This is a genomic window from Aliarcobacter lanthieri (assembly GCF_013201625.1).
GTDB lineage: Bacteria > Campylobacterota > Campylobacteria > Campylobacterales > Arcobacteraceae > Aliarcobacter > Aliarcobacter lanthieri.
The window spans coordinates 749,240-864,582 of record NZ_CP053839.1 but is presented as its reverse complement, the minus strand read 5'-3'; the positions used below and the strand labels follow the sequence as shown (position 1 = coordinate 864,582).

98 protein-coding genes, 4 tRNA genes, 3 rRNA genes and 1 pseudogene (2 of these 106 running past the window's edge) are annotated in these 115,343 nt (G+C 26.8%); 29 read left to right on the top strand and 77 right to left on the bottom strand.

Translation table 11 applies throughout. The annotated features are described in order from the left end of the window. Positions 1-1,074, top strand: partial view of a M99 family carboxypeptidase catalytic domain-containing protein gene (locus ALANTH_RS04330; protein WP_026807984.1) — the 3' portion only. Its footprint begins 225 nt before the window's first position; the window shows 1,074 of its 1,299 coding nt (coding positions 226-1,299); its start codon lies beyond the left edge, outside the window; its stop codon occupies positions 1,072-1,074. Positions 1,075-1,082: 8 nt separating this feature from the next. Here the strand turns inward: ALANTH_RS04330 and ALANTH_RS04325 are convergent, their stop codons facing one another. After that, the gene (locus tag ALANTH_RS04325) at positions 1,083-1,277 is read right to left on the bottom strand and encodes a YgaP-like transmembrane domain (RefSeq protein WP_026807985.1); all 195 of its coding nucleotides are present in this window, start codon (positions 1,275-1,277) and stop codon (positions 1,083-1,085) included. Between the two features lie 138 nt (positions 1,278-1,415). On the opposite strand from ALANTH_RS04325, the gene ALANTH_RS04320 reads away from it, so the two are divergent. Then, a complete protein-coding gene (locus ALANTH_RS04320) occupies positions 1,416-2,117 on the top strand; it encodes an alpha/beta fold hydrolase (RefSeq protein ID WP_029888361.1) in 702 nt (233 codons plus the stop codon). A 57-nt stretch (positions 2,118-2,174) separates the two neighbouring features. Further along, positions 2,175-2,768, top strand: coding sequence for an FAD-dependent oxidoreductase (locus ALANTH_RS04315; RefSeq protein ID WP_026807986.1), 594 nt, complete (start codon positions 2,175-2,177; stop codon positions 2,766-2,768). Between the two features lie 41 nt (positions 2,769-2,809). Here the strand turns inward: ALANTH_RS04315 and ALANTH_RS04310 are convergent, their stop codons facing one another. The 40 genes from ALANTH_RS04310 to metX all read right to left on the bottom strand — a co-directional run bounded on the left by ALANTH_RS04310 (position 2,810) and on the right by metX (position 41,807). After that, positions 2,810-3,439 carry a hypothetical protein gene (locus ALANTH_RS04310; protein WP_026803585.1) on the bottom strand — a complete coding sequence of 210 codons (630 nt, stop codon included), beginning with the start codon at positions 3,437-3,439 and terminating at the stop codon, positions 2,810-2,812. 67 nt (positions 3,440-3,506) lie between these two features. Then, entirely contained in the window at positions 3,507-5,249 is a 1,743-nt protein-coding gene (gene pglF, locus ALANTH_RS04305; RefSeq protein ID WP_026807987.1) for a UDP-N-acetylglucosamine 4,6-dehydratase (configuration-retaining), read from the bottom strand. A gap of 9 nt (positions 5,250-5,258) precedes the next feature. Then, positions 5,259-5,831 carry a dTDP-4-dehydrorhamnose 3,5-epimerase gene (gene rfbC / locus ALANTH_RS04300; RefSeq protein WP_026807988.1) on the bottom strand — a complete coding sequence of 191 codons (573 nt, stop codon included), beginning with the start codon at positions 5,829-5,831 and terminating at the stop codon, positions 5,259-5,261. After that, positions 5,831-6,733 (bottom strand): MraY family glycosyltransferase, encoded by a 903-nt coding sequence (locus ALANTH_RS04295; protein ID WP_371317629.1) that lies wholly within the window; start codon positions 6,731-6,733, stop codon positions 5,831-5,833. The genes rfbC and ALANTH_RS04295 overlap by 1 nt, the downstream gene beginning before the upstream one ends. Before the next feature lie 56 nt (positions 6,734-6,789). Continuing rightward, a complete protein-coding gene (locus ALANTH_RS04290) occupies positions 6,790-7,650 on the bottom strand; it encodes an NAD-dependent epimerase/dehydratase family protein (protein WP_026807990.1) in 861 nt (286 codons plus the stop codon). After that, positions 7,643-8,680: a glycosyltransferase gene (locus tag ALANTH_RS04285; protein ID WP_026807991.1), complete on the bottom strand. Its 1,038-nt coding sequence runs from the start codon at positions 8,678-8,680 to the stop codon at positions 7,643-7,645. Before ALANTH_RS04285 ends, ALANTH_RS04290 begins: the two co-directional genes overlap by 8 nt. Next, positions 8,677-9,612, bottom strand: a complete 936-nt coding sequence (locus ALANTH_RS04280) for an NAD-dependent epimerase/dehydratase family protein (protein WP_026807992.1) — start codon at positions 9,610-9,612, stop codon at positions 8,677-8,679. The genes ALANTH_RS04285 and ALANTH_RS04280 overlap by 4 nt, the downstream gene beginning before the upstream one ends. A 19-nt stretch (positions 9,613-9,631) precedes the next feature. Further along, positions 9,632-9,991 carry an acyltransferase family protein gene (locus tag ALANTH_RS11515; protein ID WP_063353223.1) on the bottom strand — a complete coding sequence of 120 codons (360 nt, stop codon included), beginning with the start codon at positions 9,989-9,991 and terminating at the stop codon, positions 9,632-9,634. Between the two features lie 33 nt (positions 9,992-10,024). Continuing rightward, the gene (locus ALANTH_RS04270) at positions 10,025-11,062 is read right to left on the bottom strand and encodes a hypothetical protein (protein WP_026807993.1); all 1,038 of its coding nucleotides are present in this window, start codon (positions 11,060-11,062) and stop codon (positions 10,025-10,027) included. Further along, the gene (locus ALANTH_RS04265; RefSeq protein ID WP_026807994.1) at positions 11,043-12,023 is read right to left on the bottom strand and encodes a glycosyltransferase; all 981 of its coding nucleotides are present in this window, start codon (positions 12,021-12,023) and stop codon (positions 11,043-11,045) included. Before ALANTH_RS04265 ends, ALANTH_RS04270 begins: the two co-directional genes overlap by 20 nt. A gap of 95 nt (positions 12,024-12,118) precedes the next feature. Beyond that, positions 12,119-13,228: an N-acetyl sugar amidotransferase gene (locus tag ALANTH_RS04260; RefSeq protein WP_026807995.1), complete on the bottom strand. Its 1,110-nt coding sequence runs from the start codon at positions 13,226-13,228 to the stop codon at positions 12,119-12,121. A gap of 2 nt (positions 13,229-13,230) precedes the next feature. Next, entirely contained in the window at positions 13,231-13,995 is a 765-nt protein-coding gene (locus ALANTH_RS04255) for an AglZ/HisF2 family acetamidino modification protein (protein WP_026807996.1), read from the bottom strand. A gap of 1 nt (position 13,996) precedes the next feature. Further along, positions 13,997-14,602 carry an imidazole glycerol phosphate synthase subunit HisH gene (gene hisH, locus ALANTH_RS04250; RefSeq protein WP_026807997.1) on the bottom strand — a complete coding sequence of 202 codons (606 nt, stop codon included), beginning with the start codon at positions 14,600-14,602 and terminating at the stop codon, positions 13,997-13,999. Beyond that, positions 14,599-15,999: a hypothetical protein gene (locus ALANTH_RS04245; protein ID WP_026807998.1), complete on the bottom strand. Its 1,401-nt coding sequence runs from the start codon at positions 15,997-15,999 to the stop codon at positions 14,599-14,601. Before ALANTH_RS04245 ends, hisH begins: the two co-directional genes overlap by 4 nt. After that, a complete protein-coding gene (locus ALANTH_RS04240; RefSeq protein ID WP_026807999.1) occupies positions 15,989-17,248 on the bottom strand; it encodes a lipopolysaccharide biosynthesis protein in 1,260 nt (419 codons plus the stop codon). Before ALANTH_RS04240 ends, ALANTH_RS04245 begins: the two co-directional genes overlap by 11 nt. Further along, a complete protein-coding gene (locus ALANTH_RS04235) occupies positions 17,238-17,936 on the bottom strand; it encodes an acylneuraminate cytidylyltransferase family protein (protein ID WP_026808000.1) in 699 nt (232 codons plus the stop codon). The genes ALANTH_RS04240 and ALANTH_RS04235 overlap by 11 nt, the downstream gene beginning before the upstream one ends. A 10-nt stretch (positions 17,937-17,946) precedes the next feature. After that, complete coding sequence (locus tag ALANTH_RS04230) at positions 17,947-19,059, bottom strand: N-acetyl sugar amidotransferase (RefSeq protein ID WP_026808001.1); 1,113 nt, start codon at positions 19,057-19,059, stop codon at positions 17,947-17,949. Between the two features lie 24 nt (positions 19,060-19,083). Beyond that, complete coding sequence (locus ALANTH_RS04225; RefSeq protein ID WP_026808002.1) at positions 19,084-19,620, bottom strand: hypothetical protein; 537 nt, start codon at positions 19,618-19,620, stop codon at positions 19,084-19,086. Then, a complete protein-coding gene (locus tag ALANTH_RS04220) occupies positions 19,617-20,996 on the bottom strand; it encodes an AAA family ATPase (RefSeq protein WP_026808003.1) in 1,380 nt (459 codons plus the stop codon). The genes ALANTH_RS04225 and ALANTH_RS04220 overlap by 4 nt, the downstream gene beginning before the upstream one ends. Before the next feature lie 23 nt (positions 20,997-21,019). Beyond that, on the bottom strand, positions 21,020-22,066 hold the full coding sequence (locus ALANTH_RS04215; RefSeq protein WP_026808004.1) for a nucleotidyltransferase family protein: 1,047 nt from the start codon (positions 22,064-22,066) through the stop codon (positions 21,020-21,022). 1 nt (position 22,067) lies between these two features. Further along, a complete protein-coding gene (neuC, locus tag ALANTH_RS04210; RefSeq protein ID WP_026808005.1) occupies positions 22,068-23,222 on the bottom strand; it encodes a UDP-N-acetylglucosamine 2-epimerase in 1,155 nt (384 codons plus the stop codon). Further along, positions 23,219-24,220, bottom strand: a complete 1,002-nt coding sequence (gene neuB / locus ALANTH_RS04205) for an N-acetylneuraminate synthase (RefSeq protein ID WP_026808006.1) — start codon at positions 24,218-24,220, stop codon at positions 23,219-23,221. The genes neuC and neuB overlap by 4 nt, the downstream gene beginning before the upstream one ends. Beyond that, positions 24,221-25,201 carry a DarT ssDNA thymidine ADP-ribosyltransferase family protein gene (locus ALANTH_RS04200; protein WP_026808007.1) on the bottom strand — a complete coding sequence of 327 codons (981 nt, stop codon included), beginning with the start codon at positions 25,199-25,201 and terminating at the stop codon, positions 24,221-24,223. It lies immediately after the preceding gene. Further along, a complete protein-coding gene (locus ALANTH_RS04195) occupies positions 25,188-26,060 on the bottom strand; it encodes a macro domain-containing protein (protein WP_051583676.1) in 873 nt (290 codons plus the stop codon). Before ALANTH_RS04195 ends, ALANTH_RS04200 begins: the two co-directional genes overlap by 14 nt. 60 nt (positions 26,061-26,120) lie before the next feature. Further along, complete coding sequence (locus tag ALANTH_RS04190) at positions 26,121-26,552, bottom strand: MaoC family dehydratase (RefSeq protein WP_026808008.1); 432 nt, start codon at positions 26,550-26,552, stop codon at positions 26,121-26,123. A 1-nt stretch (position 26,553) separates the two neighbouring features. Further along, positions 26,554-27,213, bottom strand: a complete 660-nt coding sequence (locus tag ALANTH_RS04185; RefSeq protein WP_026808009.1) for an acetyltransferase — start codon at positions 27,211-27,213, stop codon at positions 26,554-26,556. Positions 27,214-27,274: 61 nt separating this feature from the next. Continuing rightward, positions 27,275-27,892 (bottom strand): acetyltransferase, encoded by a 618-nt coding sequence (locus ALANTH_RS04180; protein WP_026808010.1) that lies wholly within the window; start codon positions 27,890-27,892, stop codon positions 27,275-27,277. Further along, a complete protein-coding gene (locus ALANTH_RS04175; RefSeq protein WP_034236858.1) occupies positions 27,892-29,028 on the bottom strand; it encodes a LegC family aminotransferase in 1,137 nt (378 codons plus the stop codon). Before ALANTH_RS04175 ends, ALANTH_RS04180 begins: the two co-directional genes overlap by 1 nt. A gap of 1 nt (position 29,029) precedes the next feature. Further along, positions 29,030-30,220, bottom strand: coding sequence for a UDP-N-acetylglucosamine 4,6-dehydratase (locus ALANTH_RS04170; protein ID WP_026808012.1), 1,191 nt, complete (start codon positions 30,218-30,220; stop codon positions 29,030-29,032). Then, on the bottom strand, positions 30,213-31,307 hold the full coding sequence (locus ALANTH_RS04165; protein ID WP_026808013.1) for a DegT/DnrJ/EryC1/StrS family aminotransferase: 1,095 nt from the start codon (positions 31,305-31,307) through the stop codon (positions 30,213-30,215). Before ALANTH_RS04165 ends, ALANTH_RS04170 begins: the two co-directional genes overlap by 8 nt. Positions 31,308-31,309: 2 nt before the next feature. Next, complete coding sequence (locus ALANTH_RS04160) at positions 31,310-31,888, bottom strand: acyltransferase (protein ID WP_026808014.1); 579 nt, start codon at positions 31,886-31,888, stop codon at positions 31,310-31,312. Between the two features lie 3 nt (positions 31,889-31,891). Next, positions 31,892-32,854 carry a Gfo/Idh/MocA family oxidoreductase gene (locus ALANTH_RS04155; protein ID WP_026808015.1) on the bottom strand — a complete coding sequence of 321 codons (963 nt, stop codon included), beginning with the start codon at positions 32,852-32,854 and terminating at the stop codon, positions 31,892-31,894. Position 32,855: 1 nt separating this feature from the next. After that, positions 32,856-34,124 carry a nucleotide sugar dehydrogenase gene (locus ALANTH_RS04150; RefSeq protein WP_026808016.1) on the bottom strand — a complete coding sequence of 423 codons (1,269 nt, stop codon included), beginning with the start codon at positions 34,122-34,124 and terminating at the stop codon, positions 32,856-32,858. 52 nt (positions 34,125-34,176) lie between these two features. Further along, positions 34,177-35,187 carry a Wzz/FepE/Etk N-terminal domain-containing protein gene (locus ALANTH_RS04145; protein WP_026808017.1) on the bottom strand — a complete coding sequence of 337 codons (1,011 nt, stop codon included), beginning with the start codon at positions 35,185-35,187 and terminating at the stop codon, positions 34,177-34,179. Positions 35,188-35,256: 69 nt separating this feature from the next. Continuing rightward, a tRNA-Glu gene (locus ALANTH_RS04140) sits at positions 35,257-35,332 on the bottom strand. Between the two features lie 64 nt (positions 35,333-35,396). After that, a complete protein-coding gene (locus ALANTH_RS04135) occupies positions 35,397-35,840 on the bottom strand; it encodes a Sua5 YciO YrdC YwlC family protein (RefSeq protein ID WP_026808018.1) in 444 nt (147 codons plus the stop codon). Beyond that, complete coding sequence (carB, locus tag ALANTH_RS04130) at positions 35,840-39,082, bottom strand: carbamoyl-phosphate synthase large subunit (RefSeq protein ID WP_026808019.1); 3,243 nt, start codon at positions 39,080-39,082, stop codon at positions 35,840-35,842. Before carB ends, ALANTH_RS04135 begins: the two co-directional genes overlap by 1 nt. 114 nt (positions 39,083-39,196) lie before the next feature. Continuing rightward, positions 39,197-40,513, bottom strand: coding sequence for a Na+/H+ antiporter NhaA (gene nhaA / locus ALANTH_RS04125; RefSeq protein WP_051488710.1), 1,317 nt, complete (start codon positions 40,511-40,513; stop codon positions 39,197-39,199). Continuing rightward, positions 40,506-40,700, bottom strand: a complete 195-nt coding sequence (xseB, locus tag ALANTH_RS04120; protein ID WP_026803776.1) for an exodeoxyribonuclease VII small subunit — start codon at positions 40,698-40,700, stop codon at positions 40,506-40,508. The genes nhaA and xseB overlap by 8 nt, the downstream gene beginning before the upstream one ends. Next, positions 40,701-41,807 carry a homoserine O-acetyltransferase MetX gene (metX, locus tag ALANTH_RS04115; RefSeq protein ID WP_026803777.1) on the bottom strand — a complete coding sequence of 369 codons (1,107 nt, stop codon included), beginning with the start codon at positions 41,805-41,807 and terminating at the stop codon, positions 40,701-40,703. Positions 41,808-41,976: 169 nt separating this feature from the next. Between metX and ALANTH_RS04110 the strand changes: the two genes are divergently transcribed. Then, complete coding sequence (locus ALANTH_RS04110) at positions 41,977-42,237, top strand: hypothetical protein (protein ID WP_026803778.1); 261 nt, start codon at positions 41,977-41,979, stop codon at positions 42,235-42,237. Continuing rightward, positions 42,237-43,331: a YeeE/YedE family protein gene (locus ALANTH_RS04105; protein WP_026808020.1), complete on the top strand. Its 1,095-nt coding sequence runs from the start codon at positions 42,237-42,239 to the stop codon at positions 43,329-43,331. The genes ALANTH_RS04110 and ALANTH_RS04105 overlap by 1 nt, the downstream gene beginning before the upstream one ends. Positions 43,332-43,344: 13 nt before the next feature. Here the strand turns inward: ALANTH_RS04105 and ftsZ are convergent, their stop codons facing one another. The 6 genes from ftsZ to arsC all read right to left on the bottom strand — a co-directional run bounded on the left by ftsZ (position 43,345) and on the right by arsC (position 50,448). Then, positions 43,345-44,493: a cell division protein FtsZ gene (gene ftsZ / locus ALANTH_RS04100; protein ID WP_026803780.1), complete on the bottom strand. Its 1,149-nt coding sequence runs from the start codon at positions 44,491-44,493 to the stop codon at positions 43,345-43,347. Further along, positions 44,493-45,884 (bottom strand): cell division protein FtsA, encoded by a 1,392-nt coding sequence (gene ftsA, locus ALANTH_RS04095; protein WP_026803781.1) that lies wholly within the window; start codon positions 45,882-45,884, stop codon positions 44,493-44,495. The genes ftsZ and ftsA overlap by 1 nt, the downstream gene beginning before the upstream one ends. Before the next feature lie 3 nt (positions 45,885-45,887). After that, positions 45,888-47,354 (bottom strand): peptidylprolyl isomerase, encoded by a 1,467-nt coding sequence (locus ALANTH_RS04090; RefSeq protein WP_026808021.1) that lies wholly within the window; start codon positions 47,352-47,354, stop codon positions 45,888-45,890. A 62-nt stretch (positions 47,355-47,416) separates the two neighbouring features. Further along, positions 47,417-49,750 carry an AAA family ATPase gene (locus ALANTH_RS04085; protein ID WP_063353224.1) on the bottom strand — a complete coding sequence of 778 codons (2,334 nt, stop codon included), beginning with the start codon at positions 49,748-49,750 and terminating at the stop codon, positions 47,417-47,419. Further along, positions 49,737-50,102, bottom strand: coding sequence for a hypothetical protein (locus ALANTH_RS04080; RefSeq protein ID WP_026803784.1), 366 nt, complete (start codon positions 50,100-50,102; stop codon positions 49,737-49,739). The genes ALANTH_RS04085 and ALANTH_RS04080 overlap by 14 nt, the downstream gene beginning before the upstream one ends. Continuing rightward, positions 50,092-50,448 carry an arsenate reductase (glutaredoxin) gene (arsC, locus tag ALANTH_RS04075; RefSeq protein WP_026803785.1) on the bottom strand — a complete coding sequence of 119 codons (357 nt, stop codon included), beginning with the start codon at positions 50,446-50,448 and terminating at the stop codon, positions 50,092-50,094. The genes ALANTH_RS04080 and arsC overlap by 11 nt, the downstream gene beginning before the upstream one ends. A gap of 158 nt (positions 50,449-50,606) precedes the next feature. Between arsC and fliK the strand changes: the two genes are divergently transcribed. From fliK to ALANTH_RS04060, 3 genes are read left to right on the top strand one after another with little or no spacing between them, the layout of a single operon-like run. Next, entirely contained in the window at positions 50,607-52,274 is a 1,668-nt protein-coding gene (gene fliK, locus ALANTH_RS04070) for a flagellar hook-length control protein FliK (protein ID WP_026808023.1), read from the top strand. Position 52,275: 1 nt separating this feature from the next. Further along, a complete protein-coding gene (locus ALANTH_RS04065; RefSeq protein WP_026803787.1) occupies positions 52,276-52,554 on the top strand; it encodes an EscU/YscU/HrcU family type III secretion system export apparatus switch protein in 279 nt (92 codons plus the stop codon). Positions 52,555-52,562: 8 nt separating this feature from the next. Continuing rightward, positions 52,563-53,510 carry a hypothetical protein gene (locus ALANTH_RS04060; protein ID WP_026808024.1) on the top strand — a complete coding sequence of 316 codons (948 nt, stop codon included), beginning with the start codon at positions 52,563-52,565 and terminating at the stop codon, positions 53,508-53,510. A gap of 75 nt (positions 53,511-53,585) precedes the next feature. Here ALANTH_RS04060 and ALANTH_RS04055 read toward each other — a convergent pair whose 3' ends face one another. The 9 genes from ALANTH_RS04055 to ALANTH_RS04015 all read right to left on the bottom strand — a co-directional run bounded on the left by ALANTH_RS04055 (position 53,586) and on the right by ALANTH_RS04015 (position 65,854). Then, positions 53,586-55,742 carry a TonB-dependent receptor domain-containing protein gene (locus ALANTH_RS04055; protein ID WP_026808025.1) on the bottom strand — a complete coding sequence of 719 codons (2,157 nt, stop codon included), beginning with the start codon at positions 55,740-55,742 and terminating at the stop codon, positions 53,586-53,588. Between the two features lie 445 nt (positions 55,743-56,187). Further along, positions 56,188-58,245, bottom strand: coding sequence for a TonB-dependent receptor domain-containing protein (locus ALANTH_RS04050; protein WP_026808026.1), 2,058 nt, complete (start codon positions 58,243-58,245; stop codon positions 56,188-56,190). Positions 58,246-58,419: 174 nt separating this feature from the next. Then, positions 58,420-59,694, bottom strand: coding sequence for a class I SAM-dependent methyltransferase (locus tag ALANTH_RS04045; RefSeq protein ID WP_026808027.1), 1,275 nt, complete (start codon positions 59,692-59,694; stop codon positions 58,420-58,422). A 432-nt stretch (positions 59,695-60,126) separates the two neighbouring features. After that, a 5S ribosomal RNA gene (gene rrf / locus ALANTH_RS04040) occupies positions 60,127-60,242 on the bottom strand. 169 nt (positions 60,243-60,411) lie between these two features. After that, positions 60,412-63,324 (bottom strand): 23S ribosomal RNA (locus tag ALANTH_RS04035). 349 nt (positions 63,325-63,673) lie between these two features. Then, positions 63,674-63,749 (bottom strand) — tRNA-Ala (locus ALANTH_RS04030). 19 nt (positions 63,750-63,768) lie between these two features. Further along, positions 63,769-63,845: transfer RNA gene (locus ALANTH_RS04025), tRNA-Ile, on the bottom strand. A 106-nt stretch (positions 63,846-63,951) separates the two neighbouring features. Further along, positions 63,952-65,469: ribosomal RNA gene (locus ALANTH_RS04020) — 16S ribosomal RNA — on the bottom strand. Together the 16S, 23S and 5S rRNA genes with 3 tRNA genes alongside form the textbook arrangement of a ribosomal RNA operon. Before the next feature lie 310 nt (positions 65,470-65,779). Beyond that, positions 65,780-65,854 (bottom strand) — tRNA-Asn (locus ALANTH_RS04015). A 182-nt stretch (positions 65,855-66,036) separates the two neighbouring features. Between ALANTH_RS04015 and ALANTH_RS04010 the strand changes: the two genes are divergently transcribed. The 4 genes from ALANTH_RS04010 to ALANTH_RS03995 are packed head-to-tail and all read left to right on the top strand — an operon-like array spanning position 66,037 to position 70,428. Continuing rightward, the gene (locus ALANTH_RS04010; RefSeq protein WP_026803567.1) at positions 66,037-67,413 is read left to right on the top strand and encodes a phosphomannomutase/phosphoglucomutase; all 1,377 of its coding nucleotides are present in this window, start codon (positions 66,037-66,039) and stop codon (positions 67,411-67,413) included. A gap of 1 nt (position 67,414) precedes the next feature. Continuing rightward, the gene (gene galU / locus ALANTH_RS04005; RefSeq protein ID WP_026803566.1) at positions 67,415-68,281 is read left to right on the top strand and encodes a UTP--glucose-1-phosphate uridylyltransferase GalU; all 867 of its coding nucleotides are present in this window, start codon (positions 67,415-67,417) and stop codon (positions 68,279-68,281) included. Further along, positions 68,281-69,513: a glucose-6-phosphate isomerase gene (locus ALANTH_RS04000; RefSeq protein ID WP_026803565.1), complete on the top strand. Its 1,233-nt coding sequence runs from the start codon at positions 68,281-68,283 to the stop codon at positions 69,511-69,513. Before galU ends, ALANTH_RS04000 begins: the two co-directional genes overlap by 1 nt. A 3-nt stretch (positions 69,514-69,516) precedes the next feature. Further along, positions 69,517-70,428 carry an AEC family transporter gene (locus ALANTH_RS03995; RefSeq protein ID WP_026807562.1) on the top strand — a complete coding sequence of 304 codons (912 nt, stop codon included), beginning with the start codon at positions 69,517-69,519 and terminating at the stop codon, positions 70,426-70,428. Positions 70,429-70,453: 25 nt separating this feature from the next. On the opposite strand, the gene ALANTH_RS03990 is transcribed toward ALANTH_RS03995, so the two are convergent. Next, entirely contained in the window at positions 70,454-71,176 is a 723-nt protein-coding gene (locus ALANTH_RS03990) for a sulfite exporter TauE/SafE family protein (protein WP_026803563.1), read from the bottom strand. A 96-nt stretch (positions 71,177-71,272) separates the two neighbouring features. On the opposite strand from ALANTH_RS03990, the gene ALANTH_RS03985 reads away from it, so the two are divergent. The 3 genes from ALANTH_RS03985 to ALANTH_RS03975 are packed head-to-tail and all read left to right on the top strand — an operon-like array spanning position 71,273 to position 72,862. After that, a complete protein-coding gene (locus tag ALANTH_RS03985) occupies positions 71,273-71,521 on the top strand; it encodes a hypothetical protein (protein WP_026807561.1) in 249 nt (82 codons plus the stop codon). Then, on the top strand, positions 71,521-72,309 hold the full coding sequence (locus ALANTH_RS03980) for an exodeoxyribonuclease III (RefSeq protein ID WP_026803561.1): 789 nt from the start codon (positions 71,521-71,523) through the stop codon (positions 72,307-72,309). Before ALANTH_RS03985 ends, ALANTH_RS03980 begins: the two co-directional genes overlap by 1 nt. 7 nt (positions 72,310-72,316) lie before the next feature. Further along, entirely contained in the window at positions 72,317-72,862 is a 546-nt protein-coding gene (locus ALANTH_RS03975; protein WP_026807560.1) for a hypothetical protein, read from the top strand. Here the strand turns inward: ALANTH_RS03975 and ALANTH_RS03970 are convergent. Continuing rightward, positions 72,859-73,341 carry a MarR family winged helix-turn-helix transcriptional regulator gene (locus ALANTH_RS03970; protein ID WP_026807559.1) on the bottom strand — a complete coding sequence of 161 codons (483 nt, stop codon included), beginning with the start codon at positions 73,339-73,341 and terminating at the stop codon, positions 72,859-72,861. The two genes, ALANTH_RS03975 and ALANTH_RS03970, sit on opposite strands and share 4 nt — an antisense overlap. A 102-nt stretch (positions 73,342-73,443) precedes the next feature. Here ALANTH_RS03970 and ALANTH_RS03965 point away from each other — a divergent pair, with 102 nt between their 5' ends. From ALANTH_RS03965 to ALANTH_RS03945, 5 genes are all read left to right on the top strand, one after another. Further along, a complete protein-coding gene (locus ALANTH_RS03965) occupies positions 73,444-74,676 on the top strand; it encodes a TolC family protein (RefSeq protein ID WP_026803558.1) in 1,233 nt (410 codons plus the stop codon). Next, positions 74,673-75,713, top strand: coding sequence for an efflux RND transporter periplasmic adaptor subunit (locus tag ALANTH_RS03960; RefSeq protein ID WP_026807558.1), 1,041 nt, complete (start codon positions 74,673-74,675; stop codon positions 75,711-75,713). Before ALANTH_RS03965 ends, ALANTH_RS03960 begins: the two co-directional genes overlap by 4 nt. A 2-nt stretch (positions 75,714-75,715) precedes the next feature. After that, positions 75,716-78,868 carry an efflux RND transporter permease subunit gene (locus ALANTH_RS03955; protein ID WP_026803556.1) on the top strand — a complete coding sequence of 1,051 codons (3,153 nt, stop codon included), beginning with the start codon at positions 75,716-75,718 and terminating at the stop codon, positions 78,866-78,868. Between the two features lie 175 nt (positions 78,869-79,043). Then, positions 79,044-79,958, top strand: a complete 915-nt coding sequence (locus ALANTH_RS03950; RefSeq protein WP_026803555.1) for a GGDEF domain-containing response regulator — start codon at positions 79,044-79,046, stop codon at positions 79,956-79,958. Between the two features lies 1 nt (position 79,959). After that, positions 79,960-82,281 (top strand): response regulator, encoded by a 2,322-nt coding sequence (locus tag ALANTH_RS03945; RefSeq protein WP_026807557.1) that lies wholly within the window; start codon positions 79,960-79,962, stop codon positions 82,279-82,281. A gap of 32 nt (positions 82,282-82,313) precedes the next feature. On the opposite strand, the gene ALANTH_RS03940 is transcribed toward ALANTH_RS03945, so the two are convergent. The 3 genes and pseudogenes from ALANTH_RS03940 to ALANTH_RS03930 all read right to left on the bottom strand — a co-directional run bounded on the left by ALANTH_RS03940 (position 82,314) and on the right by ALANTH_RS03930 (position 89,414). Continuing rightward, entirely contained in the window at positions 82,314-84,218 is a 1,905-nt protein-coding gene (locus ALANTH_RS03940; protein WP_172658493.1) for a methyl-accepting chemotaxis protein, read from the bottom strand. A gap of 229 nt (positions 84,219-84,447) precedes the next feature. Further along, a pseudogene (locus tag ALANTH_RS11530) lies at positions 84,448-85,785 on the bottom strand (methyl-accepting chemotaxis protein); the annotation flags it as partial. A gap of 1,205 nt (positions 85,786-86,990) precedes the next feature. Next, positions 86,991-89,414, bottom strand: a complete 2,424-nt coding sequence (locus tag ALANTH_RS03930; protein ID WP_172658491.1) for a methyl-accepting chemotaxis protein — start codon at positions 89,412-89,414, stop codon at positions 86,991-86,993. Positions 89,415-89,521: 107 nt separating this feature from the next. On the opposite strand from ALANTH_RS03930, the gene uvrC reads away from it, so the two are divergent. The 3 genes from uvrC to ALANTH_RS03915 all read left to right on the top strand — a co-directional run bounded on the left by uvrC (position 89,522) and on the right by ALANTH_RS03915 (position 94,764). Next, the gene (gene uvrC, locus ALANTH_RS03925; protein WP_026807555.1) at positions 89,522-91,363 is read left to right on the top strand and encodes an excinuclease ABC subunit UvrC; all 1,842 of its coding nucleotides are present in this window, start codon (positions 89,522-89,524) and stop codon (positions 91,361-91,363) included. 2 nt (positions 91,364-91,365) lie between these two features. After that, positions 91,366-92,388, top strand: a complete 1,023-nt coding sequence (locus ALANTH_RS03920) for an alanine racemase (RefSeq protein WP_026807554.1) — start codon at positions 91,366-91,368, stop codon at positions 92,386-92,388. A 90-nt stretch (positions 92,389-92,478) separates the two neighbouring features. Continuing rightward, entirely contained in the window at positions 92,479-94,764 is a 2,286-nt protein-coding gene (locus ALANTH_RS03915) for a methyl-accepting chemotaxis protein (protein ID WP_026807553.1), read from the top strand. Between the two features lie 18 nt (positions 94,765-94,782). Here the strand turns inward: ALANTH_RS03915 and ALANTH_RS03910 are convergent, their stop codons facing one another. Further along, positions 94,783-95,910 carry an iron-containing alcohol dehydrogenase gene (locus ALANTH_RS03910; RefSeq protein ID WP_026807552.1) on the bottom strand — a complete coding sequence of 376 codons (1,128 nt, stop codon included), beginning with the start codon at positions 95,908-95,910 and terminating at the stop codon, positions 94,783-94,785. A gap of 113 nt (positions 95,911-96,023) precedes the next feature. Between ALANTH_RS03910 and ALANTH_RS03905 the strand changes: the two genes are divergently transcribed. After that, a complete protein-coding gene (locus ALANTH_RS03905; RefSeq protein WP_026807551.1) occupies positions 96,024-97,196 on the top strand; it encodes a MalY/PatB family protein in 1,173 nt (390 codons plus the stop codon). Positions 97,197-97,245: 49 nt separating this feature from the next. On the opposite strand, the gene ALANTH_RS03900 is transcribed toward ALANTH_RS03905, so the two are convergent. Further along, on the bottom strand, positions 97,246-98,289 hold the full coding sequence (locus ALANTH_RS03900) for a PAS domain-containing sensor histidine kinase (RefSeq protein ID WP_051583585.1): 1,044 nt from the start codon (positions 98,287-98,289) through the stop codon (positions 97,246-97,248). A gap of 140 nt (positions 98,290-98,429) precedes the next feature. Between ALANTH_RS03900 and ALANTH_RS03895 the strand changes: the two genes are divergently transcribed. The 4 genes from ALANTH_RS03895 (at position 98,430) to ALANTH_RS03880 (ending at position 102,571) form a co-directional block, all read left to right on the top strand. Next, positions 98,430-98,639, top strand: coding sequence for a hypothetical protein (locus ALANTH_RS03895; protein ID WP_026807550.1), 210 nt, complete (start codon positions 98,430-98,432; stop codon positions 98,637-98,639). A gap of 165 nt (positions 98,640-98,804) precedes the next feature. Then, positions 98,805-101,126, top strand: a complete 2,322-nt coding sequence (locus tag ALANTH_RS03890) for a methyl-accepting chemotaxis protein (protein ID WP_051583584.1) — start codon at positions 98,805-98,807, stop codon at positions 101,124-101,126. After that, the gene (locus tag ALANTH_RS03885) at positions 101,107-101,742 is read left to right on the top strand and encodes a hypothetical protein (RefSeq protein ID WP_026807549.1); all 636 of its coding nucleotides are present in this window, start codon (positions 101,107-101,109) and stop codon (positions 101,740-101,742) included. The genes ALANTH_RS03890 and ALANTH_RS03885 overlap by 20 nt, the downstream gene beginning before the upstream one ends. A gap of 94 nt (positions 101,743-101,836) precedes the next feature. Then, the gene (locus ALANTH_RS03880; RefSeq protein WP_172658490.1) at positions 101,837-102,571 is read left to right on the top strand and encodes a response regulator transcription factor; all 735 of its coding nucleotides are present in this window, start codon (positions 101,837-101,839) and stop codon (positions 102,569-102,571) included. A 4-nt stretch (positions 102,572-102,575) separates the two neighbouring features. Here ALANTH_RS03880 and ALANTH_RS03875 read toward each other — a convergent pair whose 3' ends face one another. Further along, positions 102,576-103,340, bottom strand: a complete 765-nt coding sequence (locus tag ALANTH_RS03875) for a competence/damage-inducible protein A (RefSeq protein ID WP_029888294.1) — start codon at positions 103,338-103,340, stop codon at positions 102,576-102,578. Positions 103,341-103,358: 18 nt separating this feature from the next. Beyond that, a complete protein-coding gene (locus tag ALANTH_RS03870; RefSeq protein ID WP_026807547.1) occupies positions 103,359-103,928 on the bottom strand; it encodes an adenylate kinase in 570 nt (189 codons plus the stop codon). Between the two features lie 127 nt (positions 103,929-104,055). On the opposite strand from ALANTH_RS03870, the gene ALANTH_RS03865 reads away from it, so the two are divergent. Next, positions 104,056-104,682 carry an adenylate kinase gene (locus ALANTH_RS03865; RefSeq protein ID WP_026807546.1) on the top strand — a complete coding sequence of 209 codons (627 nt, stop codon included), beginning with the start codon at positions 104,056-104,058 and terminating at the stop codon, positions 104,680-104,682. A gap of 42 nt (positions 104,683-104,724) precedes the next feature. On the opposite strand, the gene ALANTH_RS03860 is transcribed toward ALANTH_RS03865, so the two are convergent. The 12 genes from ALANTH_RS03860 to rpsH form a co-directional block, all read right to left on the bottom strand. Next, positions 104,725-107,295: a chemotaxis protein CheW gene (locus ALANTH_RS03860; protein WP_026807545.1), complete on the bottom strand. Its 2,571-nt coding sequence runs from the start codon at positions 107,293-107,295 to the stop codon at positions 104,725-104,727. Between the two features lie 232 nt (positions 107,296-107,527). Then, positions 107,528-109,279, bottom strand: coding sequence for an aspartate--tRNA ligase (gene aspS, locus ALANTH_RS03855; protein WP_026807544.1), 1,752 nt, complete (start codon positions 109,277-109,279; stop codon positions 107,528-107,530). Positions 109,280-109,324: 45 nt separating this feature from the next. After that, a complete protein-coding gene (locus ALANTH_RS03850; RefSeq protein WP_026807543.1) occupies positions 109,325-110,488 on the bottom strand; it encodes a hypothetical protein in 1,164 nt (387 codons plus the stop codon). A 1-nt stretch (position 110,489) separates the two neighbouring features. After that, entirely contained in the window at positions 110,490-111,155 is a 666-nt protein-coding gene (locus ALANTH_RS03845; protein WP_026803536.1) for a uracil-DNA glycosylase, read from the bottom strand. A gap of 78 nt (positions 111,156-111,233) precedes the next feature. Beyond that, on the bottom strand, positions 111,234-111,452 hold the full coding sequence (gene infA / locus ALANTH_RS03840; protein WP_026803535.1) for a translation initiation factor IF-1: 219 nt from the start codon (positions 111,450-111,452) through the stop codon (positions 111,234-111,236). 9 nt (positions 111,453-111,461) lie between these two features. Next, positions 111,462-112,226 carry a type I methionyl aminopeptidase gene (map, locus tag ALANTH_RS03835; protein ID WP_026803534.1) on the bottom strand — a complete coding sequence of 255 codons (765 nt, stop codon included), beginning with the start codon at positions 112,224-112,226 and terminating at the stop codon, positions 111,462-111,464. A 1-nt stretch (position 112,227) separates the two neighbouring features. Further along, complete coding sequence (gene secY, locus ALANTH_RS03830) at positions 112,228-113,490, bottom strand: preprotein translocase subunit SecY (RefSeq protein ID WP_026803533.1); 1,263 nt, start codon at positions 113,488-113,490, stop codon at positions 112,228-112,230. 2 nt (positions 113,491-113,492) lie between these two features. Continuing rightward, complete coding sequence (gene rplO, locus ALANTH_RS03825) at positions 113,493-113,891, bottom strand: 50S ribosomal protein L15 (protein WP_026803532.1); 399 nt, start codon at positions 113,889-113,891, stop codon at positions 113,493-113,495. A 3-nt stretch (positions 113,892-113,894) separates the two neighbouring features. After that, positions 113,895-114,335, bottom strand: a complete 441-nt coding sequence (gene rpsE / locus ALANTH_RS03820; protein ID WP_081757166.1) for a 30S ribosomal protein S5 — start codon at positions 114,333-114,335, stop codon at positions 113,895-113,897. Between the two features lie 9 nt (positions 114,336-114,344). Further along, positions 114,345-114,704, bottom strand: coding sequence for a 50S ribosomal protein L18 (gene rplR, locus ALANTH_RS03815; protein ID WP_026803530.1), 360 nt, complete (start codon positions 114,702-114,704; stop codon positions 114,345-114,347). Between the two features lie 9 nt (positions 114,705-114,713). Beyond that, on the bottom strand, positions 114,714-115,250 hold the full coding sequence (gene rplF / locus ALANTH_RS03810) for a 50S ribosomal protein L6 (RefSeq protein WP_026803529.1): 537 nt from the start codon (positions 115,248-115,250) through the stop codon (positions 114,714-114,716). 9 nt (positions 115,251-115,259) lie between these two features. Next, a protein-coding gene (gene rpsH, locus ALANTH_RS03805; RefSeq protein WP_026803528.1) for a 30S ribosomal protein S8 crosses the window boundary here: on the bottom strand, positions 115,260-115,343 show its end. It continues 315 nt past the right edge of the window; the window shows 84 of its 399 coding nt (coding positions 316-399); the start codon falls outside the window, past its right edge; its stop codon occupies positions 115,260-115,262.

The window sequence follows — 115,343 nt, the reverse complement described above, 5'->3', positions numbered from 1 at the left end:
GATAGTATGATTGCAAATCAAAGAGGTATCTATAAAGATATGAATAGAAAGTTTAGTACAATTTCACAAGATGATCCTGACTTAAAAAATGTTCAAAAAATAAAAGATTTAATCTTAGATAAGCAAGTTGATTTAGTATTAAATTTACACGATGGGCATGGGTTTTATAGACAAACTTATGAAAATGCAATCTTCAATCCAAGAGCATGGGGACAAGCTACAATAATTGATCAAGAAAAGATACATTCATTAGAAAAATTTGGAAACTTAGATGAGATAGCTTCAACTGTTATATCAAGACTAAATGATAATAAACTTTTTAAAGATTATCACTATTTTGGTGTTAAAAATACTGAAACACAATACAAAGATGAACAACAACAACTATCTTTGACTTTTTTTGCAGTTACAAATAATAAACCAGCATTTGCTATAGAAACAAGTAAAAATATCACTGATTTGACAGAAAAAGTAGTTTATCAACTAAAATCTATTGAAGAATTCATGAATATTATGGATATAGAATTTGAGAGAAATTTTGATTTAAATAACTATGAAGAAGTAAAAAAACTAATTTTTGATTTTGGAACAGTAAATATTAATAACAATATAAAACTTGATTTAAATGATATTAGAAAAATTCTAAGATTTGTTCCTATGAAGAAAAATGACAATAATCTTGAATTTGAACACTCTTTAGCAAATGTAAAATTTGTAAATGGCTCATATCATATTTATGTAGGCAATATACTAGTTACTACACTTTCTCCACAATATTTTGATTTAAAAAGTTCAAATGAAGATATAAAAGTTGAAGTTGATGGTGAAATAGTTGATACTAAATTTACAAATACTATTGAAGTAAAAAATAATTTTAAAATATTAAAAAGTAATTTTAGAGTAAATGTTATAGGATTTAGTAAACATGGAATTGATAGTGAAGATGAAATTTTATTAAAAAGATCAGATATAGTTGACAGTTTTTCTATAGACAACAATAAACAAACTTATAGAGTTGAATTCTACGATGGTAATAACTTTAGTGGAATGATTATTATAAAATTTAAAGAGTAAGATTTTACTTACTCTTTAAATTTTGGTGTACATTTTTTACTTATAATACATACTGGACAAAAATCTATAAGCCCCACAACTAACGGAATAATCCCTAAATAAAACCATATAATCCCTGTAAAAAAACCAACTGCAATTAAAACAATTCCTAAAATTACTCTAAATGGTCTACAAAATGCTCTAATTTTATCAAATTTATTCATATTGAACTCCTTATTTTTGAAATTATTATATAAGATAACTTAATTTAATATAAATAAGTAAAACTTATTATAATAAACTCATATATAGACTTATAAGATGAGTTTATATAGAATAGAACTTTTATAAAAGGAGAGAGTATGAAAAAAGAAAAAATATATTTTATTCCAGGACTTATGACTGATATTAGACTTTGGAAAAGAGTAATACCACTTTTGGAAAATAAGTTTGATATAGTTCATACAGCTATTCCAAATTCTACAGATTTTGATGAAATTGTAAATATATTAAATAAAGAATTTAAAGAAGAGAAAATAAATATTTTAGGATTTTCATTAGGAGGTTATATAGCTTCATATTTTACTTGTAAATTTCCAAATAAAGTTGCTAGATTGTTTACAGTTTCAGCAACTCCAGGAACTACTTCAAAAGAAGAATTAGCAAGAAGAGAGTTAAAAATAGAAGCTTTTAAAAACTCTGATGAATTTGGATTAGATAGAAAAAAAGCTATTAGTTTAGTGGAAGTTCAAAATCAAAATGATGATGATTTACTTCAAACTATTATAGATATGTTTAATGATTTAGGTAAAGAAGTATTTTTAACTCAACTAGCAAGTACTTTTAATAGAATTGATTTATTTGAAAATTTAAGAAATTTAAATATTCCAATCTATATGTTTTATAGTAATGATGATAGGTTATTAGATCAAATAAGCTTAAAAAAGCTAGAAAATGAGAAACACAATATAAATCTATTAAAAAGATTTGGAACAAGCCATAATATACCTTTAGAGTTTCCAGAAGATTTAGCAAAGCACATCTCAAAATGGATAGAAGAATAAGTATTATTTTTATAAAGCATTTGATAGAATGTCATTTTAAATTTGAAAGGATAGATTATGAAATATGATGTAATTATTATTGGAGCTGGTGCTGCTGGATTTGGTTGTGCTCTAAATTTAGGTAGTGCAAATGATAAGTTTGATTGGGCAAAAGATAGAAAGTATCTAATTTTAGATGACAATAAAAGTGATTTAAATGTTGGAAAATATTGTAATGTTGCTGGTGTTGAGTTTGGTATAAATGGTGTTGATTTATTAGTTAAATTAAAAGAGCAAATTAAAAACTATTCTTCTATTGAACTAAAAGAAGAAAAAGCTACAAAAATAGTAAAAAATGGTAATAGTTTTACAGTATCAACAGAAAACAATACTTTTGAAGCTGAAATAGTAGTACTTGCTACAGGTTTACATAAATTTGATATTGAGGTTGATGGTGTTGTTGTGAAAGATAATATTTTTGTTCCAAAACCAAATCTAATTTATTTAGAAAATAAAAACAATATTATTGCACCAAATTTATATGTAGCAGGACTTGCTAGTGGAGTTCCTACAATGTTTGCTTGCGCAAGTGGTGATGGGACAAAAGTTGCTTGCGATATTTTTACTCAATGGAGTGGAAAAGTTGCTGTTGTTCACGATGTAAAATCATAAAACAAAAGATTGAGAAGAAATTCTCAATCTTATTTATAATTTTATTCTTGTTCAGTTTTTTGAGATTGTGGATTTTTTAAAGCTTCTATTTTAGCATCTATTAAAGCTAAAGTTCTTTCTTGAGTTTTATATGAAATTTCAGGAAGTTGTCCACCAAACATTTTTTCAGCTTCTTCAAAACCTTTTACTATTCCTTCTCTAACTTTTGCAAGATTATCTAAATTATCTCCAGCTATACCTATAGCAAAACCAGAAACTCTATCTGAAGTCTGTTTTATACCAAAGAAACCATTTTCACCAACTAAATCAGTTGCTTCTTCTTTAGTCAATTCTAAAATTGGTTTTCCTTTATATCCAATATCAGCTAGAGTCATATTGTCTATTTTACCAGTACCACCTAAAAAGTCTAAAACACCTTGTTGTGCTTTTGTAGCTGTTAATTGTCCAAAAGTATTATCTTTTGTCATTTTAGCTGCATTCATTTCAAATAAAATATATTGTGCATTCATAGATATAGCAACTTTTGTTGCTGAATTGTTGATTATTTCATCTACAGATTTTTCTTGTTCATTTTGTTTTGGAACTTGACTATTTTGTATATTTTCTGCCTTTGAACTTGCATTTTGTTGGAAAGCATTTAAAGCATGGTTTGTACTACTTGAAACTTGCATAATTACTCCTTATTTATTTATACTAATTATACATTTCTTAAAATTAATTTAAACTAAAAGTAGATATTCAAGAATTCAATTTATGTTCAAACTCTGGAACAATCTCTTTTAGTTTTTCTAATTTATCTTCACAAACAATTAATTCATCTATTTTTTTATTTAATTCATTTATATCAAATTTTGTAGGACTTGCAACAGTAATAGATTCATATTGTGTTTTCGTATCACTGTCATTTATAAGTAGTTCTTCATATAATTTTTCCCCTACTCGTAATCCACAAAACTCTATTTTAATCTCACTTCTTCCACTTAATTCAATCATCTTTTTAGCTAAATCAACTATTTTTATAGGTTCTCCCATGTCTAAAATAAATATTTCTCCACCTTTTCCAATACTTGCAGCTTGAAGTACAAGTTCACAAGCTTCTGGAATAAGCATAAAATATCTTGTTATGTCTGGATGAGTTACAGTTATTGGTCCACCTTTTTCTATTTGAGATTTAAATTTTGGGATAACACTTCCGCTACTACCTAAAACATTTCCAAATCTAACTGCTACAATCTCAGTATTTTTTGATTCTACATTTTGAGCATAAAGTTCACAAATTCTTTTTGTTGTACCCATAACATTTGTAGGACGAACAGCTTTATCTGTTGATATAAGAACAAATTTCTTAACATCATATTTTATAGATAAATCTATACAATTCTTTGTCCCAATTATATTATTTGTAATACCTTCTAGTATATTGTGTTCAACTAAAGGTACATGTTTATATGCAGCTGCATGAATAACTATTTGTGGTTTATATTTGTCAAAAGTTTTTTCTAAAGTTTTTAAGTCTCTAACACTTTGCATAAGAGGAATGACATTTTTATCTCTTAATTCTTCAATGATAGAATAAAGATTAAATTCACTATGTTCTACAAGTAATAATTGTTTTGCACCATAAGCTTTACATTGTCTTGCTATTTCACTTCCTATACTTCCACCAGCTCCAGTTATAAGAACTACTTTATCTTTTATGAAATTTTGAATAGCATTCTTGTCTAAATCTTTTGGATATCTTGCTAATAAATCTTCAACACCAATATCTTTAAGCTGCTTTGTAAACTCTTCCTTTTTTAGAATATTATTCATTGAAGGTAAAATCTTAATTTTGTCAAATTTACTTTGCATCGATTCATATATTATTTTAATTTGTTCTTGAGATGCTGATGGCATAGCAATAATCATCAAATCAAATTTTTCATTTTCAAAATGAGAATCATATTTCTCTTTTGAGTATATAGAAATAGCATCTATACTTCTATGGTGTAATATCTCATCATCATCTATAAAACAAACCAATTTATATTCACTATTTAAAAACTCTCTTTGAAGTTGAAGTCCAGCTTTTCCTGCTCCATATATAACTAATCTTTTTGTTTTTTTATTTCCTTTTATAGAGTGATAATATTTATAAACATATACTAAAATATTTGTAATAAATGTATAAAAAATCAAATCAATAAATAAAATATTAAAAGAAATATTATAAAAATAGTATAAAATAGGAGTATATATGGTAAAACTAATCACTGCTAGAATGATTTTCATCAATCCTGTTTTTGTAGAAGCTTTTGACCAAGAAAGTTTATAGTCATCAAAAAGTAAGAATGAAAATATAATCCTAGTTATAATTATCGTACCTAAAGCTATTAATAATACTTCTTTGTGTATTAAAAAAGTCACTAAATATAAAGAAAATATAGATATACAAATATTTACTACAATTCCTAAGAATCTTTTATCCCCTAAATAATTCATTTTTACCTTCTAATAATAATTTTTACCATAAATAAATGGTGAGTTTACATCTTTAAAATTTGATAATTGTTTATCAGCTTCAGAAATAATAATTGATTTTTTTTCAACTTTCCAGTCTATATTTAAGTCTCTATCATCATATCTTACTCCAATACTCTCGCCTTGTGCAAAATATCTATCAATTTTTATCATAACTAAAGCATCTTCACTTAAAACTGAAAATCCATGTAAAAAACCTTTAGGAATAAAAAGTTGTTTATTTTCTTTACTATTTAACTCTATACTTATAAATTTACCAAAAGTTGGACTTCCAATTCTAAAATCAACTGCAACATCTAAAATTTTACCTTTTAGCACACTTACAAATTTTGATTGAGCATAATCTAAAGTATTTGTGTGAAGTCCTCTTATAACTCCATATTTACTATAAGAAATATTATCTTGACAAAAATCTACATTAAATCCTAAAAAGTTATTAAAACTCCCTTTTTTAAATGATTCAAAAACAAAACCACGATTGTCTTCATGAACGTTTGGTTCACAAAGAATAAGCTCTGGAATTTCAAGTATTTTATAGTTCATTATTCAAATCTTTTTTTATTATCTACAAATTTCATACTTAAAGCTAAAATTATTAAAGATATTATAAAAGCTATAAAAATATTTGATATAAAATAAACTATAGAAAATAGAACTAAATTTAATCCTATAGAATAATTTGTAACTTTATAGTGACTCCAACCACTTTGAGTTAATCTTTGATAAGCATGTTTTTTATGTGCTTGTGATAATTTTTCTTTATTTAGTTTTCTTCTTATCAATGTTAAAGTTGCATCAAACCAGTAAATACCAAATAGAATAATCCAGATCCAAAAATTTGTTGGTTCTTGATTTGCATAATATATAGTAAAAATAGCTATATTATATCCTAAAAGTGTACTTCCAACATCTCCCATAAATATTTTAGCCTTATTCCAATTCCAATATAAAAATCCTAAAACTGCAACAGCTAAAACTAAGAAGTGATTTCCACTAAATAAAATAAATCCAGCAAGAGCTAAAAAAATCGACTCGCTTCCAGCATAACCATTTATCCCATCTAAAAAGTTATAAAGATTTATAAACCAAATGATAAGAAAAAAAGCAAAAATATTTGTAAAAATTAGATTTTGTATATCAAGAATACCTAAAGTTAAAGTTTCAAATCCACCTAAAAAATACAATCCTCCAATAGCAACAATAGCTTGAACTAAAAGTCTTAATTTTGGACTTAGTTCATAAATATCATCAAAAAAACTAACTATGGAAATAACTGCTCCAAAAAGTAAAGCATAAAATAGATTTATATCTATTTGATTTGAAAAATAAAGATAAAACAATCCTATAAACCAAGTAATAGCAAGTGCTATTCCTCCACCATGAGGAGTTGGAATTGTGTGAGAACTTCTTTCATTTACACTTGCGACAAGTGATTTTTTTATCATATAGTTTTTTATAAAATATGTAAGAAAAAAAGATATAAAAAATAAAACTATGTAAATCAAATCTTTTCTCCTTCTATCATCAATCTTATTCCATCTTCTGTACTATATGGATTTTTAAGATTTAATTTTTCTTTTGTGATAGTATTGTCTACTTCCAAACTTCCATAAAGTCTTTTATGAAATGATGGTTTTACAAGCTTTAATAAACGTTCAAAAAATGGAATTTTTATTAAATATATTTTTTTACCTAAATTTCTTGCTATTAGTTCTATAAGTCTTGAAGTACTAAGTGGTTCATCATCTGAAGCTAAAAATATTCCTTTTTTTTCTTGAGTTATAACTTCATCTATAATATGTAAAAGATTTTGTATAGATATAAAACTTCTTTTATTTTTTATTTTTCCAAGTGGAATAATAGATACTTTTTTTACAAGTTTTACTAAACTATCTATATTCCCTGGAGCATTCTTACCATAAATCATAGGAGGTCTTATAATACTTACTATAAAACTATCATCATTTAATTCTAATAATTGCTTTTCAGCTTCTAGTTTACTTTTTCCATAAGGTGTGATTGGATTGCAAACTGTATTTTCATCTAATTTTTCTTTATCTTCTCCATAAACTGCAATAGTACTTATAAAAACAAATTGTTTCACTCCATTTTGTTTTGCTAGTTTTGCAAGTTTTACTGGATACTCTACATTTACTTCATGATATTTTTCATGAGGATGTTCTACTTTTTGATGAACTAGTGCAGCACAGTGTAAAACTTTATCAATATTTTCAAAATTAATATCTTCCATTTTTTGATTTAATAATGAGAAACTTTTAAATTTATATTTACTTTTGTATTGCTTTATAAACCCACTCCCAAGGTATCCATTAACTCCTGAAATTAAAAGATTTTTAAGCATTTATTATTTCCTTATAATAATCAAAATAAATATGTTTGTTAAGTTCTAAATTATATATATTGTTAAATAATTCGATTGAGTTATTTGCAAATATCTTTTTATTTAAAATACAATTAACTATTGCTCTATTTATTTCATCAATATCATTCTTAACCAAAATTCCATTTTCATCAATAAGTTCAAAACATCCTCCAACATCACTCAAAATAATTGGTAATTTTGAACTCATAGCTTCTAAAGCAGATAATGGCAAACCTTCACTATCTGAAATCAAAGCAAAAATATCATAATTTTTAAAATCATTAAATCCATCTATTTCTCCATAAAAAATTACATTTTTATGTTTTATTGACTCCAAATAATTTCTTTGTGAACCATCACCTACAATATGTAACTCAAGATTATCTAAAGATTTTGTTGCTTCTATTAATAAATCAACTCTTTTAGGAGTTTCTAATCTAGCAACAGTTAATAACTTTATTTTTTCATTTTGTTTTTTTAAAATTTCTCTATTTTTTATAGAATATATTTTATTCGTGATCCACTTTAATTTATTATCATTGATTTTTATAATATCTTTTGCATTCTGAAAATCTTTTTTTGAGATACAAAGAATTGAATCACTAATTTTTGAAAGTTGTCTTTCAATAAAAGTATATAGAAAAGCTAATTTCCCCCCATTATAAATAGAAGACCAACCATGACTTACATATATAACTTTTATTTTTTTATTTAATAATTTAATTAATCTTGAATAAATTCCTGCATTTGCAGAACTTGCAATTATTAAATTTATATTATTATATTTTATAAATTTGTTTAAAAGCAATAAATAAGAAAAAGAAAATCTTTTATATATTAATTTATTTAAAAATTTATCTTGAACTTGCACATTTAGGGAAAGCCATCCATCTTCATCAGTTGCTAAAAAACAATTAAAATCATTTGTACAGATTTCAATTTGTTCTTTTGTCCATTTTTGAGCTCCACCATTTTGGGATTTTGTCACCATAAATAAAATATTTTTCATAATTTTTTAATTCCTTGATCAAACTCAATAAATTCATTTATTTCTAAATATTTTTTTATTTTTTTATTATCACAAATAGATTCTTTTATATCTCCATTTCTATCTTCTAAATAGTTAGCTTTTATATTTTTAGAATATTTATAATTCAATATACTTACTAAATCATTTATTGATACCTTTTTAGATGTTCCTACACAAAAAACTTCTCCTGAAATATTTGGAGTATTCATAGCTTTTATATTTGCTTTCACTACATCTTTTACATATACAAAATCTCTATACTGTTCACCATCTCCATAAATATTTGGTTTTTCATTATCTTTAAACTTTTTTTCAAAAATAGAGATTACACCACTATAATCATTTGTAGCACTTTGCCTTTCACCATAAACATTAAAATACCTTAAAGAAACTGTTTCTAAACCATAAAGTTCACTATATAATTTCATATACTGCTCACCCATAAGTTTTTCATATCCATAAGGTGAAATTGGTTTAAGTATAGAATTTTCATTTTTGGGCTGAGTTGGATCATCTCCATAAACAGCAGCACTACTTGAAAAAACAACTCTTTTCACACTATTTAATCTTGCTGATTCTAAAATATTTAATGTACCTTTTACATTTACTTCATTTGATAAAAGAGGATTTTGTATTGATTCTTGTACAGATACAATAGCAGCAAGATGATAAATTTGTTCTATATTCTTTCCTCTGATAATTCTATTAATTTGTTCAAAATTTCTAATATCTGCTTCTATAAATTCAAATTTATTTTTATTATCTATAGATCTTATAAAATCTAAATTTTCTTTAGTACCACTATAAAAATTATCTATCCCCACAATATAATTGTTTTCATCTTTAAAAAGTTCTTCTATCAAATGTGAGGCTATAAATCCTAGAGAACCAGTTACTAAAATATTTTTCATTAAAATTAAACCTTTTATATTATTTTAAAACTTTTATAATGTCATCAATAAATAATTGAGCACCATAATATGATAAATGTGAACCGTCATTATATAAAGCACCATTTTTATTAAAGGTAAGACACTTACCATCTTTACACATTTTTTCATTCAAATCTACATATGTTACATTTAATCCATCAAGGTGTTGTCTTACTATATTATCAATTAAAATACCCGTAATTAAAAATCCAGATAATACAAAAAATATATCTACACCTAAAAAACCACCTGGTAATAATGAAAACCCATGAAATGTCAATTCAGCATGATAAATAATTACAGATAAAACTGCAATTGCCCTTAATCCATCAAGTTCTTTTCTATAAGATTTATTCATTTAAAATCCCTTATTTATTTTTTATGATATTACTTATTTTAAATAATATCTTAATCCATTTTTATAACTTATAATATAAAAAACAAAAAAAACATATACAAAAGCACTATATCTCCAATGAAAAATATCAGAAAATTGTAATAATATAGGAGAGAATAATGCTAAATAGAAAAATCTAGTATCTGTAAATTTTCTTTTAAATATATATATGTACAATGAATAACAAAAAACTAAAAAAGATAAAAATGATACAAAAAATTCATGTAAATCTTGTGGTCTATTGTTAAAATTAAAGCCAACATTAAAGCCCTGATATGTTTTTGAAAGCATCAAAATTAAATATTTAAAAGGATACACTATCATATATAATCCTTCTCTAATTAAAGAAGAAAAGAGAATAGCCATTCCACCTATTTCACCATCAATAAAATCAGTTGAGAATCCTACTAATTTTGATAATACAAAAGGTAATATAGAAAGACAAATCATTGTCAATAAAAGTAAACTCCATCTTGGTTTATATCTTACTGGGAAAATAAACAACATCAAAATAAGGCTTATCATTAAGTATGAACGTGCACTAAAGGCTAATAATAATGAAAATAATAAAATTTGAATAGATTTATTCAAATAATAACAACTGAATAAAACAACTGAATAAAACATAAAAACTTCTTTATTGATAGAAAAAAATGTAATATTTGCATATGGAAAAATTAGCAATAACAATAAGTAAAACAATTTATATTTTGGTTTAATAAATTTTAAAGAATATTTGACAACTAGTAAACATAAAAACATTACTATTATTAAATATAATGTTATGTTTCCAATCAGCTGTACATTAAAAACTAAAGATAAATTTATAAACCAATCCCAATTATTAAAAAATTCTTCTAAAGTAAATATCTCTAAAGCATTATAATAAACTGGAGCATCAGAAGCTATCCAATATATACTACCATCTATGTGCCATTTTTCTATATTACTAGATAATATAATTAAAAGACTTACCAATAATACAAAAAACAATAAAAGCAAACTTTTACTTCTACTTATAATTGTTTTCATTAAAAACCCTATAAAAATAATTAATATAACTTTCAGAAGAAAACCTTACTATTGCTGAATCAATTATATCATTTATATTAAATTCATCCATTATAATATTATCTATTGCTCTAAATAATTCATCAATTGTTGAATAATAAAATAATCCTTTAAGTTCTCCAAATTCTCTTGTATCTCCTGTATCTGAAGCTATAACATTACAGCCATAAGACAACCCTTCAGCAATAACTCTAGATGGATAATTTGTTGCATCTTGCATGGAAAAAATACATTTTGTATTTGGAAGTACAGTTTCAGCAGTAACAAATCCACCATAATTTATATCTATACCACTTTGTTTAAGATAGTCAACTTGTTCTTTCACAAATTGCTTTAAGATACCATCTCCAAATATATAAAATGATATAGCCAAAGAATATTTATTTTTTACATATGAATCTATTTGTGGTAATAATTTTATAAATGTTTCAACTCCTTTACCATAAGCTAACCTAGAAAGAAAAATAAATTTATCTTTTTTAATATCTTGTTTAATATCTTGTTTTCTAATATATGTACCACCTGGGGTAACACTTGTTTTTGAAATATATTTCGGAAAGGAATGTGCAAAAATATTAAATAAACTTTTATTTAAAATATCTATATTTTTAGCCCATTTCATACTTAATCTTTGGAGAAACAAACCTCCACTTCTAGATTTAAAACTAGGTAAATCACTACTATGACATAAAGAAATACTATAACTTGTACTATTAAATAAATGAAATATAAACAAAGGATTTAATGGATAATGAAAATGATCACTAGGCTTAGCATTTTTAATAAAGAATATTCCATATTGATAGATAAATCTAATAAAAGACCATTTATTCATATCAAGTAAAAAAATATTTTTAGAGTAATCCTTTGAAATATTTTTGAATAATTTTGGATATAAAAATTTAGGTATAACCAAAAACACAGGATACCCTTTTTCTACTAAACCTATAAAAATATCTATAAATCTTCGCTCAGCTCCACCTATTCCACTAGATGGAATTACAATATATATTTTTTTTATGATTTTCTCCCAAAAATTATATTATGTACTTTATGCAAAATATCCCATAGCCATTTTTCACTTCCATACATCAAATGTGATTTTTCACTTCTACTAATATAATCATCTAAATCTTTTTGCGACCATTGCATTTTTTTTAAAAAATATTCAATATCATTACTTAATTCTTGTTCTGATGCATAAGGAATTTTTTCTAATTGTTTTATTGCCTCATCTCTTGACATTTGGTTTGATATTATTAATGTAGAAAGATGTACTTTCCTTTTATCTACATTAAATTTTTTAGGAAGAAGATACCCTTGGTAAAACCTAGTAAATACAGATTCATAATGTTTATATGGATAAGGTTTATATGAAAAATCTTTTTGTAAGAGTTCTAATGTTTCATTTTTATCATAATATGGTAAATAATCTAAAAATGGTATCCATTTTATACCTTTTACAAATTCTTGATAAACAAAATCTAATGTTCCAAATGATGGAAAAGTTTTTAATTTTATATTTTTTGTAGAAGCTATCTTCTTAATATTAAATTTATCTTTTTTAAACCAATTCCAATTTCTTGGTATATACATACCTTCTGTTGATGTATTAGAACCAGATAATATATATTTAATTCCATATTTTGCAGCCATTTTATAATTTACTGCTAACATTGCATTATCATATAATAACTCTATATCTATAACATCTGCATCAAAAAATGCTTGCATTAAACCTTTATATTCATTCCAATCAATGACATGAGTATATAAGTCTATTCCTAACTTATCAATTAAATTATGAATATTATTTGTTGCCAATTCACTATTCCATCCATTATCCATATGAACAGCTAAAGGTCTTAGCCCTAATTCTTTAACTTTAACTAATGCATAAGAGCTATCCACTCCACCACTTACTCCAACAATACAATCATATTGTTTATTTTTTCCATCTTTTTTAATTTTTTCTACAAAATTTTCTAAAGAAAGATTTATCTTAAATACTGGTTGTTTTAACTTTTCAATAAAATCATTACAATAGTTACAATTTCCACTTACATCAAAAACTATATCTTGTGCAGTTGTATCCATAACACATCTTTTACATTGTTTATATTCCAAATTTAATTCTCCTTAAATAATTGACATAATTTTTCATATTTAGGGTATGAAATTAATACTGCTTTATGTATTCCATTATAAACAAACATACTACCAGCAGCACAACCATGTGCCCCACTACTTTTTGCTTTTACAAAATCTTCTAAATTGCCAGCTCCTCCACACGCTATTACTGGTATAACTAATTGTGTTGTAATTTTCTCTATAATTTCCAGATCATATCCTTTCATCATACCATCATTATCAATTGAATTTATAATGAGTTCTCCTATTCCTAAATTTTGCATTTTTTTAGCTAGTTCAACTGGAAAAATTTTTACTTTTTTACTTCCAGAATATGAATAGGCTATATACTTACCAAAAAAAGATTTTTTTATGTCTAAACAAAAAACTATACTTTGAGAACCATATAAACTTACTAACTTCTTAACTAAATCAAATTTTTCAATTGCAGATGTATTTAAAACAATTTTTTCTATTCCTAAACTAAAAAGTTTTTGAACATCTTCTAAAGTTTTAATCCCTCCACCATATGCAATTGGCATAAAGGCTTCACTTGCTATATTTTCTAATAGTTCAAAATCAATAGGTTTATTTAATTTAGAAGCTTCAATATCAAAAATTACTAATTCATCAACTTCTTTATCATTAAAAATTTTAACAGTATTTATAGGATCTCCTACATACTTATGTTTTTTAAATTGTATTCCCTTATATAATCCACCATTTTTCATCAATAGAATTGGTATAACTCTTGTTTTAAGCATTTTAAATATTCTCCACAAAGTTTTTGATTAAACACATACCAAATTTATGACTTTTTTCTGGATGAAATTGAACTCCAATAATGTTATCTTTTTCAAATGAGGAAACAAACTCTTGAATATAGTTTGTATATGTCAGTACATCATTTTCATCATTACAATTTACAAAATAACTATGTACAAAATAAAATCTTTTTTCATTGTTTAAATCATCAAAAATCTTAGATTCCTTTTTATGTTTTATAATATTCCACCCCATATGAGGAATTTTAAAATTATCACTCATAAATTTTTTTGTACTAGCATCTATCCATCCAAGTCCAGGTAAAGTACCTTCCTCACTATTTTTTGTCATAAGCTGCATACCTAGACAAATACCCAAAATAGGAGTTTTTTCTACTAATACTTTTTGATTCAAAACTTCTACTATTCCTAATCTTTCAAGATTTATCATACCATTATCAAATGAGCCAACACCAGGGAGTACAAGTTTATTTGCTTTTTTTATCTCTTCTAAATCAGAAGTTATTAAGCATTTATATCCAACTTTTTTAATCATGTTAGCAATTGAGCCAAGATTTCCCATTCCATAATCTATAACTACTATCATTTTAAAATTCCTATTGTATTTTCTATAAAATTTATATAATTTTGCTTCCAATCACTATTCCAAAAATAATTAATATCTTTCTCTAAAACTTTTGATTCTTTTATACTTTTTACCAACTCTAAATCATCATTAAATGATATAAAAGCAGATTTTGGTTCATAAAAATTTGTATAATTAGTGTTCATCATATACACTTTATTTATAAAACATACAGCCTCATATAAAACTGTACTTACTTCCATTCCAACTACAACTTCGACATTTTGTAAAGTATCATATAAATTTGAAGTATCAATTTTAACACCTTTTTTAATAAGATTTAAATATCTTATTTCAATTTCAGGAATTTCTGATGGATGTGGTCTTAATAATATTTCATAATCCAAAGCTTTTAATGCTATTAAACTCTTTTCTATGAGTTGATTTAATTCTTCAAATACTGTTCCACCTGATATAAATAAAATTTTATTTGATATTTTTTCAGTTATTCTTATTTTATCAATTTTATTTGATAAATCAGCCAAACCAATCTGAACTTTATGTGATGGAGTTCTTGTAACTTCATTCCAATAATTACCATGTGTTAAAAAATATTCAGGTAAATAAGTTTTTATATTATCAAAAATACTTTTGTGATAATTATAAGATGGATGAGAAAGTCCAACATAGCCATGTTGATATTCTACTGTTTTTATACCTAATTTTTTAGCTTCCAATAATAAAGCTAAATGTCCAAAATAATGGGCATCTTCTACTATTATAACTCTTGGTTTTTTTATTTTTAAAAATTGTCTATATATCAAAAAAGAAATACTCATTCTTTTTCTTATTTTTATTAATGTTTTTTTAATATCACTAAAAATACTATTATCATAATTGAATATTTCTTTGTTTTTCAAGTATTCAAGAAATATATCAATTTCATCAATTTCATCTTTTTTTAACTTCTTAGTTTTAGAACACAAAATAATTATAATATCAATTAAATCTCTAAAATAAATTTTTTCTTTTTTAGGAAGAAGATATGATAATTTAACTGATGATTCAATAATCTGCGTTTTATCTTTAAATAATTGATAAAATTCATCATATAATCTATTTGTATATTTTTTATTTTCAAATTTATTTACTATTCCTGAACTAAATATATAAATATCTTTTTTTGGTGCAAAATATAGATTTGATTTTAAAGTATAATAAATATATTTAAAAATTTCTTTAAGTGATTTTTTATTTACTTTTACATGAGGATTTGATAGATTAAATTCTTTATTAATAAGTGATTGTATCAACATAAATCTTATCATTAAATACATAGGGATTTGTGTATTTGAAAATCTAAAATCTAAAATCTTTCCATCACTCTCTAAATTTTCTAATATTTCATCAAATTTCATCTTTTCTCCAAAAACTAAACCATGGCATAGAATAAATTTTATTGCTTAGATACCAAATTAAAATAAACTGAATTATACCTGAAATTATTAGTGCATAACCTACTCCATTAATCCCAAATAATTTAACAAATAAAAAACTCATTATAATGTGTATTATAGAAACAAAAAATGTTATTTTAGCTAAACTAGCAGTTTTTTTAAAATAAAAAATATAATTGACTACAACATAATAAAATCCTTCTAATATAAATCCAAGGACTATAAGTTGTGTTAAAAATAAAGAATTTTGAAATTCTTTTCCTAAAAAATATGGATATAGTAATTGCAATAAAATCATTAAAATAAATCCAATAAATGCTATTAAAAGAAATAATAAATATGAAATCTTTACTAATTTATTTTTTGAATTCTTTGTCATTTCATTACTTAAAATTTGGAATAGTATTGGGTAAAGTGCCTTATTTAAAGAACTCATCAAAATACTCATGACTAAACCCATTTGTTGTCCTACTGAGAATAATCCAGTTGTAGCACTTCCTAAGATAGAAATTATTATAAATTTATCACCTTGAGTTCTTAGCCATGCACTTAATTGATGAGGGACCATAGGAATACCAAATTTTAAAAAATCTTTTATATATAATTTATCTATCTTTAGATTCATATAACCTCTTTTAAAGAGAATAATCAAAGAAAAAAAAGAAAATAGTAAAGTTCCTATAATTATACCAATAATTTGCCCTTGCCAATTATAAGAATATCCAATAATTAATATTATAGAAATTACTGTAATTAAAATTGTCTGTAGAAATTGATATATACCAAATTGTAATGGTCTTTGTTCTATTACCCATAGTGATAAATTTATTAAAGTGATAAATTGACCAAGTGCTACAATAATGCCTAAAATCTGCCATTCTAATGAAATATATAATTTACTTTCTATAAAATCTGAAAATAGTAATACGGATACTAAACTTAAGAATGTTGTCAAAAGTAAAATGATTAAAACATTTGCTATATAAATACCTAACTTATTTTTTTCTAATCTAAAAAAATTAGCATCAATAGCACCATGACCACTTAATCCTATAAAAATAGCTAAAAAAGAAACGAGTGCAGTAAAAGAAGCTATTATTCCATAATCATCTGGGGTTAGAAATCTAGTTAATATAGGTAACAATAAAAAAGGAATAGATTTATTTATTAATTCAAAAAAAATAAATATTATACTATTTCTAATTATCAATTTTACTCATTTTAGCTATTACTTCAGCTATCTTAAAATCAATCTCTTCATCAATATCAATAGAACTTTCTCTATCCATAATATATGAAAAAATATTATTTCTTAATAAAAAACTTTTATTTTCAAGCAGTTTCTCTGTTTTACAAATATATATAGCACCATTCAATCTATAATATTTTTCTAAATCTTGACTTCTTTTATTTAAAACTTCATCTCTTAAAAATCCTTTCATACTTCCATCTTGTGGTAAAGTATTACTCCATAGAGGACTATGATCCATTTCACAAACACTTATAATTGCATCTGCATTTTTAATTTCTAAAAGTTCTATAGCTTCATCTATATGTTTTTCATTTCTAAGTGGGCTTGTAGGTTGAAGTAAAACTACATAATCATATTTCTCAAAATTTTCTATTGTATGTTTTATAGCATCAAATGTTGTAGCTACATCACTTGCTAATTCATCTGGTCTTTTTATAGTTTCGGCACCAAATTTTCTTGAAATTTCAAGTATCTCATTATCATCACTGCTTACAACTAATTTATCTATATAATTACTTTTCAATCCAGCCTCAATAGTATGTGCAATCAATGGCTTACCACATAAATCAAGTATATTTTTTCGTGGAAGTCTTTTACTCCCTCCACGAGCTGGAACAATGGCTAAAAAAGTTTTATTTTTATACATAAGCTGTATTTTATTTCCAAATTGGATTTTTAATTTGCCAAGAAATATTATTTTTTTGCTCAAAAATATCTTTATTATAATGACTATCTATAATTTTCCAAAACTCTTTTTCACTATATCCAAAGAATTGACAAAATTCTCTTACACTTCTTGGATCTAAATCATGGTCATGTTTTTTTACAAGTTCTATGGCTTCATCTCTAGTTAGCATTCCATATCTTACCATTCTTGCACTATAATCTGTTGCTGAAGCATGTCCAAATTTTGGGTATTTCATCCAAGAGTGAACTAAATATGCAGGAGTATCTACTTGGTCAAATTGTTCTACATGGTGTGTTCTAGTCCATTCATGAGTTAAATCATGGAATCCATATTTTTTTGCGATTTGGTAGTTATCAAAACTACTCCATTCTAAGAAATAACTAAGATAAATTGGATCTAGTTTATCTATATCATTTTGATGTGGTGGCTCAAAGAAGTTTAAATTTTTTTCTTCAATACCAATATCTAAAAGCTCTTTTGTTGGGATTCCACTCCCTACCCCATTGTTTATTTGATCTTTTGAGGAATATGTTTCAATAGCACCCGCTCCACCATATTCATAAGCTACATTTTCACCATAAACTAGAAGTGGAGTATTAAATTTTACTGCCATATGTAAAGGATAAGTATAAATATATCTATCTATAAAATATGTTGGTTTACCATATTTCTCAAAAGTATATTTTCCAATCTTTTTTTGAGCTTGAATATTTGGTTTCATTGATATTAAATCACAACCAAAAGATTCTGATATATTTTTTAGATTATGTACTCCTGCATTTGTCATAGGAAAATTATCTTCAACTGAAACAAGAAGAGGATTCATTCCCATTTTTTCTTTCATAATATATACTTGGAAATGACTATCTTTACCTCCTGATACAGCTATCATACAATCATAACCATTTGGTCCATTCATACCTCTATATTTCTTACAAAGTATTTCTAATTCTTGCCACCTTTTTTCATAATCTACATTTTTTCTATTTTCATATGATTGACAAGCGGCACAAACACCATTTTCATCAAAAGTAATACCTGGTCTTGTATCAGGCATAACACATCTAGTACAATATTTCATATTTAATTCTCCTCAATATTTAATTTAAATAAATTTTTCTAAATCATTTGCTAATATTACTCTTACATCTTTTACAAAATTATTTAAACTTATTTTTAAATCTCTTTCTAAATACTGTAAAGCAATAGTATCTGAGATATTATTTGAACAAATTGCTATTATAAATATTTTTGATTTTTTCATATTAAATTTAACATATGAAGTCAATTCATTTAATATATTTATTGTTTCAAGATATTTTGATCTTGTCTCATCTCTAATTATATTTCGTGGGTCTATTTTTTTTGTTAAAATTTTTCCTAATTGTTTTTTTGTATCTTTTGACAATAATTCAGTTTTTGAACAAATATCAGTAAATTGTTTTTTCAAATCAGATATTTCTATAAGTAATATCTTATCTTTTTTATATCTTAAATAATCACAAGATTTTAAATCTCCACAACCTATAGTCATTTTTAAACTATTATTTCCATCAATTTTTATAGCTTTTTTATCTAGTTTTATTTGTTGATTATTTGAACATTCTGTATCTATAAATTCTCTATATTTTAAGATATTCAACTAAGTCCCCTAATATACATATCATAGAAAGGAGAACTTAGATCACTTAAAATCTCTTCTATTTTTTCTTCTTCTTTTAATTTGCTAAAACTTTCATTATATGGCATTTTATTTATAGCTATTAAATCTTTTGCTTTTTCATCTTTTTTTATAAGTAATTCTACAGCTTTTATCATATCTATACTATGAGTTGCTATTATTATATTTGCTCCAGCTTGTGCAACCTTATAAAGTATATCTATAAGTGCAACTTGCCATTTTGGGTGTAGATGTGCTTCTGGTTCATCCATAATAAGAAAAGAACCCTTATTTATAATATTATTTCTAAGTAACAAATCTATAAGCCCAATATTGGTAATTCCCATAGCAGTAAGAGATAATGGCATAGAATTATTTTTTTCATCTAAATATTCTATTTCTCCAGATTTTGTAATATTTAGTTTTCCATTCATAAGTTTCTGAAGTTCTTCACTTAAGTTTTTAAAGTCTGGTTCATATAAATATCTTTTATCTAAAAAATCATATAATCTTTCTAAATATAATGGATAGCCTTTTAAATATTTTTCATCTTCTATTTTTATTCCCAGTAATCCTCTATATCTACTTTCAAGCCCTTTTCTCACTTTTAAATATGCAGGGGAATCTATATATACTATATTTTTTAAATTTTGTATCTGGACAATACCTTTTGATTTGAAAGAAAAATCTATATACTGTTTATCTTTTATAAGTACATTTCCTATACTATCTATTTTTAAATCTATTGATTTTACCTTTTCATCTTTTTGTATGAGTGTTTCTATATTTGATATTTGAAAGTTCTTTTGAAAGTTTGATTTTAAATTCTTTTCTATTTGTTCAGAGATTATATATTTAAAATTACTTTCAAATTGTATTATATTACTATATGATGTTAAAATATTATCTGTATGTTCACTTACTCTTTGAAACTTTTTTAAAGAACTTTGTTCTTCAAAATATTCTTTTAATTGTTTATAGTGTTGCTTTAATTCTAAAGAGAAATTTTGTAACATTTTCTCTTGTTGCTCTAAATTTAACTTTTGAAGTTCATCTTGAATAAAATCAAAAAAATTCAAATATTTCTCTTGAAAATTTTCTATAAAATTTATATCTTTTTTAGATTTGTTTAAAAGTTCTGATTCATAGAAAAATATCGCTCTTTTTATACCATTTATATTTGATTGTATATAATCAAATAGATAATCTTTGTTTAAGGCATCTAGTAAACAATAAAGGCTCTTTGTAGTGAAACTTTTACCACTTCCATTTTCTCCAGCAATAATAGTCAAAGGTTTTATTTCAAAATTGGCTTTTTTTATATTTCCTAGATTTTCTATACTAAAATTGAAATTCATTTTCTACCTTTCATAAATATTTATTAAAAAACCTCACTATACTCTTCATTAGCTTTTTCATATTCTTCTATTCTTCCTATATCAAGCCAATACTCTCTGAGTGGAAATGATATCGTATTTTCATTTAAACTTATAAGCTTTTCAAATAGTGTTGGCATATCATAAAACTGATTTTGTGGTATATATTCTAAAACTTTCTCTGACAACATATAAATACCAGCACTTACAAAAAACTTATGAATAGGTTTTTCTTCTATAGATAATATTTTGCTATCTTTTATATTTACAACTCCATAAGGTACTTGAAAATCATATTCTCGAACACACATTGTTCCAATGGAATTTGTTGCAATATGATAGTTATGTAAATGCTCAAAATTTACATTTGTAAGAAGATCTCCATTCATCACAAAAAATGGTTCTGTTGGTTTTTCTTTTAGTAAACTCAAAGCTCCAGCAGTTCCCATTCTTTGCTCTTCTAAAACATACTCTATATTTACGCCAAAATCACTTCCATCTCCAAAATAATCTTGAATAATATGAGATTTATAGTTTACACACATTATAATATTTGTATATCCATACTCTGCAAATTTTTCTACAATGGTTTGAAGTATTGGCTTGTTTCCTACTTTTAACATAGGCTTTGGAGTAGTTTCTGTAAGAGGTCTAAGTCTGGTACCAAGTCCTCCTACCATAAGAACCACTTTATTTGTCTTATTTTTTGGTTTTATAAGTTCATCTATTTCTTTAATGCCTACCAATCTATTATTTTCATCTATGATTGGAATTTGATGAAGTTTTTTACTCAAAGCAAGTTTTAAAATATCTTCTTTTGTATCACTTATTGTTGCGATAGTAGGTTTTTTAAAAATAATATCTTCAATAGAACTATTTAAATCAAAACCTTTTAAAAGACCTCTTCTAATGTCTCCGTCTGTTAAAGTCCCAACTAATTTATCATTTTTATCTACAACCAAAGCTATTTGCATAGAACCTTTATCAATTATTTCTAAAGCTTCTTTTATTGTTGAATTTTCTCTTAATTTTATGTTTTCTATATTTTTCATTTTAACCTCTTAAATCAAAAAAAGATTTTTTTAATATATCTTCTAAATTTGTATTTTTAATCACTTCTATTATCTTCTTACTTGCACATCCATCTCCATATGGATTTATTGTCTCTTTTAAACTCTCTTGAAACTCTTTTGAATTTAATTTATTAAATGCTTCTAAAATAAAATCTTTAGTTGCTTCACAATCTATCACACTAGAAGCTTTTATTCTTCCTTTTTGTCTATCTCCTATATTTATTGTCCCTATTTTAAAGCTTGGGGCTTCTGCTAATCCGCTTGAGCTATTTCCTACCATTACATCTACATATTGCAAAGCACTTAGGTATCTTAATTGTCCTAAAGAGGTAAAACAAACTGATTTAGTATTATTCTTAGCTACATATTCATCTATCATAGAGTTTATAACTCTTCCATCTGTATCGCTATTTGCTTTTGTAAAGATTATATTTGTATCTTCTAATTCATCAATTGCATCTAACAATTCAGAAAATTGCTCTTTTGCTGTTGAGTTCTCTAAAGTTACAGGATGAAAGGTAACTAAGATATTTTTCTTATTTAATTTAAAATCAATAGATTTCTCAAATTCATCTTTAGACAAGAGTTCTAATCTTTTTATATTTTCAATACCCATTCCACCTACATTAAAAACTCTAGAAGGATTTTCTCCTAATTGAATTACTCTATTTTTATACTCTTGTGTAGCTACAAAGTGCAAGTGACTCATTTTTGTAATGCTATGTCTTATTGATTCATCAAATGCACCTTCTGTTGTCTCTCCACCATGTAAATGAGCTATTGGTATTCTTGAAATCATAGCAGCACTTGTTGCACTAAATATCTCATATCTATCACCTAAAACAACTACAACATCTGGCTTTAGTTCATCATAAGCTTCTGAAAAAGATATTTGAGCTAAACCCATAGATTTTGAAATACCAACTGAAGTATCAGAAGATAAAAGCATCTCTATTTTCTTATTTATTTTGAATTCTTTTTCTATTTCTTTATAAGTTAATCCAAACTCAGGACTTAGGTGCATACCTGTAACTATAAGCTGAAGTTCTAAATCTTTATCAGATTGAATCTCTTTTATAAGCCAATAAAGTAATCCATATTCAGCTCTTGTTCCTGTTACTACACAAATCTTCATATCAATTCATCTTCTTTATAATCTTTAGTTGCAACCGTTCCTAATATTTCATCCCATCGCATAGGGCTTATACCATTTCCTGGTCTTTTTATTGCAAGACTATTTTCACTTAAAATTTCACCTTTTTTTATATCTGTTTTTGCAACTATTGATTTTCTAGCTATTGGTTTGTTTTTTGATTCACTTGAACTTGGTTTTTTTATACTACTCCCCAAAGCTAATTCTATATTTCTTATAGCTTTTACCATATCTTTTAATTCATTTGGTTCTAAACTAGCTTTATGATCTGGTCCTTCCATGGTTTTATCTAAAGTAAAATGTTTTTCAATAACAGTTGCTCCCAAAGCAACAGCTGCTGTTGGAACTTCTATTCCCAAAGTATGATCACTATATCCCAAAGCTATATCAAATGTATTTCCAATCGTTACCATAGCTTTTAGATTAACATCCTCCATAGGTGTTGGATATTCTGTATTTGCATGTAAAACTGTGATGTTTTCTTTTTTTGTTCCTGAATTTATTAAAACATCTAAAGCATCTTCTATTTCCCCAATATCAGCCATACCAGTTGAAAGTATAACTTTTTTATTTAGCTTTCCTATATGTCTTAAATACGGTAAATTTGTAATCTCTCCACTTGGTATTTTAAATATCTCAAGTCCTAAATTATTCAAAAGTTCAATGCTATCGTGGTCAAAAGGAGTAGATAAAAACATAATATTTTTAGTTTTACAGTAAGAAATAAGTTCATGATGCATTTCTTTGCTAAGTTCTAGTTTTTTTACCATTTCAAATTGAGTTTCAGTTGAATTTCCAGTATTTTCTACTTGATACTCTGCTTTTTTTGCATCTTTTGATATGCAAAGTTCTGTTTTAAATGTTTGAAACTTTACTGCATCTACACCACTATCAACTGCTACATCTATAAGCTTTTTTGCTAATTCAATACTTCCATTATGATTAACTCCAGCTTCCGCTATTATAAATACTTTATTCATCTACTCTCCTTTTATAACATTACTATAAATTTTAATATCATCTATATAAATATCTATTTTAAAATACAAAAACATAAATTCTCTAGGAAGAGATATTGTTAATAAATTGTTTTCTAAATACCAATTTTCAAGCAATAGATACCTTGTGTTGGTTCCTTCCAAATTATTAAGTTCTACATAAAGCTTATATTTATTTTGACATTGCAAATTATTACACTTATGCCAGTAAATATCAATCTGATTATAAAGAACTAAAATTTTATCTATATACAACCAATCATTTGTAAAAACTCCAGATAATGGTTGTATAAATACTTTATCTTGATACAACTTTCTTGTTTTATCACTCAAATTAAATAATAAAAACTCTTTTTCGGCATTTGATCTTACCAGTATAGATTTTAAATTATTTTCTAAACACAGTTCATCTTTTACTATGACTTCTGAATGTCTAGCATTTATTACTTTAGATTTCATTTCATCATTTTGAAGCCAACTTCTATGATAAATCAAATTAAAATTTAAATTATTTAAATCTTCTATATTTTCATAAACATTTGGATTTGTAGCCAAATTACCATCTGTAAATCTAATATTTGGAAGTAAAAATATCTTTTTAAAATCAAAAACAAACATTATAGGAATTGGACAATGAGCATTATTGACTATTTTATCTTTTGGTTTTATACCTTCGTTGTTTTTTTGAGTAGGAGTTGCTGGTCCAAAATATAATCTTGCAAATTGCTTATGTTCATCACAAGTATTTAAAATGACATTATCATTTGCATTGTCATTTTCCATCAAATTTAATTCTATTGCTTTTTTTCTACTATAAATTTTTCCATTTTCTATTATGGAAATAGCATTTTTTATATCTGTAAAGTGAAATAAAGATTTTGTCCACCAATTTTGAGTTCCGTTAAATTGTTTAGATAAATTTTCCTGAAATTTATCTAAAAATTGTTCTTTAGTTAAGTTCATAAACTATTTCAACTTCTTCTAAATTTTTAGTATAGTTTAAAATTAATTTATCTACATTTTTTAGAATATAAGGTAATTTTAACAAAAACTCAAATATTTCTATTTTATATTGTTGCAATTCACTAAATAAATCAGCTTCACAAAGTTTCCCTAAGTTTTTGAGTGTATAAAATATATTTTTAAAATCTTCTTTTGAAATTATAAAACTTTTCAATCTTGATTTAAAAATAAAATATTCATCTTTTTCATTATATTCTATATTATATTTTTCATTATTTAAAATAATTTCTTTTGATAATAAATTATCTCTAAAAATAGATTTTAAATCTTCAAAAAATATTGAAAAATTAATTGATTTAGGCTTTGAGTTAAGCCATTTTTCTATATCTTTTTTTGTTAAATGCTCTGGAATAATATCTTTATCAAAATCATATATAGATACATTTATAGGAGATTTTTTTAAATATTTTTCTACAAGTGGTTTTACTTGTGTTTCCCAATCTAAACCACCATTTCCACATCCAAGTTTTGGCATAGCTATGTCATTTAATTGTAGTTCATTAGCTTGAGTAACTAACTTTTTTAATCCTTCTTCTATATATTCAAGCTTTGAAGGGCTTTTCCAATGTTTTTTTGTAGGAAAATTTAATATCCATTTATTTTGTGTTTTATATAAAAATAAATTTCCAATATCTAACTCTTTTGATTCACATAGATACTTATATTCTTCAAACATTTTTGGATATATTCTTTTAAAATCGGCAGCGATACCCTTGCCCATAATACCAACAGTATTAACTGCATTTACAAGTATTTTAGCATTTGATGTAAAGAGATTTCCTTTTATATAGCTTATCACTAAATTTTCCTTTTATTGTTTAAAAAATTGTTTTATTTTATCTAAAATACAATAAAACAACTATTTAATTTTTGGAATATAAATTTCAGCTTCTCCATCTGTAACAATTTTATTTTTAACTTTGCAAGTTGTTTTAAAAAATACTCTATTTTTATATAAATCTACTTGTGTAACTTCAACAACAGCTGTAACCGTATCTCCAACATATACTGGTCTTTTAAAATTTAGTGATTGAGATACATATACACAACCAACTCCAGGTATTTTCGTACCAAAAAGTGCTGAAAAAAATGAAGCTGTCATCATTCCATGAGCAATTCTTTTTTTATATCTAGAGTTTTCAGCATATTCTTCATCTAAATGTACTGGATTTCTATCTCCACTAACACCAGCAAAAGATTTTATATCAGCATCTGTAATAGTTTGTGAATAACTAGCTTTCATTCCAATTTTAATATTTTCTATAGAAATATTATTAAAAAATAAATTCATATTAATATCTCCTTTTCATATTTTCTTTTGTAAGTTCAATAGCAGGGTTACCAAAAACTGTTATATTTTGTGAAATACTTTTTGTAACAACTGAACCAGCTGCTATAACAGAATTTTTACCAATAACTAAAGGTTTATTAGGTTTTCCTTGATGAATTATTACTCCTGTACCTACATAAACATTATCTTCTATTATTACATTTCCATTGCACTTTACACTTGGTGCAAATGTTACATTATTTCCAATAATACAATCATGTGCAACATAGCTATAAATATTTGCATGAAAATTTATACCAATTTTTGAATTAGATGTAATAGTTACAAAAGGAGATAAAATAACTCCTTCTACAAGCTGTGATGACTTAGAAACAAAGCAACTTTTATGGATTATTTTTGGAAAATTAACTTGTTTTTGTGATAAATTTTGATAGATTTTTGCTCTTAGGTGATAATTTGCTATGGCAATAACTATATTATCATTTGTAGAAAAATTATACTTATTTTCATTACCTAGAAATGGTGCTTCATAATTGTGTTTTTTATAATCATCTTCAGATATATCAAAATAACCTTTTATTTCAAATTCGTTATTATCTAAAATATATTCTGTAACTTCACTAGCAAAGCCACCAGTTCCTACTATGTAAATACCTTTCATTTCCATTTCTCCGTAGAAAAGAAAGGATTATAAAAAATATTATTTGTAAACTTTTTAAATTTTAATGGTTTTTCACTACTGAATTGTTCACTTGATTTGAAAGTACTCTCGTACCCCCCCCTATAAGGCAATTTTTGCCTATTTGTATATACTCTTTGCTCATCGCATTACTCCCAAAAAATGTATTTTCTTTTACAATCACTCCACCGTTTATTACACTTGCTGTTGAAATATGACAATTATCTTCTACTATTACATCATGTTCAATTAAAGCTTTTGTGTTTATGATACAGTTTTTTCCAATTCTTGCATTTGCGTTTATCAAAGCATGATGCATAACAACTGTTCCTTCATCTATTTTAGAGTATTTTGAAACATAAGCAAGTGGTGAAATAATAGTTGATAAATTAAAACCTATATTTTTAAGTTTTTCAAAAAGATTTACCCTTAAACTATTTGATTTTATCTGTCCAATAGTAATAACTGCATTTTGGCAAGTTTTAAAAAGCTCTTCTAAATTATCATCACAAGCTATTATCTCATAATCTAAAACTTTTTTTCCAATATTCTCTTTTGTATCAACTATCCCAATAATTTTATACTTATTTTCTAGTTCAATAACATCAATAACACTATGGCAATGTCCACCACCACCAACAAGAACAATTTTTTCTTTCATTACAAAATCACCGAACTTGGAATATTTACAACTCTTTGCTCTAAATATTTTGCATTTTTTAAATCATCTTTTTGACAATTTTTATACATTTCCAATTCATTCATAAGTCGCCAAATAGGTCTTGTCATAACACCATTTTTATTTGTAAACTCTAAAAATTCATCTCTTTGTTTAACATCATCAAAGATTACAGCTTGTAACCAATAATTTGATTTTGAATTTTTTGGTTCTTCTACAAATTTTATATTTGTATTTACAAAAAAGTCTTTATAAATTTGTACTAACTCTCTTTTATTTTCTAAAAATTTATCTAAATTTTCCATTTGTGCAACTAAAAGTGCAGCATTCAAGTTTGGAAGACGATAATTATATGCTGTTTCGTCGTGTACATATTCATAAGGATGAGGAATTTTTGCTGTTGTTGTGATATGTTTTGCTCTTTTTGCCAAAATTTCATCATCAGTTACAATAACTCCACCACCACCACTTGTGATGATTTTGTTTCCATTAAAAGAAAATGCTGCTATTTTTCCAAAAGTTCCAGTATGTTTTTCTTTATAAAAACTTCCTAAACTCTCTGCTGCATCTTCAACTAAGGTAATATTCCATTTATCACAAATCTCTTTTATCTCTGCTATTTTACAAGAGTGTCCAAAAGTATGCATAGGAACACAAGCTTTTATTTGTTTTTTTGTAGTTTTATTTATACAAATATTCTCTATTATTTCACAATTTGTTTCTAAAAAATTTTTAAGTGAATTTGGGCTAAGTCCCAAAGTATCTAAATCAACATCAATAAATATTGGTTTTGCTCCAATATAGCTAATTGCATTACAAGTTGCTATAAAAGTAAGAGGTTGAGTTATAACTTCATCATCTTTTTTTACATCAGCTAATATAAGCGATATATGAAGTGCAGCTGTACCATTTACAGTTGCTATTGCATATTTACTTCCAACATACGAAGCAAACTCTTTTTCAAATCTATCAACATATTTTCCAACACTTGAAACAAATGTACTATCTATACACTCATTTAAATATTTTTTCTCATTTCCAATAAATCGTGGCTCATGAAGAGGTATAAACTCTTTTGTCTTAAAAGTTTCTTTTATAAAATCTATTATATTTTGCATATTACATCTTTCCATCAAGATATTTACCAGTCTCTTTATGTCCAAAATCTGGTATTAATTTAAAAAACTCTTTTACAATATCATCTTTGCTCCATTGTAAATTTTGTTTATAAGCTTTGATTATATTTTCAAACTCATTTAGAAGTTTTTCATCATAAATAGCTTCATTCTTTATGATACCGAGATTTTCAAATTTTTCCATATCTAAAACTTCTTTTTCAGTAAAAAATTCTTCAAAATCTTTCTCTCCTGTTGTATCACTAGCACTGAATAAACATGGATATTTTCCTTGTTGTGGTAAAGTTTTAGCTAATTCTCTAGCTTCATCTTCATCTCTACATAAATATGGCTCAAAACCTAGATTTTTTAGATATTTTACAGCTATTTCAGAAAATGTTATAAGATGTAAATTTTCACTTAATTTTGGGAAAAATATATCTCTATTTTCACCAAAAATACAAGACATAAGACAAAGTTCACCACTTTCTTGAGGAGTTACAAAATATCTTTTTATATCATTTGGAGCAACTATTGGTTGATATTTTTTTATTCTTTGATCAAATCCATGAAGAAGTGAACCATCACTAAAAGCTACATTTGCAAATCTTGCCATAGAAACATCTATTTGTTTTGATTTTTTCATCACAAACATTTCCATTATTCTTTTGCTTGCACCCATCATATTTACTGGATTTGCAGCTTTATCTGTACTTACACAAAAATATTTTTTAACCTCATTTTCTATTGATTGTTGTAAAGTTTTATCTGTATTAAAAATATTTGTTTCAATCATTCTCATAAGAGTAAATGGATCTTTTTCACTTCTTACATGTTTAAGTGCTGATAGATTTAATACATAATCGTATTTTCCATCAGCTTTTATAAATGCATCATATTCGCTACTTCCAATATCAAGTGCAAAAGTTTGAAAATCTCCATCAATATATCCAAAACTACTTCTTATATCTCGAACTAATTCAACCATATTATTTTCTGAAATATCAATAACATGAAGTTTTTTTGGATTTCTTTTAAATATCTCTTTAGTTACAGCTTGTCCTATAGAACCAGCACCACCTAAAACTAAAAAAGATGAATATGAAACTATATCTGAAAGTTCTTGTTTTTTATTTTTTATATCATCAAGAAAAAGCTCTTTTGTTCGTCCTATTAAATTTAGTATTTTATTCATAAATTTTTCCAACAATATACTCTATTTCTTCATCAGTAAGATAAGGATTCATAGGTAAACTCATAATTTCATCTGATACTATTTCAGAAATAGGGAAATCACCTTTTTTATATCTTAAATATTTCATACACTCTTGTAAATGTAGTGGCATAGGATAATGAACTGCTGTTGGTATTCCAGCTTCTTTTAATTTTTCTTGTAAAGTATCTCTATTTTTTACTCTTATTGAATATTGTGCCCAAGCTGATGATGATTTAGTATCCACATAAGGAAGTATTATATTAGATTTATTTTTTAAAGCTTTTGTGTATTTAGAAGCAACTTCTTGTCTTAGTTCTAAATCTTTTTTATAATATCTTAGTTTTACATTTAAAACTGATGCTTGTAAAGTATCAAGTCTTCCACCCATACCAATATATTGATGATAGTATCTTTTTGATTGTCCATGAAGTCTTAAGCTTTTAATCTTATTTGCCAAAATCTCACAGTTTGTAAAAACTGCTCCACCATCTCCATAACACCCTAATGGTTTTGCAGGGAAGAATGAAGTTGTTGATATATCACCAAGTGCAGAATCTGTAATTCTATTATAAGTAGAACCAAAGCTTTGCGCACCATCTATAATTACTTTTAAATTATATTTTTTAGCTATTTCTTGAATTTTGTCCATATTAGCAGGTTGTCCATAAAGTGATACAGGAATAATAGCTTTTGTTTTAGAAGTTATTTTATCTTCGATTTTAGAAACATCAATATTATATGTTTTTTCATCAATATCTACAAAAACTGGTTTTGCACCTAAGAAGGCTATTGTTTCAGCTGTTGCTATAAATGTAAATGGAGTAGTGATTATTTCATCTCCTGGTTTTATATCAAGAGCCATCATAGCAAGAAGTAAAGCATCTGTACCATTGCTACAAGTTATTGCATATTTTGCACCTGTGAATTCTTCTAAACTTTTTTCTAGTTCAAGAACTTCATTTCCCATAATAAAGTTACAATTTCTAGCTACTTTCAATATAGCTTCTTCTATCTCTTCTTTATAAAGATTATGTTGGTATTGTAAATTTGCAAAATCTATCTTCATTTTTACTCTTTTATTAAAATTAAATTATCATTTTCTATTTTATATTTTGTATTATCGAAACTATCAGTCGCTATTCCACTTTTATCAAAGTTTAGTGTATTTCCAGCCATTGAAACCCATCCTATTTGTTTTGCAGGAACCCCAACTATAAGAGCATAAGGTTTTACATCCTTATTTACCACTGCACCACTTCCAATAAGTGCATATTCTCCAATAGTTACTCCACAAACAACCGTAGCGTTTGCTCCAACACTACAGCCTTTTTTCAGAACTGTTTTTTTAAACTCTTCTTTCCGTACTATAAAAGCTCTTGGATTTATAACATTTGTAAATACCATAGAAGGTCCTAAAAAAACATCATCTTCTACTTCAACACCTTCATATATAGAAATATTATTTTGAACTTTTACACCATTTCCAATATTTACTTTTGGACCGACTACACAGTTTTGTCCAAATGAACAATTGCTTCCAATATGTGAACCACTTAAGATATGTGAAAAATGCCAAATTTTAGTATCTTCCCCTATAATTACATTTTCATCAATATAACTCGACTCATGTGCAAAATAAGAAGCCATATATTATCCTAAAACTTTTTTACAAAATGGATGAGATTTTTCATCTAAATTAGCCGTTTGCATTTTTCTAATATCAGAAACTATCACTATTGAATTTCTAGCATCATCAAGACCAAATCCACCACCATTTAAAATATCTTTATATGATTTCGTATGTAGATCCGTAAAACCTTCACTAAATTCAAACTCTTCTCCATCAACAGTGATACTTCTAAATGTAGTTTTCCCAGTAGTTTTTATTTCTTCAGGAATATAATCATAATTTACAGATAAAAACCATCTAACATTTGCATTTTTAAGTTTCATATATCCAGCATTTACATCAGGATTTTTTATATATACAATATTTTCTTGTAATTCTCCAAAAATCCAAGATAGCATATCAAAAAAGTGAACTCCAATATTTGAAGCTATTCCTCCTGATTTTTTTTCATCACCTTTCCAAGATTCAAAGTACCATTTACCACGACTTGTTAAATATGTTAAATCAATATCATAAACCTTAGATGGATTTTTTTCTAATTCTTTTGATATTTTTTCTTTTAATGCAATTATAGAATCATGAAGTCTTAATTGTAGTATTGTATATACTTTTTTACCACTCTCTTTTTCTACTATTTTTAAATCATCTATTTGATTTGGATTTAAAACTAAAGGCTTTTCACAAATAGCATTTGAACCACTTTTTAAAGCAAATCTAATATGACTATCATGTAAATAATTTGGTGTAGTAATAGCCACATAATCTATATTATTACCATTTCTTTTAAAATGATCCACAAATGAACTAAATCTTTCAAACTCTGTAAAAAAATCAGCTTGTGGAAAATTACTATCCATTATTCCAATACCATCATAAGTATCCATAGCAACTACAAGCTCATTACCAGTCTCTTTAATAGCTTTCATATGTCTTGGAGCTATATAACCACTTGCTCCAATAAGTGCAAAATTTATCTTTTCCATTTTATAATCTCCAAGTTGGTTCTTCTACTATACCTTTTACATCCATTATTATAGGTGTACCTTTTGACATTCCTTTATAATCATTTGTAGAAATATTTTTAAATTTATCATGATTTACAGCAACAATAATAGCATCATATCTTTCACTATTTAATGGTAATTCTTCTAAAAAATTCAAAGGTTTTACCTTTTTATCACTCTCATCAATCCAGTAATCATATACTTCAACATTGCATTTAAACTCTTCAAGTTCTCTAATAATATCAAGAACTTTAGAATTTCTCATATCAGGGCAATTTTCTTTAAATGTAGCTCCAAGAACTAATATATTTGAACCATTTAATTTTTTATTTTCACTAACAATTAATTTTAAAGTTTTATCAGCTATATATTTACTAATACCATTATTAACTTGTCTTGCACCTAAAATTAAATTTGGCATATATCCTAAACTTTGTGCTTTATGAGTAAGATAGTATGGATCAACTCCTATACAATGCCCTCCTACTAGACCTGGGAAAAGTTTTATAAAATTCCATTTTGTAGCAGCTGCTTCAATTACATCTTTAGTATCGATATCCATCAAATCAAAAATCATAGCAAGTTCATTTATCAAAGCTATATTTACATCTCTTTGAGTATTCTCTATAACTTTTGCAGCTTCAGCAACTTTTATTGATGGAGCTAAGTGAGTTCCAGCAGTGATAATACTTTTATATAAATCATCTATTCTTTTAGCTATTTGAGGAGTCGAACCAGATGTTATTTTAAGTATTTTTGTAACTGTATGCTCTTTATCACCTGGATTTATTCTTTCAGGAGAGTATCCACAAAAGAAATCTTTATTAAATATCAAGTCGCTAAATTTTTCTAAAATAGGAACACAAATTTCCTCTGTAACGCCTGGATAAACAGTACTTTCATAAATTACTATATCATTTTGTTTTAAAACTTTTGCTATAGTTTCAGTTGATTTTATAATAGGGGTTAAATCTGGTTCATTACTATCTTTAATAGGTGTTGGTACAGTAACTATATAAATATTTGAATCCTTTATATCTTCAATATTCATAGTAAATTTCATACCATTTTTTATAGCATCTTTCATCTGATTTTCATCTAATTCTAAGGTTCTATCAAAAGCGCTTTCTAACTCTTCTATTCTTGAATTATCTATATCAAAACCAACTACTTCATATTTACTTGAAAAAGCATGAGCTAAAGGAAGACCAACATATCCTAAACCTATTATACATATTTTATTTTCCATTTTTTCCCTTATATTAAATTTTTTATATTATCACATAAATATTAATTCTTTTTTATTCTTTTCTTATCTTATTTATAAAATTTATAAAAAATACTAAAAATATAGATAAGATAAATCCTGTCACAAAACCAACTACTACAATAAGAGATTTTCTAGGTTTGATAGGATAATCATTTATTAAAATATTCCCTACTATTTCACTATTTGTTGCTATATTATTCATAAGTTTTAATTTTTCAAGTTCTATCTTATCATTCAAATCTTCTAATTGATTTTTTATACTATATTCTAATTCTCTATTTAAATTTGGGATTTTTTCTAAAAGTATATTTTCTTTTTCTTTATTTAAATTTTCAATTTGATTTTGTAGATTCAATATTAAATTTTGATAATTTAGTATTTCCATAGCAGATAACATATTTTGAGTATCATTTGAACTTCTTTTTTTCGTTATATCATTTATATTTTTTTGATATTGTTCCATTTTTTCTTTATTAAAATTCAATTTATTTTCAATTGTAACTAATTCAACATTTTTTAAAAAATTTATTTTTTCATTTACTTGAATTTTTGTTACATCTTCTAAATATTTAATCTGCTCTTCCAAATTTTTTATATTTAAGTTTGTTCTTAAAATATATTCATCAATTTTATATTTATAATCTGTTTGTAAAAAATCAACTACTTCATTATTTATATCAATAGCCTTTTCATTTGAAAATGCCTGTGTAGTTATTTCTATAAAATTTTCTGCTTTTTTTACAAGTGAAATATCAGAAACAATTCCATATTTTTCTGTTATAAAAGGCATATCATCTACAGAAAATATAACTCTTAGTTTTCGTTCTAAAATATTGCTATTTTCTATTAAAGCATCACCAATTTGTCCTATTTTAACTACCGATTTTACCTCATAAATTGGTATTTTTAAACTTACATAAACTATAGATAATATTGTAATAATTGATGTAAATATAACTATAAAAATCTTTTTATTCCAAATAGTTTTAAATAACTCTTTTAAATCTATTTCATCTTCTTGTATATATTTTTCATTTTGCATATTTTCCCCTGTATTTTGTATATCAAAATTTGTTTATATTATAAAAATAAATTTATTTTTCTTTTAAATTGGCGACCCCAGCAAGATTCGAACTTACGTGTTTAGGAGGAAATCCTAACGTCCTTGGCCACTAGACGACGGGGTCATAATGAGGGAGTATTATATTTTATTTTAAGTTTTATTCTACTTAAAATCATAAAAACATATCTCTATCTTATTTGTTTTAGCTTCTTTTTTTTTAAAATATATATTTTGGAAGATGTTGTTTCAAAAAAGCCTAGTTTATTTTCAACTATTACATTTGAGTTCGTAAAAGCAAAATCATACTCAAAACTACATGCAGTTTTATTTGCAGAAGTTGAATATGATATATCAAATTTATCTATAAAATCATAAAAACTTGACGATTTATCAACAACCCTAAATGATTGTAGATTTGGATATATAAAAGTAGTTTTCTTACTATTACGTACTAATTTTCTAAAGTTTTTTGGAACTCTTGCTAAACTATTTAATGTTTTAAAAGAGTTTACAGTATTTAAAATTTTTTTAGATTTTTCTCTTTGTTTTAGCTTTGTTAGCTTCTCATCATTTGAAGATGAAAAACCAACAGTTGTATCTGTTTGTACTAGATAAACTAAGCTAGAATCCATTAGTAATTTAAAAATTCTTGGATAGATTTTGGAGTTGAAACATCTTTAGTTTTTAACTCTTTTATTGCTTCAGTTGCAGCATTAGCAGCAGCTACAGTTGTAAAATATGGAACATTCATTCTTAAAACAGCTCTTCTTATATCTTTACCATCATCTTTTGATAATTCTTGTTCACCACTTGTATTTATTGCCATTGCAATATCACCATTAGTTAAAAGATCTGTAATATTTGGTCTTCCTTCACTAACTTTCAATACTTTTTCACAAGGTATTCCAGCTTCAGAAATAATTTTTTCTGTTCCACCAGTTGCACATATACTAAATCCATTTTCATTTAATTCTTTTGCAATACTTGAGGCAAACTCTTTATCTAAATCACATAAAGAAATAAATACTTTTCCACTTTTTGGTAAAGAGTTTTTAGCAGCACTTTGAGATTTAGCAAATGCCATAGCAAAATTATCTGCAATTCCCATAACTTCACCAGTAGATTTCATCTCTGGACTTAAAAGCAAATCTGCTCCTACAAGTTTATTAAATGGGAAAACAGACTCTTTTACAGCAACATGATTTTTAAGTTTTGGTTTTAAAACACCATTATCTTCATAAACAATCTCTCTATCATAAACTTTTAAAGCATCTCTTAAACTGTGTCCCCACATAACTCTAGTAGCTACTTTTGCAAGAGGAATTCCTGTTGCTTTACTTACAAATGGCACAGTTCTACTAGCTCTTGGATTTACTTCAATTAAATAAACTTCTCCTTTGTGAATTGCATATTGAACATTCATAAGTCCTACAACACCAAGACCTAAAGCCATAGCCTTTGTTTTTGTCTCAAGTTCTTTTATACATTTATCTTCTATACTAATTGGAGGTAATGAGCAAGCTGAATCTCCTGAGTGAATACCTGCTTCTTCAATATGTTGCATAATTCCACCAATATAAACTTCTTTTCCATCACAAATACAATCAACATCAAGTTCAATTGCTCTATCTAGGAATTTATCAATTAAAACTGGTGCATCATTTGAAACTGAAACTGCTTCATCCATATATTTTTTTAATTCATCAGTTGAATAAACTATTTTCATTCCTCTTCCACCAAGAACAAAAGATGGTCTTACAAGAACAGGATAACCTATTTTTTCAGCTATTTTTATAGCTTCTTCAAGTTCTACAGCTGTTCCATTTTCTGGTTGAAGAAGTCCAATATTTTCAACAAATGCAGAGAATTTTTTTCTATCTTCTGCTAAATCAATAACTTCTGCTGTTGTTCCTATAATTTTTGCTCCAATTTTTGTTAAAGCATTTGCTAATTTTAGTGGTGTTTGTCCACCAAAATGTACGATAACACCATCTGGTTGCTCTTTTTCTACAACACTTCTTACATGTTCAAAATCAATTGGTTCAAAATATAAAACATCAGAAGTATCATAATCTGTTGAAACAGTTTCAGGGTTGCAATTATACATAATAGTTTTTACACCCATTTCATTTAAAGCGAAACTAGCATGAACACAACAATAGTCAAATTCTATTCCTTGTCCAATTCTATTTGGTCCACCACCAATAATCATAACTTTTTTATCAGATGATTTAGGAGTTTGCTCTTTTGGTAATTTTGTAACATTTGTAGTTGAATATAAGTATTGATTTAAAGCTTTAAATTCACCGGCACAAGTATCAACTTCATTATACTCAAAATCTATATCTAAAGCTTTTCTTGCATTGTATACATTTTCTTCAGTTTTTCCAATAATATTTGCAATAAATTTATCACTAAATCCATTTGATTTAACTTTTCTTAAAAGTTCTTCATCAGTTAAAATAGCTGGAGTCATAGCAAGTTCTAGTTCATAAAGTTCTCTAAATTTAGCTAAGAACCAAGGATCTATTTTTGAAAGTTCAAAAATATCTTCATTTGTTAAACCTTGTCTCATACCATCCATTAGATATTGAAGTCTTTTATCATTTGGTCTTCTAATCTCTTTTTTAATTAACTCTAAATCAGTCGTAATACTATCAAATCCACTAAGTCCAGTTTCTAATGAACAATATGCTTTTTGAATACACTCATTAAAATTTCTTCCTATAGACATAACTTCACCAACAGATTTCATTGATGTTGTTAAAGTAGAATTTGCTTTTGGGAATTTTTCAAATGTAAATCTTGGAACTTTAGAAACAATATAATCAACTGCTGGTTCAAAACTAGCTAGTGTTCCTGTCATATCGTTTGTAATCTCATCAAGTGTAAATCCAACTGCTAAAAGTGTAGAAACTTTTGCTATTGGATAACCAGTTGCTTTTGAAGCAAGAGCAGAACTTCTTGAAACTCTAGGATTCATTTCAATTACAATCATTCTTCCAGTTTCTGGGCACATAGAAAATTGTACATTTGAACCACCACTATTTACTCCAATTTCTCTTAAAATTGCAAAAGATGCCTCTCTCATAACTGCATACTCTTTGTCTGTAAGAGTAAGTGCTGGAGCTATTGTTATTGAATCACCTGTATGAACTCCCATAGGGTCAAGATTTTCAATAGAACAAACAACAATGCAGTTGTCATTTGTATCTCTGATAATCTCCATTTCATACTCTTTCCAACCTAAAACTGATTCCATAATTTCAATTTCATTAATTGGTGAAGCATCAAGACCAGCTTGTGCCAAAGCTTTAAACTCTTCCATATTATAAGCAACTCCACTTCCACCACCTGCAAGAGTAAATGAAGCTCTACTAATCACAGGGAAACCTATCTCTTTTGCTACTTTAACTGCTTCTTCTAAAGTATAAGCATTCTCACTTCTAGGTAAATCTAGTCCAATTTTTCTCATAGCTTCAGAAAAAAGATGTCTATCTTCTCCCTTTTTAATAGCTTCTGGATGAACTCCTAAAAAGTTTATACCTTCTAAAAGACCTTTCTCATACATAGATGTTGCAACATTTAATGCTGTTTGTCCACCCATTGTTGGGAGAATAGAATCTATATTCTCTTTTTTAATTATATTTAGAACAACTTCTTCTGTAATTGGTTCAATATATGTCTTATCAGCAAATTCTGGATCTGTCATGATAGTTGCTGGATTTGAGTTAATCAAAATAACCCTATAACCAAGCTCTTTTAAAGTTTTAGTAGCTTGTGTTCCTGAATAGTCAAACTCACACGCTTGTCCTATAACAATTGGTCCTGAACCTATAAGTAAAATATTTTTTATATCTTCTCTTTTTGGCATAAACTTTCCTTTCGCTGATTTAAAATTTGGCAAGTTTATCGAAAAAGTGCTTAAGCCTTTGTTACAATTTATGGTAGTATTTGGGTAAATTTTGAATATTTTAAAATATAAAAGCTATTTGCTTCTATATTTTAATCTATCTTTAAGAATAATTAAAGTTACACCTATGACAGTTGCTGCAAAAGATGCTAAGAAAATTCCTATTTTTATTGCAGAGATTATAACTTCATCATCAAATGCTAAATTTGCTATAAAAATAGACATTGTAAATCCAATCCCAGCGATAAACCCAACAGATAAGATTTCAAACCAAGATATATTTGATGGTTTTTTAATAAGTTTAAATTTTGTTGCAATATAGACAAAAGAAAAAATACCTAAAGGTTTTCCAACTAAAAGACCTAATCCTACACCTAATACTATCATCAAATGTTGAGTAACAGCTGTAAAATCAAGTAATACTCCAGCATTTGAAAAAGCAAATATTGGCATTACAAAAAATGCTGAAAAACCATGTAAATTATGTTCTAATCTTATAAGTGGATTTTGAACTCTATCATATCCATAAGCTATCCCTTCTAAAGCATTTATTTGTCTATTATTTAAAATTGGATTTGCATCTTGATGTGATTCAAAATCATAAAGATTAGATTTAGTTGTATCAATAAAATCTTTTTCATCCATTTTAGAACTAATAGGAATAGCAAAAGCCAATAAAACACCAGCAATAGTTGCATGAACTCCAGTTTCATGAATGTATATCCATAAAAATATACCTAATATTAAATATGGTAAAAGTTTTTTAACATTAAAATAGTTTAATAACCATATTAAAGAATAAACTACTCCTACGTGAACAAAATACTCTAAATGTAATTCACTTGTATAAATCAAAGCAACAACTAATATAGCACCTAAATCATCAATTACTGCAAGTGTAACTAAAAAAAGTTTTACTGAAGGATTTACTCTTCTTCCTAAAAGCATTAAAATGGCTATTGCAAAGGCAGTATCAGTTCCCATTGGAATACCAAATCCTATCATATTATCTGGATTATAATAGATATAAATTAATGCTGGAACTATCATACCACCCAAAGATGCAATAAATGGAAAAAATGCTTTAGAAGCTCCAGCTAATTCTCCAATTAAAATCTCTCTTTTTATCTCTAAACTAACCATTAGAAAAAATAGTGCCATCAAACCATCATTTATCCAAAGTCGTAGAGGCATAGTAATAGTTTGTCCTCCTAAAGCCAATCCAAAATCTTTATCCCAAAGTTCAAAGTACATAGGACCAATATTAGAGTTTGCTATAAATATTGCGAAAACTGTAACAAATATTAAAAGAAGTCCACTTAAAGCCTCTTTTGATATAAAAGTATCTATTACCCTACTTCGTTTTTTGATTTTACCACCTATTTCAATCATCTTTATTCACCGTATTAAAAATAAGTTTTGCTTCATCTAAAAGTTTTTGTGCATTTTCTAATTCACCTATTCCATCTTTATAAAGTTTTAATGAATCACTAAGTGTAATTTGTGGATTTGAAAGTTTTTCTAAAATCTCTTTTGCTTTTAATATTTTATCTTCAAAATTTATATCTTTTTCTTCCATTTAATACTCCTTTAAAATATCTTTTATATGTTCTTCAAATTTTTCAACTTCAACTAAAAATGAGTCATGTCCACTTGAACTATCAACAAGTTTGAATGTAACTTGTTCTTTTTTCCCTATTTTTATCATAATATCACGTATTTCTTCCATCTCATTCGGAAAAAACAACATATCATCACTAAATGCTATTAGATGAAGTTTTCCTTCTATTTTTAAAAAACTATCTTCTAATTTATCTTTATTTCTTCCTGCATCAAAAATATTTATTGTTTTACAAATATACAAATATGATAAAGGATCAAAAAACTTTGGAAAACTATATGAATTATATTCAAGATATTTTTCTATCTCAAATCTTCCAAAAAGTTCATATAATCCATCTGTTTGTACATAATCTCTTCCAAATTTTTTATTAAAAAGTCCTGGGCTTAGATATGCTATAAGACCTGCCATTCTTCCAACTGCAAGTCCAGGTAAACCTAAAGCTTTTAAATCATTTTTTTCATAATTTCCATTTTTAAAATTTGGATCATGTCTTATAGCTTCAAGTGCTATTTTATTTATAGCAATTACCCAAGGTCTTGTATATGCTGTTGTTGCCATTGCAATATAGTGTTTGGCAAAGTTTGGATGTTCTATTGAATAACAAAGAGTTTGCATTCCTCCCATACTTCCACCAATAACAGCAATAGCATTTTTAATACCCAATTTTCCATAAAGTTTCATTTGTGCTTTAACAATATCAGATATTGTTAAAACAGGAAATTTTAATCTATACTCTTTTTTTGTAGCTGGATCAATACTCATAGGACTTGTTGAACCATAAGAACTTCCAATATTATTTGAACAAATTACAAAATATTTTTTTGTATCAATAGCTTTTCCATCACCTATAAACTTATCCCACCATCCTGGTTTTGCTTCATTTTCATATCGTCCAGCTGCATGGTGGCTACCAGAAAGTGCATGGCAAATAATAATTACATTTGATTTATCTTCATTTAATGTTCCATAAGTCTCATAAATAATCTCAAATTTTTCTAAAAGTCTTCCACTTTCAAGATATAATGGCTCATTAAATTTCTCTATTTTTGTCTCTATCTTCAAATTATATTCCAAATTTATTAGTTTTTTTGCCAAAGAGTTTATCAAAACTAAGATAAAAAAGCCTTTTAGTAACAAAAAGTATATAATTTAATAAATATTTAAGAAGATTATCTATAAATATAAGTTAATTTTTATAAAATTATCAATAAAAATTATGAAAAGGAAATTTATGAATAAAATACAAGAACTTGAAGATATTTTAAAAAATGATGTTCTTATTGAAGTAAATGATGAAATAAAAGCTATAGAAAAAATGTTAGAAAAAAAATATGATGAAGATTTGGAAATAGAATTAGAATATTACAAAGATATAAAAAAATTCTATGATGAAGCATTAAATCAAATATCTTTAAATAAATTAAGTGAAGAAGAAGCGAATAATATTCTACTTGATTTAGAAGATATGAGATCAGATGAGGATGAGTTATAATGTTTGAAGATTTAGAAATATATAAAATCGTCAATATATTAGGACTAATTATTGGTCTTTTATTTGGAATAATTGCTCAAAAAAATCAATTTTGTTTTAGTGGTTCAATAAAAGATTATATTTTAATAAAATCAACAAAAAGAGCTGCTTCAGTTGTAATGGCAATGATTGTAGCAGTTATTTCTACATCAATTATAGTAAGTATTTTTAATATTGATCTTACACAAAGTGCTTATTTTAAATCAAATATCAACTATTTTGCTATTATTTTAGGTGGGATACTTTTTGGTAGTGGAATGATGATTGCAGATGGCTGTAGCAGTAGAAGTATTGTAAAATTTGGACAAGGTGACTCAAATGCAATAATTACACTACTATTTATAGCAATATTTGCTTATGCAACAACAAAAGGTATTTTATATGGTATTTTTAATCCATTCATAAATAATGAATTTTTAATAGAAATTTCAAAAAGCATAGATAATTTCCAATTAAATATCTTTGTTGTCTTAGCTATTTTAATAGTAATCTTAGCAATTTTAATAAAAAAAATTAAAAGAGTTTTCTCTTTATTTGATGGAGTACTAATAGGTTTATTAGTTAGCTTTGCATGGTTTATTACGGGATATCTTGGTAGTGAAAGTTTTGAAAGAACTATTGAATTAACTAGTATTAGCTTTGTTTATCCTAGTGCAAAAACTTTAGAATTATTTACATATTATGAAGTAAATGAATTGTCTTTGGGTGTTTGTATTGTAATTGGAGCTTTAATAGGAACATATATTTCTTCTTTTTTTAATAAAAAATATAGCTTTGGATGTACAGCAAATAAAAATCTAAATAAAGTAAAGTACAATATGATTGGTGGGGCGATGATGGGTATTGGTGGTATTATGGCTATTGGATGTACAGTTGGGCAAGGTCTTAGTGGTTTATCAACTTTAGCGTTTAGTTCATTTTTAGCAATTATTTCAATTTTTATTTCAGGATATTTTACAGGAAAGATATTACATAAATACAATAAACTTCCAATGTGTTTTATATTTGAGTGGGATGATAATGATAAAAATAAACCTATAAACTATGATATTTAACTAAGGATTAACCTTAGTTAAGTGGATATTCAACAGTATATCCTCTCATAAGTGGTGGAGTATCAAGAGTACTCTCTGTTGATTCAACTTTTGTTGATTCTAAGTCATCATTACCATCTTCTAGTTCTTCATCTTTATTATCATTTTTTGCTTCAAAACCAGTTGCTATAATAGTAATTTTTACTTCATCTCTATCAAAAGTTGTATCTGTAGTAGTTCCAAAAATAATCTGTGCATTAATATCAGATCTTTCATTGATTTTTCCCATAATATCACTAATTGCTAAAAGAGAAATTTCTGGAGATACTGTAAAGTGAATTAAAACACCTTTTGCTCCATCAATTGGAACTTTCTCTAATAAAGGAGAATTTACAGCATTTTCTAAAGCTATAGTTGCAGCATCTTCACCTTTTGCTTTCCCAATTCCCATTAAAGCGATACCTTTATGTTTCATAATAGTTTTAACATCAGCAAAGTCAGCATTAATATCTGCTCCACTTCCAGGATTTAAAATAACTTGACTCATTCCATTTACAGCTTGATACAAAATATTGTCCACAATTTTGAAAGCATCTCTCATTCCTAGGCTTTCATCAACTGTTGAAATAAGTTTATCATTTGAAATAACAATTAAAGAATCACTAACTTTTTTTAATTCTTCAAGCCCAAGATTTGCTAATCCTGCTCTTTGTCTTCCTTCGAAACTAAATGGTTTAGTAACCACTGAAACAGTTAGAGCTCCTACTTCTCTTGCAGCTTTTGCTATTATTGGAGCAGCACCAGTACCAGTACCACCTCCAAGACCAGCAGCAACAAAAACGATATCTGCACCTTTTAAAGTCTCTTTTACTTCTTCATAACTTTCTAGTGCTGAATTTCTTCCAACTTCAGGATCCATTCCAGCACCAAAACCATTATTAATACTATGCCCTAACTCTATTTTTTTTGGAGCTTTTGATACATGAAGTACTTTTAAATCTGTATTTGCAACAATCAGATCAATCATATGAGTACCTTCTTCTATCATATGATTGATCATATTACAACCACCTCCACCAACTCCAATAACTGCTATTTTAGGAAGATTGTTTGATAATGCTTTTGTAGGCATCTTTTCTGTTACAGTAATATCATCTATTCTAAATAAATTATTATTTTCCATTAAAACCACTCCTCAGCTTTCTGTATAAATCTACTCCAAAGTCCTTTTTTCTTATTTTTATCAAGTGGTTGTAAAATTGTTTCATTACTACTAATTCTCATATCTGGATTATTTCCTTGTTGAGATTGATTATTTATAGTAGAAATTGATATTTTTTCTATAGTTTTACCTTTTCTAATTGGACGAATAAGCTTTTTACTAGAATCTAATTGGTAACCTCTATTTATTCCTAAAGCAAACATTATCAATCCAACAACTGTAGATTTACTTGGTTCATCAAAACTAACTCTAAAAGCATTTGGAAGATTTTTTGGAGATGAAATAGAAACTGGAATTCCTTCAAAAATCTTTTTAGTAAGCTCTTTGATACCACCAAGTTCACTCATACCACCTGTTAATACTATTCCAGAACCCATATTATCTAGTAAAGCATTCTTTTTTAATTGGTTTTTTACTAAAACTATTATTTCTTCAACTCTTGCATGAATTATAGTTTGAATATAATCAAGTGCAACTTCTGAGAAATTTTCTTCATCATCAATTCTTGGAATTGTAACTTTAGATGGTCCTAAATCTCCATTTCCTGAGTAATCTTTAATTAAAGAACCATAATCTATTTTTATCTTTTCAGCTGAAGTTATAGGAGTATGTAACATTACAGATAAATCATTCGTAATATTTTTTGACCCAACAGGGATAAATCCATTATAAATAATAGAGTTTCCTTTAAAATATACAAATTCTGTTGTCGTTGCTCCAAGATTTATTACAACTGCTCCAATTTTCTTTTGTTGTTCATCTAAAACAGCTAAAGTTGAAGCATAAGAATCTAAAACAAATCTTACATCATCAATTCCAAAAACTTTTAAAGCTGATTTAATATTTATAAGTGCATTTCTTTTTGCAGTTACAATGTAAACAGAAACTTCCAGTCTACTTCCATTCATAGAAATTGGATTATCAACTTCTTCTTCATCAACTTTAAAAAATAATGGAATTACATGTACAACTTCATATTCAGGAAGAATTATAGAATTTGAAAGTGCCATTTGCATAGCTTGATTAATATCTGATTCTGTTACAAGTCCATTTGGAATATTTACTGCACCACTTCCTTTGATACCTTTTGTATAATTACCAGAAATTGATACAACAGTTGTCCCAATAGCTTCTGTAACACTTTCTTTTGCTTTTAAGATAGCATCTTTTATAGTTCTTGAGATATCTTCAATATTTGTAACTAAACCTTTATTTACTCCTATGCTTTCTTGAATACCAAAACCTAGTATTTCAACACTATTATCTAAATCATATTTTGGTTTAGTTATTACTGCTGTTGTAGCACTAGAACCGATATTTATTGTTAAAAATACATCATTTATATTATTCAATTACTACTCCTTTGTAGTTTGTATAGATGTTTTTATTGTAAAACTATTCTCAAGTTTTTTAAGAAGATTTGATATTAAATCTGCTTCTTGTACTTGTTTTATTTCATCTTTAATAAAGTTATCTTTTGATTTATCATAATTAGCCATTTTTGAACTATTTACTCTATAAAGTATAGCTTTTGAACCAACTCTAATTACAGACTCTTTTTGTGAACTAGCAAAAAGTTGATTTAAAAATTCTATAGCTTCTCTTTCATTTAAACCTTGAATTTTTGCTGCACTTGCACGATTAATTCCAGCTACATCAATACCTTTAAACTCTTTTAATTCGTTTTGAGCAACTTCATCAAGTTTTTTAGATTTCAATTCTTTTGTTAAATCAATTAGCACTTTATCTTTTGCATCTTCATAAGATAAAATAGTAGATGGATTTATTTTTGATAATTTCACTACATAAAATTTATCATTTTCAAAAAATGGTTTTATAATTTCTGTATTCTTAGCTTCTTTAATTCTTTCTATATTTTCAGCTATAAAAGGCAGCTTACTATCTTCAAAAGTAACTTTTTTCTCAAAACTATCTTCACCTTTTTTAAGATTTAAATATAAAGTTAAAGCTTCTCTTTTTGTAAAATTTTCATCTAAATCTTTAATAACTTGTTCTTTTGCTTCTTCAAAAGATTTTAATTTTCCATCTTCAAATTTATAATCACTTTTAAACTTTTCATAGTGAGATTGTATCTCTTCTTCAGTAGAACTTGCAGATTTTAAACCCAATTCTTTTATTTCTAAATCATAAGAAATTTCACTTTTATAAAAATTTTTATTATCTTCATAAAACTTTTTTATATCATCTTCAGTTGCAGTAACTTTCATATCATCTATATTTAAAATTTTATAAGTTATATCATCTTCAATAAATAATAATTTACTAATATTCTCAATCTCATTTGCTATTGGCTCTATATTAAATAGTGCTTGAATTTTTTGAAATAAAATAGAACTTTCTATACTATCTTCAAATTCTTTTGGAGACATTCTATTTTGATTTAGAATTTTTATATATTTATCTTTATCAAATCTTCCATCAGTTTTAAACTCTTCATATTTTATTAACTCTTTTGCTACCTCTTCTTGAGTAACAATTAAACCCAAATCACTTCCATAAGCCATAATAAGATTTTTTTGTAAAAGTTGAGAAAATGCAACATCACTCAATCTTAATTGCTCTGCTAATTCTTTATTAAATGAATTTCCAAAAAGTTGAGCATATTGAGAATATAATTTTGAATACTCTTGATTATATTCATCTATTGTAATTTCTTTATTTCCCACAACTGCTACAACTCCACCTTTTGAGCCATAGTTATAAGAACCCCAGCCAACAAATCCAGCACCAACAAATGCTATTGTACTAATCCAAATAGTAATTACCAACCACTTTTTATGCCTTTGCATCCAAGTTATCATAAGATTTAATCCTCTAAAATTTTTTTAAAGTCGATAATACTAAAAAGTTGCTTTTATGTTATTTAAATTGTTATTGTTTCTATGTTTTTTGAAGTTACACTCTTTAAATTTTTACTCATTAAATCATTTATAATAGATTCTCTTATTGTTACTTCTATTTTTTTACATGCACTTTTAAAAGCTTCTTCTTCTCCAACTATAAAACACATTTTTTTTGCTCTTGTAATTGCAGTATATAATAGTTTTGTGTTATGCATAATATAATGAGAAAAGCTCATAGGAATAAGTGCATTTTCATACTCCATCCCTTGTGTTTTATGAATAGTTAAACAATATGCTAAAGATAAAAGATTTTGAATATTATCAAAATCATAAAAAACTACCATATCATCATTTGGATATAAAACTATACATTTTTGTTCATCAAAATCAAGTTTTATAATAAGTCCTAATTGTCCATTATAAACTCTTCTTTCCATATACTCAGTAGAATTGCTTTTATACATACTCATAGTTTGAGCTTTCATATTTTCATTTTTTATATGAATTACTTTATCTGTTAATTTATACTCAAATTCTTTTATTTTTAAACTCTTTGTTTTTGTATGATTAAATAACCTTTGAAGTTCAATATTTAGGTTTTCAACTCCTAGCATTCCACCTTTCATAGGAGTAATAACTTGAAATAAAATCAAAGCTTTTGATATATCTTTATTTTTAATATATTCATAATACTGCTGTATATAATCACTAGAAATATTTAGAATATTATTCAAAATATACTCACTATTTTCTCCTCTCAAATTTGCAAACTCATTTTGACTCAATGAGTTTTTTATAGAATAATAGTTTGAGATAGATACATCAACAAATTTAAAATCTTCATATTCTTCTTTATAATTTGGCAATTCACCTTTTCTTATATCATTTGCAATAACTGCTATTGCTTGATTTTCATTTTGTCTATATATTTTTGTAAGCTTACAAATAGGTGCAAGTTCATATTTGATAGCATCTGCTAATATATTTCCTGCTCCAATAGCTGGAAGCTGACCATCATCTCCTACAATTATAAATATCGTATCATCATCGATTTTTGAAATAATCTGATAAAAAGTAACTGAATTTACCATAGAAGCTTCATCAAGTAAAATAGCCTTATATGGAAAAAAATCTTTCTCTTTATGTTTTACAAGTAAACTTTGAATAGTTGAAGAGTTATATCCTGTTGTATCGCTTATTCTTTGACTAGCAATTCCACTTAAAGCTATAGTCATAATATCATCATAACTCATAGTCTCTTCAAGAAGTTCTAATATAGCTCTACTTGAAGTAGATTTCCCTGTCCCTGCATAACCTATTAAAAATAGAGTCTTTTCTCCACTATTTATAAGTTCAACAGCTTTTTTTTGTTCATCACTTAAAGAAAAACCTAAAGTTTTCTCTTTTTTTTCTAAATAGTCATCAAAATATTCAATAATCTTTTTGTTCTTTTCATCTTTTCTTCTATTAAAAAAATCTAAAATATTTTTTTCTGCAAAATATAACATCGAAGGGGCTAATCTATTCTCTTTTGTTGTATAAACTTCTTCTTTTGCAAGCATCTCAATAATAACTTCTTCATATAAATGTTCTTCATTTATAAATCTTAAATTATCATCTAAAAGCTTATATAGATGAAATTTATCTATTGATGAATTTCCATTATTATCACAAAACTCTCTTAAAGTGTAATTTACACATGCCCTTATTCTAAAAGGTGATTTTGGATCAATTCCTAAAGCTTTTGCTATTTCATCTGCTCTTTTAAACCCTATTCCTTTTATATTTATTAATATATATGGATTATTTTTAATTTTTTCTATTAAGTTATCAACTTCACTAAATGTTGCATAAACTTTTGTAATTAAGTTTGATGTTACTCCAAATTTTCCTAAAAAGCTTCCCAATTCTCTTAAGTGTTTAAACTGATGCCAAGAGTCAATTATACTTTTTAATTTTTTTTCTTTTATACCTTTAAACTTTAGTAATTCATTTGGATTTTTTTCTAAAATTTCTATTAATCCATCTTCATTATACTTATCCAATATTTCATTTGCTAATTTTTTTGTAAACCCTTTTACAATTTTTGTAAGAAAGAAAAAAAGTTCATGTTCTTTTACTTGTAAAGTATTAAATTCAAATTGAACTCCATATTTATTATGAGTAGTCCAGTTACCACTCATTAGTATCTCTTCACCTACCATTTTTTCAATATCAGCATCAAAATATGTCCCACATATTTTTTGATTATTTTCTAAAACAGCTATAACATACTTTGTTTCATCATTTTTATAAAGAACTTTTTTTAGAACTCCACTTAAGTTATAATTCTTCTCTTCATTAATATCCATCATTAAATCTATCTTTTTTATGTTTATCTTTTTTATATCTACTTTTATTTTTCTCTTTTTGTAGTAAATTTGCGTCTTTTAAAAGTGTTGATCTTTCATCTTCAAAATTTTGACTTGGATTTTTCACAAAATTCATACTTTTTTCTATAAAAAGATTAAGACTTGTATAATAATCAGTATATAATTCAACTTTAGGAGTTTTATTCATATCTTCATAGTTTTTAAAAGTTCTTTTAATAAATACATCTTTATCAAAATTCTCAAGTTTCAATAAAGAAATAGTCCTAGTAAAAAACTTTTCTAAAACTCTTATATATCTTATCCGTAGCTGTTTTTCATTGAGTTCAAAATTCATTCAATAGCTCTTTTAAATTTTCAATTGGTCTTGCAATAACAGCTTTTTGTCCTTTTATGATAATTGGGCGTTGTATTAAAATAGGATTTTGTACCATAATTTCAATGATTTTTTCTTCATTATCTTCATCTTTTAGATTCAAAGTTACATATAATTCTTCATTATCTCTTAAAAGCTCTTTTGCTTTTATATTTAATTTTTTTAATATATCTTTTAATTCTTCAATTGATGGTGGATTTTCTAAATAATTTATAACTTCTACTTTTATATTTTTTTCATTCAACAAATCCATAGCATCTCTTGATTTTGAACAACTTTGATTGTGCCAAATTTGAATATCTTGCATAAAACACCTTTTTTATTAAGTCTTTTATTATATCCAAATATTTTTTATAGAATATAAAACATTACATTATGTAATATTTCATCTTTAAAAAATTTTATCATTATTAAATCACTTTTTTATATAGTACATTTTTATAATCATTTGTGTTATAATCTCTTATGTTAATATCAAATGGATCAGCACTAAATATACTTTTAGCGAATAATAATAAAATCTTAAATGATGTACTAAAAGAGACTGACAATAAGACATTGAATAATCTTTTAAAACAAGATAAAAACTCAACAACAACTATTGATGCAGGAAAAGTTTTGAAAGAGGTTTTTGATAATATAAAAGATGGTACAAAATCAAACTCTACTTTAGAAAATATGCTAAAAAACTCTAATCTTTTCAAAGATTTAGGCAATGTTTCAACAAATATCTCAAATCTACTTGATAGTATAAAAGATGATGAATCTTTACAAAAATTCAAGCCATTATTAGAAAATTTTTTAAAAAATTTAAAAGATATTGATGCAAATAATTTAAAAGAACAATTAAAAAATAGTGGGATATTTTTAGAAAACAAGTTATCTAATAACTCAAATTTAACAACAAAAATTGAGAATATTTTACAAAACATATCAAATTTATTAAAAAATATTGATACACCACAAACAAAAGAGATAAATACGCTTTTAAATAATATTGTTAAAAATCTTTCAAATTCTATTTTTACAAATGCAGATTTACAAAATAGTCTAAAAACTCTTACAAATTCGTTACAATCCTTAAATAATAGTTTGAACAATCCACAAACACAAAATCTAAATACATTTGTAAATGAATTAAAATCTATTATAAGTCAAGGTTCATTGATAGAATCAAAATTACAAAATAATCCTATACAATCTGAACCTATTTTAGATACAAAGAATAATATAAATTCTCAACTAAAAGAGCTTTTAGTACAAATAAAAAATGATATATTACAAAATCCTACTATGATACAAAATAAAAATATTTTACCTATAATAGATAATCTTTTAAAAATAAATGATTTTTTTTCAAAATCAGAAATAACGCTACAAAACACTCAAACATCTTTACAAAATACAAATATATCAACTTTTTCAAATAATATTACAACAAATCTTAGCCCTCTTCTAAGTGCTCTAAAAGATAGTTTAATTTCACAAAATCCACAAAATAGCCAAATACAAGAACATATTAATACTTTAATAAAGAAAGTTGAAACTATCATACAAGAACAACTAAATAACCCAACTCAAAATTTAAAATCAAATATAAAACTAGATGATGATTTTAAATCAGTTTTATTAAAAATGCAAGATGAATTGATAAATAAAACTGATGTAAAATCTCAAGATACTTTAAGAAATATAAATAACTTAATGACTCAAGTAGATTATCACCAACTAACTTCTATTGTTTCAAATTCAAATTATGTTTATATTCCATTTTTTTGGGAAATGTTAGAAGATGGAACTATAGAAATGAAACAAAAAGAAGAAGATAAATTTTTTTGTCAAATAAAACTAACATTAAAAGATTTTGGAAAAGTCGATTTGATGCTTTCTCTTTATGATGAAAATAAGATAGATATGACTATTTATGCTCAAAGAGAACATTTTAAAATAGCAATTAGAGACAACATCAAACAACTAAAAATAGCATTAAACAATGTTGATTTAATTCCTATAAATATAAAATTACTTGATATGAAAGATGAAGAAATAGAAGAAGAAAAACCAGCAAATATCTACCAACAAAATTACTATAATAATAATTCTTTTAGTTCAAGAATTGATATAAAGGCGTAGTATGCAAGAAAAAAGCCAATATATTCAAAAAGCTGTAGCTTTACAATATGACAAAACTGTAGATAATGCTCCAAAAATTACTGCAAAAGGAAAAGGTGAAACAGCAAACAATATTATAAAAATTGCAAAAGAAAATAATATCCCTATAAAAAAAGATGAAGATTTAGTTGAACTATTATCTCAAATTAATATAGATAAAGAGATACCAAGTTCAATGTACAAAGCTGTTGCAGAAATTTTTGCATTTATTTATGACTTATCAAATAAAAATAAAAAATAGGATAAAAAATGATTTTAAAAAAATTTATCATAAAAGATCAAAAAGAGCTTTATAGACATAAAAACTATCTTTTATCTTTAGATTTAGAGTTTGATAGCCAAAAAAAAGAGTATTCAAATAGTGGTTATCTTGATTTTAATATAGAGTATGAACTAATAGAATTTTTAAAAAATGGTGATTTTAAATATAGTATAATAGAAGAAAAAATTACTGATTTCAAAAAACAAATCCTAGCAAAATTCAAAACTTTACAAATAGATACAAACAATATTTTTATAGTAGAAAAAAATGATAATTCAAAAATATATTTATTAAACCAAACAAAAAATCAAATCCAAATAATAGACTTAAAAAAATCAAATTTCAAAGCATATAAAATAAGTAAAGATATACAAGATGAAACAAATTTGAGTATAAAAGTACTTAAAACTCTAGCTTCAAATGAAGATGATTTCAAAGAACTTTTCAATATCTTTGCTATATTGGAAAATCAAAATAGTGAAGATTTATTATTTATTGATAAACTTAAAAAGTTTAAATACTTTTGTATTTCAAAGATAAAAGAACAACAAAAAGATATGTTTTTATGCAACTGTATAGAAGGATTTTTCCCTGAAACGAAGTTTTATATAAAAGGTGATAGAGTTTTTTCAGACTATACAAACTACTTTTTAAACTATGAGCAAGAGCTAAAAATATGGAAATATCTATATAATAATAGAAATAGAATAGGAAATTTTAAAGAACCAACTTTAAATGAACTTTTTGTAGGAAGAAAAATATATATTATAGATGAATTTAAAAATAAAATAAAAGCTATTATAAAATCTGCTAAATTTAGTGAAGACAATCAAGGTATTATCATAAGCTTATCAAATGGGGTAAGCATAAAAAAATTATCAAAAATATTTACAAAAGAAGAGTTACAAAGAAGAGTAATAGAAGCTAGAGATTAATTGCAGGTTATTATAAATAACCTACAATTAAAATAAATTTTGTAAATCCTAAAAATAAAGATATTATCTTTTATCTTAGAATTTCATATTCATAGCAACACTAAATCTTCTACCATCTAAAACATTTGAATTACCATCATCTGTAACATCTTTATTTGATACATTATATATACCTGCGTTAAAGCTTAAGTTTTTATCATATTTATAAACTCCACCTAAGTCAACAAAAGTATAAGAAGGTATTTTGTTATTACTAGTTCCTGAACCAGAAGTTTCTCCCCTATAGTTTACTTGAGTCCATAATAATATTTTAGATGTTACATCAAAATCTAATCCAGCATTAAACATATGTTTAGAAATATTATTTAAAGGTTTTCCTTTTGCTGCACCAGTTTTTTGCTCACTATCTGTATATGTATATGAATGTCTATATTTTAAATTATCTAAGATATTCCAATCTGTTGTAAGTTCTAAACCTTTAATTTCTGCTTTATCAACATTCTCATAAAATTTAACTCCTCCACCATAATATTCACCTTTGTATAAGTATTGCTTTGTATCTCCAGGTAAAATATCAGTTCCATCTTTTGATTGAACTTTATTTTTATAATCTGTTTGAAATACCATTAAACTTCCAGCAAGCCCTAAATCATCATTATCATAAGCAAATCCCAACTCATAATTTCTACTTTTTTCTGGTTCTAAATCTGGATTACCAACCATAGCAACAGGAGCTCCACCTCCACCAGAAATTCCAGCAAAATCAGGAGCAGCTTGTCTTAAACTTGGTGCTTTATATCCTGTTGTCACTCCACCTTTTAAGTTTAAATTATCTGTTAAACTATAAACAGCATAAGCTTTGGGGCTAAAATTACTTCCAAAAAATTCATTCCTATCAAATCTTCCACTTAAAGTTAAAGCTAAATCATCAGTTACACTCCAAGTATCTTCTGCAAATAAAGCCCATTGATATCTTTCCATTTTTGTAATACTATCATCAGTTACTCCTCCAACCATAATAGCATTTGTAGCACCATCTTCAAGATTTTCTTTTTTATAGTTTGCTCCAATAGTTAAAGAATTTGTATCAAAAAAATATGTTCCTTGAGTATTTGCTGTTACAGTACTCATTTCTATACCATTTCCAGTTCTTGCATTTGCTCTTGTAGGGTTCTCTGATTTTTCATAAGTTAAATATGAATTTACTAAAAATTCATCATATTTTAATTCATGAGTTAAGTCATAATTATAATTTATTGATTTTTGATAAGAAGGTGAATTCTTTTGTTTTCCTGTAATCGTTCCCATTGAAAGAATACCATCCCAACCAACAGCTCTACCACTTGAATCAAAAATATTACCATTTCCATCTACACTATATCCATTATTAACACTACCTCTAAAACTACCTTCTGCAGCTATACTTTTTCCTGGATTTGAAGTTCTTTCTTGAACTTTATAAGTATATCCAGCTGTAATTGTATTATGTTCATTTGGAGTTAAAATAAATTTTCCACCAACATTTTGTCTTTTATAATCTGGATCAGAACCGGCTTTCAAAGCTCCACTACTTTTAAAATCACTCTCATCAGTATCTAAAAGCCCTGCTGTTAATTGAACTGATAACAAATTATCTACTAAAGGTACATTTACAAAAGCACTTACATTTCTTGAGTCATTATTTACTTTATTTGATGAAGCAGCTTTTAAATATTCTACATTTATATTTGCTGTTACTTTATCAGCATGTTTTTTAGTAATTATATTTATAACTCCACCCATAGCATTTGAACCATATAAAGATGAAGCTGGACCTCTAATAACCTCTATTCTCTCTATAGCTTCTAATGGGGGTAAAAAATTAATAGGATTTCCAGCATGACTTCCATTTGGAGAAAATGCTTGATTATCTTGCATAGGTCTTCCATCAATTAAATATAAAGTATAATCTGAACTCATACCTCTAATAGATATCGATTGATTTGAACCACCACCATTTACATAAACACCTGGAACATTTTTTAAAACATCAGTAACATCTGTATAAGATTTTTTTTCTATTTCTTCAGCTGTAATAACTGAAATTGAAGCAGCTGCATCAGCAATATTTTGCTCATATCCACCAGCAGTTACAACTTGTACAGCATCAAGCTTTGTTGTTTCATTAGCACTTAAATTACTACTAGCAACTAATAAAGCTGCAGCAACAGTTCTAGCCATTGTGATTTTCATCTTTCTTTCCTTTTTTATTATTGTGATTAAAATTTCTTATAGATTTTAGGAGAACCTATAAATGATACAATTTGATAATTATTATTTTAATTAGCAAAAAGTGAATGATATGTTAATGAATTATTCTTAATATAACTTTAAATTAATACTAATTATTGATTAATATTATTTTGTTTAAATATTCTAATAAATTTATTAGTTGTTTTAATATATAAGAACTAAAATACTTTATTTAAACTGTTAATTTTTATAAAATATACTTAATTTAGTAAAAATAATTAAAGAACAATAATAAATTTATAAAATGGTGTAAGTACAAAAAACTATGAAAAATATTTACAAAAGAAGAGTTATAGAAGCTAGAGATTAATTGCAGGTTATTATAAATAACCTACAATTAAAATAAATTTTGTAAATTCTAAAAATAAAGATATTATCTTTTATCTTAGAATTTCATATTCATAGCAACACTAAATCTTCTACCATCTATATCTCTTTGATCAGTTGTATTTAGTTCTACCCATGGATTATTATTCTTTTTATTTGATATATTATAAACACCCGCTGAGAATTGAAGTTTTTTATCAAAGTTATAAACTCCACCTAAATCAACTACAGTATAAGCTTTTTTCTTTGTAGCAATACTTCCTTGTTGCCCTCCTCTATTACCACCTGTTTTACCATTATAGTTTGCTTGTGTCCATAATAGTAATTTAGAAGTTACATCCCAGTCAAGTCCAACATTAAACATATGTTTTGGTGAATCTGTAAAAGCTTGTCCTTTATCTTTTCCTTTTGTTACCTCTGTATCATTAAATGTATAAGAATGTCTATACACTAAATTATCTAAAATATTATATTTTGTTGTAAGTTCTATACCTTTACTCTCTGCTTCATCAACATTATAGTATGTAGTATATCCTGCTGCACCTCCATTTGGGAAAGTATGACCTTTCCAATGAAAATCTCCTGGTAATGTACTTCCTGGTAATTTATCATTTTGATCACGCATTATTTTATCTTTAAAATCTATTTGAAATAACATTAAACTAGCTGCTAATCCAATATCAGGGTTATCATAAGCAAGACCAGCTTCATAGTTTATACTTTTCTCAGGTTTTAAATCTGCATTTCCAATCATAGCTCCACCCATTGAAGCTTCAGCATAACTAGGATCTGAATTTCTTAAGCTAGGTGCTTTATATCCAGAAGTAATTCCACCTTTTAAGTTTAAATTATCTGTTAAACTATAAACTGCATAAGCTTTTGGAGAAAAATTACTTCCGAAAACTTCATTTTTATCATATCTTCCACTTAAAGTTAAAGCTAAAGCATCAGTAGCTTGCCAAGTATCTTCAGCAAATAGTGCCCATTGATATCGTTCAGACTCTTTTGTTTCCTTATCAGCATTATGCTGTCCATCTGTTTTAATTTCTTCTTTTTTATAATTTAAACCAACACTTAAAGAGTTATTATCAAAGAAATATGTTCCTTGTGTATTCCCAATAAGAGTTTCAAATTCATTTTTTTGTGTTATACTCTTATCTTTATCATAAGTTACATAAGAATTAAGAGCAAATTTATCATATTTTAATTCATGATCTAAATTATAGTTAGTTCTTTCAAATTTTTGATGACTAACACTACCTGGTGTAAAAACACCCATAGCATTAAGAGTTCCTTCTTTCATACTTTTCCCAGGATTTTGTGTTGTTTCTTGTAAAGAATAAGAGTAACCAGCTCTAATAGTATTATGTTCATCTGGAGTATATATAAATTTACCTCCAACATTTTTTCTCTCGTAATCAGGATCTGCACCACTTATATGTTTTGTTCTTTCTGCATTATCCTTCTCTTTTTGATCCATTATCCCAGCATCGAGTTGAAAAGATAGTGTTTTTTCAATAAGTGGAACATTTACATACATACTTGTATTTGATGTAGCATTATTTACTATATTTGAAGAAGCACCCTTTATATACTCTGTTCTTATACTTGCAGTTGCTTTATCAGCATGTTTTTTTGTAATTATATTAATAACTCCACCCATTGCATCAGAACCATAAAGAGCAGAAGCAGGACCTCTTATAATTTCTATTCTCTCTATTGCTTCAAGTGGAGGCATATAATTTACTTTACTTCCAGGATAACCACCCCTAATTTTATAAGCATCATCACCTTGTGCAGGTTTTCCATCAATTAAGAACAATGTATATTCTTGCCCAAGACCTCTAATAGATATAGTTTTGTTTGCACCACTTCCAGTAACATTAATCCCGGGTACATTTTTTAAAGCATCTGTTACATTTGAGTAAGATTTTTTTTCTAATTCTTCAGCTGTAATAACTGAAATTGAAGCAGCTGCATCAGCAATATTTTGCTCAAATCCAGAAGCAGTAGTTACAACTTGAATATCATCAAGTTTTGTTGTCTCATTAGCACTTAAATTACTACTAGCAACTAATAAAGCTGCAGCAACAGTTCTGGCCATTGTGATTTTCATCTTTATTCCTTTTTTGTATTGTGATTAAAATTTCTTATAGATTTTTAGGAGAATCTATAAATAATACAATTTGATAATTATTATTTTAATTAGCAAAAAGTGAATGATATGTTAATGAATTATTCTTAATATAACTTTAAATTAATACTAATTATTGATTGAAAAATATTATTATTAATATTTATTCCAAATAGGTTTTATTTTTATTCTATTTTCTTTAATCCATTTATTAAATCTTTTAGTTATATCATAGTTTATAATTTCAAAATTTAGTGAACTAGGATAAATATATTCCATATACATAAGCATTAAAATAGTTTCATAAAGCAATCTTGGTTGATTTTTAAAATGCTCAATATTTAAAAGTTCTTCAAATGTACAATCTTTTTTAGCTAAAGCTTCAAGAACTGGAGATATTATCTCTTTTGGTGCATTTATATCCCCTATTGGTGTTTTAAAAACAACTGCTCCACTTTTTGGACAACCTGACATTCTTTTAAATCTTATTTTATTTAAACAATTTATATGATCTTCACCTATAAAAGGAATTGAATCTTTTTGAAATATATCTTCTCTTTGTTTTTGATTTCTTGCTAAATCTTTTATATACTCTTTTAATATAGGAGATTTAACTTTTTGTAATACTGGCTGAATTTTTGAAGGAATACTAAGATTATCTATATTTTCAAAAGTATTTGAACTACCTAAATATCCAGTTTTAGTAACATCAAATACCATTTTATGTACATCAATACTATATAAAGGATTCCAAAAATCTGTTAAAAATTCATGTGCTAAATATGAACTATCTTTGTGTAAACTATTTTTAATGGCTTCAATTCTTGTATAATCAATAAAAGTTCCAGCTTCATCTAAATCTTTAAATAATGATATTCCCATCTCAATACTTTTATTTGATTTTTCATCTGTATGATAATCTACAATATTTAAAAGCTTTTGTATTGGAAGTAAAGGAGTGGATCCAGGATGGCACATATAATGTAGATAAAATATACCTAGATTATTTAAAAATTTTGAAACAATATCTAATATACTCTTTTGATGAACTGGTGAAATCCATGAATATGTACCATGATTTACTATAAAATCAAATTTTTTATCATTATTTTTTAGAAAAGTAGCAAAATCACAATGAATAAATTCTAAATTAGTTATTCCCATCACTTTTACAGCATCTTGTGCTATTTGTATATGTTTTTCATTAAAATCAATACCTATAAAACTTCCATTTGGATTACTAATAGCTGAAACTAATAAATTTATACCTGTACCACAAGCTAATTCTAAATATGAAAATTCTTTTGTAATATCAGGTGCTTTAAAACCTAAAAAATTTGTTATACAACTAAGCCAAATAGGTTCCATCTCTTTATAATAAAACATAGGATAAGATGTATCTAATACATATCCATCATCTCTTTTTTTCATTTATACCCTTATTTATAACATAAGAAAGAATGATAATAAAATAACCTTAATAATATATAAATATAATAGTTGTTATTAATAATTAAATTAACATAACTAGATATATATAAATAAATAGTATGTATGATAAAAGAGCATATAATTGGATAAAGTAGATGTATATAAAATCTGTAGACAGTAATAGGATAGATAATAAAATAAAAAATAGATTTAAGAATAAGAAAAGCAGAGATATTATTACGAGGACATCTAATTAGTTGTTAGATTAATAGTAGGAAAAGGAATAATTAATTTGTATAAATAGATATGATATAAAAGCATATATAAGGACAAAAGGGAGGATATTAAATTGTTGAATAAATTGTATAAGAAGGGATACCTTCCCTAAAACACTAGATAAAGTAGCTTAGGAAAGGCATTAAAGACTCAAAGAGTTAGCGATGACCTACGTTTCCACCGGGGGACCCAGCAGTATTATCGGCGATGAAGTGCTTGACTACCAGGTTCGGAATGGGGCTGGGTATTTCCACTTCTCTGTAACCACTAACAAAGTTGAGTATTAAAAGAATCATAGAGATAATCTCTTAATACTCAACTTTAACAAAAGAGTTAAAGGAATAAAGATAATGTTAAAGTCTTAAAAGTAAATTTTCAAAAAAAAACCTACACAAATATAAAGTAAAGATATACTTAATAAGATAGTAAACCAAAGAAATAAAAAATAAGCCAAACGTTCTATTAGTACTGGTCAGCTAAACGCCTTACAACGCTTACACATCCAGCCTATCAACCAGCTAGTCTTGCTGGGAACTTCAGGGAAAGTTCATCTTAGAGTTGGCTTCGAGCTTAGATGCTTTCAGCTCTTATCACATCCGTACGTAGCTACCCAACGATGCTCTTGGCAGAACAATTGGTACACTAGTGGTACGTTCATCCCGGTCCTCTCGTACTAGGGACAAATCTCTTCAACTTTCCTACGCCCACGGAAGATAGGGACCGAACTGTCTCACGACGTTCTGAACCCAGCTCGCGTACCGCTTTAAATGGCGAACAGCCATACCCTTGGGACCGACTACAGCCCCAGGATGCGATGAGCCGACATCGAGGTGCCAAACCTCCCCGTCGATGTGAGCTCTTGGGGGAGATCAGCCTGTTATCCCCGGCGTACCTTTTATCCTTTGAGCGATGGCCCTTCCACGCAGAACCACCGGATCACTATGACCGACTTTCGTCTCTGTTCGACTTGTAGGTCTCACAGTCAAGCTAGTTTATGCCATTATACTCAACAAGCGATTTCCATCCGCTTTGAACTAACCTTTGTAAGCCTCCGTTACTATTTAGGAGGCGACCGCCCCAGTCAAACTACCCACCAGACATTGTCCTGAAAGAGGATAACTCTTCGCAGTTAGTAACTCAAATATTCAAGGGTGGTATCTCAAGGATGGCTCCGACTCTACTGGCGTCTAGTCATCATAGCCTCCCACCTATCCTGCACATGAATATCCAAGCTACAGTGTCAAGCTGTAGTAAAGGTGCACGGGGTCTTTCCGTCTTTCCGCGGGTAGGAGGAATTTTCACCTCCACTACAATTTCACTGGATCCCTCTTTGAGACAGCTCCCATCTCGTTACGCCATTCATGCAGGTCAGTATTTAACTGACAAGGAATTTCGCTACCTTAGGACCGTTATAGTTACGGCCGCCGTTTACTCGGGCTTCAATCAAATGCTTCGCTTGCGCTGACATCATCAGTTAACCTTCGAGCACCGGGCAGGCGTCACACCTTATACATCCACTTACGTGTTAGCAAAGTGCTGTGTTTTTGGTAAACAGTCGGGAGGGACTCTTTGTTGCAACCTCTTTGGCTTTTTGAAGCAAGTTCATATACCAAAGTAGGCACACCTTATACCGAAGATACGGTGCTATTTTGCAGAGTTCCTTAAAGAGGGTTCTTCCACGCGCCTTAGAATACTCATCCCACCCACCTGTGTCGGTTTACGGTACGGGCAACATATAATATACTTAGTGGCTTTTCTTGGCACGACAGTATCATCGATTCTCCATCTCCTCCGAAGAGTGTCAAGAGCCTGTAAGATCTCGGTCTAATGTTAAGCGGATTTGCCTACTTAACAACCTACGTCCTTCGAGCCACACTTCCATCCGTGACCTCGATTAACTCTATGCGTCCCCACATCGCGCTTATATGTTGGTATTGGAATATTAACCAATTTGCCATCGTCTACCCCTTTCGGACTCGACTTAGGTCCCGACTAACCCTACGATGACGAGCATCGCGTAGGAAACCTTGGGTTTTCGGCGAACAGGATTCTCACCTGTTTTATCGCTACTCATGCCTGCATGCTCACTTCTATCCGCTCCAACGCTCCTTACCGGTACATCTTCTACGCTGAATAGAACGCTCTCCTACCACTTGTACATAGTACAAGTCTAAAGCTTCGGTGTACATCTTAGCCCCGTTATATTTTCCGCGCAGAATCACTAGACCAGTGAGCTGTTACGCTTTCTTTAAAGGATGGCTGCTTCTAAGCCAACCTCCTGGTTGTCACAGTAACTCCACATCGTTTTCCACTTAGATGTAACTTAGGGACCTTAGCTGTTAGTCTGGGTTGTTCCCCTCTCGACGATTGATTTTATCACCCACCGCCTGACTCCTGTGATTCCACATATAGTATTCATAGTTTGATAGGGTTTGGTACCGCGGTAAGCAGCCCTAGCCCATTCAGTGCTCTACCCCTATATGCTACAACACAAGGCTATACCTAAATATATTTCGGAGAGAACCAGCTATCACGAAGTTTGATTGGCCTTTCACCCCTATCCACAAGTCATCCCAAGACTTTTCAACGTCAGCGGGTTCGGTCCTCCACTGGCTCTTACACCAGCTTCAACCTGCTCATGGATAGATCACTTCGTTTCGGGTCTGCAGCTAGTGACTATGGCGCCCTATTAAGACTCGCTTTCGCTACGGCTTCGTACTTGACTTAACCTTGCCACTAACCACAACTCGCAGGCTCATTATGCAAAAGGCAGTCCATCACCCTGATAAATCATAGGGCTCTGAATGATTGTAAGCTAATGGTTTCAGGTTCTATTTCACTCTGCTCGCTGCAGTACTTTTCACCTTTCCCTCACGGTACTTGTTCACTATCGATCTGTAAGTAGTATTTAGGATTGGAGGGTGGTCCCCCCAGATTCAGTCAAAATATCACGTGTTCCGACCTACTCAGGATACTATTAAAATTATTGATGATTTAAATTACAGGAGTTTCACCTTCTATGCTACACTTTTCCAAGTATTTCATCTATCATCTTTAATTTACGTTATAGTCCTACAACCCCCAATGCAAGCATTGGGTTTGTCCTAATCCGCGTTCGCTCGCCGCTACTTACGGAATCTCTTTTGATTTCTCTTCCTCTAGCTACTGAGATGTTTCACTTCACTAGGTTCGCTCCCCGTAGGGTAATATATATCTCTATATACTGGGTTGCCCCATTCAGAAATCCACGGATCAAAGCTCTTTGGCAGCTCCCCGTGGCTTATCGCAGCCTAATACGTCTTTCATCGCCTCTTACAGTCTAGGCATCCACCATTAGCCCTTAATAGCTTATTATTGCCTGATAAATATATCGCTATATTTATCAATTTGTTTTGATAATATTCTTTGGCTACTATCTTATTAAATATATTCTATTTAATAATTTAGTTGTGTTCTATCTATAGTTATATAATAAATTAAATCTATTCTAATTTATCACAAATTATTGATATGAAATTTTTTTTATTTAAAATTAAATATTACTATTTAATCTTACGAAAAAATTTTAAAGACTTTAACATTATATTTTTAAATATCGTACTATTTTAATAACTATTGTTATCTTTTTAGTGTTCTTTAGGATAAATCCTAATATAAATCTTATCTGCTATAAAACTTATATTAGAATTTCTTTAAATATATATGGTGGAGAATAGCGGGATCGAACCGCTGACCTCCTGCGTGCAAAGCAGGCGCTCTCCCAGCTGAGCTAATTCCCCAACAAAGATTATCTTATTATGGTGGGCCTATCAGGACTTGAACCTGAGACCTCACGATTATCAGTCGAGCGCTCTAGCCAGCTGAGCTATAGGCCCATTTACCTATATATTTATTCAAATAATCTTTATAAACCGAATATATATTGTTAATTGTTTTTCATTTTTCTATGTATTAAGAAACAAATCTTAATACATTTCTCTGAAAGGAGGTGATCCAACCGCAGGTTCTCCTACGGTTACCTTGTTACGACTTCACCCCAGTCGCTGAATCCACTGTGGAAGGTAGCTACTTTAGCATCCCCGCTTCGAATGAGTTCAACTCCCATGGTGTGACGGGCGGTGAGTACAAGACCCGGGAACGTATTCACCGTAGCATAGCTGATCTACGATTACTAGCGATTCCAACTTCATGTAGTCGAGTTGCAGACTACAATCCGAACTGGGAGATATTTTATAAGATTTGCTCCACATCACTGTATTGCTGCTCTTTGTATATCCCATTGTAGCACGTGTGTAGCCCTGGACGTAAGGGCCATGATGACTTGACGTCATCCTCACCTTCCTCCTACTTGCGTAGGCAGTCTCGTTAGAGTTCTCAGCCGAACTGTTAGCAACTAACGACGAGGGTTGCGCTCGTTGCGGGACTTAACCCAACATCTCACGACACGAGCTGACGACAGCCGTGCAGCACCTGTATGCAAGTTTCTGCAAGCAGACACTAATCTATCTCTAAATCATTCTTACTATGTCAAGTCCAGGTAAGGTTCTTCGTGTATCGTCGAATTAAACCACATGCTCCACCGCTTGTGCGGGTCCCCGTCTATTCCTTTGAGTTTTAATCTTGCGACCGTACTCCCCAGGCGGTACACTTAATGTGTTAACTGCATTACTGCAAGATCTAGTCTCACAACAACTAGTGTACATCGTTTAGGGCGTGGACTACCAGGGTATCTAATCCTGTTTGCTCCCCACGCTTTCGCATCTCAGCGTCAATAATGTTCCAGTAGATCGCCTTCGCAATCGGTATTCCTTCTGATCTCTACGGATTTTACCCCTACACCAGAAATTCCATCTACCTCTCCCACATTCTAGATTAACAGTTTTCAAAGCAGTTCTATAGTTAAGCTATAGGATTTCACTTCAAACTTATCAATCCGCCTACATGCTCTTTACGCCCAGTGATTCCGAGTAACGCTTGCACCCCCCGTATTACCGCGGCTGCTGGCACGGAGTTAGCCGGTGCTTATTCATATAATACCGTCATCATCTTCTTATATAAAAGGAGTTTACGCACCGAAATGTGTCATCCTCCACGCGGCGTTGCTGCATCAGACTTTCGTCCATTGTGCAATATTCCCCACTGCTGCCTCCCGTAGGAGTCTGGACCGTGTCTCAGTTCCAGTGTGACTGATCATCCTCTCAAACCAGTTATGCGTCATTGTCTTGGTAGGCCATTACCCCACCAACTAACTGATACAATACAGGCCAATCTCTTACCAATAAATCTTTCCCTTATAAACTTTTGTTTATAAGGAATATAAGGTATTAGCAAACGTTTCCATTTGTTATCCCTTAGTAAGAGGCATATTACCTATACATTACTCACCCGTGCGCCACTTAGCTGACAACTATAGCAAGCTATAGCCCGTTCTCGTTCGACTTGCATGTGTTAAGCACGCCGCCAGCGTTCACTCTGAGCCAGGATCAAACTCTCCATAAATTATCTATATCTAGTCCATATATCTTACTATATAATCTAAACATATCTTTATAGTGTTTGAAACTGACATATTCTATAATTACTCTTAAAATTATATATCTATCTCTAAACATACTCTCTTATTCGTTAGTTACAAAATTATCACTCAAATTATAGACAAGTTCTTAATCTATACATCATCTCTGACATACAAACTCTCCACTTGTACATTTTTTTTATTTTTTTAACAATCATATATTCGGTTTATAAAGATTACTTCTCTATCACCGTCTTAAACTTTAAAGAACTCAGATTTTTCTAAATCTTAAAATGGCTCCGGCACCTGGGATCGAACCAGGGACCAAATGATTAACAGTCATCTACTCTACCGCTGAGCTATGCCGGATTCTATTTAACTACTTTCAGTCAAATTGGACGGGAATTATAGTGGGTTTTTTTATATTTGTCAAGAGTATTTCGCTTAATCTAAACTTAATTGCTGTTTTTCTTTTTGTAAACATTTATTTTACAATTTTTAGATAAAATTTTGAAATTTTTATATAATTATGTTTAGGAGTTATACACAAGATGAGTTCATCTATTTTTAGAGAGTATGATATTAGAGGTATATTTGAAAAAGAGTTAAATGAAGATATTGTAAAAAAAATCGGATACTATTTAGCAAAAGCCTTAATACAAAGAGTTCCAAGTGCTATTTATATAGCTGTTGGTTATGATGCAAGACTTCATTCACCTATTTTAAAAGATTGGTTAAGTTCTGGGATAAATCAAGCTGGATTAAAAGTTTTGGATATGGGGCTTGTTCCAACTCCTGCAAATTATTTTGCAAATTTTACAGAATTTGATGGTTTAAAATGTGATGGGTCAGTTATGATAACTGGTTCACATAATCCACCAGAATATAATGGTTTCAAAATCACTTTAAATAAAGACCCATTTTTTGGAGAAGATATTTATGCTTTAGGAAGAGAGATTTTAAATGATAAATCTATTATTCCAAATAATGAAAAAACTATTAATATTGATTCAAAAAATAAATATATAGATTATATAGTTGAAAGTTTTAAACATTTAAAATTAGAAAATAAAAAATTTATTTTTGATTGTGGTAATGGTGTTGCTGGTGTTGTTTTAGGTGAGATATTAACAAAACTAAATATTAAACATAAAATTTTATTTGAAGATCCAGATGGTACTTTCCCAAATCATCATCCAGATCCTAGTGATGAGCATACTTTAGAAGATATCAAAAAAGAATTAGCAACTAAAGAGTTTGATTTTGGATTTGCTTATGATGGTGATGCAGATAGAATTGCTCTACTTTCTCAAAAATATAATTTTAAAGGAGATATTTTAGCAATATTTTTCTCTAAGCATATTAAAAACCCAACAGTTATTGGGGAAGTAAAATGTTCTCAAGTTATGTACGATACTATAAATTCTTATGGTAAAGCTATAATGTATAAGACAGGACATTCAAACTTGAAAGTAAAAATTAAAGAAACAAATGCCGATTTTGCTGCTGAAGTTTCTGGACATTTATTCTTTAATGATAGATATTTTGGATATGATGATGCTATTTATGCTACTTTTAGAGCTTTAGAACTTATAGACCAAGGATTTGATTTTGATAAAGAGTATGAAGCTTTACCACAAGTTTACTCAACTCCTGAAATAAATATAACTGTAACTGAAGATACAAAATTTAAAATAATTGAAGATTTAAAAGAAGCTTTACAAAATCCATCTGTAAATTTTCCAAAAATCAAGGATATTATAACAGTTGATGGTGTAAGAGTTATATTTGAAAAAGGTTGGGGATTGGTTCGAGCTAGTAATACAACTCCAAAATTAGTTACAAGATTTGAAGCAGATACAAAAGAAAATGCAAAAATCTACGAAGAGTGTTTAATAAATCTATTTAATAAATTACAAGGAAAATAAAATGAGTAATACAAATAATCCAATTAAAAAATGTCTATTCCCTGCTGCAGGTTATGGTACAAGATTTTTACCTGCAACAAAAGCAACACCAAAAGAGATGTTACCAGTTTTAACAAAACCACTTATACAATATGGAGTTGAGGAAGCATTAGCAGCTGGAATTGAAAATATGTCAATTGTAACAGGTCGTGGTAAAAGAGCTATTGAAGATCACTTTGATATATCTTATGAACTTGAGCATCAAATAAAAGGGACAAGTAAGGAACATTATTTAACAGAAATTCGTTCAGTTATTACAAAATGTACTTTTTCTTATACTAGACAAATTGAGATGAAAGGTCTAGGTCATGCAATATTATGTGGAGAAAACTTAATTGGTAACCAACCTTTTGCTGTTTTACTAGCAGATGATTTATGTGATGCACCAACAAAAGGTGTTTTATCTCAAATGGTTGATTTATACAAAAAATATCACTGCTCTATTGTAGCTATTGAAGAAATCCCAAAAGAAGATACAAATAAATATGGAGTAATTGCAGGGAATGAAATAGAACCTGGGATATTTATGGTAAAAGATATGGTTGAGAAACCAGAACCTGAAGTTGCACCTTCAAATTTAGCAATTATTGGAAGATATATTTTAACACCAGATATTTTTGATATTATAAGAGAAACAAAACCTGGAAAAGGTGGTGAAATTCAAATAACTGATGCACTTTTAACTCAAGCAAAAAAAGGTATGGTTTTAGCATATAAATTTGAAGGTCAAAGATTTGATTGTGGAAGTATAGATGGATTTGTAAAAGCTACAAACTATTTTTATGATAAATCAATAAAAGAAGAAAAAAAAGTTAGTGGTAAAAAATAATGAAAAACAATCTATATTATCCAAAGATATCTCTAAGTGATGAAGATATTTTTTTAGAAATAAAAAAAGAGCGTGAAGAGATAGGTTATTACTCTTTACCATATACAGATACAACAAGTATTAAAAAAGAGCTAGATAATTTAGATTTTAAACAAAAAAATATTGCTATCATTGGAATAGGTGGAAGTACTTTAGGAACATATGCAATATATAATTTTCTAAAATATCACAAACAAAAAAACAAATCTTTAAAAAAAGAAATCTTTTTCTTTGAAAGTACAGATCCTGTAAACTTAAATGGAACTATTTCACAATTTGATTTAGAAGATACTTTGTTTATAATTATATCTAAGTCTGGAACTACAATAGAAACTGTATCAATATTTAAATATCTTATGTCAATTATAAAAATTGATCAATCAAATCTTTTAGTAATAACAGAAGATGATAGTAAACTAAATACTTTTGCAAAATCAAATAATATAAAAACTTTTGATATCCCAAAAAATGTTGGTGGAAGATTTTCAGTTTTATCTAATGTTGGATTAATCCCATTATATTTGGCTGGTTTTGATATTGATGAACTTTTAAAAGGTGCTAGACATATATCAACTTCATTTTTTGAACAATATGAACTTTATACTCACTTAATAAAAAAAGCTAGAACTTATTATGAGTACAAAGATGTTTATAATATAAATGCCGTTTTTTCATATTCTCAACTTTTAGAAGGATTTAATAAATGGTATATCCAGCTTTGGGGAGAAAGTTTAGGAAAAATAGATGCAAATAGTACAAATCAAGGTTTAACACCTATTGGATTACTTGGACCTGTTGACCAACATTCATTTCTACAACTAATCGTTGAAGGTAAACGTGATAAAACTGTAACTTTTATAAAGATAAAAGATTTCAAAGATGATACAAAAATTGCACCTACAACACTACAAGGTTTAGAGGAGTTAGATTATATTAATAATCTTGATTTTAAGGAGCTTATAAATCTACAAGCAGATGCAACTATTGCTTCAGTAAAAGAGTATAAAAAAGATATTCCTATTGATTTAATTGAAATAGAAGAGATAAGTGAATTTGAAATAGGAAAGCTCCTATTTTACTATGAATTATTAACTTCTATAGTTGGTAAATTTTTAAGAATAAATACTTATGATCAACCAGGTGTTGAAGGTGGAAAAATAATATTAAAAGATAAACTAAAAAGTAAAAACTAGGTAATGGAACATATATTTTCTAGTTTAATCCCTATATTTTCCCTAATTGTGATTGGATACTTATTTAAAAGAATAAGTTTCCCTTCACATGAATTTTGGCCAATGGCAGATAAACTTACATACTATGTTTTAATGCCTGCACTTTTAATTTTTACCTTATCAAAAGCTAAAATTGATTCAAATAGCATAACTTTTATATTAGTTTCTATTCTAGCAATATTTATAACAATGCTTATTTTAATGATATTTAATAAAATTAGTCCTACAACAAATAGCTCATTTACATCTATTGTTCAAGGGGGAATTAGATTTAACACTTATGTATTTTTAGCTTTAAGTGGTTCTATATTTGGTTCAAATGGTTTAGTTTTATCAGCTATTATAATAACTTTTGCTATCCCTATTTTGAATGTTTTTTGTATAACAATTTTTGCTTTATACTCAAACAATAGTAAAATTGATTTTATATATTTGGTTAAATCTATTATAAAAAATCCTTTAATAATATCTTGTGTTTTAGGAGCACTAATAAATTTTTCTGGAATTATATTACCAATTAGCATAGAAAACTTACTAAAAATTTTAAGTAGTGCTGCTCTTCCACTTGGGCTTTTATCTATTGGGTATACTTTAGTTTTAAAAGAAATTGGAAGTTCAAAAAAAGATTTAACTGTTACTATGATAGCAAAGTTCATAGTTTTACCAGTAATTATCTACTTTCTTGCAATTTATTTTGATCTTGATGATTTGATGATTTCAATATTAGTTTTATTTGCAATTATGCCAACAGCACCTAGTGCTTTTATACTTGCACGTCAACTAGGTGGTAATTTGTCTTTAATGACAACTATAATAACTGTACAAACAATTATTGCTGCCCTATTTTTAATAGTTTTCTTACAATATTTTAATTAGAAGTTATAAGTTTTTTAGTTGATATTTAAAACATTTTTATTAAAATATCAACTATAAGTTTTATAGCTAAAATTGTAAGAAGTGATTTTAATATAATTGTAAACTTTTTACCATCTACCAAATTTCTTGCTTTAGTTCCCACAAAACTACCTAAAACTGCACCAAATATCATAGCTATAATAATCCAAATATAATCAAAAAATACAAAACCAAAATATATAAAAACAACAACTTTTAATAAATGAGTTATACTCATCAAAGCTGCTCCAGTTGCTACGACCTTATCTTTATCATTATAATCTTTGAATAAAAGTGTCATAGTAAGTGGTCCAGTTGCCCCAACAACCATAGAAAGCCCTGTTTGAAAGAATCCAGCTAAATAGTAGTTTTCATATCTTTTTATCTTTTCGTTAAATTTTTGACTCCATAGAGAAAGTAATATATAAACTCCAATAAATAATGGTACATATTCAAGTGAAATAAAACTTAAGACTCCTGCAAAAAGTGCTATTCCTAATATAGAACCTATTAAAAACTTTGGTATTACTTCATATTGAATATCTTTATAGCCAAAAAAAGCTCTACTTAAATTACTTGAAACTTGTGTAAGTCCATGAACTGGAATAAGAGCATTTAAAGGTAAAAAGGATGGTAAAATAGCTATTAACATCATTCCTCCACCAATACCAACAACTGCTGCAATAACCGAGGTTAAAAATGTAATTGTTCCCAATAATAACTCTGTCATAAATATTTACCTTTAAAAAATATTTTGTAAAATACCAAATAAAGGCTTTATTATTGAAATATAGTTATAATTTATTTTTTTAAAAAGGAAGATATTATGAAAACATTACTTATTGTTACGATATTTTTATCAAACTTTTTATTTGCAAACTATAATTATGTAGGTGAAAATAATGGTAAAATAGATATGCATGGTGGTAAAAAAGACAGTTTATTAAATCAAAAAAATAGTATTTCAAATATAAATCAAATTGGTATTATGAAACCAGTTGTACCAACTCAACCAAAAGAACCAGAAAATTTAATAAAAGAAGATATAAAAAATAAGAAGGAAGATAAAAAATAATGGCAAAAAGATATAAATTTATATCATGGAATGTAAATGGAATAAGAGCAGTTGATAAAAAAGAGGCCCTAAAATGGGTTGATGAATCAAATATTGATTTACTTGGAATTCAAGAAACAAAGTCACAAAAAAACCAAATTCCAAAATCTATTTTTAATAAAGAGTTTACTTTTTCAACGGCTAGTGAATCAAAGATAAAAGGGAGAAGTGGAACAGCACTCTTTACAGATATTATTACAACTTTTGAATGTAATTGCCCAACAGTCGATATTCTTGATGAAGGAAGAATAAATGAAATCCATTTTACTCTAGGAAATAAAAACATTGCATTTTTCAATGTATATTTCCCAAATGGACAAAGTTCACAAGAAAGACTTGACTATAAAATGGAATTCTATGATAGATTTTTAGAACATTGTGAAACTTTAAAAAAAGATGGAAAATCAATCATTGTTTGTGGAGATGTAAATACTGCTCATACTGAGATTGATATAGCAAGACCAAAAGCAAATGAAAATACAAGTGGTTTTCTAAAGATGGAAAGAGATTGGATAACTAAATTTTTAGAATTTGGATATGTTGATACTTTTAGACTGATAAATGGAGATATCAAAGATAAATATTCATGGTGGAGTTATAGAGCAAATGCAAGAGCAAATAATGTTGGCTGGAGAATTGACTACTTTTATGTAAGTGATGATTTAAAAAATTTTGTAAAAGATGCTTATATTTTAGATAATATTGAAGGAAGTGACCATTGTCCTATTGGGCTTGAGATGGAGTTATAATTAAATTATGACTAAAAATAGTATTATAGAACGATATGATAAAGATGAAAATGGAAACTTAATCATAAGAATACATACAACAAAAGTAGAAGATTTATATGAAGATTATGATAAAAAATCTACTTTTATAAAAAAAGATTTAAAAGAAGACTTAGAAGACTACTTAATTGAAAGTGTTGAAGAGATAGATAATAATCCTTTTAAAATAGTTTTTTATTTTGATGAAAAAAGTACATCAGCTACAGAAGATAGATTAAAAATTAGTATAAAAGAATATTTTGAATATTTACAATATTTAAAAACAATAAAAATTAAAGAAAGTATAAAAAATTCTTTAATTTTTATTGTTATAGGTTTTATTTTAGTTGCATTTGCATTTATTCTATCAGAAAATGAAGATTTTATTATCAAACTATTATCAGAAGGAATAATGGTAGGAGGTTGGGTTGCTTTGTGGGAAGCTGGAGCTATTTTACTTATAAACTGGATCCCACTAAAAAAAGAGCTAAATATTTTTAAAAAAATATCAAATGCAAATATAGAATGCTATTAATTTAAAGAATAAAGAACCTTTGCAAATATATTTTTTAAATTTTCTCTCTCTTTTTTATCTAGAATACTAAAAAAGTCTTCACCTTTACACATTTTACTATCCATAATCTCTTTTATCAAATCAATACCTTTTATAGTTAGACAAACTAAACTTTTCCTTTTATCTTCTATTGAACTTACTCGTTTAATAAGTTCTCTATCTTCAAGTTTTTTTAAAACTTTTGTCATACCACCAGAAGAAAATACTAAATGATCATATAAATCTGTAGGAGTCATCGTATAATCTTTAGCTCTAAAATATAAACTTGCTAAAACATCTACATCAACATTTAATAAATCGTATTTTTGTTTAGTATCTTTTTCTGCTTTATTAAAAAGCTCTTTATTTATAACTAATAAAGGAAATGTAATAGCAAATATTTCATATCGCTCATCTGTTTTAACTAAATTGTAAAAATCATCAAAATATTTCGTATCCATGAGGCGGATTATAATACAAATTAAATTAAAAATATCTTTCTAGCAAGATAATTTTAAGAGAAAAAAAGATAAAGTTTCAAAATTAATTTAAAAGGAGTACGTTTGAAAAAGATATATTTTACTTTTTTATTCCCACTTTTTTTATATGGTCATAACTTGGAAGAGTTAGTGAATTTATCAATAGAGAATAGATTAATCGAAGCTTCAAAACAAAATCTTGAAGCTCTAAAATATGACTATAAAAGTGTAAAAAGTGGTTATTTACCAAAAATCGACATTGGTGCAAGTTATTCAATAACAGAACATGAGTTACCTAATGTTCCAAAAAAAGGAACAAATGCTTATGCAAGTGCAAACTATATTTTATATGATGGTGGAAAAAAATATGATATTTATGATAGTTATGAAAGTAGTATTAAAAGTGGTGAAAAATCATTAGAAGCTTTAAGAAACGATCTTTCACTTACAGTAATAAACTACTATTTTGATTATCAATCATTAATAGCAAGAAAAGATGCTAAATTAAAAGAAATTGAGCAATTAGAAGCACAAAAAGAAAGACTTAGCAGATTTTATAATGCTGGAACAACAACAGAAGATGAATTACAAAAAATTATTTCAAGACTTCAAAATTCAATAGTTGAACTACAAGAAGTTGAATTAAATATTGTTACAATTTTACATAATCTTGAATATATAACTGGTACAAAAATAGATTTACAAGATGGTTCAAAAATCAAAGATATAAATGATTTAGAATCAAAAAGTGAAAGATTTGATATTCAAGCTTTAGAGTTTGATACTCAAACAAAACTAAGTAATGCTGAATCTCAAAAAAGTGGTTATTTACCAACAATTACTTTAGATAATACTTTCAATTATTATGATAGAGATTATAGTAACAAAAACAATGATACAGATAGTCCAGATCACCAAAATGTTGCAAGTGCGAATTTGAAATGGAATATTTTTTCTTTTGGTGAAACAAAATATAAACATGAATCAAAACATAAAGAATATTTAGCAAGTAAATCAAATTTTGAATATGAAAAAAACAAAGCTGAAGTTGATTTACAACTTGCTCTTAGAGCTTATGATATAGCAGAAAGAAAAATTAAATCAAGTGAAGCAACTTTAAAAGCAGCACAAAGTGCTTATGATGTTATAAAATCAAAATATGAAAATGGACTTATAGATAATGTTGCATTTTTGCAAAGTTTAAGTGAAAAATATGATGCAATAAGCCAACACAAAAAAGCTTTAAATGATTTAGAAATAAGTAAAGCTACAATAATTTACCATAGCGGTGAAAAACTACAGGAGTATATAAGATGATAAAAAAATCATTAATTTCAATATCTTTCCTATTATTAGGATTTAACAATTTAATAGCAAATGAAGCTCCAGCTTTACCTGTAAAAACTTTTACAGTTAAAGCTGAAGACAATACAACAAGTAAAACTTATCCAACTATTTTAAAAGCTTTTGAGCAAGTAAATGTGATGGCAAGAGTTTCTGGAACATTAAAAGAAAAATATTTTAATGAAGGTGATTTTGTAAAAAAAGGAACACTATTATATAGAATTGAACCAGATATTTATCAAGCAAATCTAAATGCCAAAAAAGCAAATTTTGTAAAAGCAAAAAAAGATTTTGAAAGAGCAAAAGAATTAATTGCTTCAAAAGCTATAAGCCCACAATCATTTGATGATTATACTTTTCAATATGATAGTGCGAAAGCAGCTTTAGATGAAGCTCAAATAAACCTAAATTATACAAAAGTAACTGCTCCAATAGATGGAATTGTTGGATTAAAAAATCATGATATTGGTGATTTAGTAGGAACAAGTTCTAGTAATTCACTTCTTGTAACTATTACAAATACAAATCCAATTCATGCTGAATTTTCAATCCCAAAGGATGATATGAATAATTATCTTTCACAAATAAAAGATAAAAAAGCCAAAGTAACTTTATTAACAAGTAATAAAAAATATGAAAATGGTGTAATAGATTTTATATCACCTGTAATTGATATAAATACAGATACACTTTTAGTTAGAGCAAAATTTGAAAATGCTAACAATGAATTAATCGTTGGAAACTTTACAAAAGTTGAAATTTCTAATTTATCATTAGGAGATGTTTTTATTGTTCCTGAAAATGCTGTATTAAAAACTGCTCAAGCAAATATTGTTTTTGTTGTTGATGAAAACAATATTGCAAAACCAAGACCAGTTATTACAGGAGATTTAGTAGCAAAAGGAATGGTTATAAAAGGTGGTCTAAAACCTGATGAGCAAGTTATAATATCTAACTTAGCAAAACTTAGACCAGATACAAAAGTTCAAATAGTAAATGATGAGAAATAGTCATGATTTCCGCATTTTTTATTAGAAACCCCGTTTTTGCTGGTGTTTTAAGTATTGTTATATTTTTAGTTGGACTTATTTCTATGTTCAATCTACCAATTGAACAATATCCAAGAGTTCTTCCTCCACAAATTATTGTGAGTACATCTTATCCAGGCGCTAGTGCAGATACTATTGCAAAAACAGTTGCTGCACCACTTGAAGAACAAATCAATGGTGCTAAAGATATGCTTTATATGAGTTCACTTGCAGAAGATAGTGGAAGATTAAGTATAAATGTTTTCTTTGAAGTTGGAACAGATCCAGATCAAGCAAAAATTGATGTAAATAATAGAGTTCAAGCTGCATTAGCAAAAATGCCAGAACAAGTACAAAGACAAGGTGTTGTTGTAGGAGAAAGAAGTCCTAGTATTTTACAATTTATTATGCTTCAATCACCAAATAATACTTATGATAGTATTTACTTATCTAACTATGCTCTTTTAAACTTAGTTGAAACTTTAAAAAGAGTTAAAGGGGTTGGAGATGCTATGATCTTTGGAGCAAAAGATTATTCTATTAGAGTTTGGATTGATCCATCGAAACTATCAAAATACTCTTTAGCAACAACTGATGTAATTGCAGCTATTAGAGAGCAAAATAATCAATATGCAGCAGGAAAAGTTGCAGCTGAGCCAATAGCAAATAAACAAATGTATACATATACAATTCAAACTCCAAGTAGATTTGAAAATCCAACTCAATTTGGAAATATTGTAATTAGAGCAAATGAAGATGGAAGTAGCTTAAAATTAAAAGATGTTGCTACTATAGAACTTGGAGCATCAGATTATAGTGTTACTACAAGATTAAATGATGCACCTTCTATTCCTATTGGAATATTTTTACAAAGTGGTGCAAACTCACTTGAAACAGCTGATGCTATAAAAAAAGCATTAGAAGAATCTAGTCAGTTTTTCCCTGAAGATATGACTTATAGTATTCCTTATGATAGTACAGATTTTATTACTGCATCTATTAATGAAGTTGTTAAAACTTTTGTTGAAGCTTTAATTTTAGTTATTTTAATTATTTTCTTATTCCTACAAAGCTGGAGAGCAACTATTATTCCTCTTATTGCAGTTCCTGTATCAATTATAGGTGCATTTGCTGGAATGTATGCTTTAGGATTTAGTATCAACTTACTTACTTTATTTGGACTTGTTCTTGCTATTGGTATAGTTGTTGATGATGCCATTATTGTTATTGAAAATATTGAAAGACATATGGATGAAGGTAAAACTCCAAAAGAAGCTGCATTTATTGCTATGAAAGAGGTAACTGGAGCTTTAATTGCAATTATTTTAGTTCTATCTGCTGTATTCGTTCCTGTTGCATTTATGGGTGGATTAAGTGGAGAGATGTATAGACAATTTGCTATTACTATTGTAATTTCAGTTATAATTTCTGGTTTTGTGGCTCTAACTTTGACTCCATCACTTTGTGTAAGAATATTAAAAAATAAAAAACATGAACCTAAAGGATTTTTCAAATGGTTCAATGATATGTTTAATAAAGCAACTGAAGGTTATTCGTTTTTAGTTAAAAAAAGTATTAGATTTGCATTAATATCTATTTTATTATATGTAGGATTATTATTTGTATCTTTTGATATGTTTAAATCTATGAAAACAGGTCTTGTTCCAGACGAGGATCAAGGAACTATTTTCGTATTTGGATTTAACCCTCCTGGTTATTCTATGTCAAAATCATTAGAACTTTCTGAAGAGACAAACAAAATTATTTTAGCTGATCCTAATGTTGAAAATGTAATTACTCTTGCAGGATATGACTTTACAACTTCAGCTACAAGAAGCCATACAGTTGCAACGATTATTAAACTAAAAGACTGGAGTGAAAGACCAAATCCAGACCAAGATGCACAAGCTTTATTGAAAAAATTTAGCCAACAACTTATGGGAACAAGTGAAGGTTTCTCTGTTGCTGTTGTTCCACCACCAATTATGGGGATGAGTGTTACTGGTGGGTTTGATATGTATGTTCAAGATAGAACTGGTGGGAAAATAGAAGATTTAGGAAATCTTGTAAATGAAATTATAGCAAAAGCAAATCAACGACCTGAACTTATGGGAGTTAGAACAGCACTTGCTGCTAATATTCCTCAGTTTAAAATAGATATTGATATTGAAAAAGTAAAATCAAAAGGTGTAGATTTAAATGATATTTATAGCACTATAAATGCTACTTTTGGAAGTTTCTATGTAAATGATTTCTCTTTACAAGGAAGAACTTATAGAGTAAATGTACAAGCAATTGATGAATATAGAAATAATATTGAAGATTTACAAAATATTTTTGTTAGATCAAGTAATGGTGAACTTTTACCTATAAATTCATTTGTAAATTATAAAAAAATTGTTGGAGCAGATATTATTGAAAGATTTAACCTATTCCAATCTGCAAAAGTTTCAGGACAACCTGCAGCTGGATATAGTTCTGGAGACTCTTTAAGAGCTATTGAAGAAGTAGCGAATGAAGTATTACCTGAAGGTTACACTATAGCATGGACAGGAACTGCATACCAAGAGAAACAAATTGGTGGAAGTTCAGCACAAGCATTTATATTTGGAATTGTATTTTTATTCTTAATTCTTTGTGCACTATATGAAAAATGGTTATTACCACTTTCAGTTGTTTTAGCTGTACCATTTGCTATATTTGGAGCTATTTTAGCTACAAATTTAAGAGGATTAGATAATAATATTTATTTCCAAATTGGACTTCTAGTTCTTGCGGGACTTGCTGCTAAGAATGCTATTTTGATTGTAGAGTTTGCTCTACAAAAAAGACGAGAAGGTTATAACTTAATAGATGCTGCAATAGAAGCAGCTAAAGTAAGACTTAGACCAATCGTTATGACTTCTTTAGCATTTACAGTTGGTGTTTTACCACTTGCTATTAGTAGTGGAGCAGGAGCAGCTAGTAAGCACTCTATTGGAACTGGAGTTGTTGGTGGAATGCTAACAGCTACATTTATAGCAATATTATTTATTCCATTATTCTATGTACTTATTTCAAGACTTAGTAAAGAAAAAGAAGGAAATATTGCTGAAGAGTTAAAAAAAGAAGAAGAAGAAAACAATAAAGAGTACTAAAAGTACTCTTTATTATCAAAATTACTACAAAAATCTACTACTTTAAAATAATTATTTTCTAAATTCAATATTTTATTATTAATAATTTTTATTACCAAAAAATTAATTCAGTCTTAATATAATTTTTAATATAATAATAAATTATTTTTTATTTTAATATAGGATAGTTAAATTTATGCTTGAACAGAAGAAATATACACTTTTAATTGTAGATGATATGACTACAAATATTTTATTATTATCCGATATTTTAAAAGATGAGTACAATATAAAAATAGCAAAAAGTGGCCAAAAGTGTTTAGAAATTCTAAATAATCAAGATAACATTGACTTAGTTTTACTTGATATTGAAATGCCAGATATAAATGGATATGAAGTATGTAAACATTTAAAACAGAGTGATAGAACTAAAGATATTCCTATTATATTTGTAACTGCAAAAAGTAGTGAAGCAGATGAAGAATATGGTTTAAATATAGGAGCAATAGACTATATTACAAAACCTTATAGTAAAATTATTATAAAAACTCGAATTAGAAACCAAATTAGATTAAGAGAAAAAACTCTTATGCTAGAAAAATTATCTATGTATGATGGATTAACAAATATTAAAAATAGAAGATTCTTTGATGAAATGTTTGAAAAAACTTACAATGATATAAAAAGGGAAAACTCAAATCTTGCAGTTATGATGATAGATATTGATTTTTTCAAACCATACAATGACAATTATGGACATGGAAAAGGTGATGAAACACTAAAAAAAGTAGCCTTAGCTCTACAAGAAACATTACATAGACCAAATGATTTAGTAGCAAGATATGGAGGAGAAGAGTTTGTTATTTTATTAAAAGATATAGATGAAAATGGATTAAAAAATGTTGCAAATAACCTACTTGAAGCTATAAGAGAGTTAAATATAGAACATAATTATTCAACTATTGCTCCTTTTGTAACAATAAGCGTAGGAATATGTTTTTGTAATTCAAACTATAATTTAACAAAAACTGAAATTTTACTAAGAGCAGATGAAGCACTATATAAAATAAAAAATAGTGGAAAGAATAATTTTTTAATAACTACAGTTTAAGATGAATCTACAAAATATTAAAATAAGAAACTTACTATTATCTATTTTAGCTATAACATTTTTTATTATAATACTAGTTATATCTGATATTTTTTATAATCATAACAATAATTTTTCAATAAAATCAACTATATTTTTATTTGTTATTTTAGTTCTTTCTTTTATAAGCTTGATTATATTTAATATACTTTTTAAGCAAATTATCTATCATCAAAAAAGAATAGAAAAAATATTAAATTCTCAAAGAAATATATTAATTGTTACAGATGGTGAAAATATTATACAATCAAATAAAGCTTTCCTAAATTTTTTCAAAATTAATTCCTTAGAAGAATTTAATAAAAATAAACTTCCTATTTATGATTATTTTATAGAAGAAACAGGTCTTTTAAAAAATGATTGTAATTGGTTAGAATATATACTGAAAAACAATAATAGTTCAAATCTTGTAAAAATAAATCAAGATAATAATGAATATATTTTTAAAGTCTTTGCACAAAAAGTAGAAGATTCTCAATATTTTGAAGTAGTAGTTACATTTGAAGATATTACAAATGAACTAAAAATTGAATCTGAGTTAATAAAACAAAGGAATATTATAACAGAATCAAATAATACAAAAAGCCAATTCTTAGCAAATATTTCTCATGAATTAAGAACTCCTATGAATGCAATTATAGGTTTTACAAAGTTATTCTTTGATACAAAACTAGACTCAAAACAATATAACTTACTTATGAGAATTGATGATTCTTCAAGACTACTTTTAAATACAATAGAAGATATATTATATATAACTCAAATAGAATCAAAAGAGTTTAAACTAGAAAATAAAGAATTTATATTAAATGAACTTATTCAATATGTAGAAACAAGCTTTTTTAAAGAGTCTTTAAAACAAAATAATAAGTTTATTTTAAATATAGAAGATAATATTCCCAAAAAAATCTTAGTAGATAAAATAAAACTTCTTCAAGTTATATCAAATTTTTTAACAAATGCCTTTAAGTTTACAACAAATGGTGAAGTTTCTTTAAATATTAAATTAATTGAAAGAATTGAGCCAAATAGAGCAAAAATAAGATTTAGTGTCATTGATACAGGAATAGGAATAAAAAAAAGTTTTCAAGATGAGATATTTAATCAATTTTTTCAAGAAGACAATTCAAATAATAGACAATTTAAAGGTAGTGGATTAGGTCTTACTATATGTAAAAAGATAATTGAGTTATTTAATTCGAAAATCGAATTAGAAAGTGAAATAAATATAGGAAGTAAGTTTAGTTTTAATATTATTGTCGAAACTTTAGATGAAAATTTAGAAATAGAAAATTCATATCCATATTTTGATAATTTAACAATTTTGTTAGTAGAAGACAATGTAATAAATCAAGAAGTAGCTTCTTTAATACTTAAAAAATCAAATATTAGTGTTGATATAGCTTCAAATGGTAAAGAAGCAATAAAAATATTTAATAAAAATAGATCTAAATATGATTTAATACTTATGGACCTACAAATGCCAATTTTAAATGGCTTTGAAGCAACAGAAGAAATAAGAAAAATAGATACAAATATACCAATCATAGCTCTAACAGCATCAAACTTAATTCTAGATAGACAAAAAGCTTTAGATGTTTTAATGAATGACTTTTTACTAAAACCCATAGATACAGATTCTTTATATAAAACAATTATTAAATATGTAAAGAAATTAGAAGATTGTGAAATAAAATATATAAAACACAACTTAGAAGTTACAAATAATATTCTAAATAAAAATGCATTAGAGTGTTCAATAGAAAATAAAGAACTTATGAATAAACTTCTTAAAAAGTTTTTAGAACAGCTAAATAATGAATTTAATAATATTGTTGATGAAATTTCAAATAATAGTAAAAATGCAAAAAGTTTAGTTCATGGACTAAAAGGGGTTAGTGGAAATTTAGGTGCTATTTCACTATTTGAAATTTGTAAAAAGATAGATGAAAAGTATAAACAAAATATTCATATAAGTAAAGAAGATATTAAAATATTAGAAAACGAAATAGAAGATATTAAAAAAGAATTGGAATTTCTTGATAATGAAATTTTTGAACAATTAGAACAAGATGATAACTCAATATTAAATGATGATGAGTTTAAAAAACTTTTATCATCAATAATTCAGGATTTAGAAGAAGGAAATATCATAGATGATGAAAAACTTATATCTTTATATAAAAATCTTTACAATAAAACAGATGATATAAATCTCCTAAAAACTTATATTGATGATTTTGAATACAATTTAGCTATTGAATTTTTAAAAGGTTTAAAATAAAAATATTTAGATTATCTTTCAACTTATTTCCTTTATTTTTTTAATGCTGAAAAATCTTTAGCTTTAACACTATTTTTTCCTATAAACTCTTTTTCATTTGCATTTTTAACTATTAGTTTTGCTATATTATCTGTTAATGTTGCAATATCATGAGTTTGAGAAGCTATATTCGCATTCTTTTGTGTTTGACTATCAAGACTATTTACAGCATCATTTATCTGCTCTATCCCTAACAATTGCTCTTTACTTGAATTTTGAATATCTGATATTAATGTTATTGTCTCTTCTATATTCTTACTTAATCCAACATATCCATTTATCATATTTGTTGCTATTTGTTTCCCTTCATCTGCTTTTACTGTTGCTCTTTCCACTATATCTTTTATCTCTTTTGCTGCTTCTGCTGAACGAGATGCTAGATTTCGTACTTCTTGAGCTACTACAGCGAACCCTTTCCCTGACTCTCCTGCTGTTGCTGCTTCCACTGCTGCATTTAAACTTAATATATTTGTTTGGAATGCTATATTATCTATTACTCCTATTGCTTCACTTATTGCATTAACTTGTGCATTTATCTCATCCATTGCTGTTGTTGTTTTATTCGCCAATTCTTCTCCTTCATTTACTGACTTAGTAACATCTGTTGAAAGATTTGACATCTTTGCTATATTATGTGTTGTATTCCTTATATTACTTGTTATCTCTTCTAAGGCTGCTGCTGTCTCTTCTAAAGATGTTGCTGCTTCATTTGAGCTTACATTTAATATATCTACATTTGATAGAAGTATTTTTGAGCTATTCTCTAAAGTTAATCCATTTGATTTATTCTCAGCCAAAATATCACAAATTACATCTCCTAATTCATTTATAGTTACAGCAACACTAGCATAAGGATTTGGAAATCTTGCAGTGTAATCTTTATCTTTGAATTTACCAAGAACATTTAATAAAACATTAATATCTCTTGCTATTGTATGTTCTAGATAGTATTGTAACTCTTCTAAAGATTTTTTTAACTCTTTAAATATTGGAGTACTCACTTCTAAATTAAACTTTGCAAGATTATTTCCAGATTTTAATTCTTGAACAAATATAGAAACTGCATTTATAAATTTATTATCTTCAATTATAGTATCTTTTGTTTTTTCAATATTTTGATTTACTAAATTTGCCATTTGTCCAAATTCATCTTTTGTATTTATATCCAAAAATCTAATTGTAGATGTCTCTCTATTTAGAAAACTAAAAAAACTCTGTAATCCTACTTGAATTTTATCTACAATACTAACAAGTTGTTTAGACATAACATATACTATTATCAAAGATAAAACTATCGCTACAATTAAAAAAACTATCATTGTATAGGAAAATCCACTAGCAACATCTTTCACTTTTGAAATAAATGTATGATTATTTGCTTCTTGATAATCAATAAATTCATTTATAACTTTTAACCATTGAGTAAATAATGGACTAGCTTTATCTAAAAGTATATTTAATGCTTCTTCATTATTATCTTCTAATTTTAGTTTGATAATATTTTCTACTAATGGTAATGTATTACTCTCTACATTTCTTATTTTATTTAATATTATTAACTCTTCTTCTACAAAATTGTCTCTATTTGTAAATATTTTATCCATTGATTGAGCAGAAGTACTATAAAAATCTTCTAGTTTTTTAATATCATCAATAGATTTTTTAAATAAAGAACTATCTTTACTATCAGATAATACAACATCTCTTATAGAAATTGCTCTATCGTGAACACTTCCACGAAAATTGATTGCATATCTTTGTTTTGCAGAAGTAAGTTCTACATCATTTTTTAAAGTATTATCTATGATAGATACTCTATTTATCCCTATAACTGTCAGTAATATAATTAAAAAAATCATCAAACCAAAACCTAAATACAACTTTTGAGAAATTCTCATAGATAAACCTTTTTATTTAAATTTTCTTCTGAAAAGAAATATCTTATCTTATCTTATATTACAATTATCAAACCAAGTTATTTTATAATAATTATTTTTTGTGTATTTTAGAAACAAAATATTAGTTGAAAAGTTTTATATAGCTGAATAATAGGGAAAAGTATTAAAAAAGTATCATTATTTAAAATTATAATATTAGTGATTAAAAAATAATTATAAATGAAAGAGTTTAAAAACTCTCCCATTTATCATCTTTAATATTATCTTTTGTAGATGTTGGTTTTAAAAATTGATTAATTGATACTTTTTTATTTAATTTTTCTATATCATTTATTTGATTTTCTATATCTTTTGCTTCAACTTTATCTTTACCTATAAAATCTTTTTCATTTGCATTACTTACTACTAATTTTGCTATTTTATCAGTACCAAGTGCAATATCGTTAGTTTGACTAGCAACCATAGCATTTTGTTGTGTTTGTTGATCCAACTGATTTACTGCATCATTTATCTGCTCTATACCCATTAGCTGCTCTTTACTTGACATCTCTATATCTGATATTAATGTTATTGTCTCTTCTATATTCTTACTTAATCCAACATATCCATTTATCATATTTGTTGCTATTTGTTTCCCTTCATCTGCTTTTACTGTTGCTCTTTCCACTATATCTTTTATCTCTTTTGCTGCTTCTGCTGAACGAGATGCTAAATTTCGTACTTCTTGTGCTACTACAGCGAACCCTTTCCCTGACTCTCCTGCTGTTGCTGCTTCTACTGCTGCATTTAAACTTAATATATTTGTTTGAAATGCTATATTATCTATTACTCCTATTGCTTCACTTATTGCATTAACTTGTGCATTTATCTCATCCATTGCTGTTGTTGTTTTATTCGCCAATTCTTCTCCTTCATTTACTGACTTAGTAACATCTGTTGAAAGATTTGACATCTTTGCTATATTATGTGTTGTATTCCTTATATTACTTGTTATCTCTTCTAAGGCTGCTGCTGTCTCTTCTAAAGATGTTGCTGCTTCATTTGAGCTTACATTTAATATATCTACATTTGATAGAAGTATTTTTGAGCTATTCTCTAAAGTTAATCCATTTGATTTATTCTCTACTAGCATTGTTGTTATTGAATCTCCTAAATGGTTCACTCCTCTTGCTAGTTTTAACAAATGCTCTTTTAACCCTTTTTGATCTATCTTATTCAAGTAGTTATAATTTGCATATTGTTCTAATATATTTAATATATTATTTATATTTGATTCAAGATTCTCTCCCATATTATTCAACATCTGTTTTAATTGCATTAAGGCTGGATTTGTTACTTCTATATTCAACCTTTGACACAAATCCCCTTGTTCAAATTCACTTAATACTGTTATTGTCTCATCTATCAATCTTCTATCTTCTTCTATCCCTTTTTGTGTCTTCTTGATATTCTCATTTACTACTTTTGCCATCTCTCCAAATTCACAATTACTATTTATATTTATACTATTTACTGTTAATTCATCTCTATTTAAGTACGCAAAAAATCCTAATAATCCATTTTCAAAAGTTTTTAGTAAATCTGAAATATTTTTTGAAAGAACTATTGATACTATAATTGCAAAAATTAAGATTACTAACCCTATAATTAATATTATAATTTTTATAAAACTATTTTGACTATCAACTTTTGAACCAATAGCATCTTGATTTTTACCTTGAGAAATTAATATATCATGTGCTAAAGTTTGTATATTTTTTGTTAATATATTTAATTCATTTGAGATTACACTATTTCTTGCATTGATAGTATCATAAAGTTGAACAACACCATTCTCATATTTTTTTAAAATATTCTCAAACTCTTTTATTTCTGTATTATTTCTTGAGCCAAACATAATTTTAATATTTTCAAATTCTGTTTGTATATAATCCATCTCTTCATTAACTTTTTTGAAATCATCACTACTATTCGTTTCAACAAATCTTAAAATGTAAATTCTCATAATTAAAACATCTTTTAGTAATTTTGAAAGAGCAAAACTATTTTCATAATTTTTATATTCATATTCTTTTAGCATAGCAGAAGATAACATTTTTTCCAGTTCTTTACCATTTATATATAAATTATCTTCTAAAATAGAATCTCTTAATTGCATATAATTTATAACTTTAGAAAAAGATTTTTTATAAAGCTCTAAAGATTTATCTATATCTTCCATTTGTGACTTCCTTGTAGGATTTTGAAAACTTTTAATCCCAAAATCAACAAGTATTTTTGTATCTTCAAACTCTTTATTAAATTCATCAATACTACTTTTTTGATGTGATTTTATATATTCCAATATAATACTATTCATTTTTAATATTTGAATATCTATAGAAGCTATATTTTTTCCATTTTTAGCTATTCGTCTATATTCTGAAAAACCATCACTTGTTTCATTTATAGATTTTATAGAATATAAAACAAATCCAAAAATCAACACAATTATTATAGAAAAAGAAAAAATTAATTTCTTTTTTATTGTCAAGTTACCTAACATCTAACCCCTTTTCCTTGTAAGATTTAAAAAGAAATATCTTATCTTATCTTCCAATTATCGAACCAAGTTATTTTATAATAATTATTTTTTGTGTATTTTAGAAACAAAATATTAGTTTAAATTTTTTATATATTCGAAGAATAGGGAAAAGTATTAAAAAAGTATCATTATTGAAAATTGTATTATTAAAAGATATAAATAATTTTATAATATAAAAGAATGGGAGCTTAAAAGCTTTCCCACTCATCATCATCTTTTGTACTACTTTTTATGATAGTTGGTTGTGAAGTTTTTTCTATTTGTTTTGGTTTTGAGTTTATCTCTACTTTTCTTTTTACTATCTCTATCTCTTCTTTTTTCACTGAGTTATGTAATGTTTTAGCTTTTACTTCATTCTTACCATTAAACTCTTTTGCGTTTGCATCTTCTACTATTAGTTTTGCTATCTCATCTGCGTTCAATGCTATCTCATTTGTTTGACTTGCTACCATCGCATTTTGTTGTGTTTGTCTATCTAGTTCATTTACTGCATCATTTATTTGTTCTATTCCAGAAAGTTGCTCTTTACTTGACATCTCTATATCTGATATTAGGTTTATTGTTTGAGAAATACTCTCATTCAATTCTTTATATCCATCTATCATTGTTGTTGCTATATTTTTACCTTCATTTGCTTTTACTGTTGCTTTCTCTACTATATCTTTTATCTCTTTTGCTGCTTCTGCTGAACGAGATGCCAAATTTCGCACTTCTTGTGCAACTACAGCGAACCCTTTTCCTGCTTCTCCTGCTGTTGCTGCTTCTACTGCTGCATTTAAGCTTAGGATATTTGTTTGGAATGCTATATTATCTATTACACTTATTGCTTCATTTACTAGATTTACTTGTACATTTATTTCATCCATTGCAACTGTTGTTTTATTTGCTAGTACTTCTCCATCTTTTGCGCTAGAAGTTACATTTGATGAGATTTTTGACATCTTTGCGATACTCTCTGTATTATTCCTAATATTTGAAGTAATCTCTTCTAAGGCTGCTGCTGTTTCTTCTAGAGATGCTGCTGCTTCATTTGAAGATAAATTTAATTTATCTACATTCTCTAGTAGCAATTTTGAGCTTTGTTCTAAAGTCAATCCATTAGCTTTATTCTCTTTTAGCATATCATTTATAATTGTTGCTAGGTTATTTATTCCTTTAGCTACTTTTCCATTATCATTCTCTATTTTTACTCTAAAGTCTAGTTTACTAAATTTATCTAATACTTCTACTACTTTATTTACATCTGTACAAATATTATTCATACTATTCTCTAGCATCTCATTAAAGTTATTCTTTAATTCTTCTAGTCCTGTATTTACTGTTGTTTTCTCTATCCTTTTATTTAGGTACCCTGCTTTTACTTCATCTACTACTCTTTTTACATCATTTATCAATATTTCATCTTGTTTTATTAATTCTTGTGTTTTTACTATATTTTCATTGATGACTTTTGCCATTGTTCCAAATTCATCTGTTGATTTTATATTGATTGCTGTTGTATTTCCTGATTCTTTATTTAAAAATGCAAAAAATCCTAATAATCCGCTACTTATTGTTGTTAAGTTCTTACTTAATATTCGCATATTATAAACAACAATCACAATAATAAGCCCTAAAACAATAAAAGAAAATATTAAAGAAAAGTTTCTTACATCATTAGCTTTTTCCATAAATTCATCAATAGGAACAGAACAAGCCATCATCCAGTATCTTTTAGTATCTCCAAACTCATAAGGATAAGAATATGTATAAGCTTCTTTACCATCTCTTAAACTTTTTGTCATAAAATCATACTCTTTACCTTTAACACCTTGTTCAATTATCCCTAAAACTGTTGGATTAGATGTTAAATTTGAAAATGGTTTTCCTACACCTTCAGTTCGTGGATGAGCAACAACAATTCCATGTGGTTCATATAAAGATAAGTATCCAGTTTTATATAAAGTTATTTCTGAAACTTTTTTATTTATAGTTTCAAGTGAAAAATCAACTCCAACTACACCAATAACTTTACTATTTATAATAATAGGTGCAGCAACAGATACCATTAAAACTTTTTTACCATTACTCATTTCATATTCATAAGGTTTAGTAATAGAAACTCTTTTATTTTCAATAGCTGGTTTTAAATATACATCTTCTTTGTTAAATTCTGGTAAAAATTCTACTGAATACTTACCTCCTCCTTCACTTGTTACTAATGGTTGAAAAACTCCTTTTGGAGTATAATATGGATTTACATCTTTACCATCATATCTATCAAATAAATATGAATCATCATCAAAGCCTATCCATGCTGTAAATAAAAAATCATTTTTCTTTAAAATATTTTTTTGGTAATCTACCATTCCTTCTTTTGTTAGCTTTTCACCTGTTTTTATAGCAGTTTCAATTCTATTTACCATAGAATCAACAACAGATATAGTATTGTCTAAAATAGATTTTTGTTCCATTGCATGTGCTTTTACAGTAGCTTTAATATAGTTTTTAGCTTCTTCTTCTGCATTTGCATATTGATTTTTACTTGTGAAAAATATCATTGTCCCTAATGATAAGATAACAGTACCCAACAAAATTATAAGTAATTTTGTACCGAAGTTTAGATTTTTCATCCTTTTTGCCCCTTGTTGTAATTAAGGTAACAATAGTATCATTTTTTACTAGCAAAAACGTAGCATATATAATCTCTACAACAAGAGTTTTTTGGTACTATTTCAAAATGATTTTAGAAGAGAAATTAAAAGAGTTACCAAATGATGCTGGAGTTTATCAATACTTTGATAAAGAAGGACATCTACTATATATTGGAAAAGCAAAAGTTTTAAAAAATAGAGTTAAATCTTACTTTAAATTTACTCCAAAACTATTACCAGCTGATAAACTAAGCCCTCGTATTTATAAAATGATTTGTGAAGTTAAAAATTTAGAATGGATAGTTGTACCAAATGAACATGATGCACTTATATTAGAAAATTCTTTAATAAAACAATTAAAACCAAAATACAATATCTTACTTCGTGATGATAAAACATATCCATATATTTTTATAGATTATAATGATGATTTTCCAAGGTTAGAAATAACAAGAAAAATACAAAAAGGGAAAAATATAAAATATTTCGGTCCTTATTCAAGTGGAGCAAGAGATATGCTAGATAGTATCTATGAAATAGTTCCATTAGTTCAAAAAAAAGCTTGTATTAAAGGTAAAAAAGCCTGTTTATTTCACCAAATAGCAAAATGCCTTGCTCCTTGTGAGAATAAAATTTCAAAAGAAGATTATTCAAAAATAGTTGAAAATGCTTTAGAATATATCTACAATAAAACTAAACTTATTTCTAAATTAAAAGAAAAAATGAAAATTTATTCAAATGATTTTCGTTTTGAAGATGCTATGAATTTAAGAGATAGAATAAAAACCATTGAAAAATCTCAAATAAAAACAGGAATAGATCTCGCTACAAATGAAGATATTGATATTTTTGCAATAAACTCAAATAATAAAAAGGCTGTGATTGTAAGGATGTTTTTAAGAGATGGAAAACTTACCTCTTCAAATTATGATTTTATAAAAATAAATGATGATTTAGAATTTGATTATGAAGAAGCATATAAAAGAGCAATTATAAACTACTATGACAATGAACTTCCTCTTCTACCAAAAGAAGTTTTAATAGCACATGAGCTTTTAGAATTAGATGATATTGAAGAATTTTTATATACAAAATTTAATAAAAAAATAAAAATAGTAAATCCTAAAAAAGATAAAAAAAGAGAGATTATAAATATTGCACTAAATAACTGTAATGAACTTTTAAGACTTGAAGAAGCAAAAAATCAAACAACAATTTATGAAGAATTAAAAGAGTTATTTAATCTTAAAACTTTACCATATATTATTGAAAGTTTTGATAACTCTCACCTTATGGGACAAGCAACAGTTGGTGCAATGATTGTTTGGAATGAAGAATTGAACTCTTTTGATAAAAAAGCTTTTAGACACTACAATCTTGAATCCAAAGATGAATATTCACAAATGAGAGAAATGCTAATAAGAAGAGTTGAAAGTTTTGAAAAAAATCCAGCACCAGATTTATGGATAATTGATGGAGGTGAAACTTTACTAAAATTAGCTTATGATATAGTTCAAAGTGTTGGAGTAAATCTTGATATTATAGCTATTGCAAAAGAGAAAATAGATGCAAAAGCACACCGAGCAAAAGGAAGTGCAAAAGATATAATTCACTATAAAAATTCAAGTGGTGAATTTAAAAATTTTAATTTACTTACCAGTGATAAAAGACTACAATTCGTTCAAAGACAAAGAGATGAAGCACACAGATTTGTAATAAATTTCCATAAAAAACAAAAAAGAACTCAAGATAAACAGATATCATTACTTCAAATAAAAGGTATTGGTGAAGCAAAGATCAAGAAACTTCTTTTATATTTTGGAGAATTTGAAAAGATAAAAAATGCTTCTTTTGAAGAGTTAAAAAGTGTGTTAAATGAAAAAGACGCAAACACAATTTTAGATTATTTTAATGATTTTAAGGATTAATTTTGGCAAAGATTTTAATAAATAAAGAAAATTTATTTTATAACTTAAATATTATTTCACAAAAAGCTGGTAGTAAAGATAAAGTTGCAGTTGTATTAAAAGATAATGCTTATGGACATGGTTTAGTAGAAATAGCAAAATTATCAAAAGAGTTTGGAATAAAAAAAGCTGTTGTAAGAGACTTTAAAGATGCTCATAAAATTAAAGATTATTTTAACTATATACTTGTTTTAGCTGAACAGGATTTTCACAACTATTCACATACTTTTCACATAGCCTTAAACTCTCTTGAACAAATTGATAAAATACCCTCAAATAGCAATGTACATATAAAAGTAGATACGGGAATGCATAGAAATGGAATATATATTGATGACTTAGAAAAGGCTTTTTTAGGGCTTTCACAAAAAAAGATAAATATTACTGGAGTATTCACACACCATAAAGGAGCTGATGAATTATCAACAAATTTCTTTTGGCAAAATGAGAATTTTTCTCTTGTAAAAAAGAGTGTAAAAGATATATGTGAAAAACTTTTTTTACCTCTACCAAACTTGCATTCTTGTAACTCTGCAGCACTATTTAGAAAGATAGATTTTGATGAAGATTTTGCTAGAGTTGGAATAGCAACATATGGATATTTGGAAGATGACTTACCATTTAATTTTCCAAAATTAAAACCTGTTATGTCTCTTTGGGCTTCTAAAATGGCTACAAGAACTTTAAAAAAAGGTCAAAGCGTAGGTTATGGAGGTAAATTCACAGCTTTAGAGGATATGGAAGTTTCAACCTATGATGTTGGTTATGGGGATGGCTTTTTAAGATTGAATGAAAATCATTGCTATAAAACACCAAAAGGATTCCAAGTTTTAGGACGAGTATCTATGGACAACTTATCAATAAATAGCACAGATAAAGAAGTTTGTATTTTTGATGATGTAAGAACTTTAGCAAAAATTCACAATACAATAACTTATGAAATAACTTGTTCTTTAAAAGAGAATATAAAAAGAGAAATTATTTAAATTCTACTATATAAAATTATTAATTTAAATAAGATTTAATTATAATTGTGGTAAAAAACTTTTCACTAGAAACTATAGAAGGACAATTATATGGATTTTATAAAAAAATCAGTTATTGCAAAAGTAATCTCTGTTTCAATTATATCTATTATTATTTCAATGACAATACTAACTCTTTTAGTTGTTAATAATACTTTTGAAATAATGAAAAAAAACAATGAAGAAACAATATTTAAAGAGATATCTTTATTGGTTGAAAATGTAAATACTTTTAATAAAGTAGCTAAATCAGGTGCAGATACAATTGGAAACATTTTTCTAGATATGTTAGAAAACATAAATATAGATAAATCTCAAAATATTAAAATTGGTGAATTAGAAACACCTATTTTATCAGTAAATGGCAAAATAATAAATCTAGATTATGATATTGTTGATAAATTTACAGAAATGACAAAAGGTTCAGTTGCAACTATTTTTGTAAGAAAAAATAATGATTTTATTAGAGTCTCTACAAGTTTGAAAAAAGAAGATGGTGAGAGAGCTATTGGTACAAAATTAGATACAAACCATCCAGGATATCAAAAAGTTTTACAAGGTGAAACTTATTTAGGAAAAGCTCTTTTATTTGGAAAAAGTTATATGACAAAATATATTCCAATAAAAAAAGATGGTGAAATAATAGCAATAGCATTTATTGGTTCAGATATAAACAATGATTTAGAAAATCTAATCGACACTATAAATAGTAAAGTTATAGGGAAAACAGGTTATTACTATATTATAAATTCTGATGATAAAAACAAAAAATATGGAGATTTTATAGTTCATCCAAAATTAAAAAATACATCTGGACTAAAACTAACTGATGATAAAGGTTTTTTAATAATAGAAGAGATGTTACAAAAGAAAAATGGCAATTTAACTTATATGTGGGATAAGCATGAAAAATTTGTAGTATTCCAAAATTTTGAAGAGTGGAATTGGCTTTTAGTTGGAGGAGTTAACTCTGATGAAATTTTTGAAGATGCAAATAAAATTGTATTTTTAATTACTGTTTTATCTATAATTACTGTTCTTATCATATCTTTATCAATATTTATAACTATGAGAATATCGTTAAGATCTCTTAGAAAAATAAAAGATGGTTTATTCTCTTTCTTCCAATACCTAAATAGAGATTCAAATTCTGTTGAGAGAATTTCAATTAACTCTGAAGATGAATTTGGTGTTATTGCAAAACAGATAAATGAAAATATTGGAAAAATAGAAAAATCTATAGATGAAGATAGAAAATTAATAGATGAAACAATAGCCGTACTAGGAGAATTTGAACAAGGTGATTTATGCCAAAGATTGAATGTAGAAGTTTCAAATCCAGCATTAATGCAATTAAAAAATGTTTTAAATAATATGGCAAATAATCTTGAATCAAATATAGATAATGTACTTCATATTCTAGAGGAGTATGCACACTATAACTATTTGAATAAAATTTCAACAAAAAATTTAAAAGAACATTTACTAAAACTTGCAAATGGTGTAAATACTTTAGGAGATTCTATAACTGAAATGTTAGTTGAAAGTAAATCTATGGGATTACAACTTGATGATAGTTCAAATATCCTTCTTTCAAATGTTAATAAATTAAATATTAGTTCAAATGAAGCAGCTTCATCATTAGAACAAACAGCAGCTTCTTTAGAACAAATTACTTCTAATATTAGAAATAACACACAAAATGTTGGAAAAATGACTCAATTATCAAAGGAATTGACTAATTCTGCATTAGAAGGTGAAAAACTAGCAAATCAAACAACTCAAGCAATGGAAGATATAAATAATCAAGTAACATTAATAAATGAAGCAATAGGAGTTATAGATAATATAGCATTCCAAACAAATATATTAAGTTTAAATGCAGCAGTAGAAGCAGCAACTGCAGGAGAAGCAGGAAAAGGATTTGCAGTTGTAGCTCAAGAAGTAAGAAACCTAGCAAATAGAAGTGCTAAAGCTGCAAATGAAATAAAAACAATAGTTGAAAATGCAACTTCTAAAGCTAATCAAGGAAAAAATATAGCTACAACTATGATAGAAGGGTATAAAGAGTTTAATACAAATATTTCTAATTCTAATAAATTGATTTATGATATTGAGCACTCTTCAAGAGAACAACTTCTTGGTATAGAACAAATAAATAATGCTGTAAATCAACTAGATCAGCAAACACAACAAAATGCTATAATTGCTTCTCAAACACATGATGTTGCAATTTTAACTGATAATATCGCAAAAATGGTAGTAACAAAAACTAATGAAAAACAGTTTAATGGTAAAGATGAAATAAATTCAAAAACTATTAAAAAGGAGAGTTAAACCTCTCTTTTTTAAAAATTAAAGTGCAAAATTTAAAATCTTTCTTAAATCTTCTTTTGAAATATCATTTTGAAATGAAAGATTTTCAATAATCTCTTTTATATTATTTTCATTTAAATTAAATTGTTGTAGTTTAGTAGGAGTCCCTATTTTATTAAACCAATTTTCTAAGGCTTCAATTCCTCTTATTGCACTACTTTCTCCAAAAATTTCTTTTGCAAATCTTATAAATTGTACTTCATTTTCTTTATAGTACCATTTTGCCCAAGCAGGTATCACTACACTAAGCCCTGCTCCATGTGGAACATTATAAAGTGCAGAAAGTGAGTGTTCTATCAAGTGATTTGGAAAAGAATAATTAGAAATTCCTACTGTAGTTGTACCATTTAAAGCATTTGTAGCAGCCCAAGCAAAATCTCCTCTTGCTTCATAATCATCTGGATTTTTTAATAAAATCTCTGTTGTTTCAATCACTGTTTTTATGATAGATTCTACAACTCTACTCATATATGTTGGATGTTTTTTTGCTGTAAAATAGCCTTCTATACAGTGAGCTATGATATCTGTTGCTGAATAAACTAAATAGTTTTTTGAAACACTTTTTTGAAGTTCAGGATTTATAACAGAAACTTTTGGATAAATACATGGTGACCAAATAGAATCTTTTCTCTTATTTTTTTCATTTGTAATAACAGCATAACCATTCATCTCACTTCCAGTTGCAGCAAGAGTTATAATATCAAAAATTGGCAAGGCTTTTTCTATATCTTTTTTTCTTCCAAAAAAGTCCCAAACATCACCATCATATAAAGTTCCAACAGCTATTGCTTTTGAGCTATCCAATACAGAACCTCCTCCAACACTTAAAATCCCTTGAACATTTTGTTCTTTTGCAACTTTTATAGCATTATGTACTGTTGATAAAATAGGATTACTGATAACTCCACCAAACTCTACAAACTCAATATTGTTCTCTTTTAAACTATGTGTTACACTATCAAAAAGTCCATCTTTTTTTATTCTTTGGCTTCCATAAACTAATAAAACTTTTTTTATTCCATTTTGACCTATATATTTTCCAATATTTTTCTCTTTATTTTTCCCAAACTCTATTTTTGTTGGATTATAAAAACTGAAATTTTCCATAATTTACTCCTTTTTTAAAATTTTATCTACTTTATTCTTTATATAGCAAATTCAAAGAAGCTTATATAAAATATAATTTTGTATAATAAATACTTTATAAAAAGGAAAATATTATGAAATACAATTTTGATAAAATTATAGAAAGAAAAAATACAAATAGTTCAAAATGGGATACTACAAAAGATGGAGTTCTTCCTATGTGGGTTGCAGATATGGACTTTGAAGTTGCACCTAAAATTGTTGAAAATATTATAAAAAGAGCAACTCATGGAGTTTTTGGATATACAGTAATACCAAATGAATATTATGAAGCTGAAATAAGATGGTGGAAAAATAAATATAACTTTGATATAAAAAAAGAGTGGATAGAACCAACAACTGGTGTAATCCCAAGTTTAAGTGCAATAGTACAAGCATTTTGTAAAAAGGGAGATAAAGTTTTGATACAATCTCCAGTATATCATTATTTTAATATTGCGATTCAAAGAAATAATATTGAAGTTGTAACAAATAATTTAATCTATGAAAATAATACTTATAAAATAGATTTTGAAGATTTTGAAAACAAAATTAAAGATGAAAATGTAAAACTCTTTATTCTTTGCAATCCAAACAACCCTACTAGCAAAGTTTGGAGTAAAGATGATTTACAAAAGATGGGTGAACTTTGTATAAAATACAATGTCCTTGTAATAAGTGATGAAATACATAGAGACTTAGTTTTTAAAGATTTTTCTTATACTCCATATGCATCTATTTCAGAAGAATTTTTACAAAACTCTATTACTTGTACATCTGCAACAAAAACTTTTAATATTGCTGGACTTAAAGCTTCAAATATAATAGTTGCAAATCAAGATTTAAGAGTACAACTAAATCATTCTTTAGCAAAAAATGAAGTAAAAAGTCTAAATGTTTTTGGAATTGAATCAACAACGACTGCTTATCTTTATTGTGATGATTGGCTAGAAGAGCTTTTAGTTTATCTTGAAAATAATAAAGATTTTTTAATAAACTATATAAATGAATATATACCTAGCCTAAAAGTTGTAAAAGCTGAAGCTACATATCTTTTATGGATTGATATATCTAAGTTAAATATTAGTTCTATTGAGTTTACAAAGAAATTAGAAGATGTTGGAAAACTAAGAGTTATATCTGGAAAAACTTTTGGAGAAAATGGTGATAATTTTATAAGAATAAATATAGCTTGCCCAAAAGATATTTTAAAAGATGGTTTAGAAAGATTAAAACTCACTGTAAATTCGATAAAAAATACTTTTTAATAAAAATAGACTACTATAAAATTTTATAGTAGTTTATAAAATATATTTTTTAATTTATAGTTATGATAAAAGTTGTTCCATCTTCTTTATTTTTTAACTCTATTTCACCTAGTTTATCTTTTTCTAGAATACTTTTACAAATATAAAGTCCTAATCCTGAACCATTTTTCTTATTTTTTGTTGAAAAATATGGATTAAATATCTTAATAGCAACATCTTCTTCTATACCACCAGCATTATCTTCTATATAAATTTTTTGTTTTTCATCTACCTCATCAAAATATACTTTTATAAGAGGATTCTCAATATTTCTTTCTAAGAAAGCATCTTTTGCATTATTTAAAATATTAAGAAATATTTGTATTAATTCATTTTTAGGCAAGAACTTCTTTTCTAAATCTTTTTTTATAATCTTTATTTTTATATTCTGTGATAAAAAAGATTTTTCAAGTAAACTATATGCAATCATTATAATTTCATTTAGACTAATAAGTTCTTTTTTTGAATCTTTTGAAAATAAGTTTCTAAAATCTTCTATTGTTGATGACATATATTGAATATATTGATTTATTCCTTTTAAACTATCATCTAAAAACTCTTTATCTATTTTGTCTGTATTTAATTTTAATTTTATTCTAGTTAGCATACTAGTAATTATTGCTAATGGTTGTCTCCATTGATGTGCAATCATACTAATCATCTCTCCCATAATTGAAAGTTTTGATTGGTGAATAAGCATTCTTTCTTTTTCTTTTATTTCTGTAAAATCTAATATATAAATTACTTTGTACTCTTCTTCACCATAGATAATATCTTTAATTTTTATAATAACAGGAATAATCTCTCCATTTTTTTTTACCAATGATAACTCTTGAAAAAATTTTTGATTATACTTAATAAAGTTTTCTGTTGATGTTGGTATTAAAATACCTGTTACGAGCTTATCTACTAAATCATCTTGATTTTCATATCCAAGTATTTCTAATAAAGAGTTATTTATATTTTTTATAAATCCATCTTGAAGTACGATAATACCTTCTATTGTACTATTTATGATTTCATTATACACATTTATAGATTTTTCAGTTTTCATATCTCTCCATTTAAAATTATTTGTTAGATTACCATATAATTTTTTAATATCTATTTTTAATTATTTATTTTTAAATAATACTTTTCTAATACTATCTTTTATTAGAATTTCATAAACTTATCAAAACTCAAGGTAAAATAATGGTAGTAGTAGATATTGATGTGAAATTATTATTAAATGATTTATTTGAAAGCGCTGATGTATCTTTTACAAATATTGATAATATGAACCCAAGTATTTATAAAACTATTTTTAACTTAGAAAAAAGAGTAAATCAACTAGAAAATAATTATTCAAAAGATAGTTTTATTTGTAATTTAGATAACAAATCTACTTATGTATCTAAATAATAAAAATAATACTTTTTAAATACTATTTTAAATTATAATTCCAGACAATCTTAATTTAGAATATCAAAATAATCTAAAATATATAACTAAAACTTAATTTGGCTTTATAATTGAAAGATAAGATAAGATAAGAACTTTTTTAATTTTACTCATGTAGGGGAAAAAATGAAACTAAAAAATCTAAAAATCAATTATAAAATAAATATTATTAGTTTTATAACTTTAATATCATTTATTATAATTGCACTTGTTGTATATTATGGATTAAATAATATAGAAAAAACAAATAAAGAAAAATATGAAATTATAGAACTATCACAAAAAATTCATGGTAGTTTAGAACAAGGACTTCAAATATCAAATGCTTTAAGAGGAGTTATTATTAATCATGATGATATAAAAGCCAAAGAAAATTTTATACAAGCAATTAAAGACTATAACGAATTGATTATAGAATTAAAAAATAGTTCAAATATATCTTTAGGATTTGAGAAATTTGATATTGGTAAATTATACAGTTCACAAATAACTGAATTAAGCAAAATAGAAGAAAAATTAAAAAATAATGAAGTTTTAATATATAAAGATAATGTTGAAACTACAAATCAATGGAGAATCATAAAATCTAAGCTATTAAAATGGAAAGAAGCTAATCAAGAAAAAATTTTAAAACTTGAAAAGAATCTAAAAGATACAACTGATAATATCATCATTTCAATCATTGTTACTTTAGTAGTTATTTTATTCATCATCCAAATATTGATATTTTTCATAGGGAAGAACTTAATATTTAATATAAAATCTTTCCAATTAGGTCTAATAAATTTTTTCTCTTATCTAAATAAAGAAAAACTATCTGTGGAATTAATAAATATTTATTCAGAAGATGAATTTGGTGAAATGGCAAAAATTATAAATAAAAATATTGAAAAAATCAGTAATGAAATATTAAATGAACAAAAGATATTAGTTGAAATAGATAAAATGCTTGATTACATTGATAGAGGATTTTTTATGTTTCAAATAAAAACAGAATCTCAAAACCAACAAATAGAAGCTATAAAGAATAATATAAATTCTCTTTCAAAGAATTTACAAACAAAAATATCTTCAATAAGTAATGTATTATTAGACTTTGGTGAATCACACTTTGAAAGTAGAGTTCCTGAGGATTTAGTAATGGTTGGGACTTATGGAAGTTTAAAGTCTAGTACAAGATTAGTTGGAAATAATATATCTGAATTATTGGCTATGATTTTATCTACTGGAGATAAACTTAATGAGGATACAACTATATTATCAGAGTCTTCATCAAACTTATCAACAAATGCAAATGAAGCAGCAACATCATTAGAAGAAACAGCAGCAGCTTTAGAAGAGATAACATCTAATATTAGGAATAATACAGAAAATATAGCAAAAATGTCTCTATATTCTAATGAGATAACAAAATCATCTGTTCATGGAGAAAAATTAGCGAATCAAACAAATCAAGCGATGGATGAAATAAATACTCAGGTAAATTTAGTGAATGAAGCCATAAGTGTAATAGATAATATAGCATTTCAAACAAATATACTAAGCTTAAATGCAGCAGTAGAAGCAGCAAAAGCTGGAGAATCAGGTCTTGGTTTTGCAGTAGTTGCACAAGAAGTAAGAAATCTTGCAAGTAGAAGTGCAGAAGCAGCAAAACAAATAAAAGATATAGTAGAACTAGCTACACAAAAAGCAAATGAAGGTAAAGATATAGCTAATAATATGATAAAAGGTTATACTCAATTAAATTCAAATATTTCTCAAACAATCAATTTAATAGCAGATGTTGAAATGGCTAGTAAAGAACAACTAATGGGAATTGAGCAAATAAATGATGCAGTCAATCAACTTGACCGTCAAACTCAACATAATGCAATGGTTTCAAATCAAATAAATGAGTTATCAAAAGAAGTTTCTGAACTTTCATCAAAATTAGTTAAGGCTGCAAACTTAGCTAATTATTCAAAACAAACAAAAGATTATATTTGTAATGTAGATTTAGTATTTAAAACTGCAAAATTAAAAAATGACCACATAAGATTTAAAGAGAATAACTTTGCAAAGCTTGGTAAAAATGAAAGATGGACTGTAGTATCTTGTAACGATTGTAATTTAGGAAAATGGATAAAAGAATCTGAAAATAATTCAGAAAAATATACAAAAACTATAAGTTGGAGTAATTTAAAAAAATATCATGAAGATATTCATCAAGCAGTTCAAACTTTCGTAGATGAAGATATAAAAATAGATTCAAATGTAAATCTAAAAGATTTAGCAATAGATATTGAGAATTTAACTTCAAATATTTTTGATGAATTAAATATGGTTAAAAAAAATGTATGTATAGAAAATCAAAATTCCAATAAACAAGATAATATTTTTATTGAAGAAATAAAAGATATTAAATTAAAAAAAATAGATAAAAATAAAAATGAATGGGAAAGTTTTTAATTCTAATATGAATTGTAAAAATAGAGTAAAACCTAAACTATTAAGAGATATTAAAACTGAAGCACTTTTAGTATTTATAAGAACAACTTTAGAACAATATTTTGATTCAATAGATAATGGAGTATATTATTTTGAGTTATCCAATAAAGAAGATAATAAATATATATATTCTATTTTAAAGAATTTACTAGAAAATTTACAAGATACTGTTATAAATTCTAGTTATCTTAGAAGTTTAATCGAAAATGCAAGTAAAAACTCAACTTTAAGAATATTGGCAAAAAGAGAAGAACCTCTAATGGTTTATTATGATACTTTAGTAAAAAATATAGAAATTTTATTACCAAATGGAAGTTTTTGGATACCAGAACTTATTGTAATTTGTCTTTTAAGTGAATGGATAATAGAAGAAGAAAAAAGTAGTTATTTATACCCATACTTAAATAATTTTGATTATATAGCTTTAATTAGTAAATATGAAAAAGTAAGAAAGAATTTAGATATAGATAAAAAAGATGTGATTATGAATATGTTTAAAATAGCTTCAAAATTAATAGAGAAGCTAAAGAAAGCAGAATATAAAATTAATAACTCAAGAAAAAAGAAAAAAAGATAACTATCTTAATTAATATAAATCTAGTTTTTTTGTAATATATTTTATATTATTAATTTTTGATATTGAAATAGAAGGGAATATTTTGTTGGATTATATGTTACTTAATAAATATTGTAAGGAAATTACAGTTTTATTTGTTGAAGATGATGAAGATTTATCACGAGAGATGGGGTTATTGCTTAAAGATATTTTTAGTAATGTAGATATAGCAATGGATGGAATAATTGGTCTTTCAAAATATATTAAATACTTTGAAGAAAATTCAAAATATTATGATTTTATATTAACAGATATTCAAATGCCAAATATGAATGGAGTAGATTTAATAAAAAATATTTATAAAATAAATCCAAACCAAAAAGTTATAGTGTTATCAGCCCATAGTGAAAAAGAGTATTTAATGGAACTTATAAATATTGGAATTGCTAAATTTTTATTAAAACCTATTGACTATGATAATTTTTTAAATGTCTTATTTGATATTTCAAAAAATATATATGAAAAGAATCATAAAAAAGATATAAAATCTACTATTATAAAATTGTCAGATGAACTTTTTTGGAATAAAGAAGAGAAACAATTAATTCTAAAAGACAAGGTTGTAAAACTTACAAGAAAAGAGTTTTTATTTGTAGAATTGTTGATAAAATATCCAAATAAAATACACTCTAATGAAAATATAATAAATCATATATGGAATTATTATGATAGTTTTGAAACTCAAATATTAAATTTAAAAAATCTAATATCACGGCTTAGAAAAAAAGTTCCTAGGTTAGTGATTCAGAATAATTATGGGTTTGGATATAGTATAGAGATATCTGAATAATATATCAGATATTTTGTTCAAAAATATCTCTAAGTTCATAATACATTTTATTAGTTTTACAAAAATCTATAAAGAGTTGAAAATAAATATCTACTTCATCTTTATCATATCCAGCAAGACTGAGTACAACTCTTCTTTGCTCACCAATGATTTTTGGTAGTGAAGAAAAATCAAGATGAGAAGGTATTCTTTCCATACTAGATATTAAGTCATTTTCACTACTATTTATAGTTATAGTTTTTCTATACTTCACTATATTTTTAGGATAAAGTTTTTCTAAAGCTTCTATAACCATACTTTGGCTCATAGAAGGAAATCCTGGTGTAAAGAAAAATCTATCTTCTAAATAGAATCCTGCAACATTATTTACAACATTTTTAAGAAGTTTTGCACCTACTGGTAAATAAGCCATATTTATTCTATATGGATATGCTTCATCACAAAATTGTTCTATAATTCTTTGCTTTGCATCTTCGTGAAACTCCATTTTTTCATCTGTAAAAGCTTTTGCTGCTACAACTCTTGTAAAATCATCAGGAGTTGCACCAATTCCACCAAAACAAAACATAACAGAATTTTTATCAGATTTTATAAGATTAAAAATTTCTAACATAAGTTTAGGATCATCTTCAATAACAAAAGAAGCTTTATGTTCCCAACCACGATTTAAAAGTTCTTTATTTAAGAAAGGGAAATGAGCATCAGTTCTTCTCCCATTCAAAAGTTCTGTTCCAATAATTACACTATAAAAATTTATTTTTTTATTCATATTGAAACTTTTAATAATTTATATTTTTGATAGAATAAAACTATCCATTTCATTGACAATCTCTTCAATAGTTCTCTCACCATTAATTTTTTTAAGAATACCTTTTTCTTCATAGAATGCTTGTATTTGTTCTAATGGCTCAGTATAAACTCTCATTCTATTATTAAATACTTCAACATTATCATCAGCACCTCTTGCTCTTCCAAGAACTCTATCTCGTGCTACTTTTTCACTTACAACAACTTCTATACAACTTATAAGCTCAACTTCATTCTCATTCACTAAATATTTATCAAGTTCTATCATCTGTTCTAAACTTCTTGGATATCCATCAATTACTATAATATCTGTTGGAGCATTTTTTATAGCTTTTAAAATAGTCTCAATAGCAATATCTATAGGTACTATATTTCCAGCTTTTATAAAAGTATCAATTAATTCTCCTCTTTGACTTCCACTGGCAACTTCTGCTCTAAACATATCTCCTGTACTATAATGTGTAATATTTATATGTTTTTTAGATATTAATTCTGCATCTGTTGTTTTTCCACTTCCTGGTGCACCAATTATTAAAAATAGTTTTTTCATCACTTTCCTTTAAAACTTTGAGAATGATTCTATCAAAAATCAATTAAATTCCTAATCTATTATTTAAAACTTATCTATTATTAAAAGCTTTTTCTATACAATAAGCCAAAAATTTTAAGGATAAAATATGAATTTAATGCTATTTGGAGCACCAGGAGCTGGTAAAGGAACTCAAGCAAAGTTCTTAATTGAAAAATATAACATCCCTCAAATATCAACTGGAGATATACTAAGAGCTGCAATTGCAGATAAAACAGATATGGGAATGGAAGCAAAAAGATTTATGGATGAAGGGAAGTTAGTTCCTGATTCAACTATTATTGGTATTATCAAAGATAGATTAGCAGTTTCTGACTGTAAAAATGGTTTTATTCTTGATGGTTTTCCAAGAACTTTAGCTCAAGCAGAAGCTTTAGACGAGTTAATGAACAATATGAAAATCTCACTTGATAAAGTAATATCTTTAAATGTTCCAGACTCAAATATAGTTGAAAGAATCACAGGGAGAAGAACATCAAAAGTAACTGGTAAAATCTATCATATTAAATTCAATCCACCAGTAGATGAAAAAGAAGAAGATCTTGAACAAAGAGCAGATGATACAGAAGAAACTGTTACAAAAAGACTAGAAGCGTATCATACTCAAACTGCTCCTTTAATCGACTTTTACAAAGATAAAGGAATATTTATAGAACTTGATGGAACAAAAGATGTTTCAGAAGTTACAAAAGATATGATTAACGCATTAGCATAATTTTTTGGTAACTATTTATTATAAATAGTTACCTTTTATATATTAAACTCTTTTTGTAAAATTATCATCTAATTTTTTAATATTTAAAAGCATAGCAACTTTAGAAGTTCTATCATCATCTATATCTTTTATTTCAACTAGACTTTCAACCAAAGTTCCACTACCTAAAAAGTGATTTTGAATATGTTGAATGGATTTTTCTTCAACTGTACAAATAGTTTCAAGTGAACTAACCAAAAGACCAACACAATGTTCAATATTATCTTTATCATACTCCACTAATATTATATTTGAAAGTTCTTCATTTGTTATATCTTCTTTTATAAATTCTCTTATATCTAGAACTGATATTAATCTATCTTTATGTAAAACCATACCTTTAAAAGGATTTGTTTCATCCATATCAATAGAAACTTCTAAATCTTCTATACCTATAGATTCAACAACATTAAGTGAATTAATAGCAAGTAATCTTTTGCCTAAATAAAAAGTTGCTAATTCAACAGTTTTATCTTCAAACTCTCTTTTTTGAGAAGTTAAAAATTTTGTTTTTGTATTTGTAAAAGATATATCTATATCAGTTTGTCCAATTTGTATAAATACAAAAGATAAAACGTCATTTTTATAATCATCAACTGCACTTTTATATTCTCTATATCCAGTAGAGCATTTTACGCCAACAGCATAGTAATATCCACGAAATTCTATAATACTACTTAAATACTCACCATTATTTAACCTAAAAAATTTATCATCTATTTCTAAATAAGAATCTATTTTAAAATTTGTACTTGTTGTTGAAATAATTTTTTTACTCTTATCAGTAAAAAAAGCATAAACACCTTTTTGATTTAATCCATTATTATCTTTAGGTAAAATTTCATCAAGGATAGAGTAAAACTGATGTTGTGCATCAAAAATTGTAGCTATTCCTCCTATAACTTTTTTATTATCCTTTGATGAAAAAATTGCACTACAATATACATATGTTGGTTTATCATCATATAAACTACTCTTTTCGAATTTTGAAACACAATATTTTGAAGTGTCTTTTAAATTTAAAGTTTGTTCTATCCATTCATAAGATAAGTTTTTACCTATTAAAGACTCATATTTCTCATTTGATACAGCGATAACCATTCCATTTTTATCAAATATTATCAAATTTGTATATACGGTATATAAACTATTTATATATTTTAAACTTTCATTGATTTTTTTATCTTTAATACCATTTTCTAAAGCATCTTTAAAATATGGATTTAAAGACCACCATCTACAATCATTAGCTCTTTCATATAAATTTCTATCCATAATATCAATAGAAAGTTGAGATAAGAATTCACTATCTTTTAATATTGATGATATTATTGTGTGATTCAGATTATCTAAAGATGAACTTGCCTTATTTCCTGTAAGTCCTATTTCATTTAATAAAGCTCTAGAAAATGCTCTATTTGTTGAGTTAATTTTACTTTGGATGATATTTCCATTCCATATAACTCGTATAAGATTATCTTGTATTTCTTTACTATTCTCAAAAACATCTTTTAGCTCTTTTGAAAAATGCTGTTCATTTTGTATCATAGAGTTTATAACTTTTTCATCTATTGCTATATCATTATGTTCTTCACTTAAAAAAGAATATTCAAGTGGAATCATAATATGTCCATACCACTTAGGACCATAAAAGCCTTGATAACCACTTGTTTTAGAACTCTTTGCTATATAGTCTCGTCCTGAAAATGATACAATTTTGTATTTTTCCTCTAAAATTATTGGTAATTTTGTACCTAAATCTATATGTTCTCTATGACTACTTGCTAATACATAACCATTTTCATCAATGATTGTTAAGCACTCTTTATTTCTTTGATTTATAAGATTATTAAAAATAACTCGCATTTCATCTTTAAACTTAAAACAAAGAGATAGAACTCCTAAATTCTCATTATTATTTGTAATTTTATATGAATAAACTAATGATTTTGGATATTTTGGTATAAAATCATGAAATTGATAAGTTTCAACATAATCTTCATTTGTATTTAAAACTTTTTGAATAAATGATATATCTACTCTTTCAACATTTATATTTTCATTCACTCTAGCAGCTATTTTACCGTGAATATCAAATAAAACAATATCAAAATAAACTGAATATTTAGAGATATATTCTTCAAATCTTTTTTTAATATCTTGCTTTAAAAGCATACTATTATCATCATATTTTGATATAAATTTTTCTAAGAAACCTCTTATTTCATCATCTGTTGCTAAAAACCCAATATCAGCTCGTCTTTCAAAAAGATTTCGAACTAAAATATCAATAGCAACTTGTGATTTAAAATTTATCTCTTGAGTAACTTTTTTTATTTGTTGAATAGCTAAGTGATTTAATAGTGTTGAAGTAAGATTTAGAAAATTCTCTTTTGTTTTTCCTATATCTATGTTAATATCGCCAAGTTGTCCTAGAAGTGATAAAATATCCCAAGATGAGTTTAAAGCAGTTAATTCATCTTTATATTTATCTACATCTTCAATATATTTTATAATCGGATATAACTCATTTTTTATATTTATACCCTTATAATTTATTGTTTCCTCTTTCATAACAATCTCCTATTAGGGCTACTTTGAGTTGTGTTGAACTTTTATGTTCAAAAAAGTTCATTAAAAAATAACTTTTTATTCTCCTATTTTGTGTATGATTAAAAAAATCTGGACATTTTATCGAAAAAAAACTTTGATATAAACATTTATTTTAATATTTTATGATAATAAATATAAAAGAATTTATTTTAAACTTGATGTATTAAAATCTGAGGTTGTATTGAGAGCTATATTAGCTCTCAACACTTTTTCTAACTCTTATATGTAACTCTTTTAGTTGAGTTTCATCTACACTTGAAGGTGCTTGAGTTAATAAACATTGAGCTTTTTGAGTTTTTGGAAATGCAATAACATCTCTTATAGAATCAGTTCCTGCTAAAAGCATTATCATTCTATCAAGTCCTAATGCAAATCCACCATGAGATGGTGCTCCATATTGAAGTGCATCAAGCAAGAAACCAAATTTTTCTTTTGCTTCAACTTCATCTATTCCCATAAGTTCAAATACTTTCGATTGAATCTCTTCTTTATGTATTCTTATACTTCCACCACCTAATTCTGTTCCATTTAAAACAATATCATAAGCTATTGATTCAATCTCTTCTAAATCATCTTTATTTAAATCTTTTGGCATAGTAAATGGATGATGAAGAGCTTTTGTTCTTCCATCTTCAACTTCAAACATAGGAAAATCAACAACCCATAAGAACTCATATTTATCAGCTGGAACTATATTCATTTCATTTGCAAGGAAAAGTCTAAATCTTCCCATATAATCCCAAACTGTTTTTTTATCCCCTGCTCCAAAAAATACTACATCACCAACTTCAAGGTTCGTAACTTTTACTATATCTTCTAAATCTTCATCACTAAAGAATTTTGTAAGTGGTCCTTTAAGACCATCTTCTTTCATTTGAAAGTATCCAAGACCTTTTGCACCAAATTTTCTTACATAATCTTCAAAACCTTTCATCTGTCTTTTTGAAAAAATATTATCTCCATTTGGACATCTTAAAGCTTTTATTCTATTTGATTTTTTATCTTTTGCAATTTCACTAAATATCTCATTTGAAGATTTTGAAAAAATATCTATAACATCAATTAAAGGCATATCAAATCTCAAATCAGGTTTATCACTTCCATAGTTTTCCATAGCTTCAGAATATTTCATTCTTCTAAAAGTTTTTGGTATATCTTTTCCGCACTTTGTAAATACATCATAGATTAGTTTTTCAGCAACACCAATAACATCTTCTTGAGTACAAAAACTCATCTCAACATCTATTTGAGTAAATTCAGGTTGTCTATCTGCTCTTAAATCTTCATCTCTAAAACATTTTGCTATTTGGAAATATCTATCAAAACCTGCAACCATTAAAAGTTGTTTGAATAGTTGTGGAGATTGAGGAAGTGCATAAAATTCCCCAGCATGAACTCTTGAAGGAACTAAATAATCTCTTGCACCTTCTGGTGTAGATTTTGTTAGAATTGGAGTTTCAACATCTAAAAATCCTAACTCATCAAGAGTATTTCTTGCTTGAATAGTTGCTTTACTTCTTAATTGGAAAATATCAAATGATTTTTTACTTCTTAATTCTAAAAATCTGTTTCTTAATTTTATTTCATCATTTACTTTCTCATCATTAATATCAAAAGGCATAGCTTTACTTTTATTTTCAATGATTAAATTTTCTAAAATAATCTCAATTTTACCTGTATCTAAATTTGGGTTTTCTAACCCTTCTCCTCTTGCTCTTACAGTTCCAGTTGCTATTAAAACATACTCATCTCTTACTGTTTCTGCTATAACTAAAGCATCTTTACAATCTTGTGGATCAGCAACAAGTTGAACTAAACCACTTTTGTCCCTTAAATCTATAAAAATAATCCCACCGTGGTCACGTCTACTATTAACCCATCCAGCTACTGTTACTTTTTCCCCTATTAAATTTTCTCTTACACTAGTACAATAATGTGTTCTCAATTTAAACTCCATTTTTTCTAAATAATTGGCGATTTTATCTAAATCTTACTTAATCTCAACAAATCCATACTCTGTACTTTTAAATAGCCTTGGAGTATAAACTGCTTGATTTTCTACAATTTTTGTTGGTATATATCTATTATTTCCATTTATTAAATAGTTTATTCCTACTAAAGTTGAATAATCAACCCATTCGTAAATTATATTACCACCATAAGATAAAATCTCATCTTTTAAATTATTGTCTATATTTTCAATTGAATTTGCTAAAACTAATCTCTCTCTATCTTTATCTTGAGTCAAAGTCATTAAAACAGGATCATAGTTTATTTGTGTTGAGAATATAATTTTTGGGTAAATATCATTTGCTCTTAATTGAGATAAAATTAATGAACTTTTTACTATATCAGTATTTAAGAATAGAGAACTATTTCTTAATCTTGAATCTACAACAATACTTCTAAAATTCGTTTCATTCTTTTTTATCTCTTTTCTAACAATAGTTCCTTGAACAACTGATTCATAACTATTTTTTAATTTATTCCCTAAATATGTATCTTGATAAAAAAGTACATTTACACCATCAGAGTAATAACTTAATTTTTTAAGTTGTTCTTCATAAGATATTGAACCAAAAATTAAATTATCATTAATCTCCAATGACTCTTTTTTCTCTATCAAAGGAAGATACACTAATATATCATCTAAAGCAACTTTATTTATATTATTTATAGCATTTGGTGTATATAAAGCTATTACTTTTGTAATACCCTCTTCTTTTACTTTATCAAATGCTTTAGTTATACTGTCTAAACTTTCATTTGAACTATCAATAACAACTAAATTATAATTAGCTTTTATATAAGAAAGATAACCTGAAACCGTATTTATAGAATTTTTAGCATACTTTGATACTAATGAAGATGGATAAACAAAAGCTATTTTTATTTTAGCTTTTGTTCCATCAATATCACTCATTACAATACTATCACCATCTTGAATAATATCATTTTGTGATCCACTATTATTGATAATTTCTTCTTGAATTATACTATCGTTTGAAATAAACTCTTCAACAACTGTTGCTTTATCCTCATCAACTTGTTTCACTGGAACATTTTGATTTGGCATTTTTAGTTGAACAACTTGTTTTTGTAAACAACCTGTAAATAAAACAGCCATGAAAATTAAAGTTACTAAATGCTTCAATTTAAAACTCCTCATATAGATTTTTGATTTTTAACATATCAAGATAAGTATCTTTTTTTAAAGATGGATTTTTTAGTAAATATATTGGAGAGAATATAGGTATTAAGATACTTGAATTAAAGTTTAAAGTTTTACCTCTATTTTTTGAAAACTCTTCACTATTTTTCATCAAATAACTATATACTTTCTCTCCAACAGCAATAATAAGCTTAGGTTTTATAATTTCTATTTGTTTTAATAAATAGCAATTACAACTTTCAAAGTTTTGAAAATTCGCTTCTTTTGCACCTCTACATTTAACTAAATTTGTTATATAAACGTCCTCTTTCTTTATATTTAAAACATTTTCAATCATTTTTGAAAGTAGCTCTCCACTATTACCTGAATAAAAAAATCCTGTTTCATCTTCACTTTTTGTAGGTTCATCACAAATAAACATAATTTTACTTTGTTCTTTACCATATCCAAAAAGTGTGTTTTTCCTACCTTTTGATAATTCACACAAATGACAATTATCAACAGAATTTTTTAATTCTTTTAAACTACTTGGTAAATTAAAATCACAACTACTATATAAATTGATATTTAGGTTGCTATGATAGTCAAATCCAAAAAGTTTTTGATAGTATAAATATTTTAAAATTTGATTCTTAACTTGCTTTGTCATACGAGATTTTACAAAAAATATACTTTAGTATTGATTTGTATTGAAGAAGATTTAAATAAGGTAAAAACCTTATTTAAACTATTTTTTTCTATGTACTATTCTACCTTTATCCAATGAATAAGGTGTTATTTCCACAGTAACTACATCATTTGGTAATATTTTGATGTAGTGCATTCTCATTTTACCTGAGATATGACACAAAACTACATGACCATTATCCAATTGAACTCTAAACATAGCATTAGGTAAAGCTTCTATAACTTTACCATCAATAACTATTACATCATCTTTCGCCACTTTCTCCCCTTAATCTTCCCGATTACTTAAAATAATTGCTCTACCATTAACAACAGCAACTGTGTGCTCATAATGGCTACCTCTTAATCCATCAGCTGAAACTACATCCCAACCATTTTCTAAAATAACTGGATTTCTATCCTTTTGACAAATCATTGGTTCTATACAAAATACCATTCCATTTTTTATTTTTGGACCAGATTTTGTATCTCCATACTCCAAGTAATTTGGAATTTCTGGATCTTCATGTGGTTTTCTTCCTATACCATGCCCACAAAATCTAACTAAAGGTTGATAACCTCTAGCTACAATAAAATCTTCAATTTTTTTAGATAACTCTTTAAATCTCATTCCTTCTTTTATTATGTCAATTGCATAATATAAAGAATCTTTAGAACAAGCTATTAAATCTTCATCTTTTTTTGAAATCTTACCTATTGGCATTGTAATAGCACTATCTCCATACCAACCATCAATCTCTGTTCCAATATCAAGTCCTAAGATATCGCCTTCTTTCAAAACAACATCACTAGGAATACCATGAATTATAACTTCATTCAAAGATGTACAAATAGCATTAGGAAATCCATATAAGCCTTTAAATGCAGGTCTTGCACCTAAATCTCTTATAAACTTTTCTCCCATTGCATCTACTTCTTTTAAAGTCATTCCTGCTTTAACATTTTCTTCAAGATATTTTAAAGTTTTAGCAACTGCTTGATTTGCAACATAGAGTTTTTCAATTTCGTGTGGTTTTCTAAGAGCGATTGACATTTTATAGTCCAACCGCACTTAAAGTTTGATATTTACTTGAGTATTGTTGAGCTTCAATTTTTCTCATTGTATCAATAGCAACTTGAACAACGATTAACACTGCAACACCACCAAAATAGAAAGGTACACCCATAGCTTTTACAATTAACCATGGTAAAGTAGATATTAGTCCCATATAAATAGCTCCCCAGAAAGTTAATCTTCCTGCAACTGTATTTAAAAATTCAGCTGTACTTTCTCCTGGTCTAACTCCAGGAATAAAACCACCTTGTCTTTTTAAGTTTTCAGATATATCTTTTGCATTGAATGTAATTGATGCATAAAAAAATGCAAAGAAAACTACAAATAAAAACATAAATAGATTAAAAGTATATGAACTTGGATTTAAATAATCAGCAATCATAACTAGATACTTATTTTGACTACCTTGTAATACTGTTGCAGGGAACATCAAAATAGCACTAGCAAAAATTGCTGGAATTACTCCTGAAAGATTCACTTTTATAGGAATATAATTCATAACTCTTCTTTTTTGATTTTGCATCATCACTTTTCTTGAGTATGATACAGGAACTCTTCTCTCACCTAATTCAACATAAATAATAGCACCAACAGTTGCTATAATAACAATTAAAATTCCAATAACTGTTAAGAAATGCATTTGACCATTATTTACCAATTCTACAGTTCCACCAATAGCACTTGGAATTGCTGATACGATACCTGCAAAGATAATTAATGAGATACCATTTCCAATACCTTTTTGTGTAATTTGTTCTCCAATCCACATTAAAAGCATTGTTCCAGTTAGCATTGAAATTGCTGATACTGCTATAAATGTATTCATATCTATAGAGATAGCACCTTGTCCACTTTGTCCTGTTAGAGAGTTAAGTCCAATAGAAACACCAATAGATTGAATTAGAGTAATTACAATAGTTGTATATCTGATGATTTGCATATATTTTTGCATACCATCTCTCTCTTTTTTCATTTTACCTAAAGCTGGGAAAGTTGCTGCAAGAAGTTCCATAATAATAGAAGCAGTAATGTAAGGCATAATTCCTAGTGAGATAATACTTAGTCTTTCAACTGCATTTCCACTAAACATATTAACTAACCCTAAAGCATTATTTGCATTTGAGTCAAAAAATTCTTTAACTACATCTATATTAACTCCAGGTACTGGCACGTATGCCAATAGCCTGTAAAGAAGAATAAAGCCTAAAGTAATAAGAATCTTATTTATTAGATCTTTACTCATAATTATTTTCCAGTAGTTGTAACGTTTTCGTCTTTAATCTTAGCACTTAAATTTTTAGCAGTTGATCCAATTAGTTTAACTTTTTCAACTGATTTAGATAATTTATACACAGATTTAATAGAATCTAATGTAATTTCATCAAGGTTTGCAACTGCTGTAACTTTATCAACATTAATTGAATAAGGTTTTACAACTCTAGAGATAAATCCAACTTTAGGAAGTCTTCTAGATAGTGGTTGTTGACCACCTTCAAAACCTCTTTTTACATTGTATCCAGATCTAGCTTTTTGACCTTTGTTACCTTTTCCAGCAGTTTTACCGTTACCGCTACCTTGACCTCTACCTTTTCTCTTAGTATCTTTTGTACTACCACAAGCTGGTTGTAAATTTTCTAATATCATATACTATCCTTTAATTCTTGCAAGAGCTTCAACAGTAGCTTGTACAAGGTTATTTGGATTATTTGAACCTAAAGATTTTGCAATAATATCTTTTAATCCAGCAAGCTCAAGAACAGGTCTTGCAGCTCCTCCAGCAATTAACCCAGTACCTTCTGATGCTGGTCTTAATAATATTTTACTTGCATTATATTTATGTTCAATATCATGTGCAATCGTTGTTCCTTTAATAGAAACTGTTACTAAGCTTTTAAAAGCATCATCTAATGCTTTTTTGATAGCATCTGGAACTTCTTTTGCTTTACCAGTTCCAAATCCTACAGTACCATTTTTATCACCAACAACAACTAAAGCTGTAAATCTGAATCTTCTTCCACCTTTTACAACTTTTGTTACTCTTCCAATTTTAACGATTGCTTCTTGAAAATCTTCTCTATTTACTGCCATCATTAATCCTTATAATTTAATACCATTTTCTCTTAATGCGTCAGCAAATGCTGCAACAACACCATGATAAAGATATCCGTTTCTATCATAAATAACTGTTTCAATACCAGCAGCTTTTAATTTAGAAGCAAACTCAGCTGCAACTTTTGCAGCATTCTCTTTATTACCATTTAAACCCATAGCTTGAGAGCTAACCGCTGCTAAAGTTCTACCTTCAACATCATTGATAGCTTGTGCACTAATGTATTTGTTAGATTTAAAAATTGATACTCTAGGTTTATCAGCAGTACCAAAAATATTAGCTCTAACTCTCTTTTTTCTTTTGATTCTTAAAGCAACTTTTTTTGCTAAATCTTTTTCTCTACTCATAGTTACACCTTACTTCTTAGCAGTTTTTCCGGCTTTTCTAATGATTTTCTCATCAGAATATTTAACCCCTTTACCTTTGTAAGGTTCTGGTTTTCTAAAGCCTCTAATAATTGCAGCAGCTTGACCAACTTGTTGTTTATCTGCACCTTTAACAGTAATTATATTTTTCTCAACAGAGATTTCTAAACCTTTTTGGATCTCAAAATTAATTGGATGAGAATATCCTAAAATTAGTTCTAAAACATTACCTTTTACAGCAGCTTTATAACCAACTCCATTAATCTCTAAAGTTTTTGTGAAACCTTCATGTAATCCATTAATTGCATTTGCAGTTAATGCTCTATAAGTTCCCCAGAATGCTGCTGATTCTTTTGTTTCACCAATTTTAGATAAAACAACTTGACCATTAGCTACTTCTACACTAACTCTTCCATGAGTTTCAACTGTTGAAACACTGTTTCCTTTTTTTACATTAATTACTGTACCATCTACAGTAACTTCAATTCCTGAAGGAATAGCGATAGGTTTTTTACCAATTCTTGACATTACACTCTCCTACCAAACAGTACAAAGTACTTCTCCACCAACATTAGCAGCATACGCTTCATCATTAGCGATGATACCTTTGTTAGTTGAAAG

What these genes read in the sequence shown, in the direction of transcription:
- rplF (WP_026803529.1), bottom strand. Translation starts at nt 115,250, where the DNA reads ATGTCAAGAATTGGTAAAAAACCTATCGCTATTCCTTCAGGAATTGAA.
- nhaA (WP_051488710.1), bottom strand. Translation starts at nt 40,513, where the DNA reads ATGATTGAAATAGGTGGTAAAATCAAAAAACGAAGTAGGGTAATAGAT.
- ALANTH_RS04320 (WP_029888361.1), top strand. Translation starts at nt 1,416, where the DNA reads ATGAAAAAAGAAAAAATATATTTTATTCCAGGACTTATGACTGATATT.
- ALANTH_RS04165 (WP_026808013.1), bottom strand. Translation starts at nt 31,307, where the DNA reads ATGAAGATAGATTTTGCAAATTTACAATACCAACATAATCTTTATAAA.
- xseB (WP_026803776.1), bottom strand. Translation starts at nt 40,700, where the DNA reads ATGGAAGAAAAAGATATAAATTTTGAAGATAAAATATTAAAAGCAAAA.
- ALANTH_RS03870 (WP_026807547.1), bottom strand. Translation starts at nt 103,928, where the DNA reads ATGAAAAAACTATTTTTAATAATTGGTGCACCAGGAAGTGGAAAAACA.
- ALANTH_RS03860 (WP_026807545.1), bottom strand. Translation starts at nt 107,295, where the DNA reads ATGAAAGAGGAAACAATAAATTATAAGGGTATAAATATAAAAAATGAG.
- rplO (WP_026803532.1), bottom strand. Translation starts at nt 113,891, where the DNA reads ATGATATTAGAAAATTTACAACCAGCTTGTGGTAGTACAAAAGATACT.
- ALANTH_RS04180 (WP_026808010.1), bottom strand. Translation starts at nt 27,892, where the DNA reads ATGAAAGAAAAAATTGTTCTTGTTGGTGGTGGTGGACATTGCCATAGT.
- ALANTH_RS03995 (WP_026807562.1), top strand. Translation starts at nt 69,517, where the DNA reads ATGGAACATATATTTTCTAGTTTAATCCCTATATTTTCCCTAATTGTG.
- ALANTH_RS03900 (WP_051583585.1), bottom strand. Translation starts at nt 98,289, where the DNA reads ATGAAAACTGAAAAATCTATAAATGTGTATAATGAAATCATAAATAGT.
- ALANTH_RS04110 (WP_026803778.1), top strand. Translation starts at nt 41,977, where the DNA reads ATGAATAAAATACAAGAACTTGAAGATATTTTAAAAAATGATGTTCTT.
- ALANTH_RS04055 (WP_026808025.1), bottom strand. Translation starts at nt 55,742, where the DNA reads ATGAAAATCACAATGGCTAGAACTGTTGCTGCAGCTTTATTAGTTGCT.
- ALANTH_RS03880 (WP_172658490.1), top strand. Translation starts at nt 101,837, where the DNA reads ATGTTACTTAATAAATATTGTAAGGAAATTACAGTTTTATTTGTTGAA.
- ALANTH_RS03930 (WP_172658491.1), bottom strand. Translation starts at nt 89,414, where the DNA reads ATGAAAAATCTAAACTTCGGTACAAAATTACTTATAATTTTGTTGGGT.
- ALANTH_RS04155 (WP_026808015.1), bottom strand. Translation starts at nt 32,854, where the DNA reads ATGGAAAAGATAAATTTTGCACTTATTGGAGCAAGTGGTTATATAGCT.
- secY (WP_026803533.1), bottom strand. Translation starts at nt 113,490, where the DNA reads ATGAGTAAAGATCTAATAAATAAGATTCTTATTACTTTAGGCTTTATT.
- ALANTH_RS03955 (WP_026803556.1), top strand. Translation starts at nt 75,716, where the DNA reads ATGATTTCCGCATTTTTTATTAGAAACCCCGTTTTTGCTGGTGTTTTA.
- ALANTH_RS03985 (WP_026807561.1), top strand. Translation starts at nt 71,273, where the DNA reads ATGAAAACATTACTTATTGTTACGATATTTTTATCAAACTTTTTATTT.
- ALANTH_RS04135 (WP_026808018.1), bottom strand. Translation starts at nt 35,840, where the DNA reads ATGGATTCTAGCTTAGTTTATCTAGTACAAACAGATACAACTGTTGGT.
- ALANTH_RS04285 (WP_026807991.1), bottom strand. Translation starts at nt 8,680, where the DNA reads ATGAAAAATATTTTATTTATGGTGACAAAATCCCAAAATGGTGGAGCT.
- ftsZ (WP_026803780.1), bottom strand. Translation starts at nt 44,493, where the DNA reads ATGGAAAATAATAATTTATTTAGAATAGATGATATTACTGTAACAGAA.
- ALANTH_RS04185 (WP_026808009.1), bottom strand. Translation starts at nt 27,213, where the DNA reads ATGAAAGGTATTTACATAGTAGGAACTGGTGGCTTTGCTAGTGAAGTT.
- fliK (WP_026808023.1), top strand. Translation starts at nt 50,607, where the DNA reads ATGTTAATATCAAATGGATCAGCACTAAATATACTTTTAGCGAATAAT.
- ALANTH_RS04315 (WP_026807986.1), top strand. Translation starts at nt 2,175, where the DNA reads ATGAAATATGATGTAATTATTATTGGAGCTGGTGCTGCTGGATTTGGT.
- rfbC (WP_026807988.1), bottom strand. Translation starts at nt 5,831, where the DNA reads ATGAACTATAAAATACTTGAAATTCCAGAGCTTATTCTTTGTGAACCA.
- ALANTH_RS04255 (WP_026807996.1), bottom strand. Translation starts at nt 13,995, where the DNA reads ATGCTTAAAACAAGAGTTATACCAATTCTATTGATGAAAAATGGTGGA.
- ALANTH_RS03865 (WP_026807546.1), top strand. Translation starts at nt 104,056, where the DNA reads ATGAATTTAATGCTATTTGGAGCACCAGGAGCTGGTAAAGGAACTCAA.
- ALANTH_RS04215 (WP_026808004.1), bottom strand. Translation starts at nt 22,066, where the DNA reads ATGAAAAATATAGAAAACATAAAATTAAGAGAAAATTCAACAATAAAA.
- ALANTH_RS03990 (WP_026803563.1), bottom strand. Translation starts at nt 71,176, where the DNA reads ATGACAGAGTTATTATTGGGAACAATTACATTTTTAACCTCGGTTATT.
- ALANTH_RS11515 (WP_063353223.1), bottom strand. Translation starts at nt 9,991, where the DNA reads ATGAATAAATCTTATAGAAAAGAACTTGATGGATTAAGGGCAATTGCA.
- ALANTH_RS03980 (WP_026803561.1), top strand. Translation starts at nt 71,521, where the DNA reads ATGGCAAAAAGATATAAATTTATATCATGGAATGTAAATGGAATAAGA.
- ALANTH_RS04270 (WP_026807993.1), bottom strand. Translation starts at nt 11,062, where the DNA reads ATGAAAACAATTATAAGTAGAAGTAAAAGTTTGCTTTTATTGTTTTTT.
- ALANTH_RS04050 (WP_026808026.1), bottom strand. Translation starts at nt 58,245, where the DNA reads ATGAAAATCACAATGGCCAGAACTGTTGCTGCAGCTTTATTAGTTGCT.
- ALANTH_RS04090 (WP_026808021.1), bottom strand. Translation starts at nt 47,354, where the DNA reads ATGATAACTTGGATGCAAAGGCATAAAAAGTGGTTGGTAATTACTATT.
- ALANTH_RS04170 (WP_026808012.1), bottom strand. Translation starts at nt 30,220, where the DNA reads ATGAATAAAATACTAAATTTAATAGGACGAACAAAAGAGCTTTTTCTT.
- neuC (WP_026808005.1), bottom strand. Translation starts at nt 23,222, where the DNA reads ATGAAGATTTGTGTAGTAACAGGAACAAGAGCTGAATATGGATTACTT.
- ALANTH_RS04230 (WP_026808001.1), bottom strand. Translation starts at nt 19,059, where the DNA reads ATGAAATATTGTACTAGATGTGTTATGCCTGATACAAGACCAGGTATT.
- ALANTH_RS04105 (WP_026808020.1), top strand. Translation starts at nt 42,237, where the DNA reads ATGTTTGAAGATTTAGAAATATATAAAATCGTCAATATATTAGGACTA.
- ALANTH_RS04160 (WP_026808014.1), bottom strand. Translation starts at nt 31,888, where the DNA reads ATGGCTTCTTATTTTGCACATGAGTCGAGTTATATTGATGAAAATGTA.
- ALANTH_RS04280 (WP_026807992.1), bottom strand. Translation starts at nt 9,612, where the DNA reads ATGAAAAATATTTTAGTAACTGGTTCTCTAGGATTTATAGCCTCACAT.
- uvrC (WP_026807555.1), top strand. Translation starts at nt 89,522, where the DNA reads ATGATTTTAGAAGAGAAATTAAAAGAGTTACCAAATGATGCTGGAGTT.
- ALANTH_RS03890 (WP_051583584.1), top strand. Translation starts at nt 98,805, where the DNA reads ATGAAACTAAAAAATCTAAAAATCAATTATAAAATAAATATTATTAGT.
- ALANTH_RS04200 (WP_026808007.1), bottom strand. Translation starts at nt 25,201, where the DNA reads ATGAACTTAACTAAAGAACAATTTTTAGATAAATTTCAGGAAAATTTA.
- ALANTH_RS04085 (WP_063353224.1), bottom strand. Translation starts at nt 49,750, where the DNA reads ATGATGGATATTAATGAAGAGAAGAATTATAACTTAAGTGGAGTTCTA.
- neuB (WP_026808006.1), bottom strand. Translation starts at nt 24,220, where the DNA reads ATGAATAAAGTATTTATAATAGCGGAAGCTGGAGTTAATCATAATGGA.
- ALANTH_RS04220 (WP_026808003.1), bottom strand. Translation starts at nt 20,996, where the DNA reads ATGAATTTCAATTTTAGTATAGAAAATCTAGGAAATATAAAAAAAGCC.
- ALANTH_RS04295 (WP_371317629.1), bottom strand. Translation starts at nt 6,733, where the DNA reads ATGATAAAAAAATCACTTGTCGCAAGTGTAAATGAAAGAAGTTCTCAC.
- ALANTH_RS03945 (WP_026807557.1), top strand. Translation starts at nt 79,960, where the DNA reads ATGAATCTACAAAATATTAAAATAAGAAACTTACTATTATCTATTTTA.
- rplR (WP_026803530.1), bottom strand. Translation starts at nt 114,704, where the DNA reads ATGAGTAGAGAAAAAGATTTAGCAAAAAAAGTTGCTTTAAGAATCAAA.
- ALANTH_RS04150 (WP_026808016.1), bottom strand. Translation starts at nt 34,124, where the DNA reads ATGGAAAATAAAATATGTATAATAGGTTTAGGATATGTTGGTCTTCCT.
- ALANTH_RS03910 (WP_026807552.1), bottom strand. Translation starts at nt 95,910, where the DNA reads ATGGAAAATTTCAGTTTTTATAATCCAACAAAAATAGAGTTTGGGAAA.
- ALANTH_RS04000 (WP_026803565.1), top strand. Translation starts at nt 68,281, where the DNA reads ATGAAAAACAATCTATATTATCCAAAGATATCTCTAAGTGATGAAGAT.
- pglF (WP_026807987.1), bottom strand. Translation starts at nt 5,249, where the DNA reads ATGAATTATTTAGGGGATAAAAGATTCTTAGGAATTGTAGTAAATATT.
- ALANTH_RS04010 (WP_026803567.1), top strand. Translation starts at nt 66,037, where the DNA reads ATGAGTTCATCTATTTTTAGAGAGTATGATATTAGAGGTATATTTGAA.
- ALANTH_RS03950 (WP_026803555.1), top strand. Translation starts at nt 79,044, where the DNA reads ATGCTTGAACAGAAGAAATATACACTTTTAATTGTAGATGATATGACT.
- arsC (WP_026803785.1), bottom strand. Translation starts at nt 50,448, where the DNA reads ATGCAAGATATTCAAATTTGGCACAATCAAAGTTGTTCAAAATCAAGA.
- hisH (WP_026807997.1), bottom strand. Translation starts at nt 14,602, where the DNA reads ATGATAGTAGTTATAGATTATGGAATGGGAAATCTTGGCTCAATTGCT.
- ALANTH_RS04190 (WP_026808008.1), bottom strand. Translation starts at nt 26,552, where the DNA reads ATGAATTTATTTTTTAATAATATTTCTATAGAAAATATTAAAATTGGA.
- ALANTH_RS04235 (WP_026808000.1), bottom strand. Translation starts at nt 17,936, where the DNA reads ATGTATAAAAATAAAACTTTTTTAGCCATTGTTCCAGCTCGTGGAGGG.
- ALANTH_RS03845 (WP_026803536.1), bottom strand. Translation starts at nt 111,155, where the DNA reads ATGACAAAGCAAGTTAAGAATCAAATTTTAAAATATTTATACTATCAA.
- ALANTH_RS03970 (WP_026807559.1), bottom strand. Translation starts at nt 73,341, where the DNA reads ATGGATACGAAATATTTTGATGATTTTTACAATTTAGTTAAAACAGAT.
- rpsE (WP_081757166.1), bottom strand. Translation starts at nt 114,335, where the DNA reads ATGGCAGTAAATAGAGAAGATTTTCAAGAAGCAATCGTTAAAATTGGA.
- ALANTH_RS03960 (WP_026807558.1), top strand. Translation starts at nt 74,673, where the DNA reads ATGATAAAAAAATCATTAATTTCAATATCTTTCCTATTATTAGGATTT.
- map (WP_026803534.1), bottom strand. Translation starts at nt 112,226, where the DNA reads ATGTCAATCGCTCTTAGAAAACCACACGAAATTGAAAAACTCTATGTT.
- ALANTH_RS03975 (WP_026807560.1), top strand. Translation starts at nt 72,317, where the DNA reads ATGACTAAAAATAGTATTATAGAACGATATGATAAAGATGAAAATGGA.
- ALANTH_RS03905 (WP_026807551.1), top strand. Translation starts at nt 96,024, where the DNA reads ATGAAATACAATTTTGATAAAATTATAGAAAGAAAAAATACAAATAGT.
- galU (WP_026803566.1), top strand. Translation starts at nt 67,415, where the DNA reads ATGAGTAATACAAATAATCCAATTAAAAAATGTCTATTCCCTGCTGCA.
- carB (WP_026808019.1), bottom strand. Translation starts at nt 39,082, where the DNA reads ATGCCAAAAAGAGAAGATATAAAAAATATTTTACTTATAGGTTCAGGA.
- ALANTH_RS03915 (WP_026807553.1), top strand. Translation starts at nt 92,479, where the DNA reads ATGGATTTTATAAAAAAATCAGTTATTGCAAAAGTAATCTCTGTTTCA.
- ALANTH_RS04065 (WP_026803787.1), top strand. Translation starts at nt 52,276, where the DNA reads ATGCAAGAAAAAAGCCAATATATTCAAAAAGCTGTAGCTTTACAATAT.
- ALANTH_RS03940 (WP_172658493.1), bottom strand. Translation starts at nt 84,218, where the DNA reads ATGAGAATTTCTCAAAAGTTGTATTTAGGTTTTGGTTTGATGATTTTT.
- ALANTH_RS03885 (WP_026807549.1), top strand. Translation starts at nt 101,107, where the DNA reads ATGAATGGGAAAGTTTTTAATTCTAATATGAATTGTAAAAATAGAGTA.
- ALANTH_RS04245 (WP_026807998.1), bottom strand. Translation starts at nt 15,999, where the DNA reads ATGAAATTTGATGAAATATTAGAAAATTTAGAGAGTGATGGAAAGATT.
- ALANTH_RS04145 (WP_026808017.1), bottom strand. Translation starts at nt 35,187, where the DNA reads ATGCAAAATGAAAAATATATACAAGAAGATGAAATAGATTTAAAAGAG.
- ALANTH_RS04045 (WP_026808027.1), bottom strand. Translation starts at nt 59,694, where the DNA reads ATGAAAAAAAGAGATGATGGATATGTATTAGATACATCTTATCCTATG.
- ALANTH_RS04310 (WP_026803585.1), bottom strand. Translation starts at nt 3,439, where the DNA reads ATGCAAGTTTCAAGTAGTACAAACCATGCTTTAAATGCTTTCCAACAA.
- ALANTH_RS04175 (WP_034236858.1), bottom strand. Translation starts at nt 29,028, where the DNA reads ATGCAAAATATAATAGATTTTATAAAAGAAACTTTTAAGACAAAAGAG.
- ALANTH_RS04060 (WP_026808024.1), top strand. Translation starts at nt 52,563, where the DNA reads ATGATTTTAAAAAAATTTATCATAAAAGATCAAAAAGAGCTTTATAGA.
- ALANTH_RS04080 (WP_026803784.1), bottom strand. Translation starts at nt 50,102, where the DNA reads ATGAATTTTGAACTCAATGAAAAACAGCTACGGATAAGATATATAAGA.
- ALANTH_RS03875 (WP_029888294.1), bottom strand. Translation starts at nt 103,340, where the DNA reads ATGAATAAAAAAATAAATTTTTATAGTGTAATTATTGGAACAGAACTT.
- ALANTH_RS04325 (WP_026807985.1), bottom strand. Translation starts at nt 1,277, where the DNA reads ATGAATAAATTTGATAAAATTAGAGCATTTTGTAGACCATTTAGAGTA.
- ALANTH_RS03895 (WP_026807550.1), top strand. Translation starts at nt 98,430, where the DNA reads ATGGTAGTAGTAGATATTGATGTGAAATTATTATTAAATGATTTATTT.
- ALANTH_RS04290 (WP_026807990.1), bottom strand. Translation starts at nt 7,650, where the DNA reads ATGCTTAAAAATCTTTTAATTTCAGGAGTTAATGGATACCTTGGGAGT.